Below are 114,765 nucleotides of genomic sequence, written 5' to 3' on the forward strand. Positions count from 1 at the left end.
CCGCTATCCCGCGGTCAACATCCTCAAGTCGGTCTCGCGCACCATGCCGCGGTCCGCCGACCCCGATTTCCTGCCCTTCATCAACAAGGCGCGGCAGGTGATGGCGACCTATGCCGACATGGAGGAACTGATCCGGCTCGGCGCCTACCGGCCGGGTTCCAGCCCCGAGGTCGACGAGGCGATCCGGCTGCACGAGCCGCTGGAAAGCTTCCTGCGCCAGGCCAAGGACGAGGCCACCAGCCTCGGCGACGGCTACCGGCAACTCGCTCAAATCCTGTCGGGTTTGGAAACGGAACGCTAACTTTGTCAGGCCATCATCCCCGGCACACCATAGTTATGCCGGCGGGGCCCAGGGGGGAGCCGGTTCTGTCCCGCGTTCAGAATTGGGACTTCTGGGGAGTATGAGTCGATGAAGTCACGTGAAACGCTGATCCGCCTGAAGAAGTTTCAGGTCGATGAAAAGCGCCGTCGGGTTACCCAGATCGAAGGCATGATCGCCGACTTCCAGCGCATGTCCGTCGAGCTCGAGCGCGAGATCCAGACCGAGCAGGAGCGCGCCGGGATCAATGATCCCTCGCACTTCGCCTATCCCACCTACGCCAAGGCCGCGATCCAGCGCCGCGAGAACCTGACCCGTTCGGCCGACGAGCTGCGTGCCCAGCTCGACGACGCCAAGGCGCTGCTGTCGGAAGCCTTCGAGGAGCTGAAGAAGGTCGAGCTGCTCGACGAGCGCGACCAGGCGCGCGAACGCGCGGAGGAGAGCGCTCGCGAGCAAGCCGACATGGATTCGATCGGCCTGATGCGGGCCCGGCTCGGCGTCATCGCCTGATACCTCGCTCCCTCCGCTGACCATCTTGAGAGCCCGGGCCGATCGCCCGGGCTTTTTGTTGGGCGCTGTCCACAAGCCGGCCGTCTCTCGGCCACTTGGCGGATCGTGCTGTCCCAAAATATGCTACCACCGGTCCAGACCAGATGATGATCGGCGGCGCGGTGGCAATGGGGCGATGGGGGATGCAGGCTTGGAGGGCGCTGAATGCTGACGCCGGCTGAGCTCGTCTGGCTGATCGCCGCCGTCGCGAAGGGGGATCAGGCCGCATTTGAGCGGCTGTACGCCGCGACCCGCTCGAAACTCTTTGGCGTCGTGCTCCGTATCTTACGGCGTCAGGACCTCGCCGAGGAGGTCATTCAGGAGGCTTACGTCAAGATCTGGAACAGCGCGGGGCAGTTCAACCCGGCCCTGTCGTCTCCGATTACGTGGATGGCGTCGATCGCGCGCAACCGCGCCATCGATGTCGTGCGCAAGCGAGGCGAGTCCTCGCTGGAAGATGAGCCTGCGGCGATGGAAGTCGCTGCCGACTCGCCCGATCCGCTGTCGCGGCGGGAAATGACGGAAGAGTTGAAGCGGTTGCTGGAGTGCGTCGGTCGTCTGGAGCCCGATCGTCAGAAGCTCGTGCTGCTCGCCTATTACAACGGCTGGAGCCGCGAGCAGCTCGCCGCAAAGTTCGAGACACCGGTGAACACGGTGAAGACCTGGCTGCGCCGCAGCCTGATGGATATCCGGGAGTGTCTTGGACTCTGATTGATGGCCTATAGCGAAGACCATATCGCGCTCGCCGCGGAATATGCGCTCGGTACGCTCGATGCCGATGAGCGCGCGCAGGTCGAGACCATGATGGCCGTCGACACCGGGTTCGCCGCGCTCGTGCAGGCCTGGGAGTTCAGGCTCGGGCCGCTGAACCAGATGGTCGGCCTGGTCGAGCCGCGCCCGGTGGTCTGGGAGAACATCAAGGCGGCGATCGGCCATGCCGGCGCACCGCAGGCGCCGCTGGTATTGCCCGAGACGCCGGCCGCGACGGTGACACCGCCGCCGATCACCGACGATCCTGGATTCGGCTCGGCGTTCGATCCGGAGCCTGCTCAGCCATCAGAAATCCCACAGCCGGCCGAGATTCGGCGGCCAGCAATCCAGCCACGTTTTGGCGTCAACGACAGCACCAACATGATCGCGCTTGCGGGCCGCGTGAAGCGCTGGCGCGGCATCGCCTCGGCCGCGACCGCGATCGCGGCCGCGCTGCTGGTGACGCTCGGCCTGCAGATTTACCGGCCCGACGCGTTGCCGAATGCGATCCGTCCGAAGCCGCGCATCCAGACCGTGGAAGTGAAGACGCCGGCGCCGGCGCTCGCGCCTTCGGCGCAGTATGTCGCGCTGTTGCAGGGACAGAATGGCGGGCCGGCCTTCATCATGACCATCGACGGCGCGACCAAGAATTTCACCGTGCGCAAGGTCGGCGCTCCGTCCGAGCCGGGCAAGAGCTTTGAGCTCTGGCTGATCTCCGACAAGCTGCCGCAGCCGCGCTCGCTCGGCGTGATCGGCGCTGATGATTTCACCGCGCGCCCGGTGCTGTCGGGCTACGATCCCGACGTGATCAACGGCGCCACCTACGCGGTGACGGTCGAGCAGGCCGGCGGCTCGCCGAATGGCCAGCCGACCTCGGCGCCGATCTTCACCGGCAAGCTGATCGAGACCGTGCCGCCCGCGTCGAACGCGCCGCGTTAGATCTGCGCCTTGCAGCAAGCGACTGAATGCGGGGCGCACTGTCATTGCGAGCGCAGCGAAGCATTCCATCTTTCCAAACGGCGGTGACAGTGGATTGCTTCGCTTCGCTCGCAATGACGTGGAGGCAGCTTCGCATCTCGGGGAAGTGAGTTCGCCCCACCTCCCGCACAAAAAGAAAACGCCCGTGGGGAGCGGGCGTTTTCGATAGTCAACTTGGGGGTAGTTGGGGGTCTTAAATATCCACGCAGCGACTTTGGGGGGCTGTAAAGAACACTACGTGAATTCGTGAAACTCTCCTGTTAGCGGACCAGCGAACTGCTCGTGCTCGTGATCGCGACCGGCTTGCCGGCCTTCATGACACGTGCCGTCTGGGTGTAACCCTCGTCCGGCGAATTGTGCGCAGTGATGCCGAAACCAGCGACCAGAATACCGGCGACCAAGGCCACGACCACAATCTTCAGGTGCGTCGTACGATCAGCGCTGTAGATCGAGTGGTTCATGGAAGTCTCCTGCCGCCTTCCTGCTCTCAGTAAATTTGTCGGTTTGGTGTTCTGCCCGGTTCAACGTCTCGTGCCCCACCAACGTAGGATTTGCCGATTCCGTTCCCTAGGGGTCATCACAAGGGCGTGATGAGACGTGATCGGGCGCGATCAAAAACCGTCTCCGGCTTCCAAAGTCCACATTAACTGGATGTAATATCAGTAGCTTGCTTGGAAGCCGGATCATGTTACCTGAGATAGGACCGTTCCGGACTGTTCAACACAAATCAGTTGCCTGTGGCGAGAAAGCACAGGCGAAAACGCAAATGATTTGCGACGGCTAGAGCGTTTTCGAGCGAAGTGGACGCCGGTTCGCGTGAAGAAAACGCGTCCAAACAGGAAGCTCTACACGCTGCCGACGGTCTTCAGCCGGGCCCGCGGATGGATCTCGGCCTGCGACAAAACGGTGGTCTGCGAGCGGAACCGCTCCACCAGTGAGCGAACGAACGGCCGGATCGCGGCCGAGGTCACCAGTACCGGCGCCTCGCCCTCGCGCGCCGCCTGCTCGAAGGCGTTGCGCACGGCGGTCATGAATTCCGACAGCTTCGAAGGCTGCATCGCCAGGCTGCGGTCGTCGCCTTGGCCGACGATCGACTCGGCGAACGCCTGTTCCCAGCGCGCCGACAGCGCGATCAGCGGCAGATAGCCGTTCGGCGAGGTGTTCTGGGCGCAGATCTGGCGCGCCAGCCGGGCGCGGACATGTTCGACCATGGTGGCCGGATTGCGCGAGAACGCCAGCGCGTCGGCGATGCCCTCGAGGATGGTGGAAAGGTCGCGGATGGAAATCCGCTCGGAGAGCAGCAATTGCAGCACGCGCTGGATGCCCGACATCGTAACCTGGCTCGGCACGATGTCCTTGATCAGCTCGCCCTGCTCCTTCGGCAGGTCCTTCAGCAGCTTCTGCACCTCGCCGTAGGACAGCAAGTCCGCCATGTTGGTCTTGAGCAACTCGGTCAGGTGGGTCGACAGCACGGTCGCGGCGTCGACCACGGTGTAGCCCTTCAGCGCGGCCTCTTCCTTCAGGCCGGCATCGACCCAGGTCGCCGGCAGGCCGAAGGTCGGTTCGATGGTGTGGATGCCCGGCAGCTGCACCTGGTTGCCGGCAGGGTCCATGACCATGAACTGGCTCGGCCAGATCTTGCCGGTGCCGGCGTCGACTTCCTTGATCTTGATGACGTAGCTGTTGGCCTCGAGCTGCACATTGTCGAGGATGCGCACCGCCGGCATCACGAAGCCCATCTCGATCGCGAGCGAGCGGCGCAGCGCCTTGATCTGCTCGGTGAGGCGGTCGGTGCCGTCGGGGCCGTTGACCAGCGGCAGCAGCGCGTAGCCGAGCTCGATCTTGAGGTCGTCGATCTTCAGCGCGGCGGCAATCGGCTCTTCCGCGGCTGCCGCGGCGGCGGCCGCTGCTGCAGCGGGGGCGGCAGCAGCGGCGGCCTCGGCGGCGTTGGCGACCCGCTTCTTCTTGCGGGCGTTCCAGGCCAGCGCCGCGGCGCCGGAGCCGAGCGCCAGGAACGGCAGCGTCGGAATGCCCGGCAGCAGCGCCAGCACCAGCATGACGCCGGCCGACATGCCGAGCGCCTGCGGATAGCCGGAGAGCTGACGCATCAGCGCCTTGTCGGCGGCGCCGGTGATGCCGGCCTTGGAGACCAGCAGGCCGGCGGCGGTCGAGACGATCAGCGCCGGCACCTGGGTGACGAGGCCGTCGCCGACGGTCAGCACGGTGTAGGTGCGGGCGGCTTCACCGAAGGAAAGGCCCTGCTGGGCGACGCCGATGATGATGCCGCCGACGATGTTGATGCCGACGATCAAAAGCCCGGCGATGGCATCGCCGCGGACGAATTTCGAGGCACCATCCATCGCGCCGAAGAAGCCGCTCTCGTCTTCCAGCGCCTTGCGGCGTTCCTTGGCGGCCTTCTCGTCGATCAGACCGGCGGACAGGTCGGCGTCGATCGCCATCTGCTTGCCGGGCATCGAGTCCAGTTGGAAGCGCGCCGCCACTTCGGCGATACGGCCCGAACCCTTGGTGATGACCACGAAGTTCACGATCACCAGGATCGCAAACACGATGATGCCGATCACGAAGTTGCCGCCCATCACGAAGTTGCCGAAGGCCTCGATGACGTGCCCGGCAGCCGCCGTGCCCTCGTGGCCGTGGCTCAGGATCAGCCGGGTCGAGGCCATGTTCAGCGACAGCCGCATCATGGTCGAGATCAGCAGGATGGTTGGGAACGACGAGAATTCCAGCGGCGCCTGGATGAACAGCGAGGTCATCAGGATCAGGATCGAGATCGTGATCGAGACCGCCAAAAAGAGGTCGAGCACGATCGAGGGCAGCGGCAGGATCAGCACCACCAGGATGGTGAGGACGCCGAGCGCCAGCGCGAGATCGCCGCGCTTTAAGATGTCGCCGATCTCGCCGAGGCTCGGCAATCCGCCCTTGCCTGCCGTGCCCTGACCCGCCGTGACGTCGACCATGGTAGCCGCTCTCCCCCGCGACTGGCGGCCGCGGCCGCCAAGCGTCTGCGCGACGGCCGCAGGGCCGCCGTTCCGAAAGTGAGGCACCGCGCTGGCGTTCACGGGGATCTCCGCCCGTTAGACGCGTTCGACGACACTCGACTTCACTCGGCAATTCTTGCCGGGTGTATGGTTAGCAAAGGGTTAATAAGTGCGTTTTGCGGGGGGGCGGGTCATCGCAGGGGCCGGACATGGGAAATCCCGGCCGGGACGGGCGGGTCGGGGCGCCCGGCTGTTCTTCGGAGTCGGTTCGCTGCCTCTATCTCAGCGCGCCGAGCACGACGCCCGATGCGGCGATGAGGCCGAGCGTGATGACGCTGGCACGCCACAGCAATTGCTGCCGGGCGGCACGCCGGTCGTGGAAGGCCAGCCAGTCGTGGACAAAGCCCGCGGGAATGTCGAACACCACGGCAAGCTCGTCGCGATAGTGCGTCTCATGCTCGCAATACATCGTGCGCACCGTTGCCACGCCCAGCCGCTCGAGCTCGCAATGCCACTGCCGGGCGTGCGCACCGTTGGTCCAACGATTTTCAAAGGGGATCGCGTGTGATTCCATGACGAGCCTCCAGCCCACCTCGAACCTCACGCGACAAGTCTAGCCGATTTTACGTGCTGGCGCGAGATCGGGGCCGCCTCGGGCTCGCGCCCCCGATGGCGCGATGGCGATAACTCGTCCGGGCGCCATGGAGCGTTCCCGGCGGTCTGGCGCCGGGTCTCGCTCGGCCGTGCAGGGGCCGGCTCTAGGCGGGCTCAGCCCAACGGCGCCAATGCGTCGGCTGAATGTGGACGTGGTCATTTGAACCAACGACCCAGTCGGCGCCGTCCTTGTGACAGGGGAGCACGAGCGCATGGACCATTCCATCATAGTCCAGGACGCAGACTTCGAGATCGCGGTCTGCTGGTGCAGTTGAAACGGGTAGCCATTCTGCGGGCAAGGTATGCATGATGTACCCTCCGATGAAATGCCAGTGGTTCTCTCGGCGCGACCCATGGGGCGTAAGGCACCCTGGGGCGTGGAGCATCTGGCTTGACGCCAGCACGCGAGCGTCTGTCGCTCGCCAGTTCCGTCACAAGCAGCCCTGCCGGCCTGCGACGCACAATCCACCGTCCGAACGATCTTGGCACGGATGGCGGATGGCAAGTGTGAACCAGCTCGCACTGCTATCAATCTTCTTCGACAGGATGATCACCGTCGAGCGATCGATATTCCTGGACGTCCGGACACTTTCTCAACGCGCATGCACAAGCACGATCAGTCCCGCCGCACTCAACGCGGCGCCGGCGGCATAGCTGAGGCGGAGGCCGACCGGGAGCAGCTTCTCGCAAGCGACATAGACGGTGATGCCGACGATCCAGAGCAGGTTCATTACGCCGCCGACGAACAGCAGCGCCATCAGGAACCAGCAGCAGCCCAGGCAGTAAAGGCCGTGCCGCAGCCCCATGTACAGCGCACCGGCCGTGCCCGGCCGCCAGTGCCGGCTCAGGAACAGTACCGGGCTCTGGCAGAAGCGCAGGCAGGCGCGTTTGAGCGGCGTGAACTGGTAGAGCCCGGCCAAGAGCAGAACGCCGCCGGCGAGCGTCGCGCTTGTGCTCGCCATCGCCATCGACAAGCGGCCGGCGCGATCGAGCTGCCATTGCGCCAGCGTCGCGGCGAGGCTGAAGCCGGCCCAGATCACGAGATAGCCGCACAGGAATATCCAGGCCTCAGTGAGGGGAGACGGCGTTGCCGCTTGCTTGCGCTTCAGGGCCGCGAACAACAACACCATCGGCGCCGCGCTCGAGACCATCATGGCGACCATCATCGTCAACCACATGACGAACACCAGCGCGGCATAGGATGGTGTCCACGGCATCGGATCCATCGGCATGTCCGCCATGCTCATGTCGATGCCGGCGCCGGCCAGGAGATAGGCCCAGGCCAACGCCATCACTGCGGCGATGCCGCCTGCAAAGATCAGGCGGTCATGCCGCAGGGCGTGTTCGAGCGCCGATGTCTCGCTCATGGTGGGATCCCAGCAGCCAAACGGCCGAACCGCGCCCGCGCCGTGTCAGGCAGCGACGCCGTCCGGCGTCTGCACGACGTTGGCGAGCGAGCTGTGCGAGCCCTTGGTCTCGTACTTGATCGCCCCGGTCGAGCGGATGTTGGCCGAGCCCACCTCCGCCGCCCGGTGCTCGAACCCCTCCGGCATCACCACCTGGATGCGATGCGGTGTGCCGGTCACCGGGTTCTTGATCGGCTCGACCTCGGTTTCCAGCACGCCCTTGGCGACGAGCTTCGCGACACGTCCATTCTTGTCGAAGGAGAATTCGATCGGGACGAACACCGGATCATGGATCTTGGTCACGATCAGGCTGAGGATCTGGAACAGCGTCCCTTCGGCCGAATTCTTGCCGGAAAAGATGTTGAACAGGGCCTCGCGCTGCTCCGCCGTGGCGCGCTCGTCGATGATCGGCTGCATCTGCCCGTTGCCTTCATGCAGCGGGCCGGGAAATTCGACGGTTGCCGCGAAGACGAGGCCGTCGAGCTTGGTGCTGCCGAAATGCCCCTTGGTGATCCTCATGCCGACCATGCCCTTGCAGGAACCATGCGTCGGCGGCGCATTGAAATCGCATGGGCAGCCAAATGCGCAATTGCAGTTCTTGATCCATTCGCCTTCGAGACGCCAGTCAGAAGCCATGGCAAACCTCCCTATGACCGTCGGTGAACGATGCAGGTTTCGAGAATTCCTTTCGCTTCAAAAAATTCCGGATCAATTCGAGCAGACCGGGATCATAGCAGCAACCGGTCCGGCGGTACAGGAAGCGCTGACGCCCTATCGCCCAAACATTGCGGCAACGGAGGCGCACGGAGACGCTGGTCCAGGAGAGAGCACGGACGGGAATTGAACGTCCGAGCCTCGACGTCCGACGAAATGCCAAGCAAAGTCGCTTCGTGCCGGGGGATTCCATGACAAGCCAAGAAGACCGTGCGGCGGCAACGACCAGCAAACCCTGGATTGGTTGTTTCGGTGCCGTCGCGGCTTTCACCCTTTCGCTCGCGACGAGCGCTGTCGCAAAGCCTCCGAGCCAGGACGCCGCGATGATGCGGATGCTGGCGTGCGACGGCGAAGGCGTCAGGATGGAAGTCTATTTGCCACTGTCAGTCGCGTTCCCGCCGCACGGCCTGCGCGCCGGCCAGACGGTGATCGGCTACTACGCGCTCGATCTGACCGAGGCCAACAAGGGCAAGCCGCTTGAACCGGTCCGCGTCACGATGAGCGCGGACAAGAAGACGGTGACTGTCGACCAATACACAAGGGGTCTGCCGCCGACACAGATTCCGGTCGGCGGCGGCACGGTCGATTTCGACCAGCGGTTTGCGAAACGTGCCAAATGCGGCCCGTTCCAGTCGCAGGACCCGAATTTCGGGAATTGATGCGACACTAGCGGCGCCGAAATCCGGCGCCGGCGCTTGCCGTTTCAAGAGCGGCGTCCCCTTGCTGGCGCATGCCTAATCTCTCGGCAATGTGGCTTGACCCGGAGGCAAATGCCGACGAAGTTCCGCGCGCCGTGGTAATTTCTTCTGAATATTCCCCTGAAGCCGCAGTGTTCATTCCCGACTCGCGCCGGGCATGGCTGCGCCTTGCCATCGCCGTGGTGATCGGCTCGCTCGGCAGCGTCGGCATGTGGTCGGTTGTGGTGGCGTTGCCGGCGGTGCAGACCGACTTCGGCGCGACCCGCGGAACGGCGTCGCTCGCCTTCACGATGGTGATGCTCGGCTTCGGCCTCGGCCAGGTCGTGACCGGCAAGATCAGCGATCGCTACGGCATCGTCGCTGCGATCGGCGCCGGGATCGGCATTCTCGGCCTCGGCTACATCTGCGCCGGCTACGCGCCGTCGATCTGGGCCTTTATCCTGCTGCATTTCGCGATCGGCCTGTCGTCGGCCGCGACCTTTGGCCCCCTGATGGCGGAGGCCTCGCACTGGTTCGAGCGTTACCGCGGGCTCGCGGTCGCGATCGCCGCCAGCGGCAACTATGTCGGCGGCACGGTGTGGCCGCCGCTGGTCAATTTCGGGATGCAGAGCATCGGCTGGCGCACCACTCATATCGCGATCGGCATCTTCACCGCGATCGCGATGGCGCTTGCGCTCGTGGTGCTGCGTTTGTTGATGGGGGCGGCGACCCGGCGCAGCCATGTCAATGCGCCGCCGCCGCGGGTCGACATGCGGCTCTCCACCAACGCGCTGACCGCGATCCTGTCGCTCGCGTCGATCTCCTGCTGCGTGGCGATGTCGATGCCGCAGGTTCACATCGTCGCCTATTGCGGCGATCTCGGCTACGGCGTGGCGCGCGGCGCCGAGATGCTGTCGCTGATGCTGGGCTTTGGCATCATCAGCCGGATCGGCTCCGGCTTCCTCGCCGACAGGATCGGCGGCATCCGCACGCTCTTGATCGGCTCGATCGCGCAGGGCGCGGCGCTGCTGTTCTACCTGTTCTTCGACAGCCTGACCTCGCTCTACGTCATCTCGGCGATGTTCGGCCTGTTCCAGGGCGGCATCGTGCCGAGCTACGCCATCATCGTGCGCGAGGCGATGCCGGCCTCCGAGGCCGCGACCCGGATCGGCATCGTGATCTTCGCCTCGGTGTTCGGCATGTCGTTCGGCGGCTGGATCTCGGGCGTGATCTTCGACGCCACCGGCTCCTATGCCGCGGCCTTCGCCAATGGCCTGGCCTGGAACCTGCTCAATGTCAGCATCATCCTGCTGCTCATGATGCGGTCGCGGCAGCGGCTGGCGATCGCGTAACTCTCGCTCACACCGCTTGACCGACCTTCAGCAATGAGCAGCCGGTGATCTCAAAACTGCCGTCGGCCTGCCGCTCCAGCGTGTAGAGTGCCTCCCACGCCTCGCCATCGGCGTCGACGATCTGGACGCGCTGCGCGATCCTGTCGCCTTCGCTGCGCGCCTCGCCGAACTCGAAGCTCCTGTGGCGATAGACCGGCGCGTATTGGGTCTGCACCATCGACATGAAGATATCGGCCTGCGGAAAGATCTGCCGGATCGCAGGCGCGGCATAGGAATAGGCCGCCGCGGCGTCGTCGCGGCCGAACGCCTGCTCCTGGGCGCGGATCACGCCTTGCGCTGCGGTGACGTCATCGGCACTGGCCGGCGAGGCGATGGCGAACAGAATGGCGGCAATGAGGGCAATCGCGCGCATCGGAAGGCTCCCTGGTCGATCCTTGAGCTTACGCGGCATATCCGGCGTGGTTTCACGCGCGATCGATTCCCGTCGAAAAATTGATCTGCCGCAAGGTGTCCTCCGGCCGGCGCACTAACCTTGTTTTGCCAATCTTGGAGGACCGTCATGACCCTGGATACCATTCTCGTCGTCATCGCCGTGACCATGATGTTCGCGACGGTCGCGTTCGTGATCGCCTATGGCGACCACCAGACCCGCAATCTGTGATGGCGCAGCCGTCCGGCCGCGCTGCTATCTGATCGAGCCCTTGAAACTGTCGATGTCAGGCGAGGGACGGGCCGGAAACAGCCGCGCGGTCGAGGAGTTGTCGAGCCGGCGCTTGCATTTCGCTTCGTCGGCGCTGTCTTCGGTGCCATCCTTCCCGGCGCGCTTCTTGGCGAAGACATCGTCCTGCCGGTTGACGATCAGCATCGCATGATCGCGCTCGAGCGTATCCGGATTCTTGCGCTGCTCGTCGGAGCGGAACGCGCCGCCGGTGATCTTGCCCGTCATCTCGTAGTCGCAGCCGGCCTTCCAGTCGCCCTGCTCCCACTTCCATCCGGTCGCCTTCAGCGTGCCGTCTTTCTCAGTGGTGACCTTGATGATGGCGTTATAGGCCAGCCAGACGCCGGCAAGCCCGCTGCGCTTGTCGTCAAAGCCCTCGAGCAGCGCCAGGCGTTCGCGCTGCAAGCCATTGACGTGATCGCGTGCATCGACGGTGAAGTGCACTTGCGAGCTCTGCTTGTTCCAGGCCGGATGCAGGAATTCCGGGAATTGTTCGGTCTGGCTCTTCACCCAATTGCGCTGGTCGTCGATTAGCGCGCGCCGCGTCGCCTCGTCGAGCCGCGGCTGCAATGCCTTCCAGGCGCGGTTCAGCCGCTGGTCGTTGTCGGCCAGATCGGGATCGGCGCAGATTTCCTCGTCGGTCGCGGTCTCGGGCCTGGTGCAGTCGAAGGTCGGCGCGACGAACGCGGTGTCGACCTTGTCGGATGCGGCGTCCTTGCCGGCGGCAAAGTAGCTGCCGGTGACCTGCCACATCGACGAGCAGTCGTTGAGCCCGTCAAACTCCTCGTCATCGATGGTGTCGACGACCCGCAAGGTCTCGCCCTGGCGGCGGAGTTTTATTTGCGGCGGCTTGCTTGAGGCGGCGGCGGCATCGGTCGCCACGTTGGTCTTGGGCTTGTCGGGCGGCGTCTCCACCTCGATCAGCACCGGGCCGGAGAGCCAGCCGGTCCCCGAAGGTTTCAGATCGGCGGTCAGCTTGCAGGTTCGCCTGCGATCGCCGCCATAGTCGCCGCGCAGATCGGCGGCGAGGCGATAGGCGCCGCCTTCGCTCGGCGTCAGCGTGAGGTGGCCGAAGGCATTGACCCAGTTGCCTGACAGGCCCGGACGGCCGGATGCCAGTCCGTCAAGCGCGGCCGCGCGGCGGCGCAAGGCCGCGGCAAAACCTGCTTTCAGTTCGTCCTCGTCGGTATCGGCCAGCACCTCCGCGGCGTCGATGATCATCTCGTTGAACCAGGCCTGGTCGCGCTTCAACAGCGGCTTGACGTTCGCCGGCAGCTTCGGAAGCGCCGCGTCGAACGCCTTGTCGATCTGCGCTATGAGCTTGTCATAGCCGGCCTTCTTGCAGTCGGCGGTCTTGATCCGGTCGTCGCCGCTATTGCCGCACAGCCTGATCGCGGTCGGCGCGCTGCTCGATGCGCGCAGGAAATCGTCCATCGCAGCCGACGCGCCGGGCGCAAGGACCGAAATGGCCGCGACGGCGGCCGCAAGCCGTGGGGAGCAAGGCATCGACGTCACCCGCAAGGCCGCGACACGCGGCCCTTGCGGCTTGGGTCGCGCAGCGCCTGCGCCGGGTTCAAAATGTCGGCGGCGTGCAGGCCGAAATCACCTCGCACGGCTTGGCGCCGATGCAGCGGAAGCGGTGCGGGCGGCGGCTTTCGAAGTAATAGGCGTCGCCGGCGTTGAGCACCCGCCGCTCGTCGTCGACCGTGACCTCGAGCCGGCCCGAGACCACGATGCCGCCTTCCTCGCCTTCATGCACCAGCGGCACCCGGCCGGTGTCGCTCCCGGGCTCGTAGCGCTCTTTCAGGATCTGCAACGCACGTCCGAACAGGCTGTCGCCGATCTGGAGGTAGGAGATCGGCTTCTTGCCGATCTCGGTCAGCTCATCGGCGCGGTAGAACGCCTTGCGCGGCCGCTCCGGCTCGATCGCGAAGAATTCCGCAAGCCCCATCGGAATGCCGTCGAGGATCCGCTTCAGCGCGCCGACCGACGGGTTCATCTGATTGGATTCGATCAGCGAAATCGTCGAATTGGTCACGCCGGAGCGCTTGGCGAGCTCGCGCTGCGACAGCTTGTGCCGCGCGCGGATGAATCGAAGCCGACCGCCGATGTCGACGCTCATGGAAGATCCCTGTTGCAGGTGTTGCGGATCGAACAAATAGTCGCAGACCGCCTCAACAAGATCAATGGCTTGCCGTGCGACAGAAAAGGACTTGTTGAGTGCCGTGAAGAGTGGTCCGACTAGGCAAACCCAGCCCATGGAGTGCACCGTGACCGTTCATCAGATTCCGAACACCATCAAGACCGATTCGTTCTGGATGCCCTTCACGGCCAACCGGCAGTTCAAGAAAGCGCCGCGGCTGTTCTCCTCCGCCAAGGGCATGTACTACACCTCGGTCGACGGCCGGCAGGTGATCGACGGCTCCGCCGGTCTCTGGTGCGTCAACGCCGGCCATGGCCGCCCGCAGATCGCCGCCGCCGTCGAGCGCCAGCTGTCCACGCTGGACTTCGCGCCCTCCTTCAACATGGGCCACCCGCTGGCGTTCGATTTCGCCGAGCGCCTCGCCGAGATCGCCCCGAAGGGGCTGGATCGGATCTTCTTCACCAATTCGGGCTCTGAGTCGGTCGATACCGCGCTGAAGATCGCGCTGGCCTATCACCGCGCCGCCGGCCAGCCGACCCGCACCCGTCTGATCGGCCGCGAGCGCGGCTATCACGGCGTCGGCTTCGGCGGCATGTCGGTCGGCGGCATGGTCGCCAACCGCCGCCAGTTCGCGACCCATCTGCCGGGTGTCGACCACATCCGTCATACCCATGACCTCGCCCGCAACGCCTTCGCCAAGGACCAGCCCGACCACGGCGCCGAGCTCGCCGACGACGTCGAGCGGATGGTCGCGCTGCATGGCGCCGACACCATCGCGGCCGTGATCGTCGAGCCGGTGCCCGGTTCGACCGCGGTTCTGCCGGCGCCGAAGGGCTATCTGCAGCGCCTGCGCGAGCTCTGCACCAAGCACGGCATCCTGTTGATCTTCGACGAGGTCATCACCGGCTTCGGCCGCCTCGGCACCCCGTTCGCCGCCAATTTCTACGGCGTCACGCCGGACATGATGACGACCGCCAAGGGCATCACCAACGGCACCGTGCCGTGCGGCGCGGTGTTCGCCAGCCGCCAGGTCCATGACGGGCTGATGGTCGGCCCGGACAACGCCATGGAGCTGTTCCACGGCTACACCTATTCGGCGCATCCGGTGGCTTGCGCCGCAGGTCTTGCCACGCTCGACATCTACAAGGACGAGGGTCTCTTGACCCGCGGCGCCTCGCTCTCCGATTACTGGCGCGATGGCCTGCACTCGCTCAAGGGTCTGCCGAACGTCATTGACATCCGCAACCAGGGCCTGATGGGCGCGGTCGAGCTCGCGCCGCGTGATGGTGCCGTGGGTGCACGCGGTTACGATGTCATGGTCGATTGCTTCAATCGCGGCCTCTACTTCCGCATGAGCGGCGACTCGCTCGCATTGTCGCCGCCCCTGATCGTCGAGAAGTCGCATATCGACGACATCGTCTCGATCCTCAGCGACGCCATCAAGCGCGTGGCCTGATAATTGCAAAGCGTCTTCGAGCGAAGTGGAAGCCGGTTCGCGTGAAGAAAACGCGGCGAACTAGAATCTAGAGCTCGTTCCGATTGGATCGGAACGAGCTCTAGCTAAACTTTAGCTAGCTCTACAAATTGCTGTCGCCGTTGCGAAGCAGAGTGGTTTCGCAGCGGCGATTGCGTTTTCGCTGCAGGATGTGAGGAAAAGTGAAGGTCCTTGTTCTCGGCAGTGGCGTGATCGGCGTCACCTCGGCCTATTATCTTGCGCGTGCCGGCCATGAGGTGACGGTGATCGACCGTCAGCCGAAGCCTGCGCTGGAAACGTCGTTCGCCAATGCCGGCGAAGTCTCGCCGGGCTATTCGTCGCCCTGGGCCGGCCCCGGCGTGCCGGTGAAAGCGGTGAAGTGGCTGCTGATGAAGCACGGCCCGCTGGTGATCCGTCCGAAGCTCGATCCCGTGATGTGGCTGTGGCTGTTGAAGATGCTGCGCAACTGCACCACGTCGCGCTACGCGGTGAACAAGAGCCGGATGATCCCGATCGCGGAATACAGCCGCGACTGCCTGCAGGCGCTGCGCAATGACATCGGCATCCGCTACGACGAACGTGCGCAGGGCACCTTGCAGCTGTTTCGCGAGCAGGCCCAGTTCGATCGCACCGGCGACGACATCGCCGTGCTGAAGCAATACGGCGTCCCGTTCGAGGTGCTCGACCGTGAGGGCTGCATCAAGGCCGAGCCCGCGCTGGCCGGCGTGAAGCAGAAATTCGCCGGCGGGCTGCGGCTGCCGCATGACGAGACCGGCGACTGCCACATGTTCACGCAGGCGCTCGCGCTGGAGGCCGAGAAGATCGGCGTGCGCTTCAACTTCAATGTCGGCATCGACGGCTTGAACGCCGATGCCACTCGCATCACCGGCGTTGCGACCAGCGCCGGCCTGATGACCGCGGATGCCTATGTCTTGGCGCTGGGCAGTTACTCGCCGCATCTGGTGCGGCCGCTCGGCATCTCGCTGCCGGTCTATCCGGTGAAGGGGTATTCGATCACGGTGCCGATCAAGGACGCATCCGGCGCGCCTGAATCCACCGTGATGGACGAGAGCTACAAGGTCGCGATCACCCGGCTCGGCGACCGCATTCGGGTCGGCGGCACCGCCGAGATCTCGGGCTATTCGACCAAGCTCTACGACGCGCGGCGCGCGACGCTGGATCATTCGCTGACCGATCTGTTTCCGCGCGGCGGCGACCTTCCCAAGGCCACCTTCTGGTGCGGCCTGCGCCCGATGACGCCGGACGGCCCGCCGGTGATCGGCGCGACACGGTTCGCCAATCTGCACCTCAACACCGGCCACGGCACGCTCGGCTGGACCATGGCCTGCGGCTCGGGCCGGGTGCTGGCCGACATGCTCTCCGGCAAGAAGCCCGAGATCGACACCAAGGAGCTGTCGATCAAGCGCTACGATGTCAGGTTCGGGTGACGGCGAGCGGGCTATTCGTAGCCCGCGCGCTTGATCGGCGGCGGCAGTGCGAACAGGCCGAACGCGATCATGCCGACTGCGACGGCTGCGAAATTCCAGGTGACATCCGCCTTCAACGCGACCACCGCATAGCCTCCGGCGACCGCGATCGCGGCTCTGAGCAGCGCGGCGAGCACCGATGCCTCCATTCGCCGGGTCGCCTGGCCGGCACAGTAGAGCACGTAGCCGAGCCCGAAGAATCCGAAGAACGGTCCGACGCGGTGCAGATACTCCGCGCCGATCTGCAGCACGGCGGGGTCCTGGCTGAACAGCCCGATCCAGGCTTCGGGGAAGGCCGCCGCAGCCAGTCCGATCAGCTCGGTGAGCGTGCAGGCCATCGCAATCCCGATCCATGACGTCTTCACCGCGCGGTCGATCCGGCCGGCGCCGAGATTGGCGCTGATGATGATGCCGACCGGTCCGCCGATGCCGTAGGCGAGCGGGACCAGCAGAAACTCGAGCCGCGATCCCGCGCCGTAGCCGGCCAGCGCCTCGACACCGCCGATCGCGACATAGGCGGTGACGATCGCAAGCGTGAGATTGGTGGTGGCCGACACGACGGCCGACATGCCGCCGACGCGAAGGATCGCAAGTATTGGCGCAAGCGAGAGCGTCGGCATGCGAAACGACGGCTTCAGCGCGCCAAAGTGGCCCCAGAGATAGACCGCATAGGCCAGCGTTCCGAACGCGTAGTACACCAGCATCGCGACGGCGCCGCCGGAGGGGCCGAGGCCTTGATAACCGAACGCGCCGAAGATCAGCGCCGGCGACAGCGGCAGCAGGATCAACGCGCCGCTGCACACCACGATCACGGGGACCAGCAGATTGCCGGTGCCGCGCACCACGGCCATCAGCAGGTTGAACAGCCAGATCGGGATCGCGCCGGCAAAGATGATGCCGGAATAGGACAGCGCGATCGCAAGCGCGTTGCCCGAGATGCCCATCGTGCCGTAGAGCTGCGAGCCCAATGTCAGCATCACGACCGATGTCGCGAGGCCGAGCAGGACGCCGAGCGCCACAGAATACCACGCGTAGTCGCTGGCGTCGCCGATCCGGCCGGTGCCGAGCGCACGCGCGACCGTCGTGACGAAGCCGCCGCCGATCGCACCCTGCGCGATCGCCACGACGAGCGACACCAGCGGAAACACCGGCGCCACGCCAGCGAGCGCGTCGACGCCGGTGCGCGAGACGAAATAGACCTCCAGCAAGCCGATCAGGATCTGCACGGTCATGACGGTGGCGTTGGGCAGCGCAAGCCGCAGGATCAGCGGCGCGATCGGCTGCTCCAGCAGCATGCGGGTGCGCGGATCGAGATCGGTGGCCGCGGCGCGCGGCGGCGGGCTTGCGTGACGATGCGGGCAACGCGCGTCGGCCGGTGCTTCGGTTCGGCGCAATAGAACGGCGGAAGAGGACATCGCAGGTGCTCCATGGTGCTCGGTCTCGGCACCTGCTCACCTAGTCCCGGCGCGCCAACGGCGCGAACGATATGATTTGACAGCACTTGTTAGCGTTCCTAACAATTGCCGGATGGCCCCGTTGCCGCCGTTGGAGACCCTGCGCGTGTTCGAGGTGGCTTGCCGTCACGGCAGCTACTCCGAAGCTGCGCGCGAGCTGCACGTGACGCACAGCGCGGTGAGCCAGCGCATCCGGCAGCTCGAAGAGGAGCTCGGCCTCACCCTGTTCGAGCGGCAGGGCAACCGGATGGTGCCGACGCCGGCCGGGCTGCGGCTGCAGGCCGGCGTCAAGGGCGCGTTTTCGGAATTGAACGCGGCGCTCGGCAGCCTTCGTACACGTCGCGCCGACGCCGAGCTGACTGTGAGCCTACTACCGGTGATGGCGGCGCGCTGGCTGGTTCCGCGGCTGTCGCGCTTCACGGCCCGCTATCCGTACATCAACCTGCACATCAAGACGGGTCAAGCGCTGGCTAATTTCAAATCCGATGGCGTCGACGTCGCGATCCGGTTCGGGACCGGCGACTGGAAGGAGCTTCGTGCCATCAAGCTGTTCGGTGAAGAGTTTTTCCCGGTGTGCAGCCCGAGCCTCAACGGCGGCCGGTTGCCGAAGGACCCAGTTGCGATGCTGTCGGAGCCGCTCCTGATCGACCGCAACCTGTCATGGCGCGCCTGGTTCAAGTCGGCGGGGTTGAGGCTCGACCGCGATATCGTCGGCACGTCCTTCACCGATACCAACGCGCTGATGGAGGCCGCCGTGACCGGGCAGGGCATTGCGCTCGGGCGCCTCTCGATCACACGATCGGACATGCTGGCGGGGAAACTGGTGCGCCTGTCCGACCACAGTCTGCGCGTGGCCTATTGCCACTACGCGGTCTATCCGACGTCCTCGGAGTCCAATCCCGCGCTGGTCGCCTTTCGGGACTGGCTGGTGGAAGAGGCGCAACGCGCCTGAGCAACGCTATTCGGCGGCATCCCGGTCCACGGACGGTTCGACATCGTCGTCTCGTTTCGTCGCCGTCCAATTCGAAAGCCCGTTCGAGAATCTGTCGAGATAGAGATACACGACCGGCGTCGTGAACAGCGTCAGCGCCTGGCTCACGATCAGGCCGCCAACCATCGCATAGCCGAGCGGCTGACGAATTTCCGCGCCTGTTCCGGTGCCGAGCATCAGCGGTACACCGCCGAGCAGGGCGGCCATCGTCGTCATCATGATCGGGCGGAAACGTAACAGCGCCGCTTTCCGGATCGATTCACGCGGCGACAGATGCTCTTCGCGTTCGGCGGCGATCGCGAAGTCGACCATCATGATGCCGTTCTTCTTCACGATCCCGATCAGGAGGATGATGCCGATCAGCGCGATCAGGCTGAAATCGAACCCGAACGCCATCAGGATCGCCAGCGCACCGACGCCGGCCGACGGCAGCGTGGAAAGGATCGTGAGCGGATGGATGTAGCTTTCATAGAGCATGCCGAGGATCAGATAGACCACGACCAGCGCAGCCAGGATCAGCAGCGGCACCGAGCTCAGTGACTCCTGAAAGGCCTGCGCGGTGCCCTGGAAGCTCGAGCTGAGCGTCGCCGGAGCCCCCAGATTGGCGACGGCGTTCTGGATCGCATCGGTGGCCTGGCCGAGCGCGACCCCTTGCGCGAGGTTGAAGCTGATCGTGGTCGCAGGAAACTGCCCCTGGTGGGCGATTGCGAGCGGGCGCACCGGAACCGTCGTCCACTTGCAGAACACCGAGAGCGGGACTTCGTCGCCCGTCGCCGGCGACTTGATGTAGAGCTTGTTGAGCGTGTCGAGCTTGCCCTGCAACTCGGGGAGGATTTCCAGGATGACGTGATAGCTGTTGAGCTGGGTGAAGTATTGGGCCACTTGGCGCTGGCCGAACGCGTCGTACAGCGTATCGTCGATCAATTGCGGCTGGATGCCGTAGCGCGACGCGGTGTCGCGATCGATGGTCATCGTCAGCGTCGTTCCCTCGGTCTGCTGGTCGGTGGCGACGTCGCGCAATTCCGGCAGGGTCTTCATGCTGGCCAGGATTTTCGGCGCCCATTGGTTCAGCTCGGCGAGGTTGGCATCCTGCAGCGTGTATTCGAACTGCGTCCGCGTCGCGCGGCCGCCGAGCCGGACGTCCTGCGAGGCTTGCATGTAGAGGCGTGCTCCTTCGACCGCCTCGAGCTTCGGCCGCAGCCGCGCGATGATCTGCTGCGCGTCCGCGTCGCGCTCCTCGTGCGGCTTCAGCGTGATGTACATGCGGCCTGAATTCAGCGCGGTGCCGCCGCCGCCGATGAACTCGGCCATGCTGTCGACCGCCGGATCGGCCCGGACGATCCGGCTGAGTTCTTCCTGATGCTGCTTCATGTCGGCAAACGAGATGTCCTGGGCCATCTCCGATACGGCGTTCAGGAAGCCGTTGTCCTGTTGCGGGAAGAATCCCTTGGGAATGATCACGAACAAATAGACCGACAGTGCCAGCGTCGCGAAGAAGATGCAGAGCGTGGTCCGGCTCCAGCTCAGCGCCAGATCGAGCCCGCGCTCATAGCCATGCAGCATCCGGTCGAATGCCGCCTCGCTCCATTGGTAGAGCCGGCCGTGCCGGGTTTCGCCATGCGCGCGCAGGAAGCGCGATGCCATCATCGGCGTCAGCGTCAGCGACACCACCAGCGAGACGAAGATCGCCATCGCCAGGGTCACCGCAAACTCGCGGAACAGCCGGCCGATGACGCCCCCCATCAGCAGCAGCGGAATCAGCACCGCGACCAATGAAATGCTGATCGACAGGATCGTGAATCCGATCTCGCCGGCGCCTCGCAGCGCCGCGGCAAGCGGCCGCTCGCCCTGCTCGACGTATCGCGTGATGTTCTCCAGCATGACGATAGCGTCGTCGACCACGAAGCCGACCGCGATCGTCAGCGCCATCAGCGAAAGGTTGTCGAGCGTATAGCCGAACACCCACATCAGCGCGCAGGCGCCGAGCAGCGCGAGCGGCACGGTGACGGCGGGAATCACCGTGGCCCAGAAGCTGCGCAGGAAGATGAAGATCACCATGACGACCAGAACGATGGTGATCAGCAGCGTGATCTGCACGTCCTCGACGGCGGCGCGGATGGTCAGTGTCCGGTCGCTGATGATCTTGATCTTGATGGCGGGCGGAATCGCGGCAATCAGTCTTGGAAGCTGCGCCTTGATCCTGTCGACCGTGCCGATGACGTTGGCGCCGGGTTGCTTGAAGATGACCAGGAAGACGCCGCGCTTGCCGTCCGCCCAGGCGGCCTGCTTCATGTCTTCCGGCCCGGCGACGGCCTGGCCGATGTCGCGAATCCGCAACGGGCCGCCGTTGCGGTAGGCGACGATGACGTCATTCCAGTCCTTGGCATCCGGCAGCTGGTCGTTGGCGTAGATCGTGTAGGCGCGGCTGGCGCCGTCGATGTTGCCCTTCGGGCTGTCGACCGTGGTCATGGCGATCTGGCCGCGGATGTCTTCCAGCGAGAGCCCCTTGGCGACCAGCTTGGCGGGATCGATCTGCACGCGGATCGCGGGCTTCTGCTGTCCGCCGATGAACACCTGGGCGACGCCGGAAATCTGGCTGATCTGCTGCCCGAGCTGGGCGTCGACCGCATCGCTCACCCTGATCAGAGGCAGGGTGTCGGAGGTCGCCGACAACAGCAGGATCGGCGAGTCCGCCGGGTTGACCTTGCGATAGGTCGGCGGCGACGGCAGGTTCTTGGGCAGCTGGCCGCCGGCGGCATTGATCGCCGCCTGGATATCGTTGGCGGCGCCGTCGATGTTGCGGTTCAGATCGAACTGGATGGTGACCGCGGTCGACCCGAGTGAGCTCGTCGAGGTCATTTGCGCGATGCCGGGAATCTGCGCGAATTGCCGCTCCAGCGGCTGCGCGACCGAGGAGGCCATGGTTTCGGGGCTGGCGCCGGGCAGGCTCGCAGAGATCTGGATGGTCGGAAAGTCGACCTGCGGCAGCGGCGCGACCGGAAGCAGTGGATAAGCGACGATGCCGACGAACAGAATGCCGGCCATCAGCAGCGAGGTGCCGATCGGGTAGCGGATAAACGGAGATGAGATGCTCTCGTTCATTTCGGCAATCCAAATGAACGGCAGGCGCATCTTTTCCCGAACGGCGGGAGTCGTCCTCGAAAGCTCGAGCGCGAACGCGCGTTTTCCTCGCCATGGCCAATCGGCAGATCGCGGAGTTGGCTCTCGCGTCTACCTGTTTTTTGCCAGCATAGTCATTCCCGGGGACGACGCGCGAATGGAAACACCGGATCGCCCATTCGACCTTCGTTCAATGGCCGGACTCCGCACGCCCAACACGCGGCCTTCGCGCGGAGTATTTCCGATTACGATAAATTTGTAGCAGCTACGACGAGCGCGGCCTACCGGCCTTCTTCTTCGCAGGCTTTGCCGCGGATGCCGCCTTGGCCGCCGGTTGCACGCGCAAGCCATCCACGAACACATCCAGGAGCCGCAGCGCCGTGGTCTGCCAGCCCGGCTGGTCGTGCATGTAGCACATGCCGATCAGCGCGCGCAGCACGTCCTCGGCGCTGATGTCGTCGCGAATGGCGCCGGCCGCGACGGCGCGCGCGAGCAGCGTGCCGATCGCCTTGGTGAGGCGGTCGAACGAATAGGCGTGCAGCTCGGTCGAGCCGTGCGCGACCAGCGCAAGGGCTGCGACCATGCCCTTCTTGGTCGCGACGAATTCCACATTGGCGCGCAGCCAACGCCGCAGCGCCTCGACCGGCTCGGGGGCGCATTGCAATTGCTCGGCGAGGTCGCCGAGCTGCTCGACCTCGCGGCGATAGACCGCCTCATACAGCGCCTCGCGGGTCGGGAAGTGGCGATACAGCGTGCCGATGCCGACGCCGGCATGGCGCGCGACGGCCTCGAGGCTCGCCTCGCTGCCGCCGGCCGAAAACACGGCCTTGGCCGCTTCCAGCACGCGCTCGCGATTGCGCACGGCGTCGGCGCGCGGCTTGCGGACAATTTCTGGTGATGAGCCGGCCATTCCTTTTTCTTTTCACCCTCCCTTGTAAACGGAGGATGCCTCCGTATATGGCAACCAGCACCGGGCCTGACAAGGTGCGCCGATCATGCATCGGCGGCCACGGGTTCGCGTTGCCTCGATTCAACCCGACCATACACGGATCGGAGCGCCTTGCATGAATCTCCCCATCAGTCTCACCATCAACGGTGTCCGCCGCGACATTGCCCTCGACGACCCCCGCGTCACCCTGCTCGACCTGTTGCGTGAGCGGCTCGACCTCACCGGAACCAAGAAGGGATGCGACCGCGGCCAGTGCGGCGCGTGCACCATCCTGGTCGACGGCCGCCGCATCAATTCCTGCCTCGCGCTCGCCGTCAGCCATGACGGCGCCGAGATCTCCACGATCGAAGGCGTCGGACGCGGCGGCGAGCTGCATCCGGTGCAGGCCGCTTTCATCGCCCATGACGGCTTCCAGTGCGGCTTCTGCACCCCGGGCCAGATCATGAGCGGCATCGGCCTGATCCAGGAAGGGCAGGCCGGCGACGACCCCGAGCGCGTGCGCGAGTGCATGAGCGGCAACCTGTGCCGCTGCGGCGCCTATCAGGGGATCACCGAAGCCGTGCTCGAGGCACAATCCAACATGACCGCCAGCAAGCAGAGGCGCTCCGCATGATGAACTTCGATTATGTCAGGCCGGCCAGCGTCGCGGACGCGATCGCGGCGGCTTCCGAAAAGGGCGCGAGCTATCTCGCCTCCGGTACCAACCTGCTCGACCTGATGAAGGGCGGTGTCAGCCGGCCGAGCCGCCTCGTCGACGTCACGCGTCTGCCCGGGCTCGATCGTATCGAGCATCTCGCCGATGGGAGCTTGCGCATCGGCGCACTGGTGCGCAACGCCGATCTCGCCCATGACGCCGCGTTCGCGCGCAACTATCCCGCGGTCGCCGAGGCGCTGCTGTCGGGCGCGTCGGCGCAGCTGCGCAATGCTGCAACCGTCGGCGGCAATCTGATGCAGCGGACACGCTGTGCGTATTTTTACGACGCCGGCAGCGCCTGCAACCGGCGCTGGCCGGGCGCCGGCTGCGACGCGCTCAAGGGCGAGAACCGCCTGCACGCGGTGCTGGGCTGGAGCGAGGGCTGCATCGCCACCCATCCGTCTGATTTCTGCGTGCCGCTGGTCGCGCTCGATGCCATCGTCGAGATCGAGGGCAAAGGCGGCCGGCGCGAGCTGCCGCTCGAGGCGCTGCATCGTCTGCCCGGCGATACGCCGGAGCGGGAGACCGTGCTGGAGCGCGGTGACCTGATCGTCGCGCTGCGGCTGCCGACTGAGGCGCAAGGCTTCGCTCGCCATGCCCGCTACATCAAGGTGCGCGAGCGCACGTCCTATGCCTTCGCCGTGGTCTCGGCCGCAGCTAGCCTGCGCATCGAGGATGGCAAGATCCGTGAGGCGCGGCTCGCGCTCGGCGGCGTTGCGGCCAAGCCGTGGCGGGCGCGTGAGGCCGAGCAGGTGCTCGCCGGCGCCGCGCCCGATGCGGCTGTCTATCGCGAGGCGGCGCGCGCTGCGCTCGCCGGCGCAAAGCCGTCCGGCGACAACGCTTTCAAGATCGAGCTCGCGCAGCGCATCGTCGTGCGCGCGCTCACCCTTGCCGCCGCAGGCACGCCGGATCGTATTGCCGCGCTGCCGGGCTCTCCCTTCTCATCCGTTGCAGGAGCGTAACGCATGACGGTTGAACTCAGTCTGACCCGCGACCCCGCCCATATCAGGCATGGCTCGAACATCGGCCAGCCGATGACCCGCACCGACGGCGTGCTGAAGGTCACCGGCAAGGCCCGCTACGCCGCGGACAATCATCCGCCCGGCATGGTCTATGCCGTGATTGCGACCAGCTGCATCGCGCGCGGCCGCGTCACCGCGCTCGATGTCGCCGCCGCCAGGCGCCATCCCGGCGTGATCGACGTGATGACGCTGGCGCACAAGCCTGAACTTGCCGAAGACCCCGACGCCAAGGGCAACCCGTTCGCCTTCCGCATGGAGCTGTTGCAGAGCGACGAGGTGCGCTACGCCAACCAGGCGATCGCGGTCGTGATCGCCGAGACGCTGGAAGCCGCGACCGAAGGCGCAGCGCTGCTGTCGCCGCGCTACCAGGTCGAGATCGCGCGTGTCGGCCTCGACGCCGGCGAGGCCTACGCGCCGCCCGTGGTCGGCATCGGCAATCCCGCCGAAGTCCGCCACGGCGACATCGACGCCGGCATGGCTGCGGCCGCGAAGCTGACAGACTCGACTTACGAGACGCCGGCGCAATATCACAACGCGATGGAGCCGCATGCGATCGTCGCGGTATGGGACGGCGACCGCCTGTTCATCGACACGCCGAGCCAGGGCATGGGATTCGCCCAGATGCGCATCGCCGGGCTGTTCGGGATTCCGCCGGCGAATATCCACATCAACAGTCCGTTCCTCGGCGGCGGCTTCGGCTCCAAGGGGCTGATCTCCGGGCCGCAGGTGCTCGGCATCATGGCCGCCAAGCTGATCGGCCGTCCGGTCAAGCTCGTGCTGCGCCGCAGCCAGATGTATGGCCCGGTCGGCCATCGTCCGCCGACCCGCCAGCGCATCCGGATCGGCACCGACGATGCCGGCGCGCTCACCGTGATCAATCATGAGGCGCGCGTCACGACGTCGAGCTTCGACGATTTCTACGAGCCCGCCGCCGACGCCTCGCACACCCTCTATGCCAGCCCTGCGATCCGCACCGCGCATGAGGCGGTGCGCGTCGACACCGGCACGCCGCTGTTCATGCGCGCGCCGGGCGAGGCCACCGGATCGATCGTGCTGGAAAGCGCGATCGACGAGGCGGCGTTCGCCTGCGGCATCGATCCGCTGGAATTTCGGCTGAAGAACTACGCCGAGGTCGAGCCGACCACCGGCAAGCCGTTCTCCTCCAAGGCGCTGCGCCAGTGCTACGCCAAGGCCGCCGAACGCTTCGGCTGGGCGGGCCGTCCGCTGCAGCCGAAGCAGATGCGGGACGAGAACGGCTTTCTGGTCGGCTGGGGCGTCGGCACCGCGACCTTCCCGGCCATCATGTTCCAGGGCAATGCGCGCGCGGTGATCCGCGCCGACGGCAAGGGCGTGATGGAGACCGGCGCGCACGACATGGGGCAGGGCGCCTGGACCGCGCTGGCGCAGATCTCGGCCGACTCGCTCGGTCTCGATTTCGATCAGCTGACGTTCCGGTCCGGCAGCTCCGATCTGCCCGATGCCGGCATCGCCGGCGGTTCGGGGCATACCGCAACCGTCGGCGCCGCGATCCACAATGCCGGTGCGGCCGTGATCGCAAAGCTCGCCGAACTCGCGACCGCGGACCAGCGCTCGCCGCTGTTCGGCGCCGGCAATGCCGGCGTGGTGGCGCGGGCCGGGCGGCTGCATCGCCGCGACGACGATGCGCGCAGCGAAAGCTACGCCGACATCCTGGCGCGTGCCGGCCTCGCCGAGGTCGACGCCACCGGCAGCGGCGCGGCGGATGCGGCGGCGCAGTCGCAATATGCGATGCACGCGCATGGCGCTGTGTTTGCCGAGGTCAAGGTCGATCCGGAGCTCGGCCAGATCCGCGCCACGCGGCTGGTCGGCGCATTCGCTGCGGGGCGCATCGTCAATCCGTTGATGGTGCAGAGCCAGCTCTACGGCGGCATGATCTGGGGCCTGTCCTTCGCGCTGCACGAGGAGGCGGTGATTGACCATCGTTCGGGCCGCATCCTCAATGCGAACCTCGCCGAGTATCATGTGCCCGTGAATGCCGATGTGCCGCCGATGGAGGTCATCACGGTCGACGAGCATGATCCGCATGTGAACCCGCTCGGCATCAAGGGCGTCGGCGAGATCGGCATCACCGGCAGCGCCGGCGCCGTCGCCAACGCCGTCTTCCACGCCACCGGCATCCGTGTGCGGAATTTCCCAATCAAGATCGAGGAGATTGTGATGGGGTTAAGTTGACGCGGTTTGATACGATCGCGGTGTAACCATCATCGTCGTCCCGGCGAAAGCCGGGACCCATAACCACGAATGGGAGTTATTGCGCGACGCTGGGGCCGCAGCCTTCTTCAACAACACAACCCTGTGGTTATGGGTCCCGGCTTTCGCCGGGACGACGAATGGAGAGAGCGGGGCCTCACCCCGCCGCTGTCACGCAATTCACCCACAGCACCACAGCATTGGCATCGCCGGCCGGATTCGAGAACCGATGCGGGCGGCGGCTGGCGAAGCGGAAGCTGTCGCCCTGCTTCAGCGTCCAGGTCTCGGTATCCACCGTCAAAATCATCTCGCCTGACAGCACGAGGCCGGCCTCTTCGCCGTCATGGGTGTAGAACTCGTCGCCGGTGTTGCCGCCGGGCTCGAGATGCACCAGGAACAGATTGAGCCGGCTTTCGCTGCCGGCAGGGCTCAGCAGCTGCTTTGAAATTCCGGTGCGCCACAGCTTCAGCTCGGCGCGCTGCACCTCGCGGGTCACGACGCCGCCGGCGCTGTCATCCCTGGGCGTCGCGCCGAACAGCGCGGCGATGCCGACGCCGAGCACGTCGGCCAGCGTCGCCAGCACGCGCAGCGAGGGCGACGACAGGCCGCGCTCGATCTGGCTGATGAAGCCGATCGATAGGTCGGTACGCGCGGCGACCACCTCCAGCGACATCTGCTTGGTGCGGCGCAGGTCGCGGATGCGGCGTCCGACCGCGAGATCCATCGCAGGCTCGGCCGGCTTCTTCACGGGCTTTTTGGCCGCGCGGCGTGGCGTCACGGGCTTTGCTGCCGCGCCTTTGCGCATTCTCTTGCCGCCGCTCACGTCAGTCCGCTTCCTTCATGTGCATGAAAACCGCTTGCATTGGTCGCGGTTTCGTGACCACAATTTCATATTGGTGAAAATAGGCCGGAACGGCGTCGCCCGCAACATCTAGCTCGAAAAGCAGGGCGATGCGGCGCCGAGGCCAGCTTCGGAGGTGTGCGATGTCCTTTCAGCGTCTCGTCCATGCCGCGGTCGCGGCGCTTGCCCTCGCCTTGAGCGCGCCGTCAGGGGCGCAGCAGGTGCTCAAGGTCGGCTCGACGCCGACCGGCATCCCCTTCACCTTCCTCGACACCAAGACCAATTCGATCCAGGGCATCATGGTCGATCTCGCCACCGAGATCGGCAAGGACGCCGGTTTCTCGGTGCAGATCGAGCCGATGCAGTTCTCGGCGCTGATCCCCTCGCTGACCGCGAACAAGATCGACATCATTGCCGCCGCGATGTTCGCCACCGCCGCGCGCAAGGAGGTGATCGACTTCTCCGAGCCGGTCTACACCTATGGCGAGGGCCTCGTGGTGCCGAAGTCCGACGCCAAGGCCTATGCCACGCAGGAGGATCTGAAGGGCACCGTGGTCGGCGCCCAGGTCGGCACCGCGTTCGTCGATGCGCTGAAGAAGACCGGGCTGTTCAGCGAGGTCAAGGTCTACGACACCATTCCCGACATCCTGCGCGACGTGAATGCCGGCCGCCTCAAGGCCGGCTTCGCCGACTATCCGATCCTCGCCTACAATCTGCAGCAGGGCAATTTCGCCGACGTCCGGCTGGTCGACGGCTACAAGCCCGTCACCGTCGGCACGGTCGCGATCGGCATCCGCAAGAGCGACACCGAGCTCTTGGCCAAGATCAACGCCTCGCTGGCGAAGCTGAAGGCCAACGGCACGATCGCGAAGATCCTGGAGAAATGGGGCCAGAAGGCCAGCGCGTCGTGATGCGCGCATGTTGCTATTGGGCTTGGCGGGCCACTCGAGATCAGTGATCCGTCACCCTGAGGAGCGCGTAGCGCGTCTCGAAGGGTCGACGGCCGCCAGCCGGGCCGATTCATCCTTCGAGACGCGGCGAAGGCGCCGCTCCTCAGGATGACGGGGACGTATTCGAGGGACTGGATACATTCTACCGATGCAAAAATTCTTCCATGACGCCGTCGAGTTCGTGCCGATCCTGTTGCAGGGTGTCTGGCTGACCATCGTCGTCACCGTCGGCTCGCTGTTGCTGTCGACCGTGCTTGGGCTGGTCTGGGCGCTGATGCGGGTGTCCGGCATCGGCATTCTCGTCGGCCTCAGCGCGGCGCTGATCAATGTGATCCGCGGCATCCCGATCATCGTGCTGCTGTTCTACATCTATTTCGTGATGCCCGATTTCGGCATCGCGCTGTCGGCGCTGCAGGCCGCGATCATCGGGCTCGGCATCGCCTACTCGGCCTATCAGGCGGAGAATTTCCGCGCCGGCATCGAGGCGATCGACAAGGGGCAGATCGAGGCGGCGCAGACCATCGGGATGGGCTGGTGGCTCACCATGCGCCGCGTGGTGCTGCCGCAGGCGGTCAGGATCATCCTGCCGCCTTACGGCAACATCATGATCATGATGCTGAAGGATTCCTCACAGGCCTCCACGATCACCGTCGCCGAGCTCGCGCTGCAGGGCAAGCTGATCGCCTCCTCGACCTTCAAGAACACCAGCGTGTTCACCCTGGTAGCGCTGATGTACCTCACCATGAGCATTCCGCTCATCCTGCTGGTTCGGCACTTCGAGAACAAGGCGAACCGCAAATGATCGAGCTCAACGACGTCCACAAGAGCTTCGGCAAGGTCGAGGTGCTCAAGGGCATCACCGCCTCGGTCGCCAAGAGCGAGGTGGTCTGCATCATCGGCCCGTCGGGCTCCGGCAAGTCGACCATCCTGCGCTGCATCAACGGGCTCGAGAGCTACGATCGCGGCGAGATCAGCGTCGAAGGCGCGCGCGTCGATCAGGGCGACCGCTCGATCGTGGCGATCCGCACCCAGGTCTCGATGGTGTTCCAGCGCTTCAACCTGTTTCCGCATCGCACCGCGCTCGAGAACGTTATCGAGGGGCCGCTCTACGTGAAGAAGGAGTCGCGCGAGCAGGCGCTCGCTCGCGGCCGCGCGTTGCTGGCGCAGGTCGGCCTCGCCGACAAGGCCGAAGTGCATCCGCCAAAGCTCTCCGGCGGCCAGCAGCAGCGCGTCGCGATCGCGCGGGCGCTGGCGATGCAGCCGAAAGCGATCCTGTTCGACGAGCCGACCTCGGCGCTCGATCCGGAACTGGTCGGCGAAGTGCTCTCGGTGATGCGCAAGCTCGCCGACGACGGCATGACCATGGTCGTCGTCACCCATGAGATGGGCTTTGCCCGCGACGTCGCCGACCGCGTGCTGTTCATCGATGGTGGCGTCATCGTCGAGCAGGGCGCCGCCAAATCCGTCCTCAACCAACCGCAGCACCCGCGCACCCAGGATTTCCTGCGCCGCGTGCTGCATCCGTTGTGATCGACAATGACGTTTGCTCTTACTGTCGCCTCATCGGAAGTGCGCTCCCTCTCCCGCTTGCGGGGGAGGGTTGGGGTGGGGGTCTCGCCACGAGTCAGAGCCTTCGGGGGGAGAGCCCCCACCCGGATTGCATCTCCGATGCAATCCGACCTCCCCCGCAAGCGGGAGAGGTGAGTGAGTCCGCGGACATGCCGTTCGGCACAACATCCATTCTAGTTCGGTATCCTACATGACCTCTTCGCTGCCACCGAGCCTCTACGCCGACACCGCGGTGGAAGCGACGCCGACGCCGCCGCTGACATCGGACAAGAGCGTGCCGGTCGCGATCATCGGCGGCGGGTTCACCGGCCTGTCGACCGCGCTGCACCTTGCCGAGCAGGGCGTGCTCGCGACCGTGCTGGAGGCACAGGAGCCGGGCTGGGGCGCCTCCGGCAACAATGGCGGCCAGACCAATCCCGGGCTGAAGCACGACCCGGATCAGATCGAAGCGGATTTCGGCGCCGATCTCGGCCGCCGCATGATCGAGTTCTCCTACGGTACCACCAACTTCACGCACGACCTGATCCGTCGCTACCAGATTCCCTGCGAGGCGCGGCAGAACGGCACGCTGCGCGCCGCCTACAATGAGGCCAGCGCCACCGCGATCGAGACCACGGCGAAGCAGTGCATCCGGCGCGGCATGCCGGTGAAACTGCTCAACGCCGCCGAGATGCACGAGATGACCGGCAGCGACCGTTACCTCTGCGCCGTGCTGGATGCGCGCGGCGGCGACCTGCATCCGCTGAGCTACGCGCGCGGCCTGGCGCGTGCCGCGATCGGCGCAGGCGTCGCCGTCCATGGCGAGACGCCGGCGCTGTCGCTCCGCCGTGACGGCGGCCGCTGGCGGATCGAGACACCGCGCGCAGTCGTGCGTGCCGACAAGGTGCTGCTCGCGACCAATGGCTTTACCGATGATCTGTGGCCGGCGCTTCGCCGCACCATCGTGCCGGTGTTCTCCTCGATCGCGGCGACCGCGCCGCTGTCCGACGAGGTCGCGCGCGCGATCATGCCGGGCCGTCCGGTGCTCTACGAGAGCGGCCATATCACGGTCTATTACCGCATCGACCAGCACAATCGGTTGCTGATGGGCGGCCGTGGCCCGATGCGCTGGATCAGCAAGCCGACCGACGTCGCCTATCTGATGCGCTACGCCGAGCGGCTGTGGCCGCAGCTCAAAGGCGTCAGCTGGACCCACGGCTGGAACAGCCGGCTCGCCATCACCGCCGATCACTATCCGCATGTTCATGCGCCCGCGGAGAATTTGCTGATCTCGCTCGGCTGCAACGGCCGCGGCGTTGCGCTCTCGACCGCAATGGGCGCGCAGCTCGCCCGCCGCCTGATCGGAGGTGCAAAGGCCGAGATCGACATGCCCGTGACCGGCATCAAGCCGATCCCGATGCACGCCTTCTGGCGCGTCGGCGTCACCACGGCGGTGCTGACCGGGCGGGTGCGGGACAAGCTCGGGGTGTAGCGGCCGCTATCGCGTTCCGGCTTCGCCAAGGTGTGTTCTGAAGAACGCGATGGCGGCCGTGTGGAAGCGCTGATGAAAGGCGACGCGATCGAAGCCCGGCGCATCGGTGCAGATGGCGACCATCTTCGCTGTCTCCTCCGGCGTGCAGGTCGCGAGGAAGGAGAAGTGCTTGGCATCCTTCACCAGGTGAAAGTCCGGTTTGGACGGAAGCCTCTCGTTGATCGCGGCGGCACAGCACCCGGAGAGACCGTCGCCATTCTGCGCGGGGTCCGAGCTCCACAATTGAATCGGGATCGTCACAGCTTTCAAATTCTCGGCCGCAAAGAACAGCACAGGAAAGGGATCGACGATGATCGCGGCCTTGATCCGCGGATCGTGGACGGCCCGCCCGCTCGGCTTTTCTCCGCCTTCGAGCTCCTTGCAGGCCCGCAAGCTCGACGTCTGGCAGTTCGGCAAGCCCTTGCGGAGATCGGGTTCACCGCCAATCGCCGCGAGGCGCCCGCGGGAACGTCGAAGCGCCGGAGTCCAGCCGCCTGCGCCGCAGGGACCGCAAGCAGCAACAGCGCTGACAGCACGAAGGGAGCGCGACGCATGGCTATCGCTTGTCCAGAATCCGCAACTCGGCCGTGGCGCTGGCAACCGTCAAATTGTCAGCGTCGATCAGATCGGCCTCGACGATCATGTCGCGGTCGGTCTGCGAGACGACCTTGGCCTTGGCCGTGATCGGACCGACGCGCGCCGGCTTGAGAAACCGCGTGGTGAGAGTTCTGGTCACGACGGTCTTGCTTGACGGAAGTACAGCGAGGGCGCCGAGGCCCGTCGCCGAATCCAGCATCGCCGCAAGGAAGCCGCCCTGGATCGTTCCGTGCCGGTTGGTGAACAGCGCCTGCGCCACGAAGCGGATCGAGGCGACTTCGCCGTCGAAGCCCAGCCACTCGCGTCCGAGGAGCTGAGCGCCGGGCGGCACGTCTGCGCTTGCATCGCTCAAGCCGGTCACCATTGTTCGTTGTCGGGCCGAAATGTATCAGCCCATTTGCGTCCTGCAATGTCCGCGGGCGTGCCATCGTCCTCTGCTGCCGAAACACGGTTCACGTTCCGGATACCGCGCTGCTGATCGAAAGCCGGATTGCTCCGGTTACATCTTGGTCCTACCCCCGGAGCTTATCTCTTTTGCTCGGGGCCCATGGGTGCAATCGGCACCCGGCTTTCCCTGCGCCCTCTGCGAGAGAGACGGCGGAACGAAGAACAAGGCTCGGGCAAATGATGTCGCGAGAGTGCGAAGCTGCGTCCTCACTACAACTGTCATCGCCCGGCTTGACCGGGCGATCCAGTACGCCGCGGCCTCTCGGCTCACGCACCGGCGTCTCTGGAATACTGGATCGCCCGGTCAAGCCGGGCGATGACACCGAGATGAAGTACGCAATGGCGGTGCATCAAGTACGCAATGACGGTGCGTCGTACCGCACGAGAACCATCCTCGTCGTCCTGGCGAAAGCCAGGACCCATTACCCCGAATCGCAATCGTTGCGCGACGCTGGGGCCACAGCCCTCTTCAACAACATGACCTTGTGGTTATGGGTCCCTGCTTTCGCAGGGACGACGGCGGGTAGAGAGCTGTGCGCACGACTCACCCCTCCGCGATTGCATCGCTCCACGGATGAAACGGCTCGGTGGCGCCGCTGTTGGTGGTGCCGTCGCGCAGCACGATGCTGGGGCAGGCGAACTTCTTGGGCTGGGTCTGGATGCGTGCCTCCGCATAGTCGAAGCGGCCGCGCAGCACCTCACGCACGGCTTGCGGCAGGCGGACATCGCCGATCACCACATTGCCTTCGCTGGCGTCGATGCGCGGCTGATGGATCGCGGCGTCGAGATCCATGCCGAAATCCATCACGAAGGAGAGCAGCTGCGACACCGCGGGCAGAATGCGGCGGCCACCGGATGCGCCGGCGGCGAGCCTGCGGCCGTCGGCCGCCTCCGCCACCACGGGCGTGTAATTGGTCAGGCAGCGCTTGCCGGGCGCAAGCGAGTTCGGTGCGCCTTGGGTCGGATCGAACCACATGATGCCGTTGTTCATGGTGAGGCCCGTGTTCGGCGTCACGAATTTGGAGCCGAAGGTCGACAGCAGCGTCTGCGTCACCGCGGCCATGTTACCGTCGCGGTCGACCGCGGAGAAATGCGTGGTGCAGGATGGTGCGATCGCCTCCGCGCCGAGCGCGCGGCGGCCGTGGACGTCGCCCATGTCCTTCAGCCGCTCGCGATAGGCGGCCTGCAGCGCCTCGGCGTAGGCAGCATAGGCGGCCGCATCCGGGCCGCCCTGCGCGGGCGCCAGCGCCTTCTGCAACAGGCCGAGCGTACGCGCCATGGTCGGACCCGCGGTCAGCTCCGGTGTCGCGTAGACCGCGCCGCCGCGGTAGGGAATCGTGAGCGGCTCGCGCAGATGGGCGCGGAAGGCGGCGAGATCGCGCACCGACAGCGCGCCGCCGGCGGCCTGGATATCGTCGGCGATGCTGCGCGCCAAGTCGCCCACGTAGAAGTCGCGCGGGCCGGCCGCGGCAAGCTGCGCCATCGTCGCCTGCAGCCTGTCCTGCGGCATGCGGACCACCGACTTGATGCCCCATTGCGCATTCGGCGGCAGGCCGTCCAGCAGATACGCCGCGGCGCTGGCGGGATAGCGCCGCAGATCGGCGGCGGAGCTTGCGATCATGTCGGTGGTCCACCAATCCACCAGCAGGCCTTCACCGGCGAGCTTGACGCTCGGCGCCAGCAGGTCCTTCCACGGCATTTTGGCGTGGCGGCGATGTGCCTCCTCCATGCCGGCGACGACACCGGGCACCGCGATCGAGCCCGGGCCGTGCAGATTGCGGTCGTCCTTGACCCGCGCCCAGGGGAACAGGTCGGAGGCCGCGCCGCCGGTCAGCGGATAATCCTCCAGGCGCAGGCCGTCCGGCGCGCGCATGCCGTAGTCGATCACCTCGACGCGGTTCTCCTTGGCGCGATACAGCACCATGGCGCCGCCGCCGCCGGCGCCGCTCATCCACGGCTCCAGCACGCCCAGCGCAAAGGTGGTTGCGATCACGGCGTCGACGCAATCGCCGCCCGCTGCCAATACCTCCGCGCCGACTTCGGCCGCCTTGCGCGACTGCGCGGCGACGATGCCGCCCTTGGCGCTGACGGCCGGCTTGCGGATCACTTGCGAGTTGGAGAACTGGTCGGACATGGCGTTGCTTTCGCTGTTCTTGTTGCGGGCGGGTCGCGTTGGCGTAGCATGCCAAGCTTGGCACTGTCAGTGCAACAAGAACCAATTTCGGGGAGCGGAAAATGAGCAGTGTGAAGCGTGAGCGGGACGGCAAGGTCGGCATTCTGACGCTCAACGATCCCGCCAGCCTGAATGCCATGACGCCGGAACTGCTCGGCGATCTCGCACGCGCCATCGGCGAGATGGGCGTCGAGCCCGGCATCCGCGCGCTGGTCCTGACCGGGGAGGGACGCGGCTTCTGCTCCGGGCAGAATCTCAAGGCGTTCAACTCGCTCGGCGACAATATCTATACCGGCGTGATGAAGCATTACTGGCCGGCGATGCAGGCCTTGCGCGAGTGCCAGATGCCGGTGGTGGTCGCCGTCAACGGCGTCGCGGCCGGCGGCGGCTTCAGCCTTGCGATGTCCGGCGACATCATCCTGGCCGCGCGCTCGGCGAGCTTCATCCAGGTGTTCAGCCGGATCGGCCTGGTGCCCGATCTCGGTTCGACCTGGCTGTTGCCGCGGCTGGTCGGGCGCCAGCGCGCGCTCGAGTTGATGCTGCTGAACGAGCCGTTGTCGGCCGAGCGGGCGAAGGAGTGGGGGCTGGTGCGCGACGTGGTCGACGACGCAAGGCTGCTCGACGAGGCGAAAGCACTCGCCGGCCGCCTCGCCGATGGCCCGACGCGCGCCCTGGTCGCGACGCGGCAGCTGCTCGAGGAGAGCGAGCACGCGAGCTACGCCGATCAGTTCCGCCGCGAGATCGAGCTGCAGATGGTGATCCGCGACAGCGCCGACGCGAAGGAAGGCCGTCAGGCCTTCGTCGAGAAGCGCAAGGCCCGGTTCACGGGGCGCTAGGCAAGCATGCTAGCCGATCGCAATCGCGATCTTGCCGAAATGCGCGCCGCTCGCCATGTGGGCGAACGCGTCCTTGACCTGGTCGAACGCGAACACCTTGTCGATCACGGGCTTGACGCCGTGCATGCTGATGCCGTCGCACAGCGCCTGCAGATCCTCGATCGAGCCGACGGTGACGCCCTGCAGCCGCTGCTGCTGCATCACCATCAGCGGCAGCCTGGTGTCGGACGAGGCGGGACCGGCGAGCACGCCGATGAAGGCGATGGTGCCGCCGATTTTCGTCGCGCGGATCGACTCGTTCAGCGTGCCGACGCCGCCGACCTCGACGACGAGGTCGACGCCGCGCCCGGTCAGCTCGCGCGCCTTCTTGCCCCAGTCGGGCGTGGTCTTGTAGTTGAGCGTGACATCGGCGCCGAGTTGCTTCAGCCGCACGATCTTGGCGTCGCTGGAGGAGGTCGCGATGACGCGGGCGCCGCACATCTTGGCGAATTGCAGCGCGAACAGCGAGACGCCGCCGGTGCCCTGGGTCAGCACGGTCTGTCCCGGCTTGATGTCGCCGAGCTTGACCACCGCGCTCCATGCCGTGAGGCCGGCGCAGGGCAGCGCCGCGGCCTCGATGTCGCTGAGATGGTCCGGCGTGCGCACCAGCGCGTGCGCCGGGAACACGCGGTATTCGGTCAGCACGCCGTCGACGCTGCCGCCAAGCGCCGCGCGCATCCGTGCCTCGCTGGGCTCACCGCCGAGCCAGCTTTCGAAGAAGCTGCCGATCACGCGATCGCCGGGCGCGAAACTCCTGACCCCGGCGCCGACCGCCTCGACGACACCGGCGCCGTCGGACACCGGCACCAGCGGAAATTTCTGGCGCGAGCCGTAGCCGCCCTTGACCGTGAGCAGGTCGCGATAGTTCAGCGTTGCCGCCTTCAGCCGTACCAGGACCTCGCCGGGGCCGGCCTGTGGAACCGGCTTGTCGACCAGCGCAAGCGCGTCGACGCCGCCGGGGCCTTGCAACTCATAGCATTTCACGGGACGTCTCCTGCTGGCTGTCGTCGTCGATCTTCTTGTCTTGGGCGGCGCGCCCGGCGCCGCCGCGCATTCACCCAGCATATGTCAGGCCTGCCGCGCGTGGCCATAGCGCCGTGCGGCCGATGGAATAGCGCCCATGTCGAACGTGTTGGGGCTACCGAAAAATACCGCCAATGTGCCGTTGATGACGTGACCGAGCGGAGGTGACGATGGCTGCCTTGCTTGAGACGAAACGCAATCTGGTCGCCACGCTCACACGTGATGTGTTCGGAGCGTTGCTTGCCGCGGCATTGATCTGGTGCAGCGGTGCGATCGCGGCGGCGGATGACAACCTCTACCGCGCACGGACCGTCGTCACCGGCCAGGGCGAGCCGAACCGCATCCTCGGCTTCGGTGCATGTCTGGAGGACGTCCTGATCAAGGTCTCCGGCCAGCCGATATTGGCAAGCGACCGCAGGCTTGCCGCATACAAAGCGAAGGCCAAGGAGTTCGTCAGCAGTTTCGACTATCACGACCAGTATGCCGGCAAGCCACATCATGACGAGCAGGGCACCCGCGACCGGCCTTACGACCTGACGGTGGCGTTCGACCAGAACAAGATCGACGGCATTCTTGCCAAGCTCGGCCTCAAGCCGTGGCAATCGCAGCGGCCGACGCTCGGCGTCTTCGTCGAGATGCTGCACGGCCCGAAGGACTTTATCGTCACCTCTGACGGGACGCAGTCCGATTTGCAGCGCGATGCACTCGCGGCTGCGGCCGGCAAGCGCGGCATGCGCTTTGTGCTGCCCGAGACGGCCGCTCTGACGCGCGCCAATGTCACGGCCGCCGGGCTCCTGAAGACGCCGCCCGCGCAGCTCAGTGCGATCGTGGCGCCGCGGGGCGGCGAGGCCATTCTGGTCGGACGGCTGGTCTGGGATGACAAGGATCTCGGCTGGGCCACGCAATGGCGGATGGCGTGGCGCGGCAAGGACTACACATGGCAGTTCCGCGGCGTCACCTTCGATGAGGCCTTCCGGCGCGGCATCGGCGGCGCCGCGCAAGTGCTGTCCGGCAATGGCGATCCGGGACGATCGAAATGAGCTTGCGCGCGCAGCGGTTTGAATGTGCGTGAGCGCCGCCGGATCGTTCTAACCGGCATAGCCGAGCGTCTGCGAGGGGTACTCCCCGAACATCGCGCGGTAGTATTGCGAGAAGCGCCCGAGCTCGATGAAGCCCTGCTCGATCGCGACCTTGGAAACGGTGGTCTGCTCCGGCGTGCTTTCGCGCAGGATCTCGCGGACCGTGCAGAGCCGCTTGTAGCGCAGGAACGTCACCGGGCCGACGCCGAACACCTCGTGGAAGGCGCGGTGCAGGCTGCGGCGCGACAGCCGAAGCTCGGTGCAGATTTCCGAGACATGGACCGGGCGGGCGCCCGCGGCGTGCAGATAGTCCTCGACGTGGCGTACCAGCTTCATCGCCGACGGCAGGTAGCTGATTCCGTCTGATGGCAGCGATTTGATCGCCGTCGGCCTGACGCAATCGATGATCGCGCGCTTCCAGAACTCGGACGACGCCTCCGACAGCGCGTCCGGATACCGCGCGAGATGCGAGACGATCTGCGGCAGCCTGGCCGCCCCGGCCATGCCGAGCGTGGGGTCGGCGCGAAAGTGGTTCTTTGCTTGCCATGTTTCGGCATCGGCGAGCCGCGGCTCGTCGCCGAAGATGTCGGGCAGATCGGCCATGTCGAAGCGAATTGCGGCGTAGGACGAGGCCTTGTGAAAGACGCCGTCATGCTCGACCCACGGAGGGATTACCAGCACGTCGGCCGGCTGCATGTCGAATGCCCAATGCGTGACGCGATCCGTGGCATTCAGCAGCATTCCGATGATCAGCTTGTCATCGGTCGAAGTACGCTGGGTGCGGACCCCGACATTGAACGCGCCGATGCTGAGCGAGAAATCGCCGATCCCGACATGGGACAACGTCCCGCGCAGCTTGCCGCGTTCAAGCTGCATGACCTCGACATGCGAGCCTTTGACGGCGTCGTGGAGTCCCTCGAAGCCGTCAAGCTCGCCGCTGTGAACCGTCAGGTGCTGGCCCATATCCATGCGTCCCACCGCGGAATCGTGGACGGGATTTTTGCCGGTTTTGCCCGGGAAGGCAACGTGGACGACGGCATGGAATAGATGGGGCGGGACGTCGTTTTGCCAGGACCGCGCGCCCTGGGGACGAGATTGGCACAAAGTGCATATCGCCCCCGCCGCATGGCGGGCAATCGGTTGATCTTAAAGCAAATTGCGCAGTCTTCAGCCGCTCTGCGCCGGTGACTAGGCCGCCATCAGGTGCTCAAGCGCAACAGCCTGCTCGCGGGTCTGGAAGGCGATCGCGGTATGGGTGAAGCCCGACGAGGCCTGGGTCTGCGCGATGTGATTGAGGACCTCGGTGCCCTTGACCACGTGAAGGTCCATTCCGGGGCCGGCCGGGAAGATGCCGAGGACGACATCGTAGGCATCGACGATAGCCTTCAGGGCGCTGCCCTTGTCTTCCGAAGCATCGATAAAGATACGAACATCCGCGGCGATACTACGAAGTTCGTCAAAGTCGATCACTGGAAGTCTCCTCTACGCAACGCACTGATCGACTTTAGCTACAACTTGCTTACTGAAACATAAATTACGCCCGGTTCCTTCGTGCAGTCACCGCACCGTGACTCGCATTTCGACCTGCGCGATCGCCGCCGTCCCGGCCTGCCGCTGTCAGGCGCCGCTCGGCGATCTCCGCTTCGCAATCCGCTTGACCGGCGCATGGGCCGGCGCGGCATGTTCGGACGGATCGGCCATGTGAGGAATGCGCTGTTCGATGTGATCAACGACACGGAAGAAGGTGTCGAGCGTCCTGGCGTCGAGGCCGGCCGTGAGGTTGCTGTGCCGGCGCAGGATTTCGTCGAGGCTGCGGTCAAGCAGCGCCAAGCCCTGAGCTGTCAGGCGGATCTCGCTCCGGTTCCGGGCGCTGCCCCTGACCGGCGTCAGCTCGATCAGCCCCTTTTTCTTCAGCGACGTGGTCTCGCGGCTGACGACGGCCTTGTCCAGCTGCGCGTTGGTCCAGATGTCGTAGGCACTGGCGGGCTCATGCTCCCTGAGAAAGGACAGCACCCGCCATTCCGCGAGCGAGACGCCGTAGGCTTGCGGGAAGAACGCGTTGGCATTCGCGCGCAACTTCGCGACCAGGCTCGACAGCACCGTCGGCACATAGCGTTCGAAATCGATCACCAGTTCCGAGCGCACGTCCTCCTGCGGGGCGCGGCGCGCGTCAGCGACTTTGGTGCGACTTGTGGCAGTCCGATTTTTCATTCTTTCACGAGTTGTGTGCGCGCGATCAACACCAGGACCGCCGCGACGAGGAGAACGCCTGACACCACGAGGAATCCGGTGGTGAAGCTGCCCGAAGCGTCCTTGGCACGTCCGATCACGATCGGGATCGTCGCGCCTCCGATGCTGCCGATCATGCCGACGAGGCCGATCGCTCCCGGCGCGCTCTGCCGCGACATGTAGGACTGCGGAATAGTCCAGAACACGGCCTGCGTACCATAGACGCCGACATTGGCAACCATGAATCCGATGATGATCCAGACCGGCGATGTGGAAAAGGCCGCGATCGCAAAGCCCGCTGCGGCGATCACGAAGGTCGTCGCGGCATAGTAGAAGCGCTCACCGACGTGATCGGAGTGCCGCGACAGTGCAATCATGCCGATCAGGCCGGCGATCGGCGGGATCGCGGTGACGAAACCGACCTGCGAATTCGGCAGGCCGAACGACTTGATGATCTGCGGCAGCCAGGGGAACAGCGACGCCAGCCCGCAGAACAGGCCGAAATTGCACAGGCCGAACAGCAGCACCATCGGCTTGGTGATGGTCCTGAGCACGCCCTCGGCATGCACCACCCCGGTTGCCTTGGCGTCGCGCTCCAGCGCGCCGGTCAGCCAGTTGCGCTGTGCCGTCGACAGCCAGCTCGCCTGCTGCGGGCGGTCGGTCAGGTAGAAGATGCCGACGATCCCCAGGATGATGGGCGGCACGCCTTCGAGGATGAACAGCCATTTCCAGCCCGAAATGCCGAACGTTCCGTTCAGCTCGAGGATGGCGCCGGAGATCAACGAGGCGAAGATATAGGAGATCGGCACCGCATAGTTGAACATCGCATTGTAGCGGGCGCGGTAGCTGAACGGAAACCAGAGGCTCAGCAGCAGCATGACGCCGGGAAACAGGCCGGACTCGGCAACGCCGAGGAAGCCGCGGAATGCATAGAGGCTCAAGGGCCCCTGCGTGAAGGCCATCAGAACCGTGGCAACGCCCCACAGGATCGCGATCCGCGTCAGCGTGACGCGTGCGCCGTATTTGCTGAGGATGAGATTGCTCGGGATCTCGAAGATGGAATAGGTGAAGTACATGATCCCGACCGCGATACCGAACATCTCGGCGTTGAGGCCGAGCTCCTTGTTCATCTGCAGTGCGGCAAAGGAGATATTGCCGCGGTCGAGAATGGCGAGAAAGTACATCGCCATCACGAACCACATCAGGCGCAGCGCGACCTTGCGGATGGTGGTGCGTTCGATCTCCGGGTCGGCGGTCGCACGCGCCGCCTTGTCCATCACGACTTCGGTCATCCCAGCTTCCCCCGATTCTTGATTTTTGATGGTCGTCCTACGCGGGCAGGCAGACTTCCAGCCTGTCGCCTGCCACGCGCACGGGATAGGTCTGGATGTCGATCTCGACCGGACTGGTCAGCGCTTCGCCGGTCCTTATGTCGAAGCGGCCCATATGCAGCGGGCATTCGATCTCGCAGCCGTCCAGGATGCCGTCCGACAAGAGCGCCTCCGCATGGGTGCAGATGTTGCTGGTGGCGTAGCACTCATTGCCGACGCGATAGAGCGCGATGTGGTGGCCGGCGATTTCGATGCCGTAGGGCTCGCCTTCGCTCAGCGCGCTGAGCGCGGCAGCTTCGTGCCAGGTTCCCTGATCCGTCATGTGCTCTCTCAAATGCTGTAGAAATCGAGCACGGTCGGGACGCGGTCATTGACCAGCGTGATGACCTTGCGCGCGATCTTCCAAGTCTCGCCTTCACGCCTCAGCGTGTGCTGATAGCGCCCGTGGCGCAGATGCTCCTTGGCGACGCGCGGGTCGTAGACATGGACCGAGAACACGGACTGGCAGGTGATCTCGTCAGGTCCGGTTTCGGACGCTTCCAGGTTCGAGATCTGGTGCACGGTACGCGGCAACGGCAGCGCGGTGATCGACTTGCGCGACTCGATGCGTGCGATCCGCTCTTCCAGCCCGCGCCGCGCATCGTGGTAGAGCAGCGAGACCTGCGTATCGGGATCATTGGTGGTGGTGTATTCGTCGAGCCATCCCGGCACCCAATAGACGGCATCCTCGCTGTACATCGCGACCCAGTCGGTCCATTCGCCGGTGTCGAGCAGGCGGGCTTCGCGGAAGATGGTCGCGGCGGCGACCGCGTGGGCATCCGTATGCTTGATTGCGCTGCCAGCCATCACGCCGTCTCCCCCGCGGCGTGCTCTAACAGCCTGCGCCACTCGCGATAACCGGGGTGGAAATTCGTCTCGCCGCCAAAGCTGGTGGGGCCGAACGACCATTCGGACGGGGTTATGCCGAGCTCGCGCGTATGCGCGCTCTCGCCGTGGCCGACCTCCGCGACGCCGCGCAGATAGCCTTGCGTCGGCGCGGCTGATGCCGCGTCGTAGCCGGTCTGGCAGAACTCATACATGACGTTATCGTCCGAGCTCGCGAGCCCGGACGCGTTGAAGAAGTCTTCGTAGTTGCGAATACGAAGCGTGCGCGCCGCGGCGCTTTCGCCGACCGGAGCGAGACAATGCGACACCATCTCGGTCTTGTCGGGTGCCAGCGGCCGCCAGGTCCGCACCTGCGCCGACAGGATGTCGATGACCTGCAGGTTCGGAAAAATCGTGAGGTTGCGTTGCCGAAGCATCCACTTGGCGCGGGTGCTGCCGACGCGTTGCCGCACGGCATCGAGACGCGCCGGGTCCATGCCGAGCGGACGACCATAGAGCTGCGTCCGTTTGATCGACCAGTTGACGGCATGGCCATAGTCGAAGCTGAAGCTGCCTTGCCCTTCCTGCTCGCCTTCCGGCTCAACCGTGAAACCGGCGTCCGGTCCGGCGGTGGCGTTGCGCTTCTTCAGGATGTCGACGTAGGAGCTATGGGTGGTCGCGAAATGATAGTAGTCGAGGCCGTTCTCGAACTGCAGCTTCCAGTTTGCATCGAACGTATACGTGCTGGCGCCCGGCACGAACTCGACTTCACCGCTGTCGCTCTGATCGATGATGAGATCGAGGAAGGCGCGGGTGTCGCCGAGAAACTCCTCCAGTTGCGGAACGTCGGCCGAGAGGCTTGCGAACAGGAATCCGCGATACGAGCCAAGCCGGGCGACCGGGAGCAGGTCGTGATTCCGGTTCGAGAAGGACGGCGGATACTGCCCGCTCGCTTCCTCTGTCACCGAGATGTTGCGTCCGCTCGAATCGTAGGCCCAGCCATGATAGCGGCAGACATGGAATTTCTGCCGTCCCTGCTTGAAGGGGCAGACGATCGTTCCGCGATGCCGGCAGGTGTTGAGGAATGCGCCGACCTTGCCGTCGGTGCTCCGCATCACGAGAATTGGATGCCGGCCGATATGGGTGGTGACGAAGTCGTTGGGCCGGGCGATCTGGGATTCCAGGCCGATGAAATTCCACGTGGCCTCGAAGATATGCCGGAGCTCGGCGTCGAACACGTCAGGATCGCTGAAGATCCGGCGATCGACTTCGAAGACGCGTTCGCTGGGGCGGTCGTCAATCAGCCGGGAAATCTCCCGCAGTCGTGCCGCGTGGTTCTGCGAAGCAGCATTCATCACGTCCTCCCTTCGACTTACCGCCGGCTGCGCAAGGCGACCCACAAGGTCGCCTGCAAAGCCATGGCCGTTTCACGGCTCTCGTCCGTCCACGGCGGGAACAGCCGGCTTGATCGCCAATCTTGGAATGACTCTATAGTTGTCATGACAACTATCGTCAAGACGATTGGTTGACCGGACAGCCGGAGTGAGACGCGGTGGGCCAGGCCGGCCGTCTGGAACGGGCGGCGGGATGCAGCGAATGGGGGCTGCGCAGGGCACCAGCGCGGAACGAGCAGATCGTTTGGAGGGGAATGACGCGCTCAGGTCTTGCGTGCCGGCGCGGTCAGGATGATTCCCTCATCGATCAGGGCGCGGCAGATCTTCTTCAAGGTTGCAATCGCTTCACGCGTTGCCCGGCTGACCGGCCGTCCACGCGGCAATGCCAGGACGCGGTCGGCGCGCATCCACGGCAACAGCGCCGCCGATAGCGCACCGGCAGCCACTTCCTGGTGAATGCCGGAGAAGGGCAGCAGTGCATAGCCGAGGCCCGCGGCCACCATGCGCTTCATCGGGGTGCTGTTGTCGACCCGTACCGCGCAGAGCATCGTCGGCGGGAAGGGGTTGCGGCTGAGCGGACCCACGGCGGATGGCAGGGCGTCGAACTCCTTGCGGGTCAGTCTGCCACGCTTCAGCAGCGGATCGCGCGATGGCCCGATCAGGAACACCTGTTCGACCATGAGCAGTTCATAGTCGAGATGGTCGTTGGGGGACGGCGTCGTCACGATCGCCAGATCGAGCTCACCGCGCAGCAGGCGTTCGGATGCGTTTTCCGTCAGGCCCTCGCTGAGCTCGAGCCGCACGCGTGGAAATTGCTTCACGAATGTCTGGGCAAGCGGCGGGTAGAGGATATCGCCGAGGCTTGGCGGCGCGCCGATCCGGACCGTACCGGTGGGCTCCCGATTTTCCGTGCGCACCTCGGCCTTGATGTCGTCGATCATTCCAAGCAGCCAGCGCCCGCGCGCGAGCAGCACCTTGCCGGATTCCGTGACCGAGACACCGCGCGCGCCGCGTTCAAGCAAGGCGCCGCCTAACTCGTCTTCAAGCTCCTTGACGTGGCGGCTGAGTGCCGACTGGGCGACGTTCAGCGTGCTCGCCGCGGCGGCAAAGCCGCCACGCTCGGCGACGGCAACGAAATAGCGGATCTGCCGCAGGTCCATGACGGGGCGCTCCATCTCAAATCGAGATGGATACCATATCAAACATATTCTTGTGAGATACCAAAAAAGGAGCAGTCTCTTTCGCAACGATCAAACGGAGGAGAGACGAGGATGGGCATCGCCACCGATGAGGCACGCCAGACGTCCGTATTCATCGCCGGCGGCGGGCCGGTCGGCCTTGCGATGTCATTGCTGCTCGATCGCTTCGGCATCGACTGCGTCGTGGTCGAGAAGAGCCCGACGACAACAGATCATCCCAAGTCGCGCGGCTGCTGGGTCCGCACCATGGAGATCTTCCGGCAGTGGGGGATCGAGCAGGCGATCCGCGAGCGCGGCCTGCAGGACAACTCCGACATGTTCGTGTTCCTCGACAGCATCGCCGGTCACGAGTTCGGCCGCACCCGTCCCGAGCCGAATGTCGGACATACGCCCGCCTGGAAGAGCCTGGTCGCCCAGGATGCCGTCGAGGAGGAAATCCTGCGCGTGGTCGAGAAGTCCAAGCACGCCACGGTCCTGTTCAACACAGCCTGTGAATCGTTCGAGGAGACCAACAGCGGTGTCAACGTCACGACGCGTTGCGAAAAGACCGGCGAGGTGACGCAATGGACGGCGACCTATCTGATCGCCGCCGATGGCGCAGGCAGCCAGACGCGGCGCAGCGCCGGGATCGAGATGGTCGGGCCCTCCACGCTGGCGGTGATGTCGAATGAGTATTGGCGGGCCGATCTGTCGCGGCTGCCGATCGCACGCGAGGCGGCCGGTTTCATCATCGTCCCGGACAGGCCCGATCTGCCGCGCGCCGCCATTTTGAACACCAATGGCCGGGATCGCTGGCTGACCGTGACGCAAATTGGCCTGACCAAGGACGATCGCGAGCGGCCGTGGACCGACCAGGAATTCATCGAGATCGCGCGCGGCCATGTCGGCATTCCGGACCTCGACGTCACGCTTCTCAACCGTTCGATCTGGCGCGTCAGCATGCAGGTGGCCGAGACCTTTCGAAAGGGCCGGGTGTTTCTGGTCGGCGACTGCGCGCACCGCTTTCCGCCGACCGGCGGCTTCGGCCTGAACTCCGGCGTGCAGGACGCGCATAATCTCGCCTGGAAGCTCGCCTTCGTGTTGAAGGGACTCGCGGACGAAAAGCTGCTCGACAGCTATTCCAGCGAGCGCCGCCCGATCGCGCAGTCCAATGCCAATTTCAGCTACGGGAACAGATTGCGATTTGGGCTGACCGACGACGCCGTGCGATCGCGCAATCCGGACCGGATCAGGTTCTGGATCAACGATATGGACAATCATCTGCACAGCATCGGGCAAAACCTCGGACACAATTACGAGGAGGGCGCGGTGATCCCGGATGGCACCGTCGCGAAGGCGCTGAACTCACGCTACTACACGCCGACCGATCGCCCCGGCGCGCGCTTTCCGCACATGTGGCTCGAGCCTTCGCGCAAGACATCGACGCTCGACTGGTTCGACAAGGAATTCACGGTCGTCACCGGTCCGCTCGGCAGCGATTGGCTCGAGGCAGGGAAGCAGGTATCGGAGAAGACCGGCCTGCCGCTCTCGTTGAAACAGTTGCCGTCAGCCGACCCGGCGGACGGATTCCAGCTCGGCATGCGCGGCGCCGTGCTGGTGCGCCCTGACGGACACGTGGCGTGGCGGATGCCGTGGGTGCCGTCGGATCCGGCGAAGGAATTGGCCGGCGCGCTCTCGACGTTGCTGCATTAGCGGAGGCTCCCATGCAATCGTTCGAATCTGACGGCGTCGTTACGGCGTTCGAGAAGAGCGGACGCGGCGAGCCGATCGTGCTGCTGCATGGCGGCGAGGCCGATCATTCGATGTTTGACGGCCTTGCGCCCGCGCTGGCGACAAACTTCACCGTGATCGCTTATGACCAGCGCGATTCCGGCGCCACCAGGAATCCTCCGTCGTCCTATTCGCTGGCCGACCTGGCTGACGATGCCGCGGCCCTGATCAGGGGGCTCGGCTACGATCGTGTCCATGTCTTCGGGACCTCGCTGGGCGGCCAGATCGCGCAGGTGCTGGCGGCCCGCCATCCCGGCCGCATCGATCGCCTGATCCTGAGCAGCACCTGGAAGGTCAACAGGAGCCCGCTGGACGTCAATGCGGATGTCTTCCGCACACTCGCGTCGTACCGCGCGGACACCGCAGGCAACGCGCCGAGGATCGCGGAGTTCTTCTTCCCGCCGGACTATCTGCGCGCGCGGCCCGAGTTGATTGACATCTTTCGTGGCTCGAACCGCGAAGACGGCCAGAAGGCGCGACGCGGCGCCTTGCTCGCGCAGCCTGTCGCCGCCGATCTGACGGGCTTTGATCGCCCGACGCTGCTGCTGGCGGGTGCCGACGACCGATTGATCCCGAATGCCGAGACATTTGCGCTCGCCCGCGATCTTGCATGCGTCGAGACCAAGACCATCGCGAACGTCGGCCATGTCGCATCGATCCAGGCTCCCGAGCGGGTGGCGGAGGCGGTGACGGCATTTCTGAATTCAAAAAAGAAGGCGGCTTGACAACAACAGGGGGAGACCATGGCTGACCAAGCGAGCGCTGTGCCGTTCGACGAAGTGCCGGTGACGACGCGCTATTGGCTATCGATCATCATCTTCGCCATCTCCGGCGTGGTGGATTTCTTCGATTTCTTTGTGGTCGGGTTTCTGGTCTCGGTGCTGGCGCCGAAATGGCACCTGACGTTCGGCCAGACCTCGATCATGCTGATGAGCGCCGGCATCGGGGCGATGCTCGGGGCGTTCGCCGCGGGCGTCCTCGCCGATCGCTTCGGGCGCAAGCCGCTGGCGGTTGCCGGCGTTCTGCTTTGCGGCCTCACCTCGGGCGCGATCGCGTTCATTCCGGAGGACGGCTGGGTTGCGTTTGCGATCCTGCGCTTTTTCGTCGGCGTCGGCCTTGCCGCGGGCGCGGCGGCGGCGGTTCCTGCCATCGTCGAATTCGCGCCGACCCGCCATCGCACATTGGTTACGAGCCTCGTGGTGGTTCCGGTCGCCTTCGGCGTGCTGTCGGCGTCGGTGACGGCGAGTTTCCTGTTGCCGCTGGTCGGTTGGCGCGGTCTGGCGGCGGTCGGATTCCTGCCGATCATCCTCGCAATTCTGACCATGATCATCATGCCGGAATCGCCGCGCTGGTTGATCAGCAAGGGCCGCGTGCGTGAGGCGCAGTCGAATATCCGAAAGCTCTATCAGGTCGGCGGCGAGTCGTTTGTCCTGCCCACGCTGCCGCCGGCGAACCCGGCGACATTTGCCGATCTGTTTGCCGAGCAGCGACGGTTCTGGCTGACAGTCCTGATCTGGTTCGGCGCCAGCACGGCGAATTACGGTGTCTTCCTGTGGGGGCCGACGATCGTGGCGCTGCTGCTTGGCGTCGCGCCCCAGGATGCGGCCAAGATGTTCATCTATGTCAGCCTCGCCGGCGTCGTTGGCCGGACCGGCTTTGCCTTTCTTGCCCATCGCATCGGCCGCAAGCCGTGCGGCCAGTTGATGGGCTATGGCACCGCGATCTCGCTGGCGCTGGCCGCCTATTTTCACAACGACTTTGCCGGCTCGGTACCGTTGTTCCTGGTCTTCCTGACCATCGGCGCCCTGTTCTTCGACGGTGGATTTTCGAACATCGGGCCCTATCCCGCGGAAATCTTTCCGGTCCAGCTGTCGGGGCGCGCGGTCGGCCTTGCCCAGCTCTCGAACGGGATCGGCAAGATCGTAGGTCCCTTGTGTCTCGCATTGATCGCCGGCGCAGACAATCTCGTGCATCCAAGTGCGACGGCCGCGGCGGTGATGCCGGCGTTTTGCTTTCTTGCCGGCGCCGGCCTCTTGATCGGGCTTGCCTTCACGTTTCTCGGCGTCGAGCCGCATGGGCGCCCGGTGGCCCTGTTTGGCGAGAACGCGGGCGCGAGCGCAGCACCGAACGCGCTGGCCGCAAAACCGGCAACGGGACAGTAAAGGACGAAAGGGCATACCATGGATCATGCGCTCGACACGATCGCAACGGCGGCGCCGTTCGATACTGCAAAGCTCGATCGGCTGATGGATGAGGCGGGGCTCGACATCCTGATCGTGACCTCGCGTCACAACGTGCAGTATTTGCTCGGTGGATATCGCTTCTTCTTCTTTGACGTCATGGAGGCGATCGGCACCAGCCGCTATCTGCCGGTGTTTGTCTATCAGAAGGGAAACCCGGAAAATTCCGCATACATCGGTAACCGGATGGAAAAGTTCGAGCACGCGCTCGGACGGATATCGGCGCCGATCGTCAAAGCGGACGCATGGGGGACGATCGATGCGATCGGCCTCGCGATTGAACATGTGAGAAAACTCGGGGGCTCGGCCAGGCGCGTCGGCATCGAGGCAGGATTCCTGCCGGCCGATGCCAGGGATCATCTGCGTGCCGGGCTTGGCGATGTGGAACTCCGTGAAGCCCATTTCACGCTGGAGCGGCTTCGCGCCGTCAAGTCACCGGCCGAACTGGATCTCATCAGAGAGGCTTCCGAACGGGTCGTCGATGCGATGATGACCACGTTCAAGGGCTGCACGCCGGGCATGACCAAGAACGATGTCGTCGCTCGTTTGCGCCGCGAGGAGCAGGAACGCGATCTCGTCTTCGAATATTGCCTGATCGCCGCAGGCAACAGCCATAACCGCGCGCCGTCGAACCAGCGTCTTGCGGAGGGCGACGTGATCTCGATCGATTCCGGCGGAAACTACCGGGGCTATATCGGCGACCTCAGCCGCATGGGTATTTTGGGTGAGCCCGACAGCGAGCTGCGCGAGTTGCTGCAACAGGTCGAGGAGATCCAGCAAGTGGCGCGGCGCGCGATCCGGCCCGGTGCCTTGGGTGGCGACATCATTGCGGCGGGCGAGGCGGCCGTCAAAGCCTCTCCACATCGCGCCGTGCTCGACTTCACCGCACACGGCATCGGGCTTGTCAGCCACGAAGCGCCGCGCCTCACCGCGACCGGCCCGGTACCTTACGCGCCCTATGACGCCGACCGGCCGCTCGAATGCGGGATGGTGATCTCGATCGAAACCGCGCTGCTGCATCCAACGCGCGGCTACATCAAGCTCGAGGACACGCTGCTCGTCTCCGAGGTGGGCTGGGAAGCGCCCGGTGACCACGGCAGGGGGTGGAATTCGTCGCGTCTCAGGGCGTGAAGCGGTCAACGCCAGGGCGGAATTTTTTGGCTGGGTCACCGATTCAGCTGCGGTGCCGGAGGCGCTCGTTGGCGAATTTCGGAATACTAGAAATGTATCCCTGAGTTGCCCGACGTGTCAAGTCGCCCGGTCCGACGCCGGGCGCCGCCGGCTACTTTGCATGGGGTTGTTTTCGACATTTTGGCAGCGCCCCCCGGCGACGGCCGAGATGACTTCATATGCGCTCGGCCAGGCGATTGATCCGGCGGTCTTGGCTTCACTCCAGTCTCCGGTCATGCGAAGGTTCGAGCTGGATGCAGCGGCCGGCTCCCAGCCGTCTGCTCGCCAGGTCGGCGCCGACGATGGGCAGGTGCAACCGATATGGATTGCCGCCCCATCGACAGAAGCGACCCGATGACCGCTGCCACCGACGCGCTCCGCGACTACGCCCAAAGCATCCTGACCGCCCGTGTCTACGACGTGGCGGTCGAGACGCCGCTCGATCCGATGCCGCGGCTCTCGGAGCGCCTGTCGCGCGCCGTCCTGCTGAAGCGGGAGGATTTTCAGCCGATCTTCTCCTTCAAGCTTCGCGGCGCCTACAACAAGATCGTCAGGCTGCCGGACGCCCAGCGAAGACAGGGCGTGATCTGCGCGTCGGCGGGCAATCACGCGCAGGGTGTGGCGCTGTCGGCGCGCAAGCTCGGCATTCCCGCGACGATCGTGATGCCGCGGACGACGCCGGCCATCAAGGTCGAAGCCGTCCGGCGTTTGGGCGGCGACGTTGTGCTGCATGGCGACACATTCGACGACGCACAAACCAAGGCCAGGGAGATCGAGGTCGCGCGCGGCCTGACCTTCGTGCATCCGTTCGACGATCCGGACGTGATTGCCGGCCAAGGGACCGTCGGGATGGAAATCCTGCGCCAGCATCCCGATCCGATCGAGGCGATCTTCGTGCCGATCGGCGGCGGCGGACTCGCGGCCGGCGTCGCCGCCTTCGTGAAATTTCTCAACCCCGCGATCAAGGTCGTCGGGGTAGAGCCTGCTGACGCGGCGTCGATGGCGGCGGCGCTCGCCAAGGGCAACGTCGTCGCGCTGGATCAGGTCGGACTGTTCGCCGACGGTGTCGCGGTCCGCAAGGTGGGAGCCGAGACGTTCCGGCTCTGCCGCGACCTGCTCGACGAGGTCGTCACCGTCGACACCGACGCCATGTGCGCGGCCATCAAGGATATCTTCGACGACGTGCGATCGGTGGCCGAGCCCTCCGGCGCATTGGCGCTCGCTGGCCTCAAGGCCTACGCCGAGCGCGGCGCGCTCAGCGACGGGAGTCTGATTGCCGTCAACAGCGGCGCCAATCTGAATTTCGACCGGCTGCGCACCATTGCCGACCGCGCCGAGGTCGGCGAACATCGGGAGGCGCTGCTTGCCGTGACGGTGCCGGAGAAGCCGGGCAGCTACCGGCACTTCATCCGCATCCTCGGCTCGCGGGCGATCACGGAATTCAACTACCGCTTCGCCGAGACGACCGCGCCGGCGCAGCTCTTCGTCGGTATCGCGCTGAGCCGCGGCGAGGCCGAGAAGCGCGAGGTCATGGAGCTGCTGCGGCGCGAGGGCTATCCGATCCTGGATCTGAGCGAGAACGAGATGGCCAAGGACCATGTGCGCTACATGGTGGGTGGTCGCGCGCCGCTTCTGAGGGACGAGGTCATCTACCGCTTCGAATTTCCCGAGCGTCCCGGCGCGTTGCTGAAATTCCTTGAGAGCCTGGCGCCCGACTGGAACATTTCGCTGTTCCATTACCGCAATCACGGCGCCGACTATGGACGCATTCTGGCAGGCATCGAGGTCAAGCCCCAGGAGCGCGCCCGGTTCGTTCGGGCGCTGGATGCGCTCGGCTATCCCTATTGGAACGAGAGCGAGAATCCGGCCTATCGCCTGTTCCTCTCCGCCGAGAAGGGATGAAGCGGCGAGATCCTACGCTGGTCCAGAGTAAAGATCCTACGCTGGTCCAGAGTAAAGAGGACGGTTGGCGGTGCAAGACATCGGCGAGCCGCTACGCAATCCGTGCTGAAGAGGCAATTCGTGCTGAAGAGAAAGGCAGTCCGTATGACCCGTGAGGAACGACAATTGCGCGAGGCGATCATTGCCAAGTGCCGATGGATGAATTCGTCGGGTCTCAACCAGGGGACATCAGGCAACATCTCCGCCCGCTACAAGGACAGAATGCTGATCACGCCCTCGGCGACCCCGTATGATTCGATGAAACCGGAGATGATCGCGTCGATGCCGCTCGAGGGCCACGGTGGCGCGTGGGAGGGGCCGCTGCAGCCCTCCACCGAATGGCGCTTTCACCTCGACATCACGCGCGCCCGGCCCGATGTCGGCGCCATCGTCCACACCCACTCGACCTATGCAACCGTGCTTGCGATCGCGCGCAAGCCGATCCCGGCCTGCCACTACATGATCGCGGCATTCGGCGGCACCGACATCCGCTGCGCCGGCTACGCGCGCTACGGCACCAAGGAATTGTCGGATCATGCGATTGCCGCGCTGGAGGGTCGCAATGGCTGCCTGCTCGCCAATCACGGCATGATCGCGCTCGGCGCCAATCTCGACAAGGCGATGTGGCTCGCGGTCGAGCTCGAGACCCTCGCGCGGCAGTATTACCTCTCGCTTGCGCTCGACTCGCGGATCATCCTGAGCGACGAGGAGATCGCCGACACCGCGAAGGGGTTCTCCACCTACGGGTTGCAGGCGCCAAAGCCGAACAAGGCCCGTGCGACGGCAAAGGCGGCACCGCGCCGCGCCGAGAAACGGCGTAGCAGCAAGCGATGACGGGCACTGCGCCGGTCGAGGACGGCATGTTTGACGGCCCCGTCAGCATAGGCAAGACTGATCGAAGTCAAACTGTGCTTGCGGGACATTTCCGGTGCTCAATTCCGATTCTGATTTGCCTTCGCCGACCAGTTGGGCCGGTCTGCGCTCTGCCATGGCGGCGCTTCTCGTCGCGTCGACGGTCTTCTTCGGCGCACCTGCGTCCGCTCAAGTGGCGTGGCAGATGGCGACGGAATATCCTCGAAGCAATATTTCGGGAGTTGGCTTGGAAAAATTCGCGGAGCTCGTCTCCGCGCAGACGAACGGATACGTTACAGTCCGCAATGCGTTCGATAACGAGTTGAAGATCAGCTCCGGCGAAATGTTGCGCGCGGCCCAAGAAGGGCGGATTGCCGGTGGCGACGCATTTGCGGGGCCGCTCGAAGCGTCCGATCCGGTGTTTGGTTTGCCGTCGCTGCCGTTTGTCGTCCAGTCCATCGAGGCGGCGCGGACCATCAACGAGCGCGCGCGGCCACTCTATGAGAAGGCTTTGGCCGCGCGCGGCCTCAAGCTCCTGTACGTCACTATTTGGCCGTCCACCGGCCTCTGGAGCGTGCAGCCAATTTCGACGCCGACGGACCTGCGATCTATTGCCGCGCGGACGTATGACTACAATTCGGCCGAGGTGATGCGCGCGGTCGGTGCAACGGCGGAGTATCTTCCGTTCAACGAGGCAATCGCCAAGGTAAAAAGCCATGAGCTGAATGCCATCCTGACATCGGGCGACGGCGGGGCCGGCCGCAAGCTCTGGCAGGATCTGCCCCATTTCACGGCGATCAACTACGCGATCCCGATCTCGATTGCCTTTGTAAGGACCGATGCCTTTGAAGCACTCCCGGAATCGGTTCAACGCCAAGTGATGCAGGTAGCTGCCGAGACGGAACAAAGCCAGTTCCAGCTTCTGGCCAATCGCACGGCCGAGAATTATGCGCGCATGCGCGCCAACGGGGTTGAGATCGCAGAGCCGGCGCCGGCTCCTGTTCTCGCCGCGCTCAAGCAAGGTGCGTCGGCACCAATCGCAATGTGGAAGGCCAAGGCTCCTCCGGAAGCCGTGGCTATCGTTGAGCGGGCGTTGCAGCAGCAGTAGACGGTGGTGTCATGCACTGGCGGCGATGAGCCAAGGTGCTGTGCGCGGCGCGCAACATTAGTTCGTGCGTCGGTCGCGGCCTTGCGGTGTGAACGCATTGACGGTCGATCTGCTGGCCGACGCGGATGTGGTCTCGACCCGAGGGGTCGCAAGATGCAGATCGCGGTGAATGTGAAATTCGAACGTACCGGCGAGCGCCGTTTCGATGGCGGAGAGCTGCGCAGCTCCATCGTCGAGCAACGCGTAGCCATGACCCGCCGAGAACAATGCGCCTGCGACGAAGATCGGGAAATAGGCGGTGCATCCGACGCCGAGATCCCTGTTGTCGATGCGCCCGCTGAAACCATTCGCTTCGTTCGGCTTGCGGGGGTCCCAGTTCGCCGGCGGCGCGACACCGAAGTTGCCGAAGCACGGCGACAACCTCAGCTCTCGTCCCCAGGGCAGGCGCGCGATATTGCGCGTGCGATCGAGCGGGACATGCCGGCAGCAAAAGTCCAATGAGGTTTCCCGCGCAGCGCTCGTCGGGGCCCTCATGTTCCAACCCCAGTCCGATCGCAGGCGGACATCGAGGACACGAACCTCGAGCACGTCACCTGGTTCGGCGCCCTCGATGTGGATCGGTCCTGTCAATAGCCGCGGTGCGGCTCCGCGGGACGCGGGGATGTCGCTGCAGCCAAGCGGTTCGACCAGGTCGCTCACGACATCGAACGCTTCATCCGGCTCGGCCGATAGCGTCTCGATCGTCACCCGATCACCCGACGCAATTCTGATGACGGGGCTGAGCCGGCCATCCCACAGTCCCCAATGAAGATGATCTGGTGTCGAGGTAAGATAATGCTCCACGGTCCATCCTCTCTTGTTGGTTCTTGTTGACGCCTGTGCGCCCGCTGCGGCACCAGGCGGGCCACTTCAACCGGGTGGTCGCTGTGGAAGCAGGGCGCTGCATGGCGACGCTTTCGAAAGTGACGTTGGCTCATAAGCACGATCTGTGCCAAGAGCCGTGATGCTGGGTGAGACATCCTATCTATCGGCTTATGGCCCTAATACCCTCCGCTTCGAGCCGACATTTTGAGCTGGTCAGGCCAACCATGCGGCAGTTCCGTCCGCTCGCGTAGCTGATAGCCGGAACCGTGAGAGGCGGGACCGTCAAGTTGGAAAAGTGCGCGCTGCTCGTCTCACGTGCAGCCGACCTGTGGTCTTCATCGCGGATCATCTGAGACATGAGCGAGCTCGCGCGTTCGACGCATGATTTGCGATCGCCAAGCGGCACAATGATGCCGTAGCGCCATTTCAGCTGCTTCGGCCTGTTTCGCGTCAAGGAATACTCAACCTTGCCGAGCTGCCTGGTGACTCGGATGTTCTCAACCATCCGGCAGAAGGGCGCGATGACGCGCCGAGCAATTGTCGCCGGACGCAATAGCTCATCTCCCGCAGTAAGGACTGCTGCGCTTCTTCGATGGCCACTTACTTCGCCATGTCATCTCGCGGCTGCTGAACTCGTCACGATTGGCCGTCGCGAAGATTCTGCTAGACGTATGGGACTAACATTAGTACGATAGGTCCAATTGGCAGGAAGGGCCTGCGGTTCGCTCCTCAGCCGCTGCCGGTTGCCGACAAGGAGGATGTTTTGCCGGATACCCTGGTGGAGCCGTACACGCGGCTCAGAGAGAAGATGGCGCAGCGCGACCGCAGCCTGCGCGAGAAGGTGGTGTCGCTCGAGGAAGCGGCAGGCTTCGTCCAAGATGGCATGAAAGTGGGTGTTGGCGGGTCGACCATGTCCCGCACGCCAATGGCGATGCTCTGGGAGCTGATCCGCCGGCGTCGCAAGGACCTTTCGATTTCGCGCTGCATCGTCTCGACGGACGGTGACCTCGTGTTCGGATCCGGCATTGCGAATCACGTCGTCACCAGCTGGTTCGCCCAGGGGATTCTCTGGGGCCTGTCCAAGGTGATGCGGCATCACGTGGAAAATGGCGGCAAGCGCTATGAGGAATGGAGCCACATGGCTGTCGGCATGCGCTTTCGCGCCGGCGGCATGGGCGTTCCGTTCCTGCCGACTCGCGCCATGTTGGGGTCGGATATCGTTGGTCAGCGTCCCGAAGCCAAGCAGATCGATTGCCCGTTCACCGGCGAGAAGCTGCTGCTGGTTCCCGCGCTCAACCCCGACGTCGCGCTGATCCACGTCCAGCGCTGCGACCCCTACGGCAACGCCCAGATCGACGGCCTGCAATTCATGGACATCGATCTCGCGCTGGCCGCCAACAGCGTGATCCTCACGACCGAGCGGATCGTCTCGAACGACCAGATCCGGCGCGCGCCGGACCAGACGAAGATCCCGTTCTTCTGCGTCGATGCCGTGGTCGAGGTTCCCTACGGATCGGCGCCGCACGAGTGCTACGGCCTCTACGAGCCGATGATGCGGCACATGGAGGCCTATGTCGCGCAGGTCAACGCGGATCCCGTGAAGGGCATGCAGGAATATCTCGACCGCTATTTTTACAGCCCGAAGTCCTGGAACGAATATCTCTCGCTGATCGGCATGGATGAGGTGTTGGAGGCAACGCAGAAGGGCAGGAGCATCTATAATGACTGAGGCGCAGCGCTACACCGCAAGCGAAATTCTCGCGATCTTGAGCGCGCGCCAGCTGCAGGACGGGCAGGTGGTCTTCGCCGGCATCGGCGTGCCGCTGCTCGCTGCAACCCTGGCCCAGCGCACCCGCTGTCCAGCCCTGACCATTCTGTTCGAGGGCGGCGTGGTCGGCGCCTTCGTCGAGCCGGGCAAACTGCCGCCGTCGACCAATGACCAGCGCTGCACCAAGCGCGCCAACATGGTCCTCGGCAGCGCCGATGTCTTGCTGCTGCTCCAGCGCGGTTACGTCGATGTCGGCTTCATGGGCGGCGCCCAGATCGATCAGTTCGGCAATCTGAACTCGTCGTTCATCGGCGACCCGGCGAAGCCGAAGACGCGCCTGCCGGGCACCGGCGGCGGCAATGACATCTCCAGCCTGACCAACATGATCGTCGCGATGAAGCACGAGAAGCGGCGCTTCGTCGAAAAGGTCGACTTCATCACCAGCCCCGGGTTCATCCGCGGCGGCACCAGCCGGCGCGACTCCGGCCTGCCGAGCGGCGGCATGTGGCGCGTGATTACCGAGCTCGCCGTGTTCGGCTTCGACGACAGGACCCGGCGCATCAAGGTGCTGGCGCTCAATCCCGGCGTCAGCCGCGAGGAAGTACAGGACAATACCGGCTTCAGGCTCGACTTCGACGAGAATCTCCACGTCACGTCGCCGCCGACCGACCACGAACTCGAGACGCTGCGGATGCTCGATCCCGACCGTCTCTTCACCGCTTAAAGCTACACCAAGTCCGGAGATCTATCGATGACCACGCTCGCCAACACGTTTGGTATTGCCGCGCGCAATTTCACCGCTTATCCCGAAATGCCCAACGCCCGGGCGCTCGTCGAGTATGGCGTTCGGGTCGAGGAGCTCGGCTACGATTCGGTCTGGGTCTGGGATCACATGCTTCTCGGCGTCGATCCGAACTTCCCGATCATCGATTCGTTGACGACGCTGACGGGCATTGCCGCGCGCACGAAGCGGATCAAGATGGGCACCGGCATCCTGGTTCTGCCGCTCCGCAACGCGGTGGCGCTCGCCAAGCAGCTCTCGAGCATGGATCAGCTGTCCGAAGGCCGCCTGATCATGGGTATGGCGTCCGGATGGTACAAGCGCGAGTTCGATGCGCTCGGCATTCCCTTCGAGAAACGCGGCAAGATCATGGATGAGAATCTTGAGATCATGCGCCGGCTGTGGACCGAAGAGTCGGTTACCGGCGAATACATGCGCCACAACATTTCGAAGGCGGTGATGTATCCCAAGCCGGCGCAGCCGCAAATTCCGCTGCTGATCGGCGGATACGCCGATCCCGTGCTGAAGCGCGCCGCTCTGAACGGGGACGGCTGGCTCACCTACTTCTATCGTCCGGCCGACTTCAAGAAGTCCTGGGACAAGATCATCAACTTCGCCAAGGAGGGCGGCAAGGATCCGTCGACTTTGAAGAACGCCTCGCAGCTGCCGATCATGATCGGCAAATCGCGGCAGGCGGTCGAAGCCGACATGATGGACTGGCTCAACAAGGAGTGGGATTTTCCGGCTCACAGCGATTGCAGCCGCGAGAGCGCAATCATGGGCTCGGTCGATGAGTGCGTCGCCCAGCTTCGCGAACACATCGCGCTCGGCGTCCAGAAGATCATCTTCGTCCCGTACAAGTACCAGGCGGACCAGGTCGAGACCATCGCGCGTGAGATCATCCCGCGCCTACGCGCCAAGTAACGAACCCGGAAAAAGCTCAACACAGGCGACAAGCAGATGACTGACCCCGTACGCAAGAAGATCATCGACAAGGTCGACGCTTCGAAGGATCACGCGATCAAGTTCCTCCAGGACATGGTCGCGATCCCGAGCGTGACCGGCGACGAAGCCGCGATCCAGAAGCATATGCACGGCTACCTGACCGAGGTCGGTCTGGAGGTCGACATGTGGGAGACCAATTGGGACGAGCTCAAGAAGCATCCCGGCTATCGCCCGGTCGACCGCGGCTATGAGAATCGTCCCAACATCGTTGCGACCCTGAAGGGCACCGGCGGCGGCCGCTCGCTGCTTCTCAACGGCCACACCGACGTGATCCCCGTCGGCAACGGCGAGGGATGGAGCGACAATCCGTGGTCGGCTTCGATCAAGAACGGGCGCATCTATGGCCGCGGTTCGTGCGACATGAAGAGCGGCGTTGCCAGCCACGTGCTCGCGGTCCAGTACTTGAAGGAGCTTGGCCTCACTCCGAAGGGCGATGTCATGATCAACATCGTCATCGACGAGGAAGTCAGCGGACACGGCACGCTCGACACCGTCATCCGCGGATACAAGGCGGACGCCGGTATTTCCGGCGAGACCAGCGACCTGTTCGTGCAGCCGGCCTGCATCGGGCGCATCTGGTTCCAGATCGACATCGAAGGCAAGCCCGCCGGTATCCAGCAGCGCTACCTTGGCATCAGCGCCATTGAGCTCGGCAATAAGATCGTGAAGGCCGTGCAGGAGCTGGAAGACGAGCGCGTTGCGAACGTCAAGCACGCGCTCTACCCGAGCGCCATCGACTCCTTGCCCTGCATCATCGGCAGCTTCCAGGCCGGCAACTATCCGAGCGCCTTCCCGGCGAGCGCCGTTCTGAAGGGATCGATCGGGACGGTGCCGAGCGAGGACCACGAGGGCGTCAAGCAGAGCCTCGTCAAGAAGATCGCCGAAGTTGCGGCTCAGGATCCCTGGATGAAGGATCATCCGCCCGTGGTGAAGTTCGTCGGCTACGACGCCGAGGCTTCGGAGATTCCGGTCCAGCATCCGATCGTGCAGACCGTCTGCGACGTCTATACGGAAGTGACCGGCAAGAAGCCGACGATCTCGGGGCGCCAGGGTGCGGCGGATACGCGGTTCTTGAACAAGTACGCGAATACGCCAACCGTGATCTTCGGACCCGGTTCGACGGCGGTCATGCACGCGAACGACGAGTATGTGTCGATCGATGATTATCTGACGGCCATCAAGGTCATGGCGCTCAGCATCCACGACTGGTGCAATTCCGCCCCAACCAAGTAATCGAGGGCCGGATCGATCGGGAAGGGGCCCATGGTTTGGGCCCCTTTTTTTGGCGGCGTCGGTGGTGCGAACTCGCTATTGTCGCACGCGGGAGGGTTCTCGAGACTCGACGCTCAATCCCGGTGATGCTATCTTTGCGATAATAGAATGAATTTGATGTTCGAGCCGTTGATCGCTCCGAACACGGACGACAAGAGGGGAGACGGAGTGGCAAAGCAAGGCGTTGGAGCTTCCGTTCCCCGAAAGGAAGATGATCGCTTTCTCCGTGGACGAGGCGAATATGTCGGCGATATTCGCTTGCCCGGCATGCGCGACGTTGCGTTCGTCCGTAGTCCGCTTGCACATGCGCGGATCAAGGATATCCGCATCCCGCCGCACCTCCGCAGCAGCGTGTTCATTGCGTCGGATATCGCAGCCGATACGCGCCCCATTCGCGCGGTGTCCGGACTGCCGGGCTTCAAGCTTTCCGATCAGCCGATCCTCGCGTTCGAGAAGGTCCGTCAGGTCGGCGAATTGATCGCGATGTGCGTCGCCGATAGCCGCGCGGAAGCCGAGGACATTGCGGCTGCCGTCGAAGTTGATTTCGAGGAATTGCCGGCCGTGCATGACATGCTGCTGGCGCGGCGTCCGGACTCGGCCCTGGTGCACGAAGAGTGGGGCGACAACGTCTTCCTCGAGACGTTTGTCGACATCAACATGGAAGCGGCCTACGACGCTCCGATCAAGATCACGCGCGAGATATCGACCGCGCGGCAGAGCATGGCGCCGATGGAAGGCCGCGGCACGGTTGCGGTTTGGCACAAGCGGATGGACCAGCTCGTGCTCTACACCGGCAATCAGCAACCGCACATCGTGCGCAACGGCCTGTCGGAATGCCTTAATCTCGAGCAGCTGAAGATCCGCATCGTCTCGCCCGATGTCGGCGGCGGCTTCGGCTACAAGGGTATCGTGCTGACGGAGGATGTTTGTCTTGGTTGGCTCGCCATGCGCTGCGGCTATCCCGTGCGCTGGATCGAGGATCGTCGCGAGCATTTGACGGCGGGCGCGAATTGCCGCGAGCATCATTATAACATCACCGTCTATGCCGATCGCGACGGGAAGTTGCGCGGTGTCGAGTGCGAGGCTTCGGTCGATTCCGGCGCCTACTCGTCCTATCCGTTCTCGGCATGCCTGGAGGCTGCGCAGATCGCCAGCATCCTGCCCGGGCCGTACGACTTTCCATCCTATCGCTGCCGCACCTGGTCGGTGTCCACCAACAAGTGCCCGATCCTGCCTTACCGCGGCGTTGCCAGAACCGGCGTTTGCTATGCGATCGAACTGATGATGGATGCCATCGCCCACGAATGCGGTCTCGAGCCGTACGAGGTGAGGCTCAAGAATTTGGTGCGGCCGGAGCAGATGCCGTTCGACAACATCACCAAGAAGCATTTCGACAGCGGAGATTATCCGGAATCGCTGCGGCAGGCTCTGGCAAAGATCGATCTGGCGGGCCTCCGCGCGCGCCAAAAGAAGGGCGAGCCGGACGGCCGGTTGATCGGGGTCGGGCTATCGGTCTATTGCGAGCAGGGCGCGCACGGCACATCGGTCTACGCAGGCTGGGGCATCCCGATGGTTCCGGGACACGAACAGGCGACCGCGCGGATGACCCCCGACGGTGGCCTCGAGCTGCGCATCGGCGCGCATTCGCACGGTCAGAGCATGGAGACCACGCTCCCGCAGGTCGCGCACGAGATCCTTGGCATCGATATCGCGTGCATCAAGCTGGTTCACGGCGACACCGAGTACACGCCGTACTCGACGGGCAGCTGGGGATCGCGCTGCGCGGTGATGTCCGGCGGCGCCGTTGCGACGGCCTCGCGAGAGCTCGCCAAGCTCATCAAGGGGATTGGCGCGCATCTGCTGCAGACCGAAGTCGAGAACGTCAAGCTCGAGAATGGTGCGGTCGTCGGCCCGTCGAACAGCGTGAAGATCGATGAAATCGCGCACACCTGGTACCGCCGGCCGCAGGATCTGCCGGCAACTGTCGACCCGAGAGGCCTTGAGGTCACCATCGGCTACAAGCCGGCGCGCGATTCCGGGACGTTCAGCTACGCGACCCATATCGCGGTGGTGGCCGTCGATCCGGAGTTGGGCGATATCGAGTTGATCGACTACGTCGTCGTCGAAGACGGCGGCCAGCTGATCAATCCCATGGTTGTCGACGGGCAAATCTACGGCGGGCTGGCGCAAGGCATCGGCACCGCAATGTATGAAGAGATGAACTTTGACACGTCGGGGCAGCCGCTCGCATCGACCTTTGCCGACTATCTGCTGCCGGGCCCGACCGAGGTGCCGGCGCCCAAGCTTGGCCACATGGAGACGCTGGCGCCCTATACGGAGTTCGGTGTCAAAGGCATCGGCGAAGGCGGTGCCATTGCTCCTCCCGGAGCAATCGGCAATGCGGTCAATGACGCATTGCGGCCTCTTGGAGCCCAGGTCTTGCACACGCCAATGACGCCACGGCGTGTGCTGGAGGCAATTCAGGCCGCAGCCGAGAGCCGCAAGGAGAAGGCGCGCGAACTGGCGGAAGGGTTGCCGGCGTGAAACCTGTCAATTTCGACTATGCACGCCCCGATGCGGTCGATGCGGTGATCCGGCTCATCGCCGACGACAGCAGAACCGTCAAGATGATGGCCGGGAGCCAGTCGCTTGGGCCGATGTTGAACCTCAGGCTCGTGCAGCCCGATCTGATCGTCGACCTGACCGGGATCGAAGAGCTCCGTTGTTTCAGTGACGGGGCGGAGGAAATCTCGATCGGGGCTTGTGTCACGCATGCCGATATCGAGGATCTCCGCGTCACCGACGTCACCCGCGGTGCGCTGCCGACGGTGGCCAATGGAATCGCATATCGCGCGGTGCGCAATCGCGGCACCATTGGCGGCAGCTTGACGCATGCCGATCCGTCCGCCGACTGGCACTCGATCCTCGCCGCGGTTGGGGCAAAAGTCGTGCTGCGCGGCCCGGCCGGGGAGCGGACCGTGGCCGTTGAGGACTACATGGTCGGCGCGCTTGAGGCCGACCTGCGCTCCGGCGAAGTTCTCGTTCGCGTCGTGGTGCCGCGACTGAGCAAATCGGCGCGCTGGGGCTATTACAAGAGCTGCCGCAAGACGGGCGAGTTTGCCCACGCGATCGGCGCCTTCATGACCGACCCCGATCGCGGCATCAGCCGTGCGGTGATCGGCGCAACGGAGAGCCGTCCGATTGTCATTGCCAAGGCAAGCAATGTGATTGGCGACGGCCGCGCGCCGCGCTTGAGCGACAGTTTCGACGGCGGGGCCGTCGACGGGATTCTGGAGAAGGCAGGGATGGTCGATCCCCTGGACAAGCAAACCCATGTCGCTGCGCTGCGCCGCGCGATCGAGCAGGCACGGCCGCAATGAGCACCTGCAACCTCAACGTCAACGGCAGCGCCGTCAGCGCGGAGATCCAGCCGCGGACGCATCTTGCGGACTTTCTCCGCGAGAAGCTCAATCTGACCGGCACCCATCTGGGCTGCGAGCACGGCGTCTGCGGTGCGTGCACGCTGCTTGTCGATGGTGTGCCCACGCGCTCCTGCATCACCTTCGCGTTGGCTTGCCAGCAGGCCGACGTCACGACGATCGAGGGGCTCGACGACGACGAGATCACGCGCGAGCTGCGTGCGGCTTTCACGAGGGAGCACGGCCTGCAATGCGGCTATTGCACGCCGGGGATGGTTGTGTCGGCGCGCGATGTCGTGCTGCGCATGCAGGACCCCAGCGAGCGCGATATTCGCGTGGCCATGAGCGGAAACCTCTGTCGCTGCACCGGCTATGTCGGCATCGTCCGCGCCATCCAGGGTGTGATCGCAGACCGCAGGGGGCGAGGGATCGCGGCGATTCCAAACGGAAACCGGACCCGTCTTGGGCCTTCGGGCTCCGGCAATGTGACCGCGGTGACCGCGGCTGCGGCTCGGCCCAAGGCGAACGCCGCACCAGCTGTGAAAAAGGCGGAAGCTCCGGCAGCGGCGACCTCGCTCAGGGATACGAGCTGGAAGCCGCAAACGACGTTCACGCAGAGCTTCACCGTCGGGCATCCAGTCGATGACGTCTGGAATTTCTTCTCCGACATCGGCGCGGTCGCGGCTTGCCTGCCGGGCGCATCGCTCGCCGGTGAGCCGGTCGACGGTCACGTCGACGGCCAGATCAAGATCAAGGTCGGGCCGATCTCTGCCGAATTTCAAGGCATCGCCGATGTGACGCGCGATGATGCGAGCCGCACGGGCACGATTGTCGGTGCAGGCAAGGACAAGCGCAGCAACTCGTCAACCCGCGGCCTGATCGGCTATGCCGTCAAGCCGGGTGACGTGGAGAACCAAACCAGGGTTGATCTCAGCATCGGCTTCACCTTGACCGGGGCCCTGGCGCAGTTCAGCCGCTCCGGCCTGATCCAGGATGTGGCCGGACGGATCATCGCTGTCTTTGTCCAGAACCTCGAGACGCGGCTCTCCCATCGATCGGGTGGAGGCGAGGGTGAGCCGGCCATGGTCAGGGAATTCGACGCCGGCGCGCTCATGCGATCGATGGCGTTGGATTATGTGAGACGAGCGCTTCGATGGCTCTTGCGACGATCCTAGTTGTTCGGCGATAAAAACTCGCCTTTGGCGATGAAATGGACTATCTTACTATCATGAATAAGGTAGTCCCAAATTACGAGCGCAGCCGGGTCCCCCTCTACGTGCAGGTTGCATCGGTCATGCGTCAACGGGTCGAGTCCGGGCGATGGCAAGAGGGCGACAAGATCTCGACCATCGAGGAGCTCGAAACCGAATTCGGCGTCGCGCGCGTTACGGTTCGGCAGGCGATCGAGATGTTGCGGAACGAGGGTCTCCTCGACGCGCAACAGGGGCGCGGGACGTTCGTATCCGGAAGACCCAAGAACCGTCACTGGCTGAACCTCGCCAATGATTTCGAGTCGATGGTCGATTCCGTCAGGAACAACGTCCTCAAGCGCGTCTATGTCGAGGAAAATGCGGATCCGCCCCGGCTCGCCGCGCATGAAGGCCGGCCCGCCGCCAGCTACGCGTTTCTCAGAAGCGTGCAATACAATGAGGATGAGCCGTTTTCGGTCGTCAACCTCCATCTGGCGCGCAACCTCTACCTCAAGGACCGCAAGCGCTTCACCCACACGGCCGCGCTGACGAAGATCATGGAGATGGACGACATCACGCTCGCCCATGCTCATCAGGTCGTGACGATCGGCGTGGCCGATCCCGAGACGGCCGAACTGCTCAAGATCGGTCTCGGCGAACCAACCGCCGATTGTCGCCTGGTGCTGGTCGACAGCAACGACATCGCCGTCTACGTCGCCAATATCCATTATCATCGCAGTTGCTTCGCGCTGCGTTCCGACCTTCTCGAAAAATCGAAGAAGCGAACGAAGGCCTGACGAAGGAGCGGGCGCAAGGCCCGCTCGAAAGGCCGCGCTGGAGCGTTTTCGAGCGAAGTGGCCACCGGTTCGCGTGAAGAAAACGCGTCGAAACAAGAATCCAGAGCTTCGGTTCTGATGTAATCAGAACCGAAAATGCTCTAGGCGAGGATGCTGGCCGGCGAAGCACCCACGATTTCCGTATAGCGCTTCTGGTCGGTCGCACCCTCGGTGTTGATCAGCAGGACGCGCGACGCCTGGTTCAAGCCCAGCGATTCACGCGCGGCGCTGCTCTTGGCGGCGCGCCAAAGGCCGGCCAATCCGGCTGCGCCACTTTCGCCGGCCACAATGGCTGGATCATCGCCCGTCGGATGCGCGAGGCGGCGCATCGCTGCCGCGGCACCTTCTTCGCTGACCATCATGAATGCGTCCGCCTTCCGCGACAGGATGCGCCAGGCAACCAGAGAAGGCTCGTAGCATTCCAGCATCGCCATGATCGTCGGCTCGCCATGGGCGATCTTGATCGGCGCGCCCGCGATGGCGCTTTGATAGAGGCACGCAGCGCGTTCGGGCTCGACGACCACGAATGTCGGCCGGCTCTTGCCAAAGACGACATCAAAGTAACCGGCGACCGCGGCCGCGAGGCCCCCGACGCCGGCCTGGATGAAGACGTGGGTGGGTGCCTCTGGCTGCTGCCGGAGGATCTCGTTCAGCATCGCCGTATAGCCCTGCATGACCAGTCCGGGGATGCGCTCATAGCCGGGCCAGGACGTATCAGAGACGACGATCCAATGATTGTCCTGGCAGACCTTGTCGGCAACCGCGACGGAGTCGTCGTAGGTACCAGGCACCCGCACGATCTCCGCACCGAAGCGGGCAATTGCCTGCACGCGTTCATCCGTAACCCCGGAATGTACGAAGATGACCGCCTTGGCTCCGACCATCTGCGCGCCGGCCGCAACCGATCGCCCATGATTTCCGTCGGTGGCGCAGCCGACCGTCAGGCCGCGCGCGATCTCGCGTATCGCGGGCGTCCCGATCTCGCTGATATCCACCGCGCGGCCCAGCTTGTTGCCGGCATGCTCCAGCAGTAGCCTGACGACGGCGTAGGATCCGCCCAGAGCCTTGAAGCTGCCGAGGCCGAGCCGATGCGATTCGTCCTTGATATGGATGGACTTCACCTCGAATTCGCGAGCGAGCGCCGGCAGCGATCGCAGCGGCGTTTCCGCGTGGTTCGGTCGGAAGGTGAGAAAGCGCTCGACTTCGCTGGCTTCTTCACGCGCCAGCGTGGCGGCATCCGCCGGGTCGAGCGGTTGGTCGTGAGATGAACTTGTATTCGACAGGAACATTCGAACCGGCCTTCGCGATGAGTTGTTGGGTGGGAGCTGCCGCCGCCGATCGAACGCGTCGCCATCGGGGCAGCGCAGCTTGCCAGGATTGGGGATACATACTATCATTGGGATGATGGTTCAATACGGATCTCGTGAGACGGCCGCCTGCTGTCGTCGCTCCAAAGCGATCTTCGGAAAAACGGGAAAAATTGTTTGCAAAAGGGATTGTCTTACTAATGATAGGACATTATAGCTCAAGCAGACGAGGTGACGGATGACCATATCGATCAACTTGAACGCCGACATGGCCGAAGGGTTCGGCGCCTACGACGTCGGTGACGATGCCGGAATCCTCCAGATCATCGGCTCGGCCAATATCGCCTGCGGCTTTCACGCCGGTGATCCCCGGGTGATGCGCAATGTGGTGCGCGAAGCCAAGCGCCTCGGCGTCACGATCGGCGCTCATCCCGGTTTCAACGATCTCTGGGGTTTCGGGCGCCGGCGCATCGATATGCGCCCGGATGACCTCGAATACATGGTCGCGTACCAGATTGGCGCGCTGCAGGCGATGGCGGCCTACGAAGGCGAGCGGGTCACCCACCTCAAGCCGCACGGCGCGCTCAACAACATGGCCGCCGAAGACGCCGAATACGCGCTTGCCATCGGCCGCGCCATCAAGGCCGTCGATCCGCGCATCATCTATGTGGCTCTCGCCGGATCCGAGATGGAGAAGGCCGGCCGCAAGCTCGGACTTCCCGTCGCAATCGAAGGCTTCTGCGATCGCCAGTACGACGACGACGGCAATCTGACATCGCGCAAGATCGCGGGCTCGGTCATCAAGGACGCGGCGGTCGCCACCCGGCAGGTGCTCGATATGGTGCTGAACAACACCATCACCTCCCGCAACGGCAAGAAGATCACATGCAAGGTCCACTCGCTGTGCGTCCATGGCGACGAGCCCACGGGCGTCGCCACGGCTCGTGCGGTGCGGGAGGGCCTCGAGAAGGCCGGCGTCAAGCTCGTGCCGCTCACCGAAATGCCCCTCGACTAATCCCGGAAAGGCCACCGAGACATGAACACGAAACCGACGATTGCCATCCTTGGAGGAACCGGTGACTTGGGATCCGGCCTCGCGAAATGCTGGCTTGCGGCCGGTTACAAAGTCATTCTCGGTTCGCGCTCCGCGGAGAAGGCCAGGAGCGCGGCCCAGACCATGACCGGCGACGTCGCCGGCGACGACAATTCCGCCGCCGCGCGGGCCGCCGACATCGTGGTCGTTGCCGTGCCGTTCGCGAGCCATGATGCGACGCTGAACGAAGTCAAGGACGTGGTTCAGGGCAAGATCGTCGTGGATGCCGCGGTCCCGTTGGTGCCGCCGAAAGTGTCCGTGGTCCAGCTTCCGTCCGCCGGCTCGGCCGCGCAGATCGCGCAGCAGTTGCTCGGACCCGGCGTGCGGGTCGTCTCCGCCTTCCACAATGTGGGCGCGACCAAGCTGCACCAGGGCAGCCGGGCGGATTGCGACGTTCTGGTCTTTGGCGACGACAAGGCGGCGCGCGACGTCGTCATCGGTCTCGCGAATGAAGTTGCATCCGCCGGCATCGACGGCGGCGTGCTGGCAAACTCGGCGGCCGCCGAGGCGCTGACATCCGTGCTGATCGGGATCAACCGGCGCTACAAGGTGCCCGGCGCCGGTATCCGCATCACCGGCCTGCCCGCTACCCCGGGTGCCTGATCCATGCCTGTGGGGACGCGAGTCGAATACATCGCCCTGCAGGACATTCGGCGCGTCGAGCCGGGCGAGGATCTTGCCGCGCTCATCAGGCAGAGCCTGGCCGGGATGTCGCTCGAGCTGCAGCGGGGCGATATCCTCGTCATTGCGCAGAAAATCGTCTCGAAATCGGAAGGGCAGTACGTTCGGCTGAGCGACGTCGAGCCGTCCCCGGCGGCGCTCGAACTCGCGGCGACGGTCGGCAAGGACCCGCGCTTCCTCGAGGTTGTGCTGCGCGAATCCGCGGAGGTCGTCAAGACCAGGCCGAACGTGGTCATCGCCGCGCACCGGCTCGGCTTCGTCATGGCCAACGCCGGCATCGATCAATCGAACATCGAGCACCGTGAAGGCCAAGAGCGCGTCCTGCTGCTGCCCAAAGATCCCGACGGATCCGCGCAGAAGCTGAAGATCGCGCTGGACGCAGCCGGCGACCTCAATCTTGGGATCATCATCAACGACAGTTTTGGCCGTCCCTGGCGCAATGGTGTCGTCGGCGTGGCGATCGGCGCTGCCGGCATTCCCTCGCTGTTGAGCCAAATCGGTGTCCCCGACATGTTCGGCCGGGCGATGCGCGTCACCGAGATCGCCATCGCCGACGAGATCGCCGGCGCCGCCTCACTCCTGATGGGGCAAGCGGGCGAGGGCGTCCCGATCATCCTCGTCCGTGGCCTCACGCTTGATGGACCGGTCTCACCCGCGGCCGCGCTCGCGCGACCCAAGAGCCAGGATATGTTCCGATGAGTGGCGCTGACCTCAATGTTGTTGCGCTTTGCGGCGGAGTCGGAGGCGCCAAGCTAGCCTATGGCCTCAATCGCCTGCTGGGCGCCAGGCTCGCCGTCATCGTCAACACAGGCGACGATTTCGAGCATCTCGGTCTCACGATCTCGCCGGACATCGACACAGTGGTCTATACGCTGGGTGAGCTTGCCGACGAAGAGCGGGGCTGGGGGCGAGCCGGCGAAAGCTGGAACTTCATGGAGGCGCTCGGCGGCCTGAAGGGCGAGACATGGTTTCGCTTGGGAGACCGCGATCTTGCCATGCACGTCCTGCGCTCGCGCGCGCTGAGCGCCGGCGTGACCTTGACCGATTTCACGGGCAGGATTGCATCGCATCTCGGCATTGAGGCGAGCATCCTGCCGATGACCGACGATCCATTTGCGACGATCGTCGTGACGGCCGATCAGAAGCTCGCGTTTCAACGCTATTTCGTCGAGCTGCAGGCGCGACCCGAGGTCAGGAAGATCGAATTCCAGAGCCCCAGCGGTGGAACGGCGACCGGCGCCGCATTGCGGGCCATCGGTGCCGCCGATGCTATCATTGTCTGTCCGTCGAACCCGTATCTCAGCATCGATCCGATCCTGGCTGTGCCCGGTATCCGGGCTGCCCTGGATGCAGCGAAGGCTCCCATCGTTGCAATCTCGCCGCTGGTCGGCGGCCGCGCCATCAAGGGACCGACCGCAAAGATCATGAACGAGCTCGGCGTCGCGACAAACTGCGCCTCGATCGTCACGCACTATGGCTTCCTCGATGGTCTGGTGATGGATCGCGAAGACCAGGCCGACGCCGATGCGATCGGCATTCCCGTGCATGTGACGAACACGATCATGCGCTCGAAGGATGAGCGTGTTCAGTTGGCGCGCGAGTGTCTCCGATTTCTCGATCGACTAAACAGCTGAGCGGGGCGATGGACGATTCCGAAACCTGGGCCCTGGTGCCCGTCAAGCGGTTCAGTCAAGCAAAAGGCAGGCTGGGTGACATCCTGCTGGCGACCGAGCGCGCAAAATTGGCGCAAGCCATGCTGTGCGATGTTCTCGGAAACCTGCAGGGTACGCGCTCGCTGGCCGGCATCGCCGTGGTGAGCGCCGATCCGGAAGCGTTTGCGATCGCCAAGCGCTTTGGCGCGGCCATGATCTTCGACGAGGTCGAGACCGGCGTTAATGCCGCGGTACAGCGTGGCCTCGATGCGTTCCAACCGTACGGGCGGCGGGTTCTTGTCGTGCCCGCCGATATTCCGTTCGCTCGGCCGGAGGACTTCGAACACGTCATTCGGTTGCTGGACCACACGCCGATCGTGCTCGTACCCGCACTTTACGACGGTGGCACAAATGCCCTGGCGATGCGGTCGCCCGACATGCTTGAGCCTCGATTTGGCGAAGAGAGCTTCCGCGCGCATCGCGCCCTGGCGCGGCAGCGGCAACTGAGCTGCAGCGTGTTCAAGTCGCACGGCATCGGCAAGGACATCGACTGTCCGATCGATTTTGGTCCGTATCTGATCTCGTCGCAAAACCTCGGAACGACAGGTTCGTTTCTTGATGAGCTCAAAATTGCCGAGCGCTTCGGCAGCGACGACCATCCCGTTCCCGTGAGGCTGTTCTGATGACGTCCGTCTTGAATCTCCCGTTCGACCGTCGCCTGTCGCGAAGCGAAGCCTACGAGCTAATCGATCTTGCCGACATTGGCGAGCTCCTGACGGCCGCAGCCAGCCGAAGGGATGCCGCGCACGGCGATGTTATCACCTATTCGCCCAAGGTGTTCATCCCGCTTACCCAGCTTTGCCGCGATGTCTGTCACTACTGCACGTTCGCTCACGCGCCGCGTTCGAACGTGAAGCCGTATCTCTCGATCGAGGAAGCGGTCGCCATCGCCAAGGCCGGCAAGGAGGCCGGCTGTCATGAAGCGCTATTTACGCTCGGCGACAAGCCGGAGCTTCGCTACCGCGTCGCGCGTGAGGAGCTGACAAGGCTCGGCCACGAATCCACGCTGTCGTATCTCGCCGAAGTCGCCAGGGCTGTGTTCGAGCAAACCGGCCTGCTCCCTCACGTCAATCCCGGGATCATGAGCGAGCTCGATCTTGCCATGCTGCGCAAGGTATCGGTCTCGCAGGGGATCATGCTGGAGTCCGCGTCCGATCGGCTTTGCGCGAAGGGCGGCCCTCACTTCGGATCGCCGGACAAGGTGCCTGCCGTCAGGCTTCAGACGATCAAGACTGCCGGTGAGCAGGCCATTCCCTTTACATCCGGAATCCTGATCGGCATCGGGGAGACCAGGGCCGAACGGATCGACGCATTGCTCGCCCTGCGGGACCTGAACGATGCGCATGGCCATCTCCAGGAGATCATCGTCCAGAACTTCCGGCCAAAGGTCGGGACGCGCATGGCCGATGCGCCGGCGCCTTCCGTGGACGATCATCTCTGGACCATTGCTGTCGCCCGCCTGATCTTCGAGCCGGAGATGAACATTCAGGCGCCGCCGAACCTCAGCCCGGCAGCGCTGGGGCGCGTCGTTGCGGCGGGAATCAACGATTGGGGCGGCGTGTCGCCCGTCACGCCGGACCACGTCAATCCCGAAGCACCATGGCCGCATCTGCGACTGCTGGAGGCGGCAACGCGGTCAACCGGCAAGCGGCTCGAGAAGCGGTTGCCGATCTATCCGAGTTTCGCGCGCTATCCCTCGCGCTGGCTCGACAACAAGCTGCTGAAGTCGGTCCTCGACCGCATCGACGGGGATGGATTTCCGCGCACCGACGACTGGCATCCCGGCCACGTCGGCGGGCTCCCATCGCGCGAGGTCGGATGGTTGAAATCCGCGCCGCGCACCGCGCACGGCGGCGAGGTCACGTCGGTCGTTGCCAAGGCCCAGCGCGGCGATGAGCTTTCGGAGGGCGAGATCGTCAGGCTGTTCCGCGCTCACGAGCGCGACTTTACCAGCATTTGCCGGGCGGCCGACGAATTGCGGAGCAGCGTCAACGGCGACGTGGTGTCCTACGTCGTATGCCGCAATATCAACTACACCAACATCTGTTCCTTCAAATGCCAGTTCTGCGCCTTCTCGAAGGGCAAGATGAGCGAGAATCTGCGCGGGCGTCCCTACGACCTCGAAATGTCGGAAGTCGCGCAGCGGGTCACCGAGGCCTGGGACCGCGGCGCCTCCGAGGTGTGCATGCAGGGTGGCATCCACCCGTCCTATACGGGGCAGAAATATCTGGATGTTTGTCGGGCCGTGAAGGGCGCCGTCCCGGCCATGCATCTCCATGCGTTCTCGCCGCTCGAGATCCATCAAGGGGCGCACACGCTGGGCATTTCGGTTGCCGAATTCCTGCAGGAGCTGAAGGCGGCCGGCCTGGGCACCCTGCCTGGAACGGCCGCCGAGATCCTCGACGACGAGGTGCGCGAGAAGCTCTGCGCGGACAAGATCAGGACCCAGCAGTGGCTCGACGTCATGCGCACGGCGCATTCGATCGGGCTCCGATCGACGGCCACCATCATGTTCGGCCATATCGAGCGTTACGACCATTGGGCGCGGCATCTGCTCCGGCTACGGCGCTTGCAGGCGGAGACCGGCGGATTTACCGAGCTCGTGCCGTTGCCGTTCGTTCATATGGAAGCGCCGGTCTATCTCAAGGGCCGGGCGCGACCGGGGCCGACATTCCGCGAGGCGGTCTTGATGCACGCGGTGTCGCGCCTCGTCCTCAACCCGTACATCACCAATATCCAGGCATCCTGGGTCAAGATGGGACCGGAGGGGCTGCGGCACTGTCTTGCGGCCGGCGTCAACGACCTCGGCGGCACGCTGATGGATGAGAGCATCTCGCGGTCGGCCGGCGCCTCGCACGGCCAGGAAATGACGCCGCAGGCGCTCGAATCGATCATCATTTCGGCGGGCCGTGTGCCGCGTCAGCGCACGACGACGTATGGCGTCGCGGATGACGTTCGGAGGCAGCGTTCATTTGACGCGGTCCATGAGCGGCAGACCAGCACGGGCATGCGATCCGCGGGGTGCTAAAGGACCCGGGCGAGGCCGTGAGATTCAACAGGGATGATTGGAAATGGCGTTTGTAATCGAGCCGAATGTTGTCGACAGGAAAGGCTGGCGGCAAGCCGCGGCGCAAGCGCGCAAACTTAACCTGACGCTGCCGACCTTCTCGCAACTCGCGCACCCGCCGCTTCCGTCGGCCAAGGTGTGGGAGGACATTGCGGCGGTCGGGCCGGATGAGCCGAGCGCCGCGAACCTCTGGCGCATGCACTGGTACAATGCGGAAAACCGCAGGGGCAGGGACCTGGTACCCGGCCATATCGTGCTGCCAAAGGAGATCACCGGCGTCGATGCCAAGATCATCGTGCTGCTCGGCGATCGCTTTCCGATGATCGGCGCGCACAAGGTCCTGCCGGCCTATGCCGCCTTGATCGAGCAGCTCGTGACCGGGCGCTTCGACCCGTCCAAACAGAAGGCGGTCTGGCCTTCCACCGGCAATTACTGTCGCGGCGGCGTCGCCGTTTCGCGGATCCTCGGCTGTCGCGGCGTTGCCGTCTTGCCCGAAGGGATGAGCCGTGAGCGCTTCGAATGGCTCGAGAAGTGGGTGACGGATCCGGCCGACATCATCCGGACGCCCGGCACCGAAAGCAACGTCAAGGAGATCTACGACAAGTGCGCGGAGCTCAGGCAGGACGACAGCAACGTCATCCTCAACCAGTTCTCGTCGTTCTCGAACTATCTCATCCACTATGAATGCACGGGGCGCGCGGCGGAAGATGCCTTCAAGGCGTTCAACCAGGACGATAACCACGAACTGGCGGCCTTCGTCTCGGCAACAGGATCGTCGGGGACGATCGCCGCGGGTGATTTTCTCAAGAGGCGCTGGGGCTCGAAAGTTGTTGCCGTCGAGGCGCTCGAGTGTCCGACGATGCTCAACAATGGCTATGGCGAGCACAACATTCAGGGGATCGGCGACAAGCACATTCCGCTCATTCACAATGCCATGAACCTCGACTTCGTCGTCGGGGTCTCGGATCGAACCACCGACCAGCTCAATCTGCTGTTCGGCTCGAAGGCGGGCCGGGATTATCTCGGGACGCGCCGCGGTCTCGACCCCGCGCTGGTGCGCGCCTTTGACCATATCGGCATCTCCGGGCTCGCCAACATCATCGCCTCGATCAAACTGGCAAAGCAGATGAATTATGGGCCCGAGAAGGCCATCGTCACCGTAGCGACGGACAGTGCTGCCATGTACGGCAGCGAGCGCAGGCAATTCGAAGAGAAGCACTATGCGCGTGGCCTTGATCAGGTGAACGCCGCCGAAATCTTCGGCGCCTGCCTGCTCGGCGCCGCCTCCGACAATGTCGTCGAGCTGACGGAGCTGTCGCGCCGTGCCGTCTTCAACCTCGGCTACTACACCTGGGTCGAGCAGCAGGGGGTTTCAGTCGCCGATTTTGAGCGACGCCGCTCGCAGTCCTTCTGGAGCAAAATTCAGGACAGCCTGGGCGAATGGGATCAACTCACCATCGAGTTCAACAAGGAAGCGAATTTGGCGAACGCTTGATCGGCACGCGCGGCATCGTGTCCGTCGAAGGAGTTTCGAAATTGGTCTAGGCGAAAGCAATCGCGCAAATGATGAGCGGCTGCGTCAAATGAGGGCACTGCGAAAACAAAAATAGAGCAGGGCGCCTGCTTGACGGCGGATTAGAAGTATCTTTAAGATACTAAGAATAGGATGATAGGATCATCCCGGCGGTGACGAATGGCCAGCACCCATAAGCTGGCGCGCTGCACTGGTGTTTCGTTCCCTAGGCATGGCTCAAGCGAGCACAGGAGGAAAGATGAAGCGAGCACACGGATTGATTACGGGCGCGGCCCTCGCCGCGGCGATGTCGACCGCACTGGCGACGGGCGCCGCGGCGCAGACCATCAAGATCGGTGTAAATGAGCCGCTCACCGGTCCGTTCGCCGCTTCCGGAACCTATGTCGTGAACGGCGCAAAGATTGCCGCCGACGAGATCAACGCCAAGGGCGGCTTGCTCGGTCGCAAGATCGAGCTGGTCATCGAGGACAACAAGAGCAATCCGACGGAGGCCGCCGCCGTCGCCGAGAAGCTGATCACCGGCGACAAGGTGCCCGTGATCATGGGCGCCTGGGGCTCGAGCCTGACCCTCGCGGTGATGCCGAAGCTCATGGAATACAAGGTTCCGATGGTGGTGGAGACCTCGTCCTCGAGCAAGATCACGACGTCGGGCAATTCCTACATCTTCCGCATCTCGCCGCCGTCCTCGGTCGAGGCGACCGAGTTCAAGTCCATCATGCCGTCACTCGGCATCAAGAAGGCCGACTTCCTCGTCATCAACAACGACTGGGGTCGTGGCTCGGCCGAGGACTTCGGCAAGATCATGAAGGCCCAGAACATTCAGGTCGGCCTCGTGGAGATCATGGATCAGGCCGCCCAGGACATGAGCGCGCAGCTTGCCAAGATCAAGGCAACCGACTCGGACACGATCATGGTCACGACCGCGGTCGAGCAGCTCACCCTGGTGTTGAAGCAAGCCGCAGCGCTCGGCATCACCAAGCGGATCGTCACCACCGGCGGCTCGCAGAATCCGGATCAGCTGATCGAGCAGGCCGGCGCCGCAGCGAACGGCTCCATGCATCTGACGACCTTCGCGCCCTGGTATCCGGACAAGACCCCGGACCCGGCAGCGACGAAGTACTTCCTCGGCGAGTGGAAAAAGCGCGGCTATGCGGTCGCCGGCGCGACTGAAAGCTTCCGCGGCTACGACGGAATTCGCACCATCGCCAATGCGATCCAGCGGGCCGGCAAGGCAGAGCCGGCGGCGATCACCGATGCGCTTTGGACGACCGACTTTCCCGGCCTGAATGGTCAGATCAAGTTCCAGAAGCAAGGGCCGACCGGCAAGGAAAGCGGCCAGAGCATGCCCAACCTCTATCTGATCAAGATCGAGAACGAAAAGATCATCCTGTCGGGCTCCTGAGCTCGACGATCGCGGAAGGCGCCACCAATAATTGGTGGCGCCTTGGCATTGCCTCGCCCATAAACATGCTCTGAAGAGAGGATCAGCGGTCTTTCGGCCGAAAAAATCAGCATGACCGAGCTTCTGCAACACATCGTCAACACGCTCATCCTGGGCAGCACCTACGCGCTGCTGGGCATTGGGCTCACGCTCATCTTTGGCATCATGCGCGTGGTCAATTTCGCGCACGGTGAGCTCTACTCCTTCGGGGCCTATGCGCTGTATTTCGTCGGCGTGATGCTCGGCCTGAACTTCTTCCTTGCGTTGATCGTGGCGGTCGTCCTGGGCTGCTTCGCTGGTGCGCTGATCGAGGTCGTCTTGCTGCGCCCGATGCGTGGTGCGGACATCGATACGACCATGCTGGTCATGATCGGCGCCATGATCGTGATGCAGAATGGCGAGCAGTTCGTCTGGGGTGGCGTCGCGAAGTCGGTTTCGACGCCGTTCCCGGAACTTCCGCTCGTCATTGGTTCGATTTCGGTGTCCTGGTTGCGCCTGTTCGTCTTCTGCGCTGCCCTTGCCCTGATCGGCGTGTCCTATCTCCTGATCAACCGCACAAAACTCGGCAAGGCGATGCGTGCCACCTTCCAGGATCGTGACGCTGCTTCGCTCATGGGCGTCAACATCCAGTTCATCTACATGGCGACGTTCGCGATCGGCTCGAGCCTCGCGGCAGCAGCGGGGGCATTGCTCGGACCGGTCTACGTCATCTCCCCGCAAATGGGCAATCTCGCTTCGCTGAAGGCTTTTGCCATCGTCATCCTGGGCGGTCTCGGCAGCATCGGCGGGGCCACCATCGGCGGCTTCCTGCTGGCGTTGGCCGAGGAGCTCGGTGCCGGATACGTTTCGTCGGGCTACCGCGATGCCATGGGTTTTCTCATCATCATCGTCGTTCTCCTCTTCAAGCCGACCGGCCTGTTTGCACGCGCGGAGCGGATCGGATGAAGCGCCTGATCCCCTATATCGCGCTCGCCGCATTCGCATCCGTCCCGCTTTGGCTGCACGATCCGTATTTGCTGAACGCCTTCATCACGACGGGTATCCTCATTGTCGCGGCGATGAGCCTCAATCTCCTGCTCGGGTACACCGGACAGCTGAGCCTTGGTCACGTCGCATTCTTTGGCATTGGAGCCTACACCAGCGCGCTGGTGTCGCTGGGCTTCGATGTCGAGTTGATCGGCGGCATCCGCGTGGTTCACGAACCCTGGCCGGTCTGGACCGGGTTTGTGATCGGCACCCTGGTTGCAGCGCTCTGCGGCTATGCCGTCGGTAAGCTGTCCTTCAAGGTGCGGGGCGCCTACTTCGTCATCGTGACCATCAGCTTTGCGGAAGTGGTCCGGCTGGTCGCGCTGAACTGGGTTGAGTTGACCCAAGGCCCGCTCGCCTTGACCTCGATCCCGCCGATGACGCTGGGGCTGCCCGGAGTTGGCTATCTCGATTTCTACAGCAAGCAATCCAACTACTATCTCGTGCTTGCCGTCCTTGTGGTGTCCTACATCGTCATCCAGCGTCTGGTTTACTCTCGAGTCGGGCGCGCAATGATTGCGCTCAAGGAGAACGAGTCGCTGGCAGTCTCGGTCGGCATCGACGTGACCCGCTATTTGGTGCTGGCCGCGATCTTTTCGGCCGGCATCGCGGGGGCCGCCGGCAGCCTCTACGCCCATTACCTCAAGATCATCGATCCCGACGTGTTTGCGTTTCTTTACACGGTCACGATGGTGATCATGGTGATCTCGGGCGGCAAGGGCACCCTTGCGGGCCCCATCGTTGGTGGCCTCATCTTCGGCTTCATTCCCGTCGCCGCCCGGTCTTTCGCTACTCCAGAGATTCAGTGGATCCTCTATGGCCTGCTGATGATCATCATCGTCTTCGTGTTGCCGAAGGGCATTGTCCCCGCCATCGAGAAGTGGTTCGCAGTGCCCAGCACCCGCGTTGATCCGGAGCCTCTCCAAGCCAAGATGCACGACACGCCATGAGCACCATGCCCTCCACCGCTCCGCAGCCGGTTCTGTCCGTTGAACATATCGCCGTGCATTTCGGCGGACTGATTGCGATCACCGACATGAGCTTCGTCGTCAACCAGGGTGAGATTGTCAGCCTGATTGGACCAAATGGCGCCGGCAAGACGACGGCCTTCAACGTCATCACCGGCTTTCTGCGGCCGACCAAGGGCGAGGTGCGCTATAAGAATACCTCGCTCAGCAACCTCAAGCCGCATGAAGTCACCTCGCTCGGCCTGGCGCGGACCTTCCAGCGCACCAGCGTGTTCCAGAGCGTGACTGTCTTCGAGAACGTGATGATCGGCTTGCACCGGCGAAGCCGGTCGACGCTGCTGGATACGCTGCTGGCGCTGCCGCGCGAAGGGCGGGCGGAGGCGGAGTTGAGGAATCTGGCGCACGAACTGCTCGAGATCGTCGGGATTGCGCGCCGTGCCGACGAACTCGCCGGGTCTCTGTCCTACGGCGATCAGCGTCTGCTCGGCGTTGCCCTTGCCCTTGCAACAGACCCGTCGATGCTTTTGCTGGATGAGCCGGTGTCGGGCATGAATGCGACGGAAACCGCCCGGTTCATGGAGCTGCTCAACAAGCTGCACGGTCGCGGCATGTCGATCCTGCTGGTGGAACACGACGTGCCCATGGTCATGGGCGTCTCCGATCGCATCGTCGTGCTCAACTACGGCCGCATCATCGCCGAAGGGCCGCCCGCGGCGATCCGCGGCAATCCCGAGGTCATTCGTGCCTATCTCGGTGAAGGAGCCAGCCGGCATGCTGCACATTAATGGTCTTGTTTGCCGATATGGCAAGGTCGAGGCGCTGAAGGGCGTCACCTTGTCGATCGGGCAGGGGCAGCTGGTCGCTCTGATCGGAGCGAACGGTGCGGGCAAAAGCACGACGTTGCGGGCGATCTCGGGAATCCTGCCTTCGGCGGCCGGACGGATTACGTTCGATGGGCACGACATTACGAAGTGCTCGGCGCGGGAGATCCTGGGCAAGGGAATCGCACATTGCCCCGAAGGGCGGCGGGTGTTCCCTGACATGACCGTCGACGAAAATCTCGACATGGGCGCGTATCTGCGGTCCGACCGTCGCGAGATTGCGGCCGATCGGGAGCGGATCTTCGGGATGTTTCCGCGACTGGCGGAGCGCCGGCATCAGGTGGCGGGGACACTATCCGGCGGTGAGCAGCAGATGCTGGCGATCGGCCGCGCGATCATGTCCAAGCCCAGGCTCATGATGTTTGACGAGCCATCGCTTGGCCTCGCGCCCAACATCGTCGAACAGGTGTTCTCGATCATCGATAGCATCAGGAAATCCGGGACGACGGTCTTGATGGTCGAGCAGAACGCCTACTCGGCGCTCGAGATGTGCGACTACGCCTACCTTCTGGAGACCGGTTCCATCGTTCTTTCCGGGAGCGGCAAGGATCTCATCGACGATGAACACGTGCGATCTGCCTACTTGGGCGGATGACGGCAGGTGAGCAGGAATGACGAGCCTCTCATGGGCGGTGCGGCGCGAGCGAGGGACGAGGTGGGCTCCGACGAATGCCTGGTGCTTCTCGCGTCGTTCATGAGGGTGCGGGATCGAAAGGCTCGCGCTGAGATCGTCAAGTTTGCGCAACGATGCGCCGACTTCGAGCCTGGCGGAATTGTCTCCTTTGGGCTCGAGACGCCGCGCGATTGATGCGTCGGCGTTGCCAAGCCGGAAAATCCTGCGACGCAGGCGGCCCCCCTGGGATCGAGGACGATCCTCTGGGAAATGCCGCGCTTGCGTCGCTGATTTGGTGAATGACCTCGTTGGTTCTCAAGAGTGGTGCTGTGAGCGTGAAGATCGCCGTTGCCAAGGAAATCGATGCGTCCGAGCCGCGGGTTGCGGTTTCGCCCGATACCATCAAGAAGTTCAAGGCGCTCGGCGCCGAGGTCGCGGTTGAGCCGGGCGCGGGCGTCAAGTCGGGGCTGCCCGATTCGGAGCTTGTCGCGGCGGGCGCCACCGTCAGCGCCGATGCGCTTAGGGATGCCGACATCATCATCAAGGTGAAGCGGCCCGAGGCCTCCGAGCTGTCGAAGTACAAGCGCGGCGCGCTGGTCATCGCGATCATGGACCCCTACGGCAACGAGCCCGCGCTGAAGACGATGGCCGATGCCGGCGTGTCGGCGTTTGCGATGGAGCTGATGCCGCGCATCACCCGCGCCCAGGTGATGGACGTGTTGTCCTCGCAGGCCAATCTGGCCGGCTACCGGGCGGTGATCGAGGGCGCCGAAGCCTTTGGCCGCGCCTTCCCGATGATGATGACCGCCGCCGGCACCATTCCGGCCGCCAAAGTGTTCGTGATGGGCGTCGGCGTCGCCGGCCTGCAGGCGATCGCGACCGCGCGCCGTCTCGGGGCCGTGGTCACCGCGACCGACGTACGCCCCGCCACCAAGGAGCAGGTGGAGAGCTTGGGCGCCAAATTCCTCGCGGTCGAGGACGAGGAGTTCAAGAACGCGCAGACCGCCGGCGGCTACGCCAAGGAGATGTCGAAAGAGTATCAGGCCAAGCAGGCCGCGCTGACCGCCGAGCACATCAAGAAGCAGGACATCGTGATCACGACTGCGCTGATCCCGGGCCGTCCGGCGCCGAAGCTCGTCAGCGGCGAGATGGTGAAGTCGATGAAGCCCGGTTCCGTGCTGGTCGATCTCGCGGTCGAGCGCGGCGGCAATGTCGAGGGCGCGAGGCCCGGCGAGGTGGTCGAGACCGACGGCATCAAGATCGTCGGCTACACCAACGTCGCCGGCCGCGTCGCCGCCTCGGCCTCGAGCCTCTATGCGCGCAACCTGTTCTCGTTCATCGAGACGATGGTCGACAAGGCCAGCAAGGCGCTCGCGGTCAATTGGGATGACGAGCTGGTGAAGGCCACCGCGCTGACCAAAGACGGCGCCGTCATCCATCCCAACTTCCAGCCGAAGTAAGGAGAGAAGCCATGGAGCATCTCGCGCAGGCCGTCGATCCGTTCGTGTTCCGGCTGTCGATCTTCGTTCTTGCCGTGTTCGTCGGCTATTTCGTGGTGTGGTCGGTGACCCCCGCGCTGCATACCCCGTTGATGAGCGTGACCAACGCGATCTCGTCGGTGATCGTGGTCGGCGCGCTGCTCGCGGTCGGCGTCGGCATGGTGTCGAGCGGTTCGGGCTGGGCCCGCGGCTTCGGCTTCGTGGCGCTGATCTTCGCCTGCGTGAACATCTTCGGCGGCTTCCTGGTCACCCAGCGCATGCTGGCGATGTACAAGAAGAAAGCCAAGTGAGCGGCGTGCACCTCGGGGTGACGAAGACAAAGGGGGACCTGAGATGAACGCCAATCTGGCTGCTGTTCTGTATCTCGTGGCGGGGGTGCTGTTCATCCTGTCGCTGCGCGGCCTGTCGAGCCCGGCATCGTCGCGCCAGGGCAACATGTTCGGCATGATCGGCATGGCAATCGCGGTCGCCACCACGCTGGCGAGCCATCCGCCGGCCGACGGCCTCGCCTGGCTCCTGGTCATCGTCGCGATCGCGATCGGCGGCAGCATCGGTGCTGTGATCGCGCGCCGGGTGCCGATGACCTCGATGCCCGAGTTGGTCGCCGCGTTCCACTCGCTGGTCGGCATGGCCGCGGTGCTGGTCGCCGCCGGCGCGTTCTATGCGCCTGAAGCGTTCGACATCGGCACACCCGGCAACATCCATCCGCAGAGCCTGGTCGAGATGTCGCTCGGCGTTGCGATCGGCGCCTTGACCTTCACCGGCTCGGTGATCGCGTTCCTGAAGCTGTCGGCCCGGATGAGCGGCGCGCCGATCATCCTGCCGTTCCGCCACGTCATCAACATCGCGCTGGCGCTGGCGCTGGTGTTCTTCATCGTCGGCCTCGTGATGAGTGGCAGCGCGCTCGACTTCTGGCTGATCACGATCATCGCGCTGGCGCTCGGCGTCCTGATGATCATCCCGATCGGCGGCGCCGACATGCCGGTCGTGATCTCGATGCTGAACTCGTATTCCGGCTGGGCCGCGGCCGGCATCGGCTTCACGCTCGGCAACTCGGCGCTGATCATCACCGGGGCACTGGTCGGCTCGTCGGGCGCGATCCTGTCCTACATCATGTGCCACGCGATGAACCGCTCGTTCATCTCGGTGATCCTCGGCGGCTTCGGCGGCGAGACCGCGGCGGCCGGCGGCGGCTCGGGCGAGCAGAAGCCCGCCAAGCTCGGCTCGGCGGACGATGCCGCCTTCATCATGAAGAACGCCTCCAAGGTCATCATCGTGCCCGGCTACGGCATGGCGGTGGCGCAAGCCCAGCACGCGCTGCGCGAGATGGGCGACATCCTGAAGAAGGAAGGCGTCGAGGTGAAGTACGCCATTCACCCGGTGGCGGGCCGCATGCCCGGCCACATGAACGTGCTGCTCGCCGAAGCCAACGTGCCCTATGACGAGGTGTTCGAGCTCGAGGACATCAACTCGGAGTTCGCCCAGGCCGACATCGCGTTTGTGATCGGCGCCAACGACGTCACCAATCCGGCCGCGGAAGAGGACAAGACCTCGCCGATCTACGGCATGCCGGTGCTGCAGGTCTGGAAGGCCGGCACGGTGATGTTCATCAAGCGCTCGCTGGCCTCGGGCTATGCGGGCATCGACAACCCGCTGTTCTACCGCGACAACACCATGATGCTGCTCGGCGACGCCAAGAAGGTCACCGAGAACATCGTCAAGGCGATGTAGGGCACGCGGCGAATGGCGCTCGCCTGTGCCAGGGCCTTGCGATTGGCTAAGCCGGAAGCAGACGGCCTATGAAGCGCCGGATCCGATCGGGTCCTGCGGCGACAGCGTGCGGCCCAGGATGAGCTCGAGGGAAGGCCAGGCCTCACCGGATGACGAGCAAATCCACATCAGCAAGGCCTGGAGCACCGGCATTCGACGCTCGCCGTGTTGCGGCTGACCCGCAGCTGCTGTCTCACCAAACCTATTCGTCTGGACCGGGGAGCCGCCGTCATTGAAGTGAATAACGGGCATGCCGACGGAAATCGACGCGGCCACGTCGATCCGCAAGGCGTCCTGGTTGCTGTGCATCGTTGTCGTCGTCCTCATCAAGAGCGAGCGAACCGGCGAATAGTCCATCGTCCCATACATCGTACTAAGTGATGGACGACCGACAAGTTCAAAGTTTCGACGTCCTCTGCCTAAGATCGCAGCGTCGTCCGACAGCCTGGCGGTATGTCGGAGCGCTTAAAAAAAGGCGGCCCGCTTCGGCAACGAAGCGGACCACCATGAATTTGCGCAAGGCAAATGCCGGCTGGCTAGGGCCCCTCGAGCATCCCGCCGCCGAACATTGTCGGGACGTAACGTGGTGCCTCAATCGCAGCCATGAAGCGGTGTTTTGTCGCGACCGGATCGAGCGAGATCGGCGGTCGGACGACTTCGACGTCGGGCTCCGTCGCCAGAACCAGGACTCCGACGCCATCGCGCTTTTCGGCCGCGGCGATGCCGGCGGCAAGTGCGCTCGGCGCATTCAGGTTTTCGGCGTGCTTGATTCCCGAAGCGCGCGCCAGCTGAGCCAGATCGAGCGTCGCATTGGTCAAGGCTTGGCCACCCGAAGCTGCGTGAACGCCGTTCTGGATCAGGAGGATGGTGAGATTTGACGGGTTCATCGCGCCAATCGTGACGAGCGCGCCCATATGCATAAGCAGGGCGCCATCGCCTTCGACCGCAATGACGGGACGATCCGGTTGGGCGAGCGCCAGGCCCAGCGCCAGCGGGAGTGTCAGTCCCATGGCGTCTTCGAAGTAGAAGTTTTCCGGTGCGTGATGCAGCGATGCCCACAAATACGAAGCATTGCCGAGCGACGTCACGACGAGCGCGCGAGCAGGCAGGCTGCCGGCAAGCGCCCTGTAGTAATCCGCCCGGGTCGGTCGTGCGTTGGTTACCACTGGATATCCTCCCGACCCATCAGCAGGGCAAACGGACATGAGGCTTCTTCCGCATAGGTTGCGGCATGTTCGACCTGGGGACCGATCGGGCGGTATCGATCGGTGCAGGCATGGGCGAGGCCGATGCCGCGGAAGACCGGCTCCGTCGCTCGGCCCTTCGGCACATGATAGAACACCGGATCATCTGGCGTGCCCCGATAGGACACCAGCATCAGAAGCGGAAATTGGTAACGCTGCGCGAGCGACACCATACCCGCACCCATGCTGAGTACGCCGGCATTCTGCACGAGCAGGGCGGTGCGAACGCCACCGAGCCGGCTTCCACAAGCGATCGCAAGCGCCTCCTCTTCATGGGTTGCGCGCACCAGCGTCATGCCCGGCTCCTGGTCGATGCGAATAAGGATTTCGCCCAGCCAGCTGTCGGGGACAGAGACGACGGTGCCGAAACCAAGACGCTTGAGCGTATCGAGAACGGCAGACGGCCGATGGGCCTCTAAAGCTTCCGTCGATGTCGTCATCGACTGCCCTCCGTGATTTCAACCAACGTGGCGCGCAGGCTAATCGCAAAAGGTACTATTGTCGATAAGACAAACCTATTGCGGGTCGATGAGGCGCCTGATAAAAGGTACTATTAAGCAGATGATAAGTTTAATTTCATGACCGAGGATTGCAGCTGGAGCCGGGCGCTGCATTCCCTCGCTGGAGGGAGACTGCAGCTATGCTTCGCCTTTGGTCCGTGTTGATCGCTGTTCTGATTGCATTGCCGGCTCACGCACAAGACAAGCTCGTTGTCAGTATCTGGGGCGGCAGTTGGCGTGACCTAGTGGCCGAGACGGTTGCCAGGAAATTCACCGCCGAAACCGGCGTCCCGGTCGAATTCATCACCGGCGGCACCATCGATCGACTGAACAAGGAAAAACTCGCCAAGGGAAATCCCGAAAGCGACGTGACGTTCACGACGTCGCATGTCGGGTGGCTCTATGCCAATGACGGGTTGTTCGAGACGATCGATACATCGAAGATCCCCAATGCGAAGAACCTCGCGGACGAGGCGCGGATCAGTCCCTACCATCTCGGCGCCTGGGCCTATGTCTACACGATCGGCTACCGCCCCGATCTGATCAAGGACACCAAGTTCGAGAGCTGGAATGATCTCTGGAGGCCGGAGCTGAAGGACAAGCTCGCCGCTCCGGATTTCGACCCCGGCCACATCATTGCGGTCGCTGCCATTCTTGCCGGCGCCGACCCGGCGCATTGGGAAAAGGGCGAGGAGAAGCTCAAGGCGCTCAAGCCGAACTTCAAGGCGTTCTACACCAACGATGCCAACAGCCAGCAACTGCTCGCGAGCGGCGAGACGCCGGTGCAGATCGTGCTTTCGATGAACGCCTACTACATGATCGGGCAGGGCATTCCGATCACGCTCGCGATGCCGAAAGAGGGTGCGGTGCTGGGAATCGACACCGTCGCCATCATGAAGGGGTCGAAGAAGGTCGATCTCGCATACAAGTTCATCAACGCGCTCTACGACCCGGAAATTCAGGCCGAGATCTCGAAGCAGAAGAAGGGAAGCCCGGCGGTCCTCAACGCGAAGATCGATCCTGAAATCGCCAAGCTTCCGGGCGTCTTCACGTCTGCGGAGCAATGGAAGCAGCAGATCAATATCGACGCCAAGCTGCGCGCCAACAAGACGGCGGAATGGCGCAAATGGTTCGCCGAAAACATCATGAACTGATCCGTTGCCAGATCGGTCCCGTATCATGAATCAGCAGCCATTTCTGCGCATCTTCACGGCGCCGGCAACGCTCTGTGCGATCGGGTTCCTCGCGGCGATGGTTGCGGTTCTGCAATACAGCCTCAGGGCCTACGTGCCGGGATCGCTCGACCCCGGCGGATTTACGCTGGGGAATTTCGCCGACCTTCTGAAACCGCTCTACGCGCGCGTGTTTCTCGATACCGTCGTCGTGTGCGCGATGACCGCGTTCGTGACATTGATCGTCGGATATCCGCTGGCCTATGCGCTTGTGCGCGTCGAACAGCCGGTCCTGCGCTCCATCCTTCTCGTGATTGTCGTGACGCCGCTGTTTCTGGGCGAGGTCGTTCGCACTTATGCGTGGATCATCGTCCTTGGCAACAACGGCTTCATCAATTCCTTGCTGATGTCGCTCGGCCTCATTGGCAAGCCGCTCCAACTGATGTTCACGCCATTCGGCGTTGTGGTTGCTCTCGTGCACGTCACGCTGCCGGTCATGGTCATCATGCTGGCTGCTGGATTGTCCCATATCGACCGCGACTATTCCCGAGCGGCTGAAAGCCTGGGAGCCGGTCCTATCCGCGTGTTCCTGACCGTGACATTGCCGCTGTCCTTGCCCGGCGTGGTCGCCGGCACGACGACGGCATTCGCCTGGACGTTCTCGGCTTTCGCCACGCCGCAGCTGATCGGCGGCGGCCGCGTCAATATGATCTCCAATCTGGTCTACCAGCTTGGATTTTCGAGCTTCAACTTTCCTTTCGCCGCGACATTGTGCGTGGCTGGGCTGGCTTTGACGGCACTCGTGCTTGGACTGCTTCAGCTTGCCTCCCGACCGCTTCAGAACATCGAGGTGCATTGATGATTCCGCGCTCGATCTATCAGAGAGTGCTCGGCTGGGTCGGATTGCTGACGGTGCTCGTCATCATCGCTTTTCTTGTGCTGCCGGCGGTAGTCGTGACGATCGCCGCGTTCAACGACAAGCCTATCCTGTCATTCCCGCCGCAGACCTGGTCGTGGCGATGGTTTGGTCGGGCCCTCGCCTATGAAGACTTCCGGCAAGGGTTCTTCAACGGCCTGATCGTCACGGCCTGGAGCTCGACGATCGCGCTGTGCGTTGGCGGCATGTTCGCGTTTGTCATCGACCGCTACAAATTTCCGCTCAAGTCCGCCATCGAGGGAATCCTGATTTCGCCCCTGGTGATACCGCACTTCACGGTCGGGCTCGGGTTTCTCATCCTTGCGGCTCAAGTCGGCCTGAGCCGCGGCTTTGCGGTCGTCGTGATCTGCCACGTTATCCTGGTGCTGCCGTTTGTGTTGCGCAGCGTATATGTCTCGCTGAGAAATCTCGACCAGAGTTACGAACACGCTGCTTCGAGCCTCGGCGCCGGACCGCTTCGCGTCCTGACCACCGTCACCCTGCCGCTGCTGCTGCCCGGGCTCGTCAGCGGCTGGCTGTTCGCAGCGATCCTCTCGTTCAACGAGTTCACAGCCTCGCTGTTTGTGACCTCGCAGCGGACCCAAACGCTTCCTGTCGCGATGTACAATTACGTGCGCGAGTTCGCCGATCCGTCGATGGCGGCATTGTCGGTCATGTATATCGTCGGTACCGCTGCCTTGATCGCTTTTGCCAATGCGTTCCTGGGCCTCGGCAAGGTGCTCAATATCGAGCAGTCTCACTAGGGAGCACGGATCTTGAAGCCGTCTGCGAATGTTGAAGGGGAACAAACGGCGGTCCATTTCGACGCCGTGACCAAGCGATTTGACGATGTCGTGGCCCTGAACGCCGTTACGCTCGGCGTCGGTCGCAGCGAGTTCGTGACGCTGCTCGGTCCATCAGGATGCGGCAAGACCACGCTGCTCAAGCTGGCCGCGGGCTTTCTGGGGCCGGACGGCGGTTCGATCTCGATCGAAGGCAAGCGCGTGAACGACATTCCGACCTACCAGCGCGGCATCGGCATGATGTTTCAGAACTACGCGCTGTTTCCGCATATGAGTGTGGCAGAAAACGTCGCCTATGGTCTGAAGACGCGGCGGGTCCCCAGGGTCGAGCGGGACAAGCGCGTCGCCGATGCGCTGGCGCTGGTCAAGCTGAAGGGCATGGAGAACCGCAAGCCCCGGCAATTGTCCGGCGGCCAGCAGCAACGCGTTGCGCTCGCGCGTGCTCTCGTCATCAATCCGACCGTCCTGCTGCTCGACGAGCCGTTCTCGGCGCTGGACAAGAGCCTGCGGACCTCGATGCAGGTGGAGCTGCGGGAAATTCAGCGCAAGCTGGGTCTGACCACGATCTTCGTGACGCACGATCAAGGCGAGGCCTTGAGCATGTCCGATCGCGTGGCGGTCATGTCCGAAGGCCGTATCAGGCAACTCGGCAGCCCTGTCGACGTCTATCGCAGTCCGGCGGATCCGTTCGTGGCCGGCTTTGTCGGCGACAACAACAGGCTGCGTGGCCAGCTTGTGAGTATGCAAGCCAAGCAAGCGACCGTCGCGCTTGGCGATGCCCTGGTGAATGTGTCGGGCGAGAGCCTGTCCGGGCTCGAGAAGTCCGCGGCGGTTGATCTGTTCGTCCGCCCGGAGCAGTTCAGTGTTGTGGCGCCCGAGGAGCCGTGCGCCATCAAGGGCAGCGTTGTTGCTCAGATCTACCAGGGTGGCCACGTCGATCTTCAGATCGAATGCGCCGGGGAGCGGCTGCTGGTGCGATCCCCGGGCGAGCAGGCCGTTCTGCGCTGGCCAATGGGGGCGCCTGTCGGCATTGCCATTCAGACAGATCGGTGCTCGGCATTTCCGGCAGCCTGATCGCAGTCGTCTTTGCAGCAGCGTGCGGGTGAAGAAATCAAGCTTGCGATGTATTGTGAGGCTGGTTTAGCGGCGCCTACCTCGTTGTTTCCCGCGGCGTCATTGGCGCCGCTGTCACCCGGCATCTGGTCGCGCAACTCTGGAGAGAATACTTGATTCAGCCCCAATCGATCACGGCAGCCGAGGCGATCAGCACGTATATCGAGGCAAAGGACCGAAACCTGCCCCAGCTCATGAAGCGTGCATTCGTGCAGGATTGTGAGCTCCAGATGCAGCTCCTGACCGACGCAATCTCTTTTCCAAGTTCCGCTCACGGCTTGGAGAGCGTGACCGACGTTCTCGTACGAAACTTTGGATTGCAGTATGAAAATGTGCGCACCTTCTGCCTCTCGCGCCCTGAGCCCGATCGCCTTCCACAGTTTCAATGCGACTGGCTGGTGGGGATGTCAAACAAGTCCGACGGCGACGTTCGCGTCGGTTGCGGTGAGTACATCTGGGATTTTGATGCCGCCGGAGACGGTCGCGTCAAGCGGCTGCTCATCAAGATTGAGTTCATGTGTGTGCTGCCGGCCAGCTATCAGACGTCTGTCCTGCAATGGCTTTCGGCTATCCCCTATCCCTGGTCGTCATACAGTGAGGCGCGCGCAGGTATGCCCTCAATCGACGCCTTGATGCCGATTGCTCGATTTCTGCGGCGCGACGCGCGCAACTGACTTCGGCTGTTGGACGCCGGATGCCAGTCTATCGAATTGGGGCTTCGATGGCGAACGCACGCCTGACGTAGCCGAGGCTCGCTACCAAGTTGACGGCACCGAGCGCGAACCTACCCATGAGCGATTGAACTGATCTGGTCGGACATGCGCAAGGCGTTCTCTTCGCAACGAGGAGCCTTGGTTGATTTGATCTTGGCTCATTCAGAAACAGCCGTCTGCGAGCGAGCGTCATCGTCTCCCGCGAGTCGTGCACTGCGCTTTTGCCGGCGACGCTTACCGATACGCGTGGCCAGGTCCTGCGGCCGCAGCGCCGCAGAGTTCGGCACACGTAAGCCTATATAATCAGTATAGCGCCTTATATACATGGCGCATGCTGGTGGCGTGCTATATCAAAAGATCGGATTTTGTTGGCGGTAATTCAATCAGGTACGGCCGCTCTTGACCCGCCTAGACGGGATAGATTGTTTTGCCTTGCGCGCCATTTAAAGAGATGTATACTGATTAAAATTCAGGGCGGTTTCCGAGGTGTGGGATGGCGTGGCGAAAAGCAATTGCCGTGGACGAGCTGAAGCCCAACGGCGTGACGAGTGTCGAGATCGACGGCAGGCTCGTGGCGCTCTATCTCCTTGATGGTGAGGTCTTCGCTACGCATGGCATATGCACCCACGCGCTAGCCTTTCTTGCTGATGGATTCGTTGACGGCAGCACAATCGAGTGTCCGCTGCACCAGGGCATGTTCGATATCAGATCGGGAAAAGCGCTCTGCTCTCCGGTCACGCAAGACCTTGAGACCTACTCGGCCAAGGTCGAGGAGGGCGAGGTGTTTGTCGATCTCGATGGAGATAAGAAGGCTGTGCCCAAGCATCAGGCGGAGGTCTGCGCCCAGAGGGGATCGCCTTCCCGTCGGGCAGTCGTCGTTGTGGGCGCCGGTCAGGCGGCTGCAGCGGCAATTCGCAGCATGCGAGCTAGTGGCTTCGCCGGCACGGTAGATCTCGTCGGAAGGGAGGAGCACCTGCCGTACGAGCGTCCACCGCTTTCAAAGGATATTCTCCTTGGAAAGGCGTCGATCGAATCCTGTGGGCGGCTGGCTGAAGCCGATGTGGCGGCCCTCGACGTCAAGACCCATCTCGGGTGCTCCGTTACCCGGATCGATTCAGCTGCCAGGATCGCGTTTCTCAGTAACGGGACTAAGCTTCGATATGATGCGCTTCTGCTGGCGACCGGCGGAGTTCCGCGGCGACTCTCCATTGCCGGCGCCGATCTGCCTGGAGTGCACTACCTGCGCACGATCGAGGATTCTAGCTCCATCAGGCAGTCGCTCGCAACTGCAAGGCGTCTCGTCATCGTCGGCGGTGGCTTTATTGGTCTTGAACTTGCTTCGGTCGCCGCGACGCTTGGGGTCGCCACCGTCCTCCTCGAACGCGAAGCCGAACTGATGGCCCGCGTGCTGCCTCCATCATTGGGGCGCAGCTTTCGCTCTCTTGCCGAGCGCCACGGCGTCACCGTTTTGCGGGGCGTGCAGGTCCAGGATATCCGCCGCGACGGTGAAGGTCTGGTGGTCAATACCTCCGCCGGCGCTTTCGCTGCAGATACCATCTGCGTCGGTGTCGGGTTGGCCCCCGAGACGGAACTGGCAGCCGCGGCCGGCTGCGCGGTGGATGGCGGGATCGTTGTCGACGCAGAGCAAAAGACCAACATCGCGGGAATCTGGGCTGCGGGCGACTGCGCGTTGCATTGCCGTCCGGTCAGGGGGCGCTCCCGCCGTTTTGAGAGTTGGCACAATGCGGAGCAGCAAGGTGCAGCCGCAGGACAATCGATTGCCGGGGGGCCGCCGAGCACGGATGCGCAGGCTCCCTGGTTCTGGACCGACCAGTTTGGCCTGAACATCCAGATACTCGGGGTCTCGTCACCGGGCGACAAGGTCGCGCTCACAGGTCGCGATGGCGAACCTGGGGCCGTCTACCGCACGATTGATCCGGACACCGGACGGCTTACCAGCGTGGTCGCGTTTTCCGATCCTGCGGCGATACGGCAGGCGCGCAAGGAGCTCGAAAACCCTGACATGTTCGATATCGCCAAGGTTTCCGCTGCTCTGCTCACGAGAGACGGCAATGAGGAGAATACCCAGGTGGTGAATGAGAGGTTGGTGACGACGACGTCGAAGCAATACGTCTGGCCAGCCGAGGGGCTCACCAGGGTGCCTGATTGGGTCTACACGGACGACGACATCTACCGGCGCGAAGTCGAAAAGATCTTTCACGGACGGACCTGGAATTACGTGGCGCTGGAGAGCGAGATTCCCGGCGTTGGCGATTTCATCCGTTCCAATGTGGGACCGACGCCTGTCGTGGTATCGCGCGCCGAAGACGGTTCGATCAACGTCTTCGAGAACCGCTGTGCTCATCGCGCGGCCGAGTTCTGTCGCGAGCTGAGCGGCAACGCCAAGGAATTCGTCTGTCCCTATCATCAGTGGTCCTACGACCTGAAGGGCAATCTGGCGGGGGTGCCGTTCCGCCGAGGGGTCGACGGCAAGGGCGGAATGCCGCGCGATTTCAAGAATGCAGACCATGGGCTGAGGCAGCTGAAGGTCACGACCCATCGTGGTGTCGTGTTTGCTTCGTATTGTGCCGACATGGAGCCGTTGGCCGAATATCTTGGACCGGAGATTCTCCGCGAGTTCGAGGCGACCTTCGATGGGCGCAAGCCTAAGGTGCTCGGTCACTATCGCCACAGCCTTCCGGGAAATTGGAAGCTCTATCACGAGAATCTCAAGGACCCGTATCACGCAACGTTGCTGCACACGTTTCTGGTGACGTTCGGCCTGCTGGTGGCCGGCAACAAGTCGTCGATGATCGCCGACCCCTCCGGCCGGCACGGCGTGATGGCATCGGCAAAGTCGGACGTCAGCAAGCTCGACAACGACACCAAGAAGGAGATGCGCGCCTACAAGGAAGGCATGCAGCTCGAGGAGCCGCGCTTCATGGATTTCGTCAATGAGTTCGACAGTCCCTGGTCGGTGACCATGACGACGATCTGGCCCAATCTCATCGTGCAGCGGGAGATGAACACCCTGGGCGTTCGGCAGATCGTTCCGACGGGACCGAACGAGTTCATCATGAAGTGGACCATGTTCGGCTTCGAGGGTGACGATGAGGAGATGACCCGCCATCGGTTGCGGCAAGGCAATCTGATGGGACCGGCAGGCTTCCTTGGCCTCGAAGACAACGAAGCCATCAAGTTCGTGCAGGACGGCATGCTCGCGGTCCCCGACGGCCAACATGTGGTCGAATTGGATCCCGGGGTCATCGGCACCGCAGACACCTTGATCTCCGAGGCGTCGATACGCGCGATGTATCAGCATTGGCGCAGCGCGATGGAACTCTAACGAGAGATGCGGGCTATTCAGATGTTGGCCACCGATCCCACCTACACGGCACAAATTCACCAGCTGCTGCTGCGGAATGCAATCGAGCAGTTCAACTGCCAGTACGCGGCCGCCCTTGACGAACAGCGGCTCTCGGACTGGAGCGAGATGTTCACGCCGGACGCAAGCTATGTCGTTTTGTCGCGCGAGAATGAAGATCGCGGCCACCCGGTCGGTCTCATCTATTGCGAGAATAGGGGCATGATTCGCGATCGGGCGTTCGCGCTGGAGAAAACCGCCATGTTTGCGCCGCGGTACCTTCGTCACTTGATCAGCAATTTGCAGTTGCTCGGCGAAGATGAGCACGGAAACATCAAGGCTCGGGCGAACTATATCGTCCTGCAGGTCTTGTTCGATCGCCCTGACGCGACCATTCACCAGATCGGAACCTATCACGACGTGTTCCGGCGTTCCGACGAGGGCCTCAAGCTCAAGCAGCGCCGCTGCGTTTACGACAATCTGCTCGTTCCCAACGCGCTTTGCATTCCGGTGTAGAGCCGCTTGCGATCGGGGGACAATCACTGTGACCTTCATGACGTCGGGAGCGCTTTGGCAGATCGCATGAGAGGATCATCATGAACACGGACGGGGCGGTCGGTGAAGGTATCGGGGCGCGAGCGCGGCGCAAGGAGGATGCGCGGCACTTGCGCGGCCGCGGCCGGTTCGTCGGTGACATCCACATGCCTGGGCTACGGGAAGTGGCATTCCTGCGCAGTCCAGTCGCGCATGCGAGGATCCTGTCGAAGACAAAATCGCCGGATTACGCCGACGATACCTTCTTCTCCGAAGATCTGGTCGGGGTCGCGCCGATCGTTACGAGATCTTCCATTCCCGGGTACAAGGTCTCGCAATATCCGATCCTGGCCACCGACAAGGTGCGCTTTGTCGGCGAACCCGTTGCCATGTGCGTGGCGAAAAGTCGCGCGATCGCGGAAGACCTGATCGAGCAAGTCGAGATTGGCTACGACGAACTGCCGGCGATCGCTTCTTGCGCGGGCGGTCGCCGTGACAACGCCGAACTTCTGCATCCGGAGTGGGGCGATAACCTGTTCCTGGAGACCTTCTTCGACAGCGGCGTCGACGAGGTTATTGCCAGGGCGCCGATCTCGGTCGAGCTCGAGATGTCATGCGCGCGACAGACGATGCATCCCATGGAAGGCAAGGGCGTGCTGGCCTGGTGGGATGATCGCGCCGATCAGCTCGTGGTGCACACCTCCACCCAGGTGCCGCACCTGATAAGGGCCGGGCTCGCCGAGTGTCTCGGGATTGCGCAAGCGCAAATCAGGGTCGCCCCGCCGGACGTCGGAGGCGGCTTCGGCTACAAGTGCCTGTTGCAGCCCGAGGAGGTTGCCGTCGCCTGGCTTGCTGCGACCTTCAAGAAGCCATTCCGCTGGACCGAGGATCGCAGGGAGCATCTCGTCGCCGGCGCCAACGCGCGGCAGCACGAATACCATATCAAGGCCTATGCCGACACGCAGGGGCGGCTTCTCGCGCTGGACGCGGAAGTGTCCGTCGACACCGGCGCTTACTCCGTGTGGCCGTTCACCGCCTGCCTGGAGGCCGCGCAGGCCGGAGGAAACCTGCCCGGACCGTATCATCTGGCTGCGTACCGGTGCCGTACCTATTCGGTTGCGACCAACAAGCCGCCTTTCGCGCCCTATCGCGGTGTTGCGCGGCCGGGTGTTTGCTTTGCGATGGAGCAGGTCATTGACGCGATCGCGCAGAAGGTCGGTCGCGAAGCATGGGAAGTTCGCCGGGACAATCTGGTTCCGGCTTCGGCGATGCCGTACACCAACATCACGAACAAGCATTACGACTCCGGTGACTACCCGGAGGCGCTCGTTGCCGCCAAGAACATGATCGGTCTCGAGGCATTCCGCGCAGGGCCCAAACGCGACGACAGGGGACGTTACCTCGGCATCGGGTTTGCAAGTTTCACGGAGCAGTCCGCGCACGGCACCAAGGTGTTTGCGTCCTGGGGATTGCCGCTGGTGCCGGGGTTCGATCAGGCGCACGTGAAGCTGACGCCGGACGGCGCGCTGGAGGTCGCGGCGGGCATCCATACCATCGGGCAGGGCCTGGAAACGACGCTGGCGCAGATTGCTCACGAACAGACGCGTGTTCCGCTCAAGCACATCAGGGTCAGGCTCGGCGATACGGCGATGACGCCGTTCTCGACCGGTGCCTACGCATCGCGCGGGATCGTCATGTCGGGCGGTGCGGTCTCGCGGGCCGCCGAGGTCGTTGCAGGCCGGATCAAGTCGATTGCCGCCCATCTGCTGCAAGTCGAGCCGGCCGCCGTCGAATTTGCCGAGGGGCGGATCTTTGCGGCGAATGCCAGTGTCTCCTACGAGGATGTCGGACGCGCCTGGTATCTCCGGCCGGACCAGCTTCCCGAGACGGTGAACACGGCAGGCCTTGAGGCGACCGAAGGATACAAGCCGGACGTCGATACGGGCGTGTTTTCTTACGCCACGCACGCCGTTCGGCTCGCAGTTGACGCCGAGACCGGTCTCGTTGAGATCCTCGACTATGCGATCGTCGAGGATTGTGGACGCATGGTCAATCCGATGATTGTCGAGGGGCAGACCTATGGAGGGGCGGCGCAGGGTATCGGCACTGCGCTGTTTGAAGAGAGCCCGTACGACGACAACGCTCAACCGCTCGCCTCGACGCTGCTCGATTATATTCTGCCTGGTCCGACCGAGCTGCCCAGCTTTCGCATCGACCATCGCGAGACGCTATCGCCTTACTCGGCTCACGGAATCAAGGGCGTCGGGGAGGGCGGCGCGATTGCGCCGCCTGCTGCGATCGTCAACGCGATCAACGATGCCTTGTCGCCGCTCAACGCCGCGATACGGCAGGTGCCCGCGAGCCCACGGCGGATCCGCGAGGCAATTCGGCGCGCGCGCCCGCCGCAGGCGACAGGCCCTGAAGCGGGCGTCACGCGATGAAGTCGTCGGCTTTCGAGCTCAAGCATGCACGGACCCTCGGTGAGGCAACCGAACTCCTCGCCGCTGCCGATGGCAACGCCAAGCTGTTGGCTGGCGGCCAGTCGCTGGTCCCGATGTTGAACCTGAGACTGGCCCGGCCCAAGCTGCTGGTCGACATCAAGCGCGCGTCCGGCTTTCGCGAGCTCGCGGCAGACGACCGGGTGTTCTCGATCGGTGCCGGATGGACCCATGCCGAGATCGAGGATGGTGTGCTGGAGGATCCGACGCGCGGGCTGCTGCGATCAGTCGCACACGGAATTGCTTACCGAGCGGTGCGCAATCGCGGCACCATGGGCGGAAGCCTGGCGCATGCCGATCCGGCCGCAGACTGGGTCTCGACGCTGGCGGCACTGGGGGCCACGATCGTCGTCCAGGGCGGCGACGAACGGCCGAAGCGCCATGCCGCCGAGAGCTTCGTCGACGGAGCGTTTGCGACCAAGCTCGGCGAGAGCGAAGTGATTTCCGCGATCGAGGTGCCGCGGTTGTCGGCAGATGCATCCTGGGCCTATCACAAGATTTGCCGCAAGACCGGTGAATTCGCCAATGCGATCGGCGTTGTCGTTCTCGATCCGAAGACGGGCCTGCAGCGCGTGCTTGCCGGTGCGACCAGCGGTTCACCGGCGCTGCTGCCCAATACCGCCGTACGTCTCGTCGAGGCTGGGCCGCGTGCGGCATGCGAGATCGTTGCAGAGGAAATCCGCGCCGTTCTGCCGGATCTTGATCTCGACACGCAGGAATTACACGCGGTCGCGGTTCGCCGGGCTCTGGCGACCTTGGGTGAAGGACAGCGCCGATGACGCAGGTGTCGATGACGGTCAACGGCGGCGCCGTCGTGGCGGATGTTGAGCCGCGCACGCTCTTGGCGGACTTCTTGCGCGGCGATCTGCAACTCACCGGAACGCATCTCGGATGCGAGCAGGGTGTCTGTGGCGCCTGTACCGTTGTGCTCGACGGCAGGATCCAGCGGTCGTGCATCACATTTGCCGCCGATTGCAATGGCGCCAGCGTCACCACGATCGAGGGCTTTGACGATGATCCAACCATGCAGGAACTGCGTGAGGCGTTTTCCGAGCACCACGCCCTGCAATGCGGCTTTTGCACACCGGGAATGCTGACGACTGCACGAGATATCGTGCTTCGGCTCGGCGATATCGATGAGCGCGCTCTGCGCGAGGAGCTCTCCGGCAATCTCTGCCGATGCACCGGTTATGTCGGGATCGTCGCAGCGGTCAAGAAAGTCGCCGCAGGGAAGAAGCCCGACGTCGCGGCGGCTGTGGCTCCGGTCGTTGGCAGGTTTGAGGGCTCAAGGTTGCCGCCGGCGCCGTCGTCTCCCCAGACAAATGGCCCGGTAACGCGCACGTCTGTTCCAGCCATGGCGCCATCGGTCGGTGGATCCGCAGGCAGCACGTCAATTGAGGAACGGGTGCGAGTGGCTGCGCCGGCCGAAAAGGTTTGGAGCCTGCTTTCGGACCTCCAACGGGTGGTCCCGTGTGTGCCCGGAGCCGAGATCACATCACTCGACGGAGAAGATCTTGTCGGAAAGGTCAGGATTTCTCTGGGCCCGATCAAGGTCGCTTTCAACGGCCAGGCGAAGGTCGGGATGGATCCCGCCAAGCGGGAGGGGTGGCTGACCGGCCGCGGGCGCGATGCCGGGCAAGGCTCGTCCGCCGAGGGCAGCGCGCGCTGGACCGTCATCGCTGATGGGGCAAGCGCGTCCCTGATTGCGGTCGTCCTGACCTGGAAGCTGAGTGGACCGCTCGCTCAGTTCAACCGAGCCGGACTGGTGCACGACGTCGTGCGCCGGTTGGCGGCGACATTCGCCGAGAATCTCGAAGCCGCCATTACCGGGGCGGCTCCGCCTCGCCGAAAGGCGCTCGGTGGCCTCGGATTGGTCTGGTCCGTCATCAAGGCGCGCTTGTTCTCACGGCGATAGGGCCGCCGAGGCGGCCTCATCTCCCGTACAATTGCCAGGTTCACTCCTGTAATAATGATGTATACTGATTAAAATTGAGTCGCTTCCAGCTATTCGTCCCGGCCGGCCGTCGACTTCCGCCGTCCGGATGCCGAATTGGTGTCGGGCAGGCTGTATTTGCTGTTGCCCTCGATCAATTCGGTCACCATCGCGAGAAATGCTGCCCTGAACTCGGGCCGCAGGGGCGCGAGGAAGCGATCCTGCGCACGGCGCATGCTGTCGTACATCTTGTCGGCGACCGCCTCGCCCTCCTTGGTCAGGAAGGCCACCATCGAGCGCCGGTCGGTTTGGCTGCGTTCGCGCCGCACCAGGCCGCGTTCCGACAGGCGGTTCAGAACATCTGCTACATTTGTGCGATCGATGCCCACCTCACCACCAAGCGTGACCTGATCGATGCCAGGGTTGTTGAGTAGCGTCGTGATCAGGCCGTACTGCACCGGCGTGATGCCGAACTCCTGGCACTCCTCAAGAAAGATCGCGGAGTGGATCTGATGCAGGCGGCGGACCAGGTAGCCCGGGCGCGACGCCAGGGGCATCCGCGCCATTTCCACCTTGACCTCGGACCTTGTGGAATTGGTGGATGATTGCTTCTTCAACGTGCATTCCTTCCATTCTTTGAGCGGTCCTCGGTCAGCAAATGAGCCGAAGGCCCCTTGACGGGCTGCCTAATTACTCAGTATACATCTCTTTATCGCGAGCGGTACCGCTGATTCCAGGATTGACCTGAGAATAACAACAATAAGATGGCGGCGCGCGAGGCAAACGGAGGATGGCTCATGAACAGGCTCGCATCATCAATTCTCGCGCTGACCCTGATGTCGGGTTTGGGTCCGGCTAAGGCTGGCCCCGACGCCGTGACGATCGGTGTCCTCAACGACCTCAGCGGCGTGTACTCGGATCTCGGTGGGCCCGGGTCCGTTGCGGCGGCGGAAATCGCGGTGGAGGAGTTCGGGCCAACCGTGATCGGCAAGCCGATCAAGGTGATGTCGGGAGACCACCAGAACAAGGCCGATGTCGGTTCGCAGCTGGCGCGTCGATGGTTCGATGTTGACCACGTCGATATGGTGATCGACTTCCCCAACTCGGGCGTGGCACTGGCCGTGCAGGAGATCGCAAGAGCGAAAAAGAAGATCGCGATCTATTCCACGGCGGCAACCATGGACCTGACCGGCAAAGCCTGTTCGTCGACCGGCTTTCAATGGACCTACGACAATTATTCGAATGCTGCGGGCGTCGCCTCTGCCCTCGTCAAGAAGGGGTTTGACACCTGGTACTTCCTGACGGTCGACTATGCGTTCGGTCTTTCACTCGAGACGGAAGCCTCGAAAGCCGTCAAGGCCGCAGGCGGCAAGGTGGTGGGCGCTGCGCGCCATCCGCTGAACACGCCGGATTTCTCCTCCTTCCTGCTCCAGGCTCAATCCTCCAAGGCAAAAGTCATCGCATTCGCCAACGCCGGTGGCGACACGGTCAATGCCGTGAAGCAGGCCAATGAATTCCAGATCGTGCAGGGCGGGCAGACGATCGTCACGCCGGTCACATTCATCACCGACGTGCACAGTCTCGGTCTTCAGGTCGCTCAGGGGCTCACCTTCGTGACCGGCTACTACTGGGATCTGAACGACCAGACCCGTGCGTTCGCGGAGAAATTCTACAAGAAGCGTAAAGCGATGCCGACGATGGCGCAGGCTGGCGTCTATTCCGGCGTGCTTCACTACCTGAAGGCGGTGAAGGAGGCCGGCACCGACGACGGAATTGCGGTCGCCGAGAAGATGCGCGAGCTGCCTGTGCGGGATGCCTTTACGCAGTCCGGTTCGGTGCGAGCCGATGGGCGGATGGTCCACGACATGTATCTCGTCGAGGTGAAGAAACCGTCGGAGTCGAAGGCGCCGTGGGACTACTACAAGGTTCTGGCGACCATTCCCGCGGCCGAGGCGTTCAAGCCTTTGGCTGAAAGCGAATGCCCCCTGGTGAAGTGACTGTCAGGGCCGTCCCGGTCGGGTTTGTCCCAGCCGTGACCGGGATCCGCGTACGTCGAGATCCGCAAGGAGCAATTCATGTCGTCCAGAATTCGCAAGATCGCGCTCGAAGAGCACTTCACGGCGCCCGGCTTCGAGGAATATTCGAAGGTCTTCACGAAGCACATGGACTCCGCTGCGCAATCCAGGCTGTCGTCCCAACTCAGGGACTTCGATGAATTGCGGCTCGGTGAGATGGACCGGGCCGGGATCGACAAGGTCGTTCTGTCGCAGACCGGACCAAGCGTTCAGGCCGAAACCAACATAGACGTCGCCATCCGGCGCGCCGCCGAAGGCAATGACTACTTGGTGCAGCAGATTCAGCGGCATCCGGCCCGCTATGCTGGCTTCGCATCGCTGCCGATGCACTCCCCGAAGGCAGCCGCAAGCGAGCTGACCCGTGCCGTCGAAGTTCTTGGCTTCAAGGGCGCCCTGGTCAACGGTCATACGGGCGGGACCTACTATGACGATCCGGCCTACGACGCGTTTTGGGAGCGGATGCAGCATTTGGACGTGCCGCTCTACTTGCATCCGACGGACCCAAGTCCGGTTCCGAAAGCCTATGACGGCCATCCAGAACTCACCGGCGCGGTGTGGGGGTGGGGCGTCGAGACCGCGACCCATGCGCTCAGACTGCTGTTCGGCGGAGTCTTCGATCGCTTTCCGCGGTTGAAGATCATCCTCGGCCACATGGGTGAGGGGCTGCCGATGCTGCTCTGGCGGTTCGACAGCCGCTTCGCCGTGTACCCGCATGGCGTTCGGCTTGCGCACAAGCCGTCCGAATACTTCGGACGCAACATCTTCATCACGACGTCAGGCGTCTGTTCGTCTGCAGCGCTTGCCTGCGCGCTTGCCGAGATGGGCAACGCCGCCGTCATGTTTTCGGTCGACTATCCCTACGAGTCGACGGCAATCGCCGCGGATTTCATCGAGCGCGCGCCAATATCCGAGGATGTCCGCGCGCAGGTCTGCTCGCGCAACGCCGAACGCATTCTGAAGCTGGCCTGATCGGCCGAGGAGACACCACGTGCAGAAGGTCTATCGCATCGGCCAGATCGTTCCGAGCTCGAATACGACCATGGAGACTGAAATTCCTGCGATGCTCAATGCGCATTCGCTCGCGCACGGCACGCGCTTCACCTTTCATTCGAGCCGGATGCGGATGAAGACGGTCAAGAAGGAAGAGCTCGCGGCGATGGACGGCGAGTCCGATCGCTGCGCGCTCGAGCTCTCGGATGCGCGCGTCGACGTCCTCGGCTACGCCTGCCTGGTCGCGATCATGAGCATGGGGAAGTCGTACCACCGCGTCTCGCAGGAGCGGCTCCATGGTCGCACGGTCGAGAACGGCGCGCCGGCTCCCGTTGTAACCAGCGCCGGTGCCCTGGTTGATGCGCTGCACGTCATCGGCGCCAAGCGCATTGCCGTCGTCGCGCCGTACATGAAACCGCTGACGCAGCTCGTCATCGACTACATCGAGCATGAGGGGATCAAGGTCTCCGATTCCCGCGCGCTCGAGATTCCGGACAACATCTTGGTCGGTCGACACGATCCGGCGAACCTGCCGAAGATCGTGGCGGGGATGGACCTGAAGGACGCCGACGCGGTCGTCTTGTCAGCGTGTGTGCAGATGCCGTCGTTGCCTTCAATCGCCGAGGTCGAGGCAAGAACCGGCAAGCCCGTGATCACCGCCGCGGTCGCGACCACTTACGCCATGCTGACGGCGCTCGACCTGAACACGCGGGTACCGGGCGCGGGCGCATTGCTCTCGGGCGCTTTCGGCAAGAATGCAGCGGCCGCTCCTAACGCAAAACTGCAGGCCGCCGGATGAGTACATTCCGATACGGCGCAAACATCCAGGCCAACGGCGTGCGGCTGCACTATCTGCTCTACGGGCAGGCGCAAGCGGGGCGTGATCCGGTCATCATCCTGCCGGGCATCACCAGTCCGGCGATCACTTGGGGGTTTGTAGCCGAGCGGTTTGGACGCCAGTTCGAGACCTACGTGCTCGATATCCGAGGCCGGGGACTGTCGCAATCTGGTCCCACACTCGACTACAGCCTGGACGCGCAGGCCGCCGATCTGGCCGAGCTGGCTGCGGCGTTGAAACTGCCGCGATATACCGTGGTTGGCCACTCGATGGGGGCCCGTATTGCGGTTCGTGCGGCACGGCGCGGATTGCCCGGACTGGCCAGACTGGTCCTGGTGGATCCGCCGGTCTCGGGACCGGGTCGGCGCGCCTATCCGGCGAAGCTCGATTGGTACGTCGATTCCATTCGGCTCTCGGTTGCCGGTTGCAACGCCGAAAAGATGCGGGTGTTCTGCCCGACATGGACCGAGGATCAACTGAATCTGCGTGCGGAGTGGCTGCACACCTGCGACGAGCGCGCGGTGCGCGAGAGCTTTGACGGATTCCACAATGACGACATTCACAGCGATCTCGGACGGGTCACCGTTCCAGTCCGTCTGATCGCTGCAGGACGTGGCGACGTCATCCGCGACGAGGACATCGCCGAAATCCAGCGGCTGTTGCCGAGTGCTTCGATCACGCGCGTCGTCGACGCGGGGCATATGATTCCATGGGATGACGAGGCGGGGTTCTACGCCGCCTTCGAGGAGTTTCTTGGCGCTCGTCTGAACGCCGCAATCAGCAAGGAGAAGCAACATGTCGGTCAGTGATCACGATCTGATACAGGCCTGGAAGCAGGTTCTCTCGCTTTCCAAGCTGGAGCGAGGCCAGCTCGTCACCGTGCTCACCAGCTCGTCGACGCATCCGCAGACCCTGTCGACCGCGATTCTCGCGGCTGCGTCGATGGGCGCAATCGTCAACCGGCTCGATCTGCTTCCGGTCAATGGCGAGAAGGCTTTGAGCCGCGACTCGCTGGCCTATCTCGGGACAACGCCGCTGACGGGGAATCGCGCAGCGATCGCGGCACTGAAGGAGAGTGACCTCGTCCTCGACCTGATGACCCTGCTGTTCTCCCCCGAACAGCACGAGATCCTGAAGGCGGGCACGAAGATCCTGCTGGCTGTCGAGCCGCCGGAAGTCCTGGTTCGCATGGTGCCGACAATGGCCGATCGTGCGCGCGTCGCCGCTGCGAGCGCGAAGCTTGGCAAGGCGAAGGAGATGCATGTGACGTCGCCGGCCGGCACGGACGTCCGCTTCAAGCTCGGACAGTTCCCGGCCATCAGCGAATATGGCTTCGTCGACGAGCCCGGGCGGTGGGATCATTGGCCGAGCGGCTTCGCCTTGACCTGGGCAAATGAAGGCGAGGCCGATGGAACGATCGTGATGGAGCGGGGCGATATCCTGCTCCCGATGAAGTCCTACATTCAGGATCGTATCCACTTTGGGATCGAGAAGGGCTTTGTGACCTCGATCGAGGGCGGCGTCGATGCCGAGATCCTGAGCGAGTACATGGCCTCGTACAACGATCGAGACGCATATGCGATGTCGCACATCGGTTGGGGGCTGCAGCCGCGAGCCAAGTGGTCGACGCTCGGTCTCTATGACCGGGAGGCCACGATCGGCATGGACGCGCGGGCGTTCGAGGGCAATTTCCTGTTCTCGTTCGGCCCGAACAACGAGGCCGGCGGGAGCCGCACAACGGCCTGCCATATCGATATTCCGATGCGGAATTGCACGATTGCGCTCGACGGGGAGGAGGTCGTCCGAAACGGAAAGGTGCTCGATGGAGGACCGGTTCGTGAGGCCGCCGAATGACCGACGACAAGGCAACATATCGCCGGCAAGGCTTCGGTCAGGAGCTGGATCTCGACGCTCCATTCGGGCTGCTGATCATCGATTTCGTCAACGGATTTCTCGATCCCGCCGTTTTCGGCGGCGGCAACATCGCTGCCGCGATGGAGAGGACGGTCGGATTGCTGGGCGAAGCGCGCCGGAGAAGGTGGCCGGTTGCGCATTCGAGAATCGTATTCGCCGACGACGATGCCGACCGCAACGTATTCGCGATGAAGGTGCCGGGGCTGCTCACGCTGAAGGAGTCTTCTTCCAACAGTGCGATCGTTCCGCAGCTTGCGCCGAAGCCGGGCGAGCTGGTCGTTCGAAAGACCGTGCCGTCGGCATTCTTCGCGACAGGGCTGGGGCCATGGCTGACGCAGCGCGGCGTCCGCACGCTTGTGGTCGCTGGTTGCGTGACGAGCGGTTGTGTCCGGTCGAGCGTCGTTGACGCGATGTCGCTGGGCTTCCTTCCGCTCGTGGTCAGGGATTGCGTCGGGGACCGTGCGATCGGTCCGCACGAGGCGAATTTGTTCGACATGTCGGAGAAGTACGCGGTCGTCATGGACCTCGCCGATACCATGAAGCTCGTGGAAGCCAGGACTGCTGGTTCTGCCGTTGTGAGTGGCAGCGCAGGTACTCGCCATCGGATCCAATAGCGATATCGACGCCGGGTCGGCGGCAGAACCTGCTGCGCCAAGGTCGGCGATCATGCCTGCAGGTTTCGACAACAGGCTCCCTGCCTATCCCGCGTCGCCGCGGGATTTTTTTTGCCCGCGCGCTGGTCGAGGTTTGATGCAGAGGTCAGTCGTCAGGCGGCGATCAGGATCTAAAGTTCGTTTGTATACTGATGAATTCCTCCAATCAAACCTGTTCGGGATCGGGTTATGTTGCGGAATATCTGTAGGATATTAGCTGAATAGGACCTGCGTCGATTCCGTATTGTCTGTCGTCGCAAAAGTGATATGCTCAGTATACATCTCAATTATACAACACAACATAAGATGAGAGGTGAGGGGACGATGACGGACACGCTGCATTCTGCGAACGCCATTCGCGCGACTTCCGCAATGACCGCCGAGGAGAAGAAGGTCGTATTGGCATCGTCCTTTGGCGCGCTGCTCGAGTGGTACGACTTCTACATCTACGCGGCGCTTGCCGTTCAGCTCGGACACCTCTTCTTTCCGAAGGGCAATGAGACGGCGGCATTCCTCGCAAGCCTCGCAACGTTTGGTGCCGGTTTCCTCATTCGCCCGATCGGAGCGCTGTTCTTCGGCCGCCTGGGAGACATGGTCGGGCGCAAGAAGACGTTTCTCGTGACGATCATCCTCATGGGCGTCGCCACGGTCGGCGTCGGACTGCTCCCGACCTACGATCAAATCGGCATAGCTGCGACGTACGGGCTCGTGCTTTGCCGCTTGCTGCAAGGTCTGGCGCTTGGCGGCGAGGTTGGCGGAGCCGTGACCTATGTCGCGGAACACTCGCCGGTGAACCGGCGTGGAGCATACACCAGCTCACTTCAGACAACAGCGACGCTTGGGCTTCTGAGCTCCATCATTGTCGTCTTCGGATTGAAGCTCGTTCTTTCCGATGCGCAGTTCCACAATTGGGGCTGGCGCCTGCCATTCGTGCTGTCGCTGCTGTTGCTGGTTGTATCGGTCTACTTCCGGGCGAGGCTGCACGAATCGCCCACGTTCCAGCGAATGAAGGCTGCCGGCGCAACGTCCAAGGCGCCGCTCACGGAGAGCTTTACGCGAGCCTCGAACCTCAAATACGTCGTTCTGTTGTTCGTCGTTGCTGCAGGCCTTGGCGCGATCTTCGGCACTGGACACTTCTATTCGATGTTCTTCCTCAACAAGACTCTGAAAGTGCCGATGGACGAGGTGCAATTGCTGATCGGGCCAGCCCTGGTGGTGGTCACGCCGCTATATGTCTTCTTCGGCTGGTTGTCCGATCGCATTGGCCGCAAGCCCATCATGGCGATGGCCTGCCTGCTCGCGGCTGTCACCATCCAGCCGATCTTCAAAGGCCTGACCCACTATGCAAACCCGGCCCTGGAGCGCTTCCTCGAGAGCACCGATATCGTCGTCACGGCGCGCGGCTGCAATTTCCGTCTGTTTGCCGAGGCCACCACGGAATGCGACAAGATCACCGGTTTTCTGACCGATCTTGGTGTCCAATATCGATCGGAGCAGGCAGCCCCGGGCGCACCGACCACGGTTAAGATCGCGGGACAGGTCGTCGAAGGCTTCAACCCCGATAGCCTTAGGCAGGCGTTGGTCTCGGCAGGATGGTCGTCGTCCGCCGATCTTTCGAAGATCAATCGTCCCGCGGTATTTGGGCTTCTGTTCGTCCTCGTGCTCTATCTGGCGATGGTGTACGGCCCGATGGCGGCTTTCATGGTCGAACTGTTTCCGGCGCGCATTCGATATACCTCTCTCTCGTTTCCGTTCCATGTGGGTGCCGGCTGGGTCGGAGGTATGCTGTCATTCGTCGTCACGGCAATGAATGTGTATTCCGGCAATCCGTACTTCGGATTGTGGTATCCGGTGATCGTGTCCGGCTTCGCATTTGTTGTCGCTATTTGCCTCGTGCCGGAGACGCGTGGTCGTCCGTTGGATTGAACCTCGCAGGTGGTAATTCAACCTGCGGAAAATTGCAGCTGGATATCGTCACCCAAGCTTTCGGTCTAATCTCGTTCACGAATACCGAGCACCCGCGCACGAACGAAAACAGCACGTATCTGGTGCGGGGGTCCAGATCAGGTCAAGTAAGGCCGAATAAGCGATTGATTGATTTCTGTGGTGGGCCCGGCAGGACTCGAACCTGCAACCAGACCGTTATGAGCGGCCGGCTCTAACCATTGAGCTACAGGCCCCGCCGCCTTGCGGGCCGCGGGGCGCGGCCGGCAACGGTGCCGGCTCCGTTTACAGGGTGCGTGGGGTTTCGGCAATGCCACCCCCGGCCCCTGCGCCATCGCGGTCGTGCCGCCGCGCCTCACGGACGGCATCGCTGGAACACCGGTCCGGCAGCCATCTTCCGTTGCGATCGTGACCATCCGGCGCGCACCACAATCGGCGCCTTAGTCCACCGAGACGCCGGCGAACTCCACCACCTTGCGCCATTTCTCGGTCTCGTCGGCGACCAGCTTTCCGAATTCGGCCGGGGTCATCGGCTTCGGGATGCCGCCGACCTCGGCGAGACGCGCCACCAGCTTGGGGTCCTTCAGGGCCTCGCCGACCGCCTTGTTGAGGGTATCGATGACGTCCGGCGGCGTACCCTTCGGCGCTGAAATGCCGTAGAAGCCGACCGCCTCGAAGCCCGGCACGGTCTCGGCGATCGCCGGCACGTCGGGCACGCCCGGCCAGCGCTGCGGCGAGGTCACGCCGAGCGCGCGGACGCTGCCGCCGCGCGACTGCTCCAGCGCCGACGGCAGATTGTCGAAGATCAGCTGCACCTTGTTGGAGATGATGTCGGGGAAGGCGATCGCGGATCCCCGATACGGCACGTGCTGCATGTCGCACTTGGTCATCGCCTTGAACAGCTCGGCCGACATATGCACCGAGGTGCCGTTGCCGGATGAGGCGTAGGCGATCTTGCCCGGATTGGCCTTGCAGTAGTCGATGAACTCCTGAACCGTCTTCACCGGCATCGCGTTCGAGACCACCAGCATGTTGGTGAGCTGCATGATGCTGGCGACCGGGGTGGTGTCGCGCAGGAAATCGTAGGGTAGCTTCTTGTAGAGCGAGGTCGAGATCGCGTTGTTCGGCGCGACGAACAGCAGCGTATAGCCGTCCGCCGGCGAGTTGATCGCAGCGGCGGCTGCGATGTTGCCGCCGGAGCCGGCACGGTTCTCGACCACGAATTGCTGGCCGAGATGATCCGACAGCCACTGACTCATGATGCGCGCCACGATGTCGACCGGGCCGCCGGCCGCAAATCCGATCAGCCAGCGCACCGGGCGGTTCGGATAGTCGGATGCGAAGGAGGGGGCAACCGAGGCAATGCAACAAATCAAACCAAGCAACGCAATACGTGCGAACCGGAACATCGTCTCTCCCGTCATTTTCTTGTGACTGTTGCCGTCATGGTTTCACAAAACGCTGGCTTTGCCTACGACCCTGCCCGTGCGACGATAGTCGCGCTCATTTGCAGTGCTTGAGGCTCGGGATGAAATTCGCTGTTATGATTTGCGCCGGCGCGCTGCTGCTCGCGGGCGGCGCGGCGGCGCAAGAGGGGAGCAAGACCATTTCCAAAACCACGATCAGTTTCGCCACGGCGACGCCGGGTGGCGGCTTTCCGCTCTATGGCAATGCCTTCGCCGAGGTGATGAACGCGGCCGACGTGACGTTGTCGATCGAGCCGCGCAATACCAAGGGCTCCAACGAGAACATCCCGCTGCTCGAGGCCGATAGCGTCGATATCGCAACCGTTGCCGGTGAGCCGTCCTACGAGGCCTTCATGGGCATCGGCCGGCCGAAGGCGACCAGGCTGAAGATCCTCACCGCGATGTATTCGAGCCCGGGCATGTTCGTGGTGCGTGCCGACAGTCCCTACAAGACGATCCAGGACCTGGTCGGCCAGCCCGTCGCGTTCGGCGCCAAGGGCTCCGGCCTGCCGATCCTGTCGCGCTATATCCTCGACGGCATCGGGCTCAAGCAGGACGAGGACTTCAAGTCGATCTATCTCGATCGCGCCGGCGATGGCCCTGCGATGGTCGAGGACGGCCGCGCCGCGGCGCTGTGGGGCGCCGGCATTGGCTGGCCCGGTTTCAGCAAGATGGCCGAGAGCGCGACCGGCGCGCGTTTCATCGCGCCGACTGCGGACGAGATCGCCCGCATCCGCGCCAAGCACACCTTCCTGAAGCCGCTGACGATCCCGGCCGGCAGCTACCCGAAGCAGACCGCGGCAGTCGCCTCGGTCGGCTCCTGGAGCTACATCCTGGTGCGCGAGACGTTGCCCGACGATGTCGCCTACCGGCTGGCGAAGACGCTGCATGGTGTCGAGGCGACCTTCTGCAAGAAGCTCGCCCAGGCTTGCGAGACCACGGCAGCGAACACCGTCGCCGCCGCGCCCGATATCAATCTGATCCATCCCGGCGTGCTGAAGTATTTCAGGGAGATCGGGGTGGCGAAATGACCTCTGCATGGACGCGTCATCGCGTCTATGCGGGGGTCATTCCGGGGCGCGCGAAGCGCGAACCCGGAATCTCGAGATTCCCCGATGCGCGGCGCGCATCTGAGGTCTGGTGCTTGCGCACCATCCCGGAATGACGACCTTCGGTCGTCACTTCTTCACCATCGCACACGCCGGGTCCGGCGGGCCGAACGCGTCCTCGCCGGAGATCTTGGCCAGGATCTTGTAGTAGTCCCACGGATACTTTGACTCGGCCGGGGTCTTGACCTGCACCAGCCAGAGATCGTGCACCATCAGATTGTCCTCGCGCAGTCTGCCGTTGCGGGCGAAGAAATCCTCGACCGGCTTCTCGCGCATCTTGGCCGCGACCTTGAGCGGATCGTCGGTGCCGCTGTCCTTGATCGCGTTCAGATAGGCGGTCACCGAGGAATAGACGCCGGCCTGCCACATCGTCGGCATCCGGTTCATCTTGGCGAAATAGCGCTTCGACCATACGCGGGTCTTGTCGTCCATGTCCCAGTAGAACGAGGTGGTCAGCAACAGGCCCTGCGCGGCCGACAGGCCGATCGAGTGGATGTCGGTGATCAGTGCCAGCAGCGCCGCCATCTGCTGTCCGCCGGCGAAGACACCGAACTCGGCGGCGGTCTTGATCTCGTTGGTGTTGTTGGGCGGTCCGCCGGCAATGCCGATGATCTTGGCCTTCGAGGCCTGGGCCTGCAGAATGAAGGACGACAGATCGGGCGTCGCAAACGGCGGCCGCACCGCGCCGAGCACCTTGCCGCCGGTCTTGGTCACGATCGCGGAGGCGTCCTTCTCCAGCGAATGGCCGAACGCATAGTCGTCGGTAATGAAGAACCAGCTGTCACCGCCGCGCTTCACCACCTCTTGCGCGGTGCCGACCGCGAGCGCGCGGGTGTCGAACACCCACTGCATCGCATAGGGCGAGCAGAACTTGCCATGGAAGTCGGTCGCGCCGGTCGAATGCGTGATGAACAGCTTCTTCTTCTCGTTGGCGATGTTCTGCACCGCGAGCCCGACCGCCGACACCGGCACGTCGACGATCAGGTCGACCTGATCGACGTCATACCAGCGCCGCGCGATGGTCGCGCCGATGTCCGGCTTGAGCTGGTGATCGCCGACGATCACCGAGATCGGCTTGCCGAGCACCTTGCCGCCGAAATCGTCGACCGCCATCTGCGCGGCGGTGACCGAGCCCTGTCCGGTTGGCGTCGAGGCCGGGCCGTTCATGTCGGTCAGCACGCCGATCTTGACGATGTCGTCGGATACCTGTGCCGATACGGCCGAGGAGGCCAGCAGCGCGGCTGCGAGCGTCCCGAACATGGCTAGTCTGGTGGCGATCATTCTGTCTCCCTCCTGAATTGGCGCATTGGCCATTATGGTTGTGCCGGGCCTCCGGGACCCGGTCATATTGGTTTCTTTTGCAACTAGTTCGGGGTCCGCGTCAACGCGCCATCGGTCTAATGGCGGTGCTCTGGCACGGCGCAAGCCGGTTTCTTTCGGGGCCGATTCAGTCCATAGCGGGCCATGATCACCGCCCAGCGCCTTCCGGCTTCGCTCACCCCGCTCGATGCGGCGCTGGCTGCCGTGCTGCGCGACCTCGCGCCGGTCCAGCCGATCGAGTTGCCGCCGGCCGACGCCTTGCGCTGCATTGCAGCCGAGATGCCGGCCTTGCGCGCCTATCCGCCGCACGATGTCGCCGTCAGCGATGGCTGGGCGATGCGCGCCAATGATCTGGTCGGCGCGTCGTCCTATGCGCCGCTGCCGCTGGCCGGAATTCCGGTCTGGGTCGCGGCCGGCGCAGCGATGCCCGACGGCACCGACTGCGTGGTCGATGCCGATGCCGTCGACACCTCCGGTCCGCTTCCGCAGTTGCTCGCCGAAGCCATCCCGGGGCAGGGTGTCCGGCGTGCCGGCAGCGACATTGCCATCGAGCGTGCCGTGATCGCGGCGGGCGAGCCGCTGCTGCCGCGCGGTCTGCTGCTCGCGCGCGCCGCCGGACTGGAGCTGTTGCGCGTACGGCGGCCTCGGCTTCGCATCGTCAACATTTGCAACGGTCAGCTGACCGCGCGACTGGTCGCTGACACCGCACGCCTCGCGGGCGCTGAGATCGTCTATGCTGAGGCGGCGCCCGATGTGGGGGCGATTGCAAACGCGCTCGAGGCAGATGGTTGCGATCTCATCATCACGATCGGCGGCACCGGCGTTGGTCACACCGATGCGGCGGTGAATGCGCTGGGGACGCGTGGAGCGTTGATTGCGCACGGCATTGCCCTGCTGCCCGGGCGCACCACGGCGGTCGGCCGGATCGATGCAACGCCGGTCGTCGCCTTGCCGGGCGCGCCGGATCAGGCTTTCGCCGCCTGGTGGGCGATTGCGCTTCCTGTGCTCGATCGCCTGTCGGGCCGGCGCCCGCGTAAGACATTGGCGCTGCCGCTGGAACGCAAGATCGCCTCCGGCGTCGGCATTGCCGAGGTCGTGCTGCTGACGCGTCAACAGGGTTTCTGGGCAGTGCTTGCGATCGGCGACCTGTCGCTCGAGGCCATCGCGCGCGCCGAAGGTCTGCTGATCGTGCCCGGCACCGCGGAGGGTTTCGCTGCGGGCACGGTTGTCGATGCCTATATGTTGCGGGAGTGAGTTCCCGAGATGACCAACACGTTCGCGCCGAAACCCAACCCATCCGTCGAGCAGGATCAGTTCCTGACCATCCTCTCGCGCGAGGAGGCGATCGCGCGCTTCGAGGCGGCGCTGTTCCCGCGCCAATTGCCGTCCGAGACGCGGCTGCTCGCTGATGCGCTCGGCCGTGCGCTGGCGGAGGACGTGTTGGCGCCGATCGACGTGCCGCCGTTCGATCGCTCCAATGTCGACGGCTTTGCGGTGCGCTCGGCCGATCTCGCAAGCGCAGGCGAGGGCGCGCCGGTGCAACTCGCGCTGAACGACGAGATCATTTCGTGCGGCACCGCGCCGACCCGGCCGGTGCTGCCGGGCACCGCGACCGCGATTGCGACCGGCGGTCCGGTGCCGCGTGGCGCCGATGCGATCGTGATGGTCGAGCACACCCAACCCGCCGGCAATGGCGCCATCGAGGTCCGGCGCGCGGCGTCGCCCGGGCAGTTCGTGTCCTATGCCGGCTCCGACATCGCGCGCGGCGAAGCGCTGTTGCGCGCGGGAACGATGATCGGGTCGCGCGAGATCGGCATGCTCGCGGCCTGCGGCATCGCCGACGTTCTGGTGGTGCGCCGACCGCGCGTCGCGATCCTCTCGACCGGCGACGAATTGGTGCAGCCGGGTGAGACGCTGCGGCCGGCCGCGATCTACGACACCAACGGTGCGATCGTCACCGCGGCGATTGCCGAGAATGGCGGTGACGCGTCGTTCCTCGGCGCGATCGCGGACGACGAGGCGATGCTCGAAGCCGCGATGCGCAAGGCGCTGGCGGAGAGCGACATGCTGGTGCTGTCGGGCGGCACCTCCAAGGGCGCAGGCGACGTCTCGCACCGGATCATCACAAGGCTCGGCAAGCCCGGCATCGTCGCGCATGGCGTGGCGCTGAAGCCGGGCAAGCCGCTGTGCCTTGCGGTCTGCGACGGCAAGCCGGTGGTCATCCTGCCGGGCTTTCCGACCTCGGCGATGTTCACCTTCCACGACATGATCGTGCCGGTGCTGCGGCGGATGGCCGGCCTGCCGCCGCGGTCGGATGCCAGGGTCGCGGCGAAGGTGCCGGTGCGGATCGCCTCCGAACTCGGACGTACCGAGTTCGTAATGGTCTCGCTGGTCGAAGGCGCCGACGGCCTGATCGCCTATCCCGGCGGCAAGGGCTCGGGCGCGATCACCTCGTTCGCCCAGGCCGACGGCTTCCTGAAGATCGAGGCGCTGGCCGACCAGCTGCCGGCCGGCAGTGAGGCCGAGGTCACGCTGTTCACGCCGCATGTGCGGGTGCCCGATCTCGTCATCGTCGGCAGCCATTGCACCGGGCTCGATCTCGTCACCGCGCCGCTGGCACAGGCTGGCCTTGTGGTGCGTTCGATCGCGGTCGGCAGTCTCGGCGGGCTCGCGGCCGCCAGGCGCGGCGAATGTGATCTCGCTCCGATCCACCTGTTCGACGACAAGACCGAGACCTACAACACGGCGTATCTGGCCGACGGCCTCGAGCTGGTGCCGGGCTGGCGGCGCATGCAGGGCATCGTGTTCCGCAAGGACGACACGCGCTTTGCCGGCTTGAGCGCAGAAGAGGCGGTGCGCGCCGCGCTCGCCGATCCCTCGTGCATCATGGTCAACCGCAACCAGGGCGCCGGCACCCGTATCCTGATCGATCGCTTGCTTGCTGGCAGCCGGCCCGACGGTTACTGGAACCAGCCGCGCTCGCACAATGCGGTTGCGGCCGCGGTGGCGCAGCATCGCGCCGACTGGGGCATGACCATCGCGCCGGTCGCGGCAGCCTCCGGGCTCGGTTTCATCCCGCTTGCCGAAGAGCATTACGATTTCGCGCTGGTGACGGTGCGCAAGCAGCGGCCAGCGGTACAGGCCTTTCTCGACGCGCTGGCATCGGACGAGGGCCGCGCCGCGCTGACGGCGGCGGGGTTCAGGCCGGCGTAGCGGCGATCCGCGCCACCTCCACCGCTGTCGTCCCTGCGAAAGCAGGGACCCATAACCACAGGGTCGTGTTGTTGAAGAGAGCTGCGGCCCCAGCGTCGCGCAACAATTGAGATTTGGGGCAATGGGTCCTGGCCTTCGCCAGGACGACAGTGAATGTGTGGCATTGCCCACCTCAATCGTCGTCCCTGCGAAAGCAGGGACCCATAACCACAGGGTTGTGTTGTTGAAGAGGGCTGTGGCCCCAGCGTCGCGCAACAATTGAGATTTGGGGCAATGGGTCCTGGCCTTCGCCAGGACGACAGTGAATGTGTGGCATTGCCTATATCCTCAATCGTCGTCCCTGCGAAAGCAGGGACCCATAACCACGGGGTCGTGTTGTTGGAGAGGGCTGTGGCCCCAGCGTCGCGCACCAATTGCCATTTGTGGTTATGGGTCCCGGCCTGCGCCGGGACGACACCGAATGTGTGGCGCGATATCGAGCGAGTTCGGTGTCATCACCCGCGCAGGCGGGTGATCCAGTATTCCAGAGACGGGAGTGCTTGAGCCGAGAGGCCGCGGCGTACTGGATCGCCCGGTCCCGTCTCCGCCAAGGCTTCGACGAGGCCATGCATTCCTGGCACGCCGAAGCTTTAGCGAAGGCGGCGAGCCGGGCGATGACAGTTGAAGATGAGGACACGGTTGCGCATTCTCGCGACATGAATCGCCCGAGCTTTGGTCTTCGTTCCGCCCTCTCTTGCAGAGGGCGCAGGGAAAGCCGGGTGCCGATCGCACCCATGGGCCCCGAGCAAAAGGTAGAAAGCTCGGGGGTAGGACCACAGGTGTAACCGGAGCAATCCGGCTTTCCCTGCGCGATGGGTTACGGCTTACTTCGTGCTCTCCCCGGCGAGACTGGGCTTGCTTGTCACCGTCTTCACAACGCGCATCGCGCAATGCGAAAAGACACCTGCCGCTAGGGCGTCGGGACCACACGACTTCACCGTCCGCATCACATGCTTTCGTCTCCGGCATGATCAGCGTCCACCGCATCTCACCGCAACACCCGTGACGATGCGCAGCGCCCCTCGATCGGGTGAGACGGGCGGATTCATACACTGAGTTTGTTTTCTGATAAAGCGAAATATTTTTGCGCGCGAGGATTGACAGGTTTTTACTGAGTTGCCCGTCGGGTTGTTTTGCCGTAGGTCTCGGTGCGACTGCGGATCCGGCTCAGTGCCGCATCGCCGTCTCGACGAACTCCAGCACGGAGCGCGGGACCTCATCGTATTCGACGAAACGGCGCCGAAGCTCGTCGGCAATATCGGTCGTGACGTCCCGCGACCATCCTTCGCTGGTATTGAAGGCCACGATGCGGACCGGACGGCTGTACTGGTCATCCAGCAGGCGGCGGATCAGCGTTTTCCGGTCGGTGCCTTCTTCATCAGTTTCGCACCAGGCGCGGCCAAGCCGGCCGAAATCGTTCAGCACCAGATAGGTGTCGTGGTCGATTTGGTGCGGCACGATCGAAGGCGAGCGAGGCATAGCTGGTGCTCCGGTACGCCACAATATCGTGTTCCGGTCGCCCGGTGCATTGGAAACTTCGAGGTATATCCGCTGGATAGTCTCCGAACGCGCTCCGCTAGCAGGTTGCCCGATCACTCGCGTAGCTTGCGGTCCAGGAAGCCGACATAGGAATTATCCGGATCCAGTTTGACGGCCAGGCGAAGCGCGGCACGGGCGGCGGATTTGTCGCCCTCAGCGGTGGCCTGGTGCTCATCCAGAATCGCATTGGCCACCGTGCGCGCGGTGTCGAGACGGGCCTCCTCAATGGAGCGATCGGCAAGATAGGCTTCCACCGGCTCGCGGAGGCGCTTCAATTCGTCCACGCTGATCGAGCTCAGCGGATACC

The 114,765-nt window shown here is 63.9% G+C and carries 102 protein-coding genes and 1 tRNA gene (2 of these 103 only partly in view); 68 read left to right on the top strand and 35 right to left on the bottom strand.

The features are described 5' to 3' along the window. The 4 genes from fliI to AAFG07_RS11510 all read left to right on the top strand — a co-directional run. On the top strand, window positions 1-301 hold the final stretch of the coding sequence (gene fliI, locus AAFG07_RS11495; protein ID WP_342727361.1) for a flagellar protein export ATPase FliI. The gene continues 1,025 nt to the left of window position 1, outside the view; the window shows 301 of its 1,326 coding nt (coding positions 1,026-1,326); its start codon lies off the left edge, out of view; the stop codon is at window positions 299-301. 108 nt (window positions 302-409) lie between these two features. Further along, a complete protein-coding gene (gene fliJ / locus AAFG07_RS11500; protein ID WP_021081901.1) occupies window positions 410-829 on the top strand; it encodes a flagellar export protein FliJ in 420 nt (139 codons plus the stop codon). Window positions 830-1,033: 204 nt separating this feature from the next. Next, window positions 1,034-1,579: a sigma-70 family RNA polymerase sigma factor gene (locus AAFG07_RS11505; RefSeq protein WP_342727362.1), complete on the top strand. Its 546-nt coding sequence runs from the start codon at window positions 1,034-1,036 to the stop codon at window positions 1,577-1,579. A 3-nt stretch (window positions 1,580-1,582) separates the two neighbouring features. Next, window positions 1,583-2,557: an anti-sigma factor gene (locus tag AAFG07_RS11510; protein WP_342727363.1), complete on the top strand. Its 975-nt coding sequence runs from the start codon at window positions 1,583-1,585 to the stop codon at window positions 2,555-2,557. A gap of 299 nt (window positions 2,558-2,856) precedes the next feature. Here the strand turns inward: AAFG07_RS11510 and AAFG07_RS11515 are convergent, their stop codons facing one another. The 5 genes from AAFG07_RS11515 to AAFG07_RS11535 form a co-directional block, all read right to left on the bottom strand. Then, entirely contained in the window at window positions 2,857-3,057 is a 201-nt protein-coding gene (locus tag AAFG07_RS11515) for a hypothetical protein (protein ID WP_342727364.1), read from the bottom strand. Window positions 3,058-3,441: 384 nt separating this feature from the next. After that, window positions 3,442-5,574, bottom strand: coding sequence for a flagellar biosynthesis protein FlhA (flhA, locus tag AAFG07_RS11520; RefSeq protein WP_342727365.1), 2,133 nt, complete (start codon window positions 5,572-5,574; stop codon window positions 3,442-3,444). A 298-nt stretch (window positions 5,575-5,872) separates the two neighbouring features. Next, the gene (locus tag AAFG07_RS11525; RefSeq protein ID WP_342727366.1) at window positions 5,873-6,169 is read right to left on the bottom strand and encodes a hypothetical protein; all 297 of its coding nucleotides are present in this window, start codon (window positions 6,167-6,169) and stop codon (window positions 5,873-5,875) included. A gap of 673 nt (window positions 6,170-6,842) precedes the next feature. Continuing rightward, window positions 6,843-7,616, bottom strand: coding sequence for a DUF2182 domain-containing protein (locus tag AAFG07_RS11530; protein WP_342727367.1), 774 nt, complete (start codon window positions 7,614-7,616; stop codon window positions 6,843-6,845). A 45-nt stretch (window positions 7,617-7,661) separates the two neighbouring features. Next, on the bottom strand, window positions 7,662-8,291 hold the full coding sequence (locus AAFG07_RS11535; protein WP_342727368.1) for a DUF1326 domain-containing protein: 630 nt from the start codon (window positions 8,289-8,291) through the stop codon (window positions 7,662-7,664). A gap of 269 nt (window positions 8,292-8,560) precedes the next feature. On the opposite strand from AAFG07_RS11535, the gene AAFG07_RS11540 reads away from it, so the two are divergent. Continuing rightward, the gene (locus AAFG07_RS11540) at window positions 8,561-9,028 is read left to right on the top strand and encodes a hypothetical protein (protein WP_342727369.1); all 468 of its coding nucleotides are present in this window, start codon (window positions 8,561-8,563) and stop codon (window positions 9,026-9,028) included. Window positions 9,029-9,198: 170 nt separating this feature from the next. After that, on the top strand, window positions 9,199-10,398 hold the full coding sequence (locus AAFG07_RS11545) for an MFS transporter (RefSeq protein ID WP_342727370.1): 1,200 nt from the start codon (window positions 9,199-9,201) through the stop codon (window positions 10,396-10,398). A 7-nt stretch (window positions 10,399-10,405) separates the two neighbouring features. On the opposite strand, the gene AAFG07_RS11550 is transcribed toward AAFG07_RS11545, so the two are convergent. From AAFG07_RS11550 to AAFG07_RS11560, 3 genes are all read right to left on the bottom strand, one after another. Next, window positions 10,406-10,810, bottom strand: a complete 405-nt coding sequence (locus AAFG07_RS11550; RefSeq protein WP_342727371.1) for a DUF4864 domain-containing protein — start codon at window positions 10,808-10,810, stop codon at window positions 10,406-10,408. A 273-nt stretch (window positions 10,811-11,083) separates the two neighbouring features. Further along, the gene (locus tag AAFG07_RS11555; RefSeq protein WP_342727373.1) at window positions 11,084-12,622 is read right to left on the bottom strand and encodes a lysozyme inhibitor LprI family protein; all 1,539 of its coding nucleotides are present in this window, start codon (window positions 12,620-12,622) and stop codon (window positions 11,084-11,086) included. A 67-nt stretch (window positions 12,623-12,689) separates the two neighbouring features. Then, window positions 12,690-13,238 (bottom strand): cupin domain-containing protein, encoded by a 549-nt coding sequence (locus tag AAFG07_RS11560; protein WP_018273259.1) that lies wholly within the window; start codon window positions 13,236-13,238, stop codon window positions 12,690-12,692. 136 nt (window positions 13,239-13,374) lie between these two features. On the opposite strand from AAFG07_RS11560, the gene AAFG07_RS11565 reads away from it, so the two are divergent. Next, a complete protein-coding gene (locus tag AAFG07_RS11565; RefSeq protein ID WP_342727374.1) occupies window positions 13,375-14,715 on the top strand; it encodes an aspartate aminotransferase family protein in 1,341 nt (446 codons plus the stop codon). A 200-nt stretch (window positions 14,716-14,915) separates the two neighbouring features. Next, window positions 14,916-16,181: a D-amino acid dehydrogenase gene (locus AAFG07_RS11570; protein ID WP_342727375.1), complete on the top strand. Its 1,266-nt coding sequence runs from the start codon at window positions 14,916-14,918 to the stop codon at window positions 16,179-16,181. Between the two features lie 11 nt (window positions 16,182-16,192). Here AAFG07_RS11570 and AAFG07_RS11575 read toward each other — a convergent pair whose 3' ends face one another. After that, window positions 16,193-17,635, bottom strand: a complete 1,443-nt coding sequence (locus tag AAFG07_RS11575) for an MATE family efflux transporter (protein ID WP_342727376.1) — start codon at window positions 17,633-17,635, stop codon at window positions 16,193-16,195. 112 nt (window positions 17,636-17,747) lie between these two features. Between AAFG07_RS11575 and gcvA the strand changes: the two genes are divergently transcribed. Then, window positions 17,748-18,626, top strand: coding sequence for a transcriptional regulator GcvA (gcvA, locus tag AAFG07_RS11580; RefSeq protein WP_342727377.1), 879 nt, complete (start codon window positions 17,748-17,750; stop codon window positions 18,624-18,626). Window positions 18,627-18,632: 6 nt separating this feature from the next. On the opposite strand, the gene AAFG07_RS11585 is transcribed toward gcvA, so the two are convergent. Continuing rightward, a complete protein-coding gene (locus tag AAFG07_RS11585; RefSeq protein WP_342727378.1) occupies window positions 18,633-21,767 on the bottom strand; it encodes a multidrug efflux RND transporter permease subunit in 3,135 nt (1,044 codons plus the stop codon). 283 nt (window positions 21,768-22,050) lie between these two features. After that, complete coding sequence (locus AAFG07_RS11590) at window positions 22,051-22,695, bottom strand: TetR/AcrR family transcriptional regulator (protein WP_342727379.1); 645 nt, start codon at window positions 22,693-22,695, stop codon at window positions 22,051-22,053. Window positions 22,696-22,849: 154 nt separating this feature from the next. On the opposite strand from AAFG07_RS11590, the gene AAFG07_RS11595 reads away from it, so the two are divergent. The 3 genes from AAFG07_RS11595 to AAFG07_RS11605 are packed head-to-tail and all read left to right on the top strand — an operon-like array spanning window position 22,850 to window position 26,661. Beyond that, complete coding sequence (locus tag AAFG07_RS11595; RefSeq protein ID WP_342727380.1) at window positions 22,850-23,347, top strand: (2Fe-2S)-binding protein; 498 nt, start codon at window positions 22,850-22,852, stop codon at window positions 23,345-23,347. Beyond that, a complete protein-coding gene (locus AAFG07_RS11600; protein WP_342727381.1) occupies window positions 23,344-24,390 on the top strand; it encodes a xanthine dehydrogenase family protein subunit M in 1,047 nt (348 codons plus the stop codon). Before AAFG07_RS11595 ends, AAFG07_RS11600 begins: the two co-directional genes overlap by 4 nt. A gap of 3 nt (window positions 24,391-24,393) precedes the next feature. Beyond that, on the top strand, window positions 24,394-26,661 hold the full coding sequence (locus tag AAFG07_RS11605; RefSeq protein ID WP_342727382.1) for a xanthine dehydrogenase family protein molybdopterin-binding subunit: 2,268 nt from the start codon (window positions 24,394-24,396) through the stop codon (window positions 26,659-26,661). Between the two features lie 175 nt (window positions 26,662-26,836). Here the strand turns inward: AAFG07_RS11605 and AAFG07_RS11610 are convergent, their stop codons facing one another. Next, the gene (locus AAFG07_RS11610; RefSeq protein ID WP_342727383.1) at window positions 26,837-27,484 is read right to left on the bottom strand and encodes a cupin domain-containing protein; all 648 of its coding nucleotides are present in this window, start codon (window positions 27,482-27,484) and stop codon (window positions 26,837-26,839) included. 179 nt (window positions 27,485-27,663) lie between these two features. On the opposite strand from AAFG07_RS11610, the gene AAFG07_RS11615 reads away from it, so the two are divergent. The 4 genes from AAFG07_RS11615 to AAFG07_RS11630 all read left to right on the top strand — a co-directional run bounded on the left by AAFG07_RS11615 (window position 27,664) and on the right by AAFG07_RS11630 (window position 31,510). Then, window positions 27,664-28,431, top strand: coding sequence for an ABC transporter substrate-binding protein (locus tag AAFG07_RS11615; RefSeq protein WP_092116368.1), 768 nt, complete (start codon window positions 27,664-27,666; stop codon window positions 28,429-28,431). Between the two features lie 187 nt (window positions 28,432-28,618). Then, the gene (locus tag AAFG07_RS11620) at window positions 28,619-29,272 is read left to right on the top strand and encodes an amino acid ABC transporter permease (protein WP_342727384.1); all 654 of its coding nucleotides are present in this window, start codon (window positions 28,619-28,621) and stop codon (window positions 29,270-29,272) included. Then, on the top strand, window positions 29,269-30,000 hold the full coding sequence (locus AAFG07_RS11625; RefSeq protein ID WP_342727385.1) for an amino acid ABC transporter ATP-binding protein: 732 nt from the start codon (window positions 29,269-29,271) through the stop codon (window positions 29,998-30,000). Before AAFG07_RS11620 ends, AAFG07_RS11625 begins: the two co-directional genes overlap by 4 nt. 229 nt (window positions 30,001-30,229) lie before the next feature. Beyond that, complete coding sequence (locus AAFG07_RS11630; protein ID WP_342727386.1) at window positions 30,230-31,510, top strand: FAD-binding oxidoreductase; 1,281 nt, start codon at window positions 30,230-30,232, stop codon at window positions 31,508-31,510. Between the two features lie 6 nt (window positions 31,511-31,516). Here AAFG07_RS11630 and AAFG07_RS11635 read toward each other — a convergent pair whose 3' ends face one another. The 3 genes from AAFG07_RS11635 to AAFG07_RS11645 all read right to left on the bottom strand — a co-directional run bounded on the left by AAFG07_RS11635 (window position 31,517) and on the right by AAFG07_RS11645 (window position 34,727). After that, window positions 31,517-31,942 carry a hypothetical protein gene (locus AAFG07_RS11635; RefSeq protein WP_342727387.1) on the bottom strand — a complete coding sequence of 142 codons (426 nt, stop codon included), beginning with the start codon at window positions 31,940-31,942 and terminating at the stop codon, window positions 31,517-31,519. A 163-nt stretch (window positions 31,943-32,105) separates the two neighbouring features. Beyond that, a complete protein-coding gene (locus tag AAFG07_RS11640) occupies window positions 32,106-32,507 on the bottom strand; it encodes a PaaI family thioesterase (RefSeq protein ID WP_342729124.1) in 402 nt (133 codons plus the stop codon). A gap of 630 nt (window positions 32,508-33,137) precedes the next feature. Beyond that, window positions 33,138-34,727, bottom strand: a complete 1,590-nt coding sequence (locus AAFG07_RS11645; protein ID WP_342727388.1) for a gamma-glutamyltransferase — start codon at window positions 34,725-34,727, stop codon at window positions 33,138-33,140. A 101-nt stretch (window positions 34,728-34,828) separates the two neighbouring features. Between AAFG07_RS11645 and AAFG07_RS11650 the strand changes: the two genes are divergently transcribed. Then, complete coding sequence (locus AAFG07_RS11650) at window positions 34,829-35,602, top strand: enoyl-CoA hydratase-related protein (RefSeq protein ID WP_342727389.1); 774 nt, start codon at window positions 34,829-34,831, stop codon at window positions 35,600-35,602. 9 nt (window positions 35,603-35,611) lie between these two features. Here the strand turns inward: AAFG07_RS11650 and AAFG07_RS11655 are convergent, their stop codons facing one another. Beyond that, entirely contained in the window at window positions 35,612-36,625 is a 1,014-nt protein-coding gene (locus AAFG07_RS11655) for an NAD(P)-dependent alcohol dehydrogenase (protein WP_212316363.1), read from the bottom strand. Between the two features lie 209 nt (window positions 36,626-36,834). On the opposite strand from AAFG07_RS11655, the gene AAFG07_RS11660 reads away from it, so the two are divergent. Further along, window positions 36,835-37,704, top strand: coding sequence for a DUF2066 domain-containing protein (locus AAFG07_RS11660; RefSeq protein ID WP_342727390.1), 870 nt, complete (start codon window positions 36,835-36,837; stop codon window positions 37,702-37,704). 48 nt (window positions 37,705-37,752) lie between these two features. Here AAFG07_RS11660 and AAFG07_RS11665 read toward each other — a convergent pair whose 3' ends face one another. The 8 genes from AAFG07_RS11665 to AAFG07_RS11700 all read right to left on the bottom strand — a co-directional run bounded on the left by AAFG07_RS11665 (window position 37,753) and on the right by AAFG07_RS11700 (window position 44,721). Continuing rightward, the gene (locus tag AAFG07_RS11665; protein WP_342729125.1) at window positions 37,753-38,706 is read right to left on the bottom strand and encodes a helix-turn-helix domain-containing protein; all 954 of its coding nucleotides are present in this window, start codon (window positions 38,704-38,706) and stop codon (window positions 37,753-37,755) included. Between the two features lie 225 nt (window positions 38,707-38,931). After that, window positions 38,932-39,213: a hypothetical protein gene (locus AAFG07_RS11670; RefSeq protein ID WP_342727391.1), complete on the bottom strand. Its 282-nt coding sequence runs from the start codon at window positions 39,211-39,213 to the stop codon at window positions 38,932-38,934. 147 nt (window positions 39,214-39,360) lie between these two features. Next, window positions 39,361-39,888 (bottom strand): MarR family transcriptional regulator, encoded by a 528-nt coding sequence (locus AAFG07_RS11675; protein WP_342727392.1) that lies wholly within the window; start codon window positions 39,886-39,888, stop codon window positions 39,361-39,363. Between the two features lie 62 nt (window positions 39,889-39,950). After that, window positions 39,951-41,264: an MFS transporter gene (locus tag AAFG07_RS11680; protein WP_342727393.1), complete on the bottom strand. Its 1,314-nt coding sequence runs from the start codon at window positions 41,262-41,264 to the stop codon at window positions 39,951-39,953. A 37-nt stretch (window positions 41,265-41,301) separates the two neighbouring features. Further along, window positions 41,302-41,625 (bottom strand): non-heme iron oxygenase ferredoxin subunit, encoded by a 324-nt coding sequence (locus tag AAFG07_RS11685; RefSeq protein WP_342727394.1) that lies wholly within the window; start codon window positions 41,623-41,625, stop codon window positions 41,302-41,304. A gap of 8 nt (window positions 41,626-41,633) precedes the next feature. After that, window positions 41,634-42,149: an aromatic-ring-hydroxylating dioxygenase subunit beta gene (locus tag AAFG07_RS11690; protein ID WP_342727395.1), complete on the bottom strand. Its 516-nt coding sequence runs from the start codon at window positions 42,147-42,149 to the stop codon at window positions 41,634-41,636. Then, a complete protein-coding gene (locus AAFG07_RS11695; protein WP_342727396.1) occupies window positions 42,149-43,522 on the bottom strand; it encodes an aromatic ring-hydroxylating dioxygenase subunit alpha in 1,374 nt (457 codons plus the stop codon). Before AAFG07_RS11695 ends, AAFG07_RS11690 begins: the two co-directional genes overlap by 1 nt. A 302-nt stretch (window positions 43,523-43,824) precedes the next feature. After that, window positions 43,825-44,721 (bottom strand): LysR family transcriptional regulator, encoded by an 897-nt coding sequence (locus AAFG07_RS11700; RefSeq protein ID WP_342727397.1) that lies wholly within the window; start codon window positions 44,719-44,721, stop codon window positions 43,825-43,827. 111 nt (window positions 44,722-44,832) lie between these two features. Between AAFG07_RS11700 and AAFG07_RS11705 the strand changes: the two genes are divergently transcribed. The 7 genes from AAFG07_RS11705 (at window position 44,833) to AAFG07_RS11735 (ending at window position 53,841) form a co-directional block, all read left to right on the top strand. After that, window positions 44,833-46,452 (top strand): FAD-dependent monooxygenase, encoded by a 1,620-nt coding sequence (locus AAFG07_RS11705; RefSeq protein ID WP_342727398.1) that lies wholly within the window; start codon window positions 44,833-44,835, stop codon window positions 46,450-46,452. An 11-nt stretch (window positions 46,453-46,463) separates the two neighbouring features. Beyond that, on the top strand, window positions 46,464-47,255 hold the full coding sequence (locus AAFG07_RS11710; protein ID WP_342727399.1) for an alpha/beta hydrolase: 792 nt from the start codon (window positions 46,464-46,466) through the stop codon (window positions 47,253-47,255). Between the two features lie 18 nt (window positions 47,256-47,273). Then, entirely contained in the window at window positions 47,274-48,692 is a 1,419-nt protein-coding gene (locus AAFG07_RS11715; RefSeq protein WP_342727400.1) for an MFS transporter, read from the top strand. 18 nt (window positions 48,693-48,710) lie between these two features. Beyond that, window positions 48,711-49,901, top strand: a complete 1,191-nt coding sequence (locus AAFG07_RS11720) for a Xaa-Pro peptidase family protein (RefSeq protein WP_342727401.1) — start codon at window positions 48,711-48,713, stop codon at window positions 49,899-49,901. Window positions 49,902-50,294: 393 nt separating this feature from the next. After that, the gene (ilvA, locus tag AAFG07_RS11725; protein WP_342727402.1) at window positions 50,295-51,842 is read left to right on the top strand and encodes a threonine ammonia-lyase, biosynthetic; all 1,548 of its coding nucleotides are present in this window, start codon (window positions 50,295-50,297) and stop codon (window positions 51,840-51,842) included. A 144-nt stretch (window positions 51,843-51,986) separates the two neighbouring features. Continuing rightward, window positions 51,987-52,715: a class II aldolase/adducin family protein gene (locus AAFG07_RS11730; protein WP_342727403.1), complete on the top strand. Its 729-nt coding sequence runs from the start codon at window positions 51,987-51,989 to the stop codon at window positions 52,713-52,715. 154 nt (window positions 52,716-52,869) lie between these two features. Next, on the top strand, window positions 52,870-53,841 hold the full coding sequence (locus AAFG07_RS11735) for a TRAP transporter substrate-binding protein (RefSeq protein WP_342729126.1): 972 nt from the start codon (window positions 52,870-52,872) through the stop codon (window positions 53,839-53,841). Between the two features lie 57 nt (window positions 53,842-53,898). Here the strand turns inward: AAFG07_RS11735 and AAFG07_RS11740 are convergent, their stop codons facing one another. Beyond that, window positions 53,899-54,684, bottom strand: a complete 786-nt coding sequence (locus AAFG07_RS11740) for an acetamidase/formamidase family protein (RefSeq protein ID WP_342727404.1) — start codon at window positions 54,682-54,684, stop codon at window positions 53,899-53,901. Window positions 54,685-55,513: 829 nt separating this feature from the next. Here AAFG07_RS11740 and AAFG07_RS11745 point away from each other — a divergent pair. The 8 genes from AAFG07_RS11745 (at window position 55,514) to AAFG07_RS11780 (ending at window position 64,937) form a co-directional block, all read left to right on the top strand. After that, entirely contained in the window at window positions 55,514-56,434 is a 921-nt protein-coding gene (locus tag AAFG07_RS11745) for a CoA-transferase (protein WP_342729127.1), read from the top strand. After that, window positions 56,427-57,197 carry a CoA-transferase gene (locus AAFG07_RS11750; protein ID WP_092116308.1) on the top strand — a complete coding sequence of 257 codons (771 nt, stop codon included), beginning with the start codon at window positions 56,427-56,429 and terminating at the stop codon, window positions 57,195-57,197. The genes AAFG07_RS11745 and AAFG07_RS11750 overlap by 8 nt, the downstream gene beginning before the upstream one ends. A gap of 27 nt (window positions 57,198-57,224) precedes the next feature. Continuing rightward, on the top strand, window positions 57,225-58,178 hold the full coding sequence (locus AAFG07_RS11755) for a TIGR03619 family F420-dependent LLM class oxidoreductase (RefSeq protein WP_207832125.1): 954 nt from the start codon (window positions 57,225-57,227) through the stop codon (window positions 58,176-58,178). 36 nt (window positions 58,179-58,214) lie between these two features. Then, window positions 58,215-59,492 carry an ArgE/DapE family deacylase gene (locus tag AAFG07_RS11760; RefSeq protein WP_342727405.1) on the top strand — a complete coding sequence of 426 codons (1,278 nt, stop codon included), beginning with the start codon at window positions 58,215-58,217 and terminating at the stop codon, window positions 59,490-59,492. A 156-nt stretch (window positions 59,493-59,648) separates the two neighbouring features. Further along, window positions 59,649-62,075: a xanthine dehydrogenase family protein molybdopterin-binding subunit gene (locus AAFG07_RS11765; RefSeq protein WP_342729128.1), complete on the top strand. Its 2,427-nt coding sequence runs from the start codon at window positions 59,649-59,651 to the stop codon at window positions 62,073-62,075. Then, window positions 62,072-62,911: an FAD binding domain-containing protein gene (locus tag AAFG07_RS11770; RefSeq protein ID WP_342727406.1), complete on the top strand. Its 840-nt coding sequence runs from the start codon at window positions 62,072-62,074 to the stop codon at window positions 62,909-62,911. The genes AAFG07_RS11765 and AAFG07_RS11770 overlap by 4 nt, the downstream gene beginning before the upstream one ends. Then, window positions 62,908-64,125, top strand: a complete 1,218-nt coding sequence (locus AAFG07_RS11775) for a 2Fe-2S iron-sulfur cluster-binding protein (RefSeq protein ID WP_342727407.1) — start codon at window positions 62,908-62,910, stop codon at window positions 64,123-64,125. The genes AAFG07_RS11770 and AAFG07_RS11775 overlap by 4 nt, the downstream gene beginning before the upstream one ends. Window positions 64,126-64,178: 53 nt before the next feature. Then, complete coding sequence (locus AAFG07_RS11780) at window positions 64,179-64,937, top strand: GntR family transcriptional regulator (RefSeq protein ID WP_092116298.1); 759 nt, start codon at window positions 64,179-64,181, stop codon at window positions 64,935-64,937. A 140-nt stretch (window positions 64,938-65,077) separates the two neighbouring features. Here the strand turns inward: AAFG07_RS11780 and AAFG07_RS11785 are convergent, their stop codons facing one another. Next, entirely contained in the window at window positions 65,078-66,265 is a 1,188-nt protein-coding gene (locus AAFG07_RS11785; RefSeq protein WP_342727408.1) for a diaminopropionate ammonia-lyase, read from the bottom strand. Window positions 66,266-66,521: 256 nt separating this feature from the next. On the opposite strand from AAFG07_RS11785, the gene AAFG07_RS11790 reads away from it, so the two are divergent. From AAFG07_RS11790 to AAFG07_RS11860, 15 genes are all read left to right on the top strand, one after another. After that, the gene (locus AAFG07_RS11790; RefSeq protein ID WP_342727409.1) at window positions 66,522-67,298 is read left to right on the top strand and encodes a 5-oxoprolinase subunit PxpA; all 777 of its coding nucleotides are present in this window, start codon (window positions 66,522-66,524) and stop codon (window positions 67,296-67,298) included. A gap of 21 nt (window positions 67,299-67,319) precedes the next feature. Next, window positions 67,320-67,979, top strand: a complete 660-nt coding sequence (gene npdG / locus AAFG07_RS11795) for an NADPH-dependent F420 reductase (protein ID WP_342727410.1) — start codon at window positions 67,320-67,322, stop codon at window positions 67,977-67,979. Between the two features lie 3 nt (window positions 67,980-67,982). Beyond that, window positions 67,983-68,756, top strand: coding sequence for a coenzyme F420-0:L-glutamate ligase (gene cofE / locus AAFG07_RS11800; RefSeq protein ID WP_342727411.1), 774 nt, complete (start codon window positions 67,983-67,985; stop codon window positions 68,754-68,756). Beyond that, window positions 68,753-69,691, top strand: a complete 939-nt coding sequence (gene cofD, locus AAFG07_RS11805; protein WP_342727412.1) for a 2-phospho-L-lactate transferase — start codon at window positions 68,753-68,755, stop codon at window positions 69,689-69,691. Before cofE ends, cofD begins: the two co-directional genes overlap by 4 nt. A gap of 8 nt (window positions 69,692-69,699) precedes the next feature. Then, on the top strand, window positions 69,700-70,392 hold the full coding sequence (gene cofC / locus AAFG07_RS11810; RefSeq protein ID WP_342727413.1) for a 2-phospho-L-lactate guanylyltransferase: 693 nt from the start codon (window positions 69,700-69,702) through the stop codon (window positions 70,390-70,392). After that, window positions 70,392-72,797, top strand: coding sequence for a 5-amino-6-(D-ribitylamino)uracil--L-tyrosine 4-hydroxyphenyl transferase CofH (cofH, locus tag AAFG07_RS11815; RefSeq protein WP_342727414.1), 2,406 nt, complete (start codon window positions 70,392-70,394; stop codon window positions 72,795-72,797). The genes cofC and cofH overlap by 1 nt, the downstream gene beginning before the upstream one ends. 43 nt (window positions 72,798-72,840) lie before the next feature. Further along, window positions 72,841-74,331, top strand: a complete 1,491-nt coding sequence (locus tag AAFG07_RS11820) for a pyridoxal-phosphate dependent enzyme (protein ID WP_342727415.1) — start codon at window positions 72,841-72,843, stop codon at window positions 74,329-74,331. A gap of 277 nt (window positions 74,332-74,608) precedes the next feature. Next, window positions 74,609-75,772: an ABC transporter substrate-binding protein gene (locus AAFG07_RS11825; protein WP_342727416.1), complete on the top strand. Its 1,164-nt coding sequence runs from the start codon at window positions 74,609-74,611 to the stop codon at window positions 75,770-75,772. A gap of 111 nt (window positions 75,773-75,883) precedes the next feature. Further along, window positions 75,884-76,756 (top strand): branched-chain amino acid ABC transporter permease, encoded by an 873-nt coding sequence (locus AAFG07_RS11830; RefSeq protein ID WP_092116278.1) that lies wholly within the window; start codon window positions 75,884-75,886, stop codon window positions 76,754-76,756. Beyond that, entirely contained in the window at window positions 76,753-77,787 is a 1,035-nt protein-coding gene (locus tag AAFG07_RS11835; protein WP_342727417.1) for a branched-chain amino acid ABC transporter permease, read from the top strand. Before AAFG07_RS11830 ends, AAFG07_RS11835 begins: the two co-directional genes overlap by 4 nt. Beyond that, window positions 77,784-78,590, top strand: coding sequence for an ABC transporter ATP-binding protein (locus tag AAFG07_RS11840; RefSeq protein ID WP_342727418.1), 807 nt, complete (start codon window positions 77,784-77,786; stop codon window positions 78,588-78,590). Before AAFG07_RS11835 ends, AAFG07_RS11840 begins: the two co-directional genes overlap by 4 nt. Continuing rightward, on the top strand, window positions 78,577-79,281 hold the full coding sequence (locus AAFG07_RS11845) for an ABC transporter ATP-binding protein (protein WP_342727419.1): 705 nt from the start codon (window positions 78,577-78,579) through the stop codon (window positions 79,279-79,281). The genes AAFG07_RS11840 and AAFG07_RS11845 overlap by 14 nt, the downstream gene beginning before the upstream one ends. A gap of 353 nt (window positions 79,282-79,634) precedes the next feature. Next, entirely contained in the window at window positions 79,635-80,759 is a 1,125-nt protein-coding gene (locus AAFG07_RS11850) for a Re/Si-specific NAD(P)(+) transhydrogenase subunit alpha (RefSeq protein ID WP_342729129.1), read from the top strand. A gap of 11 nt (window positions 80,760-80,770) precedes the next feature. After that, window positions 80,771-81,088 carry a proton-translocating transhydrogenase family protein gene (locus tag AAFG07_RS11855; protein ID WP_016841609.1) on the top strand — a complete coding sequence of 106 codons (318 nt, stop codon included), beginning with the start codon at window positions 80,771-80,773 and terminating at the stop codon, window positions 81,086-81,088. A gap of 43 nt (window positions 81,089-81,131) precedes the next feature. Next, entirely contained in the window at window positions 81,132-82,529 is a 1,398-nt protein-coding gene (locus AAFG07_RS11860) for an NAD(P)(+) transhydrogenase (Re/Si-specific) subunit beta (RefSeq protein ID WP_342727420.1), read from the top strand. Window positions 82,530-82,595: 66 nt separating this feature from the next. Here AAFG07_RS11860 and AAFG07_RS11865 read toward each other — a convergent pair whose 3' ends face one another. The 3 genes from AAFG07_RS11865 to AAFG07_RS11875 form a co-directional block, all read right to left on the bottom strand. After that, window positions 82,596-82,925 carry a hypothetical protein gene (locus tag AAFG07_RS11865; protein WP_342727421.1) on the bottom strand — a complete coding sequence of 110 codons (330 nt, stop codon included), beginning with the start codon at window positions 82,923-82,925 and terminating at the stop codon, window positions 82,596-82,598. A gap of 179 nt (window positions 82,926-83,104) precedes the next feature. Continuing rightward, window positions 83,105-83,656 (bottom strand): thiamine pyrophosphate-dependent enzyme, encoded by a 552-nt coding sequence (locus AAFG07_RS11870; RefSeq protein WP_342727422.1) that lies wholly within the window; start codon window positions 83,654-83,656, stop codon window positions 83,105-83,107. Window positions 83,657-83,727: 71 nt separating this feature from the next. Then, window positions 83,728-84,252, bottom strand: a complete 525-nt coding sequence (locus tag AAFG07_RS11875) for a thiamine pyrophosphate-binding protein (RefSeq protein WP_342727423.1) — start codon at window positions 84,250-84,252, stop codon at window positions 83,728-83,730. Between the two features lie 305 nt (window positions 84,253-84,557). Here AAFG07_RS11875 and AAFG07_RS11880 point away from each other — a divergent pair, with 305 nt between their 5' ends. From AAFG07_RS11880 to AAFG07_RS11925, 10 genes are all read left to right on the top strand, one after another. Continuing rightward, window positions 84,558-85,466: a polyamine ABC transporter substrate-binding protein gene (locus AAFG07_RS11880; protein WP_342727424.1), complete on the top strand. Its 909-nt coding sequence runs from the start codon at window positions 84,558-84,560 to the stop codon at window positions 85,464-85,466. Between the two features lie 238 nt (window positions 85,467-85,704). Further along, on the top strand, window positions 85,705-86,343 hold the full coding sequence (locus AAFG07_RS11885) for an ABC transporter permease (protein WP_342727425.1): 639 nt from the start codon (window positions 85,705-85,707) through the stop codon (window positions 86,341-86,343). Continuing rightward, window positions 86,343-87,164, top strand: a complete 822-nt coding sequence (locus tag AAFG07_RS11890; RefSeq protein WP_342727426.1) for an ABC transporter permease — start codon at window positions 86,343-86,345, stop codon at window positions 87,162-87,164. Before AAFG07_RS11885 ends, AAFG07_RS11890 begins: the two co-directional genes overlap by 1 nt. Window positions 87,165-87,176: 12 nt before the next feature. Continuing rightward, on the top strand, window positions 87,177-88,277 hold the full coding sequence (locus AAFG07_RS11895; protein ID WP_342727428.1) for an ABC transporter ATP-binding protein: 1,101 nt from the start codon (window positions 87,177-87,179) through the stop codon (window positions 88,275-88,277). Between the two features lie 152 nt (window positions 88,278-88,429). After that, window positions 88,430-88,990 carry a hypothetical protein gene (locus AAFG07_RS11900; RefSeq protein WP_342727429.1) on the top strand — a complete coding sequence of 187 codons (561 nt, stop codon included), beginning with the start codon at window positions 88,430-88,432 and terminating at the stop codon, window positions 88,988-88,990. Window positions 88,991-89,522: 532 nt separating this feature from the next. Further along, window positions 89,523-92,375, top strand: a complete 2,853-nt coding sequence (locus AAFG07_RS11905; protein WP_342727430.1) for an FAD-dependent oxidoreductase — start codon at window positions 89,523-89,525, stop codon at window positions 92,373-92,375. Between the two features lie 21 nt (window positions 92,376-92,396). After that, on the top strand, window positions 92,397-92,909 hold the full coding sequence (locus AAFG07_RS11910) for an aromatic-ring-hydroxylating dioxygenase subunit beta (protein WP_342727431.1): 513 nt from the start codon (window positions 92,397-92,399) through the stop codon (window positions 92,907-92,909). A gap of 80 nt (window positions 92,910-92,989) precedes the next feature. Continuing rightward, a complete protein-coding gene (locus AAFG07_RS11915; protein ID WP_342727432.1) occupies window positions 92,990-95,368 on the top strand; it encodes a xanthine dehydrogenase family protein molybdopterin-binding subunit in 2,379 nt (792 codons plus the stop codon). Beyond that, window positions 95,365-96,204 carry an FAD binding domain-containing protein gene (locus tag AAFG07_RS11920; RefSeq protein ID WP_342727433.1) on the top strand — a complete coding sequence of 280 codons (840 nt, stop codon included), beginning with the start codon at window positions 95,365-95,367 and terminating at the stop codon, window positions 96,202-96,204. Before AAFG07_RS11915 ends, AAFG07_RS11920 begins: the two co-directional genes overlap by 4 nt. After that, complete coding sequence (locus tag AAFG07_RS11925) at window positions 96,201-97,340, top strand: 2Fe-2S iron-sulfur cluster-binding protein (protein ID WP_342727434.1); 1,140 nt, start codon at window positions 96,201-96,203, stop codon at window positions 97,338-97,340. Before AAFG07_RS11920 ends, AAFG07_RS11925 begins: the two co-directional genes overlap by 4 nt. A gap of 89 nt (window positions 97,341-97,429) precedes the next feature. Here AAFG07_RS11925 and AAFG07_RS11930 read toward each other — a convergent pair whose 3' ends face one another. After that, window positions 97,430-97,924, bottom strand: a complete 495-nt coding sequence (locus tag AAFG07_RS11930; protein ID WP_342729130.1) for a MarR family transcriptional regulator — start codon at window positions 97,922-97,924, stop codon at window positions 97,430-97,432. Between the two features lie 231 nt (window positions 97,925-98,155). Between AAFG07_RS11930 and AAFG07_RS11935 the strand changes: the two genes are divergently transcribed. The 7 genes from AAFG07_RS11935 (at window position 98,156) to AAFG07_RS11965 (ending at window position 105,754) form a co-directional block, all read left to right on the top strand. Continuing rightward, window positions 98,156-99,355, top strand: a complete 1,200-nt coding sequence (locus tag AAFG07_RS11935; protein ID WP_342727435.1) for an ABC transporter substrate-binding protein — start codon at window positions 98,156-98,158, stop codon at window positions 99,353-99,355. A 78-nt stretch (window positions 99,356-99,433) separates the two neighbouring features. Then, window positions 99,434-100,402, top strand: a complete 969-nt coding sequence (locus AAFG07_RS11940; RefSeq protein WP_342727436.1) for an amidohydrolase family protein — start codon at window positions 99,434-99,436, stop codon at window positions 100,400-100,402. A gap of 19 nt (window positions 100,403-100,421) precedes the next feature. After that, window positions 100,422-101,222 (top strand): Asp/Glu racemase, encoded by an 801-nt coding sequence (locus AAFG07_RS11945; protein ID WP_342727437.1) that lies wholly within the window; start codon window positions 100,422-100,424, stop codon window positions 101,220-101,222. Next, complete coding sequence (locus AAFG07_RS11950) at window positions 101,219-102,070, top strand: alpha/beta hydrolase (protein ID WP_342727438.1); 852 nt, start codon at window positions 101,219-101,221, stop codon at window positions 102,068-102,070. Before AAFG07_RS11945 ends, AAFG07_RS11950 begins: the two co-directional genes overlap by 4 nt. Then, on the top strand, window positions 102,057-103,115 hold the full coding sequence (locus AAFG07_RS11955) for a 2,5-dihydroxypyridine 5,6-dioxygenase (protein ID WP_342727439.1): 1,059 nt from the start codon (window positions 102,057-102,059) through the stop codon (window positions 103,113-103,115). The genes AAFG07_RS11950 and AAFG07_RS11955 overlap by 14 nt, the downstream gene beginning before the upstream one ends. Continuing rightward, window positions 103,112-103,789, top strand: a complete 678-nt coding sequence (locus tag AAFG07_RS11960) for an isochorismatase family protein (protein ID WP_342727440.1) — start codon at window positions 103,112-103,114, stop codon at window positions 103,787-103,789. The genes AAFG07_RS11955 and AAFG07_RS11960 overlap by 4 nt, the downstream gene beginning before the upstream one ends. A gap of 411 nt (window positions 103,790-104,200) precedes the next feature. Continuing rightward, window positions 104,201-105,754: an MFS transporter gene (locus tag AAFG07_RS11965; protein ID WP_342729131.1), complete on the top strand. Its 1,554-nt coding sequence runs from the start codon at window positions 104,201-104,203 to the stop codon at window positions 105,752-105,754. Between the two features lie 178 nt (window positions 105,755-105,932). On the opposite strand, the gene AAFG07_RS11970 is transcribed toward AAFG07_RS11965, so the two are convergent. Together AAFG07_RS11970 and AAFG07_RS11975 are read right to left on the bottom strand one after the other, a co-directional pair. Next, window positions 105,933-106,008 (bottom strand) — tRNA-Ile (locus AAFG07_RS11970). Between the two features lie 204 nt (window positions 106,009-106,212). Then, a complete protein-coding gene (locus AAFG07_RS11975; RefSeq protein ID WP_342727441.1) occupies window positions 106,213-107,181 on the bottom strand; it encodes a tripartite tricarboxylate transporter substrate binding protein in 969 nt (322 codons plus the stop codon). Between the two features lie 119 nt (window positions 107,182-107,300). On the opposite strand from AAFG07_RS11975, the gene AAFG07_RS11980 reads away from it, so the two are divergent. Continuing rightward, window positions 107,301-108,269 (top strand): TAXI family TRAP transporter solute-binding subunit, encoded by a 969-nt coding sequence (locus tag AAFG07_RS11980; RefSeq protein WP_342727442.1) that lies wholly within the window; start codon window positions 107,301-107,303, stop codon window positions 108,267-108,269. Window positions 108,270-108,416: 147 nt separating this feature from the next. On the opposite strand, the gene AAFG07_RS11985 is transcribed toward AAFG07_RS11980, so the two are convergent. Beyond that, entirely contained in the window at window positions 108,417-109,607 is a 1,191-nt protein-coding gene (locus AAFG07_RS11985) for an ABC transporter substrate-binding protein (protein WP_342729133.1), read from the bottom strand. A 204-nt stretch (window positions 109,608-109,811) separates the two neighbouring features. On the opposite strand from AAFG07_RS11985, the gene AAFG07_RS11990 reads away from it, so the two are divergent. Together AAFG07_RS11990 and AAFG07_RS11995 are read left to right on the top strand one after the other, a co-directional pair. Next, window positions 109,812-110,921, top strand: coding sequence for a molybdopterin-binding protein (locus AAFG07_RS11990; protein WP_342727443.1), 1,110 nt, complete (start codon window positions 109,812-109,814; stop codon window positions 110,919-110,921). Window positions 110,922-110,930: 9 nt separating this feature from the next. Further along, window positions 110,931-112,880 carry a molybdopterin biosynthesis protein gene (locus AAFG07_RS11995; protein WP_342727444.1) on the top strand — a complete coding sequence of 650 codons (1,950 nt, stop codon included), beginning with the start codon at window positions 110,931-110,933 and terminating at the stop codon, window positions 112,878-112,880. 1,206 nt (window positions 112,881-114,086) lie between these two features. On the opposite strand, the gene AAFG07_RS12000 is transcribed toward AAFG07_RS11995, so the two are convergent. Both AAFG07_RS12000 and AAFG07_RS12005 read right to left on the bottom strand, forming a co-directional pair. After that, entirely contained in the window at window positions 114,087-114,398 is a 312-nt protein-coding gene (locus AAFG07_RS12000) for a hypothetical protein (RefSeq protein ID WP_342727445.1), read from the bottom strand. Between the two features lie 113 nt (window positions 114,399-114,511). Then, window positions 114,512-114,765 carry the end of a fused MFS/spermidine synthase gene (locus AAFG07_RS12005; protein ID WP_342727446.1) on the bottom strand. The gene runs 2,308 nt beyond the window's last position, so 254 of the gene's 2,562 nt are visible here — the last part of the coding sequence; the start codon falls outside the window, past its right edge; its stop codon occupies window positions 114,512-114,514.

Source organism: Bradyrhizobium sp. B097, assembly GCF_038957035.1.
GTDB lineage: Bacteria > Pseudomonadota > Alphaproteobacteria > Rhizobiales > Xanthobacteraceae > Bradyrhizobium.

Excerpts from the sequence above, each read along its gene's own strand:
- fliJ (WP_021081901.1), top strand. The coding sequence starts at position 410 with ATGAAGTCACGTGAAACGCTGATCCGCCTGAAGAAGTTTCAGGTCGAT.
- AAFG07_RS11505 (WP_342727362.1), top strand. The coding sequence starts at position 1,034 with ATGCTGACGCCGGCTGAGCTCGTCTGGCTGATCGCCGCCGTCGCGAAG.
- AAFG07_RS11510 (WP_342727363.1), top strand. The coding sequence starts at position 1,583 with ATGGCCTATAGCGAAGACCATATCGCGCTCGCCGCGGAATATGCGCTC.
- AAFG07_RS11515 (WP_342727364.1), bottom strand. The coding sequence starts at position 3,057 with ATGAACCACTCGATCTACAGCGCTGATCGTACGACGCACCTGAAGATT.
- flhA (WP_342727365.1), bottom strand. The coding sequence starts at position 5,574 with ATGGTCGACGTCACGGCGGGTCAGGGCACGGCAGGCAAGGGCGGATTG.
- AAFG07_RS11525 (WP_342727366.1), bottom strand. The coding sequence starts at position 6,169 with ATGGAATCACACGCGATCCCCTTTGAAAATCGTTGGACCAACGGTGCG.
- AAFG07_RS11530 (WP_342727367.1), bottom strand. The coding sequence starts at position 7,616 with ATGAGCGAGACATCGGCGCTCGAACACGCCCTGCGGCATGACCGCCTG.
- AAFG07_RS11535 (WP_342727368.1), bottom strand. The coding sequence starts at position 8,291 with ATGGCTTCTGACTGGCGTCTCGAAGGCGAATGGATCAAGAACTGCAAT.
- AAFG07_RS11540 (WP_342727369.1), top strand. The coding sequence starts at position 8,561 with ATGACAAGCCAAGAAGACCGTGCGGCGGCAACGACCAGCAAACCCTGG.
- AAFG07_RS11550 (WP_342727371.1), bottom strand. The coding sequence starts at position 10,810 with ATGCGCGCGATTGCCCTCATTGCCGCCATTCTGTTCGCCATCGCCTCG.
- AAFG07_RS11555 (WP_342727373.1), bottom strand. The coding sequence starts at position 12,622 with ATGCCTTGCTCCCCACGGCTTGCGGCCGCCGTCGCGGCCATTTCGGTC.
- AAFG07_RS11560 (WP_018273259.1), bottom strand. The coding sequence starts at position 13,238 with ATGAGCGTCGACATCGGCGGTCGGCTTCGATTCATCCGCGCGCGGCAC.
- AAFG07_RS11565 (WP_342727374.1), top strand. The coding sequence starts at position 13,375 with ATGGAGTGCACCGTGACCGTTCATCAGATTCCGAACACCATCAAGACC.
- AAFG07_RS11575 (WP_342727376.1), bottom strand. The coding sequence starts at position 17,635 with ATGTCCTCTTCCGCCGTTCTATTGCGCCGAACCGAAGCACCGGCCGAC.
- gcvA (WP_342727377.1), top strand. The coding sequence starts at position 17,748 with ATGGCCCCGTTGCCGCCGTTGGAGACCCTGCGCGTGTTCGAGGTGGCT.
- AAFG07_RS11585 (WP_342727378.1), bottom strand. The coding sequence starts at position 21,767 with ATGAACGAGAGCATCTCATCTCCGTTTATCCGCTACCCGATCGGCACC.
- AAFG07_RS11590 (WP_342727379.1), bottom strand. The coding sequence starts at position 22,695 with ATGGCCGGCTCATCACCAGAAATTGTCCGCAAGCCGCGCGCCGACGCC.
- AAFG07_RS11595 (WP_342727380.1), top strand. The coding sequence starts at position 22,850 with ATGAATCTCCCCATCAGTCTCACCATCAACGGTGTCCGCCGCGACATT.
- AAFG07_RS11600 (WP_342727381.1), top strand. The coding sequence starts at position 23,344 with ATGATGAACTTCGATTATGTCAGGCCGGCCAGCGTCGCGGACGCGATC.
- AAFG07_RS11605 (WP_342727382.1), top strand. The coding sequence starts at position 24,394 with ATGACGGTTGAACTCAGTCTGACCCGCGACCCCGCCCATATCAGGCAT.
- AAFG07_RS11610 (WP_342727383.1), bottom strand. The coding sequence starts at position 27,484 with ATGCGCAAAGGCGCGGCAGCAAAGCCCGTGACGCCACGCCGCGCGGCC.
- AAFG07_RS11615 (WP_092116368.1), top strand. The coding sequence starts at position 27,664 with ATGTCCTTTCAGCGTCTCGTCCATGCCGCGGTCGCGGCGCTTGCCCTC.
- AAFG07_RS11620 (WP_342727384.1), top strand. The coding sequence starts at position 28,619 with ATGCAAAAATTCTTCCATGACGCCGTCGAGTTCGTGCCGATCCTGTTG.
- AAFG07_RS11625 (WP_342727385.1), top strand. The coding sequence starts at position 29,269 with ATGATCGAGCTCAACGACGTCCACAAGAGCTTCGGCAAGGTCGAGGTG.
- AAFG07_RS11630 (WP_342727386.1), top strand. The coding sequence starts at position 30,230 with ATGACCTCTTCGCTGCCACCGAGCCTCTACGCCGACACCGCGGTGGAA.
- AAFG07_RS11645 (WP_342727388.1), bottom strand. The coding sequence starts at position 34,727 with ATGTCCGACCAGTTCTCCAACTCGCAAGTGATCCGCAAGCCGGCCGTC.
- AAFG07_RS11650 (WP_342727389.1), top strand. The coding sequence starts at position 34,829 with ATGAGCAGTGTGAAGCGTGAGCGGGACGGCAAGGTCGGCATTCTGACG.
- AAFG07_RS11660 (WP_342727390.1), top strand. The coding sequence starts at position 36,835 with ATGGCTGCCTTGCTTGAGACGAAACGCAATCTGGTCGCCACGCTCACA.
- AAFG07_RS11665 (WP_342729125.1), bottom strand. The coding sequence starts at position 38,706 with ATGGGCCAGCACCTGACGGTTCACAGCGGCGAGCTTGACGGCTTCGAG.
- AAFG07_RS11680 (WP_342727393.1), bottom strand. The coding sequence starts at position 41,264 with ATGACCGAAGTCGTGATGGACAAGGCGGCGCGTGCGACCGCCGACCCG.
- AAFG07_RS11685 (WP_342727394.1), bottom strand. The coding sequence starts at position 41,625 with ATGACGGATCAGGGAACCTGGCACGAAGCTGCCGCGCTCAGCGCGCTG.
- AAFG07_RS11690 (WP_342727395.1), bottom strand. The coding sequence starts at position 42,149 with ATGGCTGGCAGCGCAATCAAGCATACGGATGCCCACGCGGTCGCCGCC.
- AAFG07_RS11695 (WP_342727396.1), bottom strand. The coding sequence starts at position 43,522 with ATGAATGCTGCTTCGCAGAACCACGCGGCACGACTGCGGGAGATTTCC.
- AAFG07_RS11700 (WP_342727397.1), bottom strand. The coding sequence starts at position 44,721 with ATGGACCTGCGGCAGATCCGCTATTTCGTTGCCGTCGCCGAGCGTGGC.
- AAFG07_RS11705 (WP_342727398.1), top strand. The coding sequence starts at position 44,833 with ATGGGCATCGCCACCGATGAGGCACGCCAGACGTCCGTATTCATCGCC.
- AAFG07_RS11710 (WP_342727399.1), top strand. The coding sequence starts at position 46,464 with ATGCAATCGTTCGAATCTGACGGCGTCGTTACGGCGTTCGAGAAGAGC.
- AAFG07_RS11715 (WP_342727400.1), top strand. The coding sequence starts at position 47,274 with ATGGCTGACCAAGCGAGCGCTGTGCCGTTCGACGAAGTGCCGGTGACG.
- AAFG07_RS11720 (WP_342727401.1), top strand. The coding sequence starts at position 48,711 with ATGGATCATGCGCTCGACACGATCGCAACGGCGGCGCCGTTCGATACT.
- ilvA (WP_342727402.1), top strand. The coding sequence starts at position 50,295 with ATGACCGCTGCCACCGACGCGCTCCGCGACTACGCCCAAAGCATCCTG.
- AAFG07_RS11730 (WP_342727403.1), top strand. The coding sequence starts at position 51,987 with ATGACCCGTGAGGAACGACAATTGCGCGAGGCGATCATTGCCAAGTGC.
- AAFG07_RS11735 (WP_342729126.1), top strand. The coding sequence starts at position 52,870 with ATGGCGGCGCTTCTCGTCGCGTCGACGGTCTTCTTCGGCGCACCTGCG.
- AAFG07_RS11745 (WP_342729127.1), top strand. The coding sequence starts at position 55,514 with ATGGCGCAGCGCGACCGCAGCCTGCGCGAGAAGGTGGTGTCGCTCGAG.
- AAFG07_RS11750 (WP_092116308.1), top strand. The coding sequence starts at position 56,427 with ATGACTGAGGCGCAGCGCTACACCGCAAGCGAAATTCTCGCGATCTTG.
- AAFG07_RS11755 (WP_207832125.1), top strand. The coding sequence starts at position 57,225 with ATGACCACGCTCGCCAACACGTTTGGTATTGCCGCGCGCAATTTCACC.
- AAFG07_RS11760 (WP_342727405.1), top strand. The coding sequence starts at position 58,215 with ATGACTGACCCCGTACGCAAGAAGATCATCGACAAGGTCGACGCTTCG.
- AAFG07_RS11765 (WP_342729128.1), top strand. The coding sequence starts at position 59,649 with ATGTTCGAGCCGTTGATCGCTCCGAACACGGACGACAAGAGGGGAGAC.
- AAFG07_RS11775 (WP_342727407.1), top strand. The coding sequence starts at position 62,908 with ATGAGCACCTGCAACCTCAACGTCAACGGCAGCGCCGTCAGCGCGGAG.
- AAFG07_RS11780 (WP_092116298.1), top strand. The coding sequence starts at position 64,179 with ATGAATAAGGTAGTCCCAAATTACGAGCGCAGCCGGGTCCCCCTCTAC.
- AAFG07_RS11785 (WP_342727408.1), bottom strand. The coding sequence starts at position 66,265 with ATGTTCCTGTCGAATACAAGTTCATCTCACGACCAACCGCTCGACCCG.
- AAFG07_RS11790 (WP_342727409.1), top strand. The coding sequence starts at position 66,522 with ATGACCATATCGATCAACTTGAACGCCGACATGGCCGAAGGGTTCGGC.
- npdG (WP_342727410.1), top strand. The coding sequence starts at position 67,320 with ATGAACACGAAACCGACGATTGCCATCCTTGGAGGAACCGGTGACTTG.
- cofE (WP_342727411.1), top strand. The coding sequence starts at position 67,983 with ATGCCTGTGGGGACGCGAGTCGAATACATCGCCCTGCAGGACATTCGG.
- cofD (WP_342727412.1), top strand. The coding sequence starts at position 68,753 with ATGAGTGGCGCTGACCTCAATGTTGTTGCGCTTTGCGGCGGAGTCGGA.
- cofC (WP_342727413.1), top strand. The coding sequence starts at position 69,700 with ATGGACGATTCCGAAACCTGGGCCCTGGTGCCCGTCAAGCGGTTCAGT.
- cofH (WP_342727414.1), top strand. The coding sequence starts at position 70,392 with ATGACGTCCGTCTTGAATCTCCCGTTCGACCGTCGCCTGTCGCGAAGC.
- AAFG07_RS11820 (WP_342727415.1), top strand. The coding sequence starts at position 72,841 with ATGGCGTTTGTAATCGAGCCGAATGTTGTCGACAGGAAAGGCTGGCGG.
- AAFG07_RS11825 (WP_342727416.1), top strand. The coding sequence starts at position 74,609 with ATGAAGCGAGCACACGGATTGATTACGGGCGCGGCCCTCGCCGCGGCG.
- AAFG07_RS11830 (WP_092116278.1), top strand. The coding sequence starts at position 75,884 with ATGACCGAGCTTCTGCAACACATCGTCAACACGCTCATCCTGGGCAGC.
- AAFG07_RS11835 (WP_342727417.1), top strand. The coding sequence starts at position 76,753 with ATGAAGCGCCTGATCCCCTATATCGCGCTCGCCGCATTCGCATCCGTC.
- AAFG07_RS11840 (WP_342727418.1), top strand. The coding sequence starts at position 77,784 with ATGAGCACCATGCCCTCCACCGCTCCGCAGCCGGTTCTGTCCGTTGAA.
- AAFG07_RS11845 (WP_342727419.1), top strand. The coding sequence starts at position 78,577 with ATGCTGCACATTAATGGTCTTGTTTGCCGATATGGCAAGGTCGAGGCG.
- AAFG07_RS11855 (WP_016841609.1), top strand. The coding sequence starts at position 80,771 with ATGGAGCATCTCGCGCAGGCCGTCGATCCGTTCGTGTTCCGGCTGTCG.
- AAFG07_RS11860 (WP_342727420.1), top strand. The coding sequence starts at position 81,132 with ATGAACGCCAATCTGGCTGCTGTTCTGTATCTCGTGGCGGGGGTGCTG.
- AAFG07_RS11865 (WP_342727421.1), bottom strand. The coding sequence starts at position 82,925 with ATGGACTATTCGCCGGTTCGCTCGCTCTTGATGAGGACGACGACAACG.
- AAFG07_RS11875 (WP_342727423.1), bottom strand. The coding sequence starts at position 84,252 with ATGACGACATCGACGGAAGCTTTAGAGGCCCATCGGCCGTCTGCCGTT.
- AAFG07_RS11885 (WP_342727425.1), top strand. The coding sequence starts at position 85,705 with ATGACCGCGTTCGTGACATTGATCGTCGGATATCCGCTGGCCTATGCG.
- AAFG07_RS11890 (WP_342727426.1), top strand. The coding sequence starts at position 86,343 with ATGATTCCGCGCTCGATCTATCAGAGAGTGCTCGGCTGGGTCGGATTG.
- AAFG07_RS11905 (WP_342727430.1), top strand. The coding sequence starts at position 89,523 with ATGGCGTGGCGAAAAGCAATTGCCGTGGACGAGCTGAAGCCCAACGGC.
- AAFG07_RS11910 (WP_342727431.1), top strand. The coding sequence starts at position 92,397 with ATGTTGGCCACCGATCCCACCTACACGGCACAAATTCACCAGCTGCTG.
- AAFG07_RS11915 (WP_342727432.1), top strand. The coding sequence starts at position 92,990 with ATGAACACGGACGGGGCGGTCGGTGAAGGTATCGGGGCGCGAGCGCGG.
- AAFG07_RS11920 (WP_342727433.1), top strand. The coding sequence starts at position 95,365 with ATGAAGTCGTCGGCTTTCGAGCTCAAGCATGCACGGACCCTCGGTGAG.
- AAFG07_RS11925 (WP_342727434.1), top strand. The coding sequence starts at position 96,201 with ATGACGCAGGTGTCGATGACGGTCAACGGCGGCGCCGTCGTGGCGGAT.
- AAFG07_RS11930 (WP_342729130.1), bottom strand. The coding sequence starts at position 97,924 with ATGGCGCGGATGCCCCTGGCGTCGCGCCCGGGCTACCTGGTCCGCCGC.
- AAFG07_RS11935 (WP_342727435.1), top strand. The coding sequence starts at position 98,156 with ATGAACAGGCTCGCATCATCAATTCTCGCGCTGACCCTGATGTCGGGT.
- AAFG07_RS11940 (WP_342727436.1), top strand. The coding sequence starts at position 99,434 with ATGTCGTCCAGAATTCGCAAGATCGCGCTCGAAGAGCACTTCACGGCG.
- AAFG07_RS11950 (WP_342727438.1), top strand. The coding sequence starts at position 101,219 with ATGAGTACATTCCGATACGGCGCAAACATCCAGGCCAACGGCGTGCGG.
- AAFG07_RS11955 (WP_342727439.1), top strand. The coding sequence starts at position 102,057 with ATGTCGGTCAGTGATCACGATCTGATACAGGCCTGGAAGCAGGTTCTC.
- AAFG07_RS11960 (WP_342727440.1), top strand. The coding sequence starts at position 103,112 with ATGACCGACGACAAGGCAACATATCGCCGGCAAGGCTTCGGTCAGGAG.
- AAFG07_RS11965 (WP_342729131.1), top strand. The coding sequence starts at position 104,201 with ATGACCGCCGAGGAGAAGAAGGTCGTATTGGCATCGTCCTTTGGCGCG.
- AAFG07_RS11975 (WP_342727441.1), bottom strand. The coding sequence starts at position 107,181 with ATGTTCCGGTTCGCACGTATTGCGTTGCTTGGTTTGATTTGTTGCATT.
- AAFG07_RS11980 (WP_342727442.1), top strand. The coding sequence starts at position 107,301 with ATGAAATTCGCTGTTATGATTTGCGCCGGCGCGCTGCTGCTCGCGGGC.
- AAFG07_RS11985 (WP_342729133.1), bottom strand. The coding sequence starts at position 109,607 with ATGTTCGGGACGCTCGCAGCCGCGCTGCTGGCCTCCTCGGCCGTATCG.
- AAFG07_RS11990 (WP_342727443.1), top strand. The coding sequence starts at position 109,812 with ATGATCACCGCCCAGCGCCTTCCGGCTTCGCTCACCCCGCTCGATGCG.
- AAFG07_RS11995 (WP_342727444.1), top strand. The coding sequence starts at position 110,931 with ATGACCAACACGTTCGCGCCGAAACCCAACCCATCCGTCGAGCAGGAT.
- AAFG07_RS12000 (WP_342727445.1), bottom strand. The coding sequence starts at position 114,398 with ATGCCTCGCTCGCCTTCGATCGTGCCGCACCAAATCGACCACGACACC.